At 50.4% G+C, this 115343-nt stretch carries 110 protein-coding genes, 2 tRNA genes, 1 other RNA gene and 1 other annotated feature (2 of these 114 only partly in view); of the genes, 56 read left to right on the top strand and 57 right to left on the bottom strand.

Annotation, left to right across the window (positions count from 1 at the left end; translation table 11 throughout):
* Both fumC and fumB read right to left on the bottom strand, forming a co-directional pair.
* Nucleotides 1–1089 carry the 5' portion of a class II fumarate hydratase gene (gene fumC / locus ACJHX3_RS02000; RefSeq protein ID WP_001099085.1) on the bottom strand. 315 nt of this gene lie to the left of the window's left edge, so the window shows 1089 of its 1404 coding nt (coding positions 1–1089); its start codon is at nucleotides 1087–1089; its stop codon lies off the left edge, out of view.
* A 142-nt stretch (nucleotides 1090–1231) separates the two neighbouring features.
* Entirely contained in the window at nucleotides 1232–2878 is a 1647-nt protein-coding gene (gene fumB / locus ACJHX3_RS01995; RefSeq protein WP_000066644.1) for a class I fumarate hydratase, read from the bottom strand.
* A gap of 198 nt (nucleotides 2879–3076) precedes the next feature.
* Between fumB and manA the strand changes: the two genes are divergently transcribed.
* Both manA and ACJHX3_RS01985 read left to right on the top strand, forming a co-directional pair.
* Nucleotides 3077–4252, top strand: a complete 1176-nt coding sequence (gene manA, locus ACJHX3_RS01990) for a mannose-6-phosphate isomerase (protein ID WP_094308071.1) — start codon at nucleotides 3077–3079, stop codon at nucleotides 4250–4252.
* A 100-nt stretch (nucleotides 4253–4352) separates the two neighbouring features.
* Complete coding sequence (locus ACJHX3_RS01985) at nucleotides 4353–5861, top strand: YdgA family protein (RefSeq protein ID WP_001043335.1); 1509 nt, start codon at nucleotides 4353–4355, stop codon at nucleotides 5859–5861.
* Between the two features lie 45 nt (nucleotides 5862–5906).
* Here ACJHX3_RS01985 and uidC read toward each other — a convergent pair whose 3' ends face one another.
* From uidC to malI, 6 genes are all read right to left on the bottom strand, one after another.
* Nucleotides 5907–7172, bottom strand: coding sequence for a glucuronide uptake porin UidC (gene uidC, locus ACJHX3_RS01980; protein ID WP_001227043.1), 1266 nt, complete (start codon nucleotides 7170–7172; stop codon nucleotides 5907–5909).
* 38 nt (nucleotides 7173–7210) lie between these two features.
* A complete protein-coding gene (uidB, locus tag ACJHX3_RS01975) occupies nucleotides 7211–8584 on the bottom strand; it encodes a glucuronide transporter (RefSeq protein WP_001075890.1) in 1374 nt (457 codons plus the stop codon).
* Nucleotides 8581–10392, bottom strand: a complete 1812-nt coding sequence (uidA, locus tag ACJHX3_RS01970) for a beta-glucuronidase (protein WP_094308068.1) — start codon at nucleotides 10390–10392, stop codon at nucleotides 8581–8583. The genes uidB and uidA overlap by 4 nt, the downstream gene beginning before the upstream one ends.
* Nucleotides 10393–10782: 390 nt before the next feature.
* On the bottom strand, nucleotides 10783–11373 hold the full coding sequence (uidR, locus tag ACJHX3_RS01965; RefSeq protein ID WP_000969092.1) for a DNA-binding transcriptional regulator UidR: 591 nt from the start codon (nucleotides 11371–11373) through the stop codon (nucleotides 10783–10785).
* A gap of 228 nt (nucleotides 11374–11601) precedes the next feature.
* Nucleotides 11602–12369 (bottom strand): 7-alpha-hydroxysteroid dehydrogenase, encoded by a 768-nt coding sequence (gene hdhA, locus ACJHX3_RS01960; RefSeq protein ID WP_000483362.1) that lies wholly within the window; start codon nucleotides 12367–12369, stop codon nucleotides 11602–11604.
* 111 nt (nucleotides 12370–12480) lie between these two features.
* Complete coding sequence (malI, locus tag ACJHX3_RS01955; RefSeq protein ID WP_062897486.1) at nucleotides 12481–13509, bottom strand: mal regulon transcriptional regulator MalI; 1029 nt, start codon at nucleotides 13507–13509, stop codon at nucleotides 12481–12483.
* Between the two features lie 174 nt (nucleotides 13510–13683).
* On the opposite strand from malI, the gene malX reads away from it, so the two are divergent.
* The 3 genes from malX to add all read left to right on the top strand — a co-directional run bounded on the left by malX (nucleotide 13684) and on the right by add (nucleotide 17563).
* On the top strand, nucleotides 13684–15276 hold the full coding sequence (gene malX, locus ACJHX3_RS01950; RefSeq protein ID WP_024216665.1) for a PTS maltose transporter subunit IICB: 1593 nt from the start codon (nucleotides 13684–13686) through the stop codon (nucleotides 15274–15276).
* A gap of 9 nt (nucleotides 15277–15285) precedes the next feature.
* Nucleotides 15286–16458, top strand: a complete 1173-nt coding sequence (malY, locus tag ACJHX3_RS01945) for a bifunctional maltose regulon transcriptional repressor/cystathionine beta-lyase MalY (protein WP_094321775.1) — start codon at nucleotides 15286–15288, stop codon at nucleotides 16456–16458.
* Nucleotides 16459–16561: 103 nt separating this feature from the next.
* Nucleotides 16562–17563: an adenosine deaminase gene (add, locus tag ACJHX3_RS01940; protein ID WP_000567501.1), complete on the top strand. Its 1002-nt coding sequence runs from the start codon at nucleotides 16562–16564 to the stop codon at nucleotides 17561–17563.
* A 35-nt stretch (nucleotides 17564–17598) separates the two neighbouring features.
* On the opposite strand, the gene ACJHX3_RS01935 is transcribed toward add, so the two are convergent.
* The gene (locus tag ACJHX3_RS01935; RefSeq protein WP_024044474.1) at nucleotides 17599–18639 is read right to left on the bottom strand and encodes an oxidoreductase; all 1041 of its coding nucleotides are present in this window, start codon (nucleotides 18637–18639) and stop codon (nucleotides 17599–17601) included.
* Between the two features lie 242 nt (nucleotides 18640–18881).
* On the opposite strand from ACJHX3_RS01935, the gene blr reads away from it, so the two are divergent.
* The 12 genes from blr to gstA all read left to right on the top strand — a co-directional run bounded on the left by blr (nucleotide 18882) and on the right by gstA (nucleotide 29313).
* Nucleotides 18882–19007: a division septum protein Blr gene (gene blr / locus ACJHX3_RS01930; protein WP_001296096.1), complete on the top strand. Its 126-nt coding sequence runs from the start codon at nucleotides 18882–18884 to the stop codon at nucleotides 19005–19007.
* Between the two features lie 272 nt (nucleotides 19008–19279).
* A complete protein-coding gene (gene ydgT / locus ACJHX3_RS01925) occupies nucleotides 19280–19495 on the top strand; it encodes a transcription modulator YdgT (RefSeq protein ID WP_000217950.1) in 216 nt (71 codons plus the stop codon).
* 85 nt (nucleotides 19496–19580) lie between these two features.
* Complete coding sequence (locus ACJHX3_RS01920; protein ID WP_001306099.1) at nucleotides 19581–20021, top strand: DUF2569 domain-containing protein; 441 nt, start codon at nucleotides 19581–19583, stop codon at nucleotides 20019–20021.
* A 76-nt stretch (nucleotides 20022–20097) separates the two neighbouring features.
* Nucleotides 20098–20679, top strand: coding sequence for an electron transport complex subunit RsxA (rsxA, locus tag ACJHX3_RS01915; protein ID WP_000133193.1), 582 nt, complete (start codon nucleotides 20098–20100; stop codon nucleotides 20677–20679).
* Nucleotides 20679–21257, top strand: coding sequence for an electron transport complex subunit RsxB (gene rsxB, locus ACJHX3_RS01910; RefSeq protein ID WP_000991809.1), 579 nt, complete (start codon nucleotides 20679–20681; stop codon nucleotides 21255–21257). The genes rsxA and rsxB overlap by 1 nt, the downstream gene beginning before the upstream one ends.
* Nucleotides 21250–23472, top strand: a complete 2223-nt coding sequence (gene rsxC / locus ACJHX3_RS01905) for an electron transport complex subunit RsxC (protein ID WP_094321776.1) — start codon at nucleotides 21250–21252, stop codon at nucleotides 23470–23472. The genes rsxB and rsxC overlap by 8 nt, the downstream gene beginning before the upstream one ends.
* Nucleotides 23473–24531: an electron transport complex subunit RsxD gene (gene rsxD / locus ACJHX3_RS01900; protein ID WP_024044072.1), complete on the top strand. Its 1059-nt coding sequence runs from the start codon at nucleotides 23473–23475 to the stop codon at nucleotides 24529–24531.
* Between the two features lie 3 nt (nucleotides 24532–24534).
* Nucleotides 24535–25155 (top strand): electron transport complex subunit RsxG, encoded by a 621-nt coding sequence (rsxG, locus tag ACJHX3_RS01895; RefSeq protein ID WP_000920788.1) that lies wholly within the window; start codon nucleotides 24535–24537, stop codon nucleotides 25153–25155.
* Between the two features lie 3 nt (nucleotides 25156–25158).
* On the top strand, nucleotides 25159–25854 hold the full coding sequence (gene rsxE, locus ACJHX3_RS01890; RefSeq protein WP_001289657.1) for an electron transport complex subunit RsxE: 696 nt from the start codon (nucleotides 25159–25161) through the stop codon (nucleotides 25852–25854).
* Nucleotides 25854–26489 (top strand): endonuclease III, encoded by a 636-nt coding sequence (gene nth / locus ACJHX3_RS01885; protein WP_001030339.1) that lies wholly within the window; start codon nucleotides 25854–25856, stop codon nucleotides 26487–26489. Before rsxE ends, nth begins: the two co-directional genes overlap by 1 nt.
* 610 nt (nucleotides 26490–27099) lie before the next feature.
* The gene (gene dtpA / locus ACJHX3_RS01880) at nucleotides 27100–28602 is read left to right on the top strand and encodes a dipeptide/tripeptide permease DtpA (RefSeq protein ID WP_000100942.1); all 1503 of its coding nucleotides are present in this window, start codon (nucleotides 27100–27102) and stop codon (nucleotides 28600–28602) included.
* A gap of 105 nt (nucleotides 28603–28707) precedes the next feature.
* The gene (gene gstA / locus ACJHX3_RS01875; protein ID WP_000765749.1) at nucleotides 28708–29313 is read left to right on the top strand and encodes a glutathione transferase GstA; all 606 of its coding nucleotides are present in this window, start codon (nucleotides 28708–28710) and stop codon (nucleotides 29311–29313) included.
* A gap of 43 nt (nucleotides 29314–29356) precedes the next feature.
* Here gstA and pdxY read toward each other — a convergent pair whose 3' ends face one another.
* The 5 genes from pdxY to anmK all read right to left on the bottom strand — a co-directional run bounded on the left by pdxY (nucleotide 29357) and on the right by anmK (nucleotide 33933).
* On the bottom strand, nucleotides 29357–30217 hold the full coding sequence (pdxY, locus tag ACJHX3_RS01870) for a pyridoxal kinase PdxY (RefSeq protein WP_001302086.1): 861 nt from the start codon (nucleotides 30215–30217) through the stop codon (nucleotides 29357–29359).
* A 61-nt stretch (nucleotides 30218–30278) separates the two neighbouring features.
* Nucleotides 30279–31553, bottom strand: coding sequence for a tyrosine--tRNA ligase (tyrS, locus tag ACJHX3_RS01865; RefSeq protein WP_094321777.1), 1275 nt, complete (start codon nucleotides 31551–31553; stop codon nucleotides 30279–30281).
* Between the two features lie 128 nt (nucleotides 31554–31681).
* Nucleotides 31682–32338 (bottom strand): pyridoxamine 5'-phosphate oxidase, encoded by a 657-nt coding sequence (gene pdxH, locus ACJHX3_RS01860; protein WP_001282319.1) that lies wholly within the window; start codon nucleotides 32336–32338, stop codon nucleotides 31682–31684.
* A gap of 58 nt (nucleotides 32339–32396) precedes the next feature.
* Nucleotides 32397–32726 carry a C-type lysozyme inhibitor gene (mliC, locus tag ACJHX3_RS01855; protein ID WP_000061974.1) on the bottom strand — a complete coding sequence of 110 codons (330 nt, stop codon included), beginning with the start codon at nucleotides 32724–32726 and terminating at the stop codon, nucleotides 32397–32399.
* A 97-nt stretch (nucleotides 32727–32823) separates the two neighbouring features.
* Entirely contained in the window at nucleotides 32824–33933 is a 1110-nt protein-coding gene (gene anmK, locus ACJHX3_RS01850; RefSeq protein ID WP_000835077.1) for an anhydro-N-acetylmuramic acid kinase, read from the bottom strand.
* Between the two features lie 273 nt (nucleotides 33934–34206).
* On the opposite strand from anmK, the gene slyB reads away from it, so the two are divergent.
* Entirely contained in the window at nucleotides 34207–34674 is a 468-nt protein-coding gene (slyB, locus tag ACJHX3_RS01845) for an outer membrane lipoprotein SlyB (RefSeq protein ID WP_000597196.1), read from the top strand.
* Between the two features lie 46 nt (nucleotides 34675–34720).
* On the opposite strand, the gene slyA is transcribed toward slyB, so the two are convergent.
* Nucleotides 34721–35155 carry a transcriptional regulator SlyA gene (gene slyA / locus ACJHX3_RS01840; protein ID WP_001559180.1) on the bottom strand — a complete coding sequence of 145 codons (435 nt, stop codon included), beginning with the start codon at nucleotides 35153–35155 and terminating at the stop codon, nucleotides 34721–34723.
* A gap of 200 nt (nucleotides 35156–35355) precedes the next feature.
* Between slyA and ACJHX3_RS01835 the strand changes: the two genes are divergently transcribed.
* The 3 genes from ACJHX3_RS01835 to ACJHX3_RS01825 are packed head-to-tail and all read left to right on the top strand — an operon-like array spanning nucleotide 35356 to nucleotide 38464.
* Nucleotides 35356–35592 carry a DUF1656 domain-containing protein gene (locus tag ACJHX3_RS01835; protein ID WP_000670998.1) on the top strand — a complete coding sequence of 79 codons (237 nt, stop codon included), beginning with the start codon at nucleotides 35356–35358 and terminating at the stop codon, nucleotides 35590–35592.
* A gap of 2 nt (nucleotides 35593–35594) precedes the next feature.
* Nucleotides 35595–36452 carry an HlyD family secretion protein gene (locus ACJHX3_RS01830; RefSeq protein WP_001300356.1) on the top strand — a complete coding sequence of 286 codons (858 nt, stop codon included), beginning with the start codon at nucleotides 35595–35597 and terminating at the stop codon, nucleotides 36450–36452.
* Nucleotides 36452–38464, top strand: coding sequence for an FUSC family protein (locus ACJHX3_RS01825; protein ID WP_000994303.1), 2013 nt, complete (start codon nucleotides 36452–36454; stop codon nucleotides 38462–38464). Before ACJHX3_RS01830 ends, ACJHX3_RS01825 begins: the two co-directional genes overlap by 1 nt.
* Here the strand turns inward: ACJHX3_RS01825 and sodC are convergent, their stop codons facing one another.
* The 3 genes from sodC to ACJHX3_RS01810 all read right to left on the bottom strand — a co-directional run bounded on the left by sodC (nucleotide 38465) and on the right by ACJHX3_RS01810 (nucleotide 40251).
* Nucleotides 38465–38986, bottom strand: coding sequence for a superoxide dismutase [Cu-Zn] SodC (gene sodC, locus ACJHX3_RS01820; RefSeq protein WP_001296937.1), 522 nt, complete (start codon nucleotides 38984–38986; stop codon nucleotides 38465–38467). It abuts the gene before it with no gap.
* An 80-nt stretch (nucleotides 38987–39066) separates the two neighbouring features.
* The gene (locus ACJHX3_RS01815; protein WP_094308065.1) at nucleotides 39067–39963 is read right to left on the bottom strand and encodes an aldo/keto reductase family oxidoreductase; all 897 of its coding nucleotides are present in this window, start codon (nucleotides 39961–39963) and stop codon (nucleotides 39067–39069) included.
* 48 nt (nucleotides 39964–40011) lie between these two features.
* Nucleotides 40012–40251 carry a DUF1289 domain-containing protein gene (locus tag ACJHX3_RS01810; RefSeq protein ID WP_000840481.1) on the bottom strand — a complete coding sequence of 80 codons (240 nt, stop codon included), beginning with the start codon at nucleotides 40249–40251 and terminating at the stop codon, nucleotides 40012–40014.
* A gap of 102 nt (nucleotides 40252–40353) precedes the next feature.
* Between ACJHX3_RS01810 and nemR the strand changes: the two genes are divergently transcribed.
* From nemR to ACJHX3_RS01785, 5 genes are all read left to right on the top strand, one after another.
* Nucleotides 40354–40953, top strand: coding sequence for a DNA-binding transcriptional regulator NemR (gene nemR, locus ACJHX3_RS01805; RefSeq protein ID WP_001032946.1), 600 nt, complete (start codon nucleotides 40354–40356; stop codon nucleotides 40951–40953).
* A gap of 36 nt (nucleotides 40954–40989) precedes the next feature.
* Nucleotides 40990–42087 carry an N-ethylmaleimide reductase gene (gene nemA / locus ACJHX3_RS01800; protein ID WP_094308064.1) on the top strand — a complete coding sequence of 366 codons (1098 nt, stop codon included), beginning with the start codon at nucleotides 40990–40992 and terminating at the stop codon, nucleotides 42085–42087.
* Nucleotides 42088–42167: 80 nt separating this feature from the next.
* Nucleotides 42168–42575, top strand: a complete 408-nt coding sequence (gloA, locus tag ACJHX3_RS01795) for a lactoylglutathione lyase (protein ID WP_001237796.1) — start codon at nucleotides 42168–42170, stop codon at nucleotides 42573–42575.
* Nucleotides 42576–42677: 102 nt separating this feature from the next.
* Complete coding sequence (gene rnt, locus ACJHX3_RS01790) at nucleotides 42678–43325, top strand: ribonuclease T (protein WP_001282281.1); 648 nt, start codon at nucleotides 42678–42680, stop codon at nucleotides 43323–43325.
* 92 nt (nucleotides 43326–43417) lie between these two features.
* Nucleotides 43418–48034, top strand: coding sequence for an ATP-dependent helicase (locus ACJHX3_RS01785; protein WP_094321778.1), 4617 nt, complete (start codon nucleotides 43418–43420; stop codon nucleotides 48032–48034).
* 50 nt (nucleotides 48035–48084) lie between these two features.
* Here the strand turns inward: ACJHX3_RS01785 and grxD are convergent, their stop codons facing one another.
* Complete coding sequence (grxD, locus tag ACJHX3_RS01780; protein ID WP_000108172.1) at nucleotides 48085–48432, bottom strand: monothiol glutaredoxin 4; 348 nt, start codon at nucleotides 48430–48432, stop codon at nucleotides 48085–48087.
* Between the two features lie 334 nt (nucleotides 48433–48766).
* Here grxD and mepH point away from each other — a divergent pair, with 334 nt between their 5' ends.
* Nucleotides 48767–49594, top strand: coding sequence for a peptidoglycan DD-endopeptidase MepH (gene mepH / locus ACJHX3_RS01775; RefSeq protein WP_000101172.1), 828 nt, complete (start codon nucleotides 48767–48769; stop codon nucleotides 49592–49594).
* Between the two features lie 127 nt (nucleotides 49595–49721).
* Nucleotides 49722–50303, top strand: a complete 582-nt coding sequence (gene sodB, locus ACJHX3_RS01770; protein WP_000007283.1) for a superoxide dismutase [Fe] — start codon at nucleotides 49722–49724, stop codon at nucleotides 50301–50303.
* A 145-nt stretch (nucleotides 50304–50448) separates the two neighbouring features.
* Here sodB and ACJHX3_RS01765 read toward each other — a convergent pair whose 3' ends face one another.
* Complete coding sequence (locus tag ACJHX3_RS01765) at nucleotides 50449–51618, bottom strand: MFS transporter (protein ID WP_000701039.1); 1170 nt, start codon at nucleotides 51616–51618, stop codon at nucleotides 50449–50451.
* A gap of 165 nt (nucleotides 51619–51783) precedes the next feature.
* The gene (gene cydH / locus ACJHX3_RS01760; RefSeq protein WP_000102278.1) at nucleotides 51784–51873 is read right to left on the bottom strand and encodes a cytochrome bd-I accessory subunit CydH; all 90 of its coding nucleotides are present in this window, start codon (nucleotides 51871–51873) and stop codon (nucleotides 51784–51786) included.
* 298 nt (nucleotides 51874–52171) lie between these two features.
* Here cydH and purR point away from each other — a divergent pair, with 298 nt between their 5' ends.
* Nucleotides 52172–53197, top strand: a complete 1026-nt coding sequence (gene purR / locus ACJHX3_RS01755; RefSeq protein WP_000190982.1) for an HTH-type transcriptional repressor PurR — start codon at nucleotides 52172–52174, stop codon at nucleotides 53195–53197.
* Here purR and punR read toward each other — a convergent pair.
* Nucleotides 53194–54126 (bottom strand): DNA-binding transcriptional activator PunR, encoded by a 933-nt coding sequence (punR, locus tag ACJHX3_RS01750; RefSeq protein ID WP_000269493.1) that lies wholly within the window; start codon nucleotides 54124–54126, stop codon nucleotides 53194–53196. The genes purR and punR overlap by 4 nt on opposite strands.
* Before the next feature lie 112 nt (nucleotides 54127–54238).
* Here punR and punC point away from each other — a divergent pair, with 112 nt between their 5' ends.
* Both punC and cfa read left to right on the top strand, forming a co-directional pair.
* Entirely contained in the window at nucleotides 54239–55450 is a 1212-nt protein-coding gene (gene punC / locus ACJHX3_RS01745) for a purine nucleoside transporter PunC (protein ID WP_001182352.1), read from the top strand.
* A gap of 290 nt (nucleotides 55451–55740) precedes the next feature.
* A complete protein-coding gene (gene cfa / locus ACJHX3_RS01740) occupies nucleotides 55741–56889 on the top strand; it encodes a cyclopropane fatty acyl phospholipid synthase (protein ID WP_000098896.1) in 1149 nt (382 codons plus the stop codon).
* 39 nt (nucleotides 56890–56928) lie between these two features.
* On the opposite strand, the gene ribE is transcribed toward cfa, so the two are convergent.
* Nucleotides 56929–57570 carry a riboflavin synthase gene (ribE, locus tag ACJHX3_RS01735; RefSeq protein WP_000493947.1) on the bottom strand — a complete coding sequence of 214 codons (642 nt, stop codon included), beginning with the start codon at nucleotides 57568–57570 and terminating at the stop codon, nucleotides 56929–56931.
* Between the two features lie 214 nt (nucleotides 57571–57784).
* Here ribE and mdtK point away from each other — a divergent pair, with 214 nt between their 5' ends.
* Complete coding sequence (mdtK, locus tag ACJHX3_RS01730; RefSeq protein ID WP_001174939.1) at nucleotides 57785–59158, top strand: multidrug efflux MATE transporter MdtK; 1374 nt, start codon at nucleotides 57785–57787, stop codon at nucleotides 59156–59158.
* A gap of 40 nt (nucleotides 59159–59198) precedes the next feature.
* Here the strand turns inward: mdtK and ACJHX3_RS01725 are convergent, their stop codons facing one another.
* Nucleotides 59199–60455, bottom strand: coding sequence for an AIDA repeat-containing protein (locus ACJHX3_RS01725; protein WP_094308060.1), 1257 nt, complete (start codon nucleotides 60453–60455; stop codon nucleotides 59199–59201).
* A 308-nt stretch (nucleotides 60456–60763) separates the two neighbouring features.
* Between ACJHX3_RS01725 and ACJHX3_RS01720 the strand changes: the two genes are divergently transcribed.
* From ACJHX3_RS01720 to ACJHX3_RS01705, 4 genes are all read left to right on the top strand, one after another.
* Nucleotides 60764–60840 (top strand) — tRNA-Val (locus ACJHX3_RS01720).
* A gap of 4 nt (nucleotides 60841–60844) precedes the next feature.
* A tRNA-Val gene (locus ACJHX3_RS01715) sits at nucleotides 60845–60921 on the top strand.
* 107 nt (nucleotides 60922–61028) lie between these two features.
* Nucleotides 61029–61334 carry a monooxygenase gene (locus ACJHX3_RS01710; protein WP_000212668.1) on the top strand — a complete coding sequence of 102 codons (306 nt, stop codon included), beginning with the start codon at nucleotides 61029–61031 and terminating at the stop codon, nucleotides 61332–61334.
* A gap of 125 nt (nucleotides 61335–61459) precedes the next feature.
* Nucleotides 61460–63070, top strand: coding sequence for an FAD-NAD(P)-binding protein (locus ACJHX3_RS01705; RefSeq protein WP_094321779.1), 1611 nt, complete (start codon nucleotides 61460–61462; stop codon nucleotides 63068–63070).
* Nucleotides 63071–63075: 5 nt separating this feature from the next.
* Here the strand turns inward: ACJHX3_RS01705 and ydhT are convergent, their stop codons facing one another.
* The 7 genes from ydhT to fumD all read right to left on the bottom strand — a co-directional run bounded on the left by ydhT (nucleotide 63076) and on the right by fumD (nucleotide 69483).
* Nucleotides 63076–63888 carry a protein YdhT gene (gene ydhT / locus ACJHX3_RS01700; protein ID WP_000587586.1) on the bottom strand — a complete coding sequence of 271 codons (813 nt, stop codon included), beginning with the start codon at nucleotides 63886–63888 and terminating at the stop codon, nucleotides 63076–63078.
* Nucleotides 63889–63891: 3 nt separating this feature from the next.
* Entirely contained in the window at nucleotides 63892–64677 is a 786-nt protein-coding gene (phsC, locus tag ACJHX3_RS01695) for a thiosulfate reductase cytochrome B subunit (RefSeq protein ID WP_001069968.1), read from the bottom strand.
* Nucleotides 64674–65342: a 4Fe-4S dicluster domain-containing protein gene (locus ACJHX3_RS01690; protein WP_094321781.1), complete on the bottom strand. Its 669-nt coding sequence runs from the start codon at nucleotides 65340–65342 to the stop codon at nucleotides 64674–64676. Before ACJHX3_RS01690 ends, phsC begins: the two co-directional genes overlap by 4 nt.
* A 63-nt stretch (nucleotides 65343–65405) precedes the next feature.
* Nucleotides 65406–66056, bottom strand: coding sequence for a YdhW family putative oxidoreductase system protein (locus ACJHX3_RS01685; RefSeq protein ID WP_001469170.1), 651 nt, complete (start codon nucleotides 66054–66056; stop codon nucleotides 65406–65408).
* Between the two features lie 12 nt (nucleotides 66057–66068).
* Complete coding sequence (locus tag ACJHX3_RS01680; protein WP_001273485.1) at nucleotides 66069–68171, bottom strand: aldehyde ferredoxin oxidoreductase; 2103 nt, start codon at nucleotides 68169–68171, stop codon at nucleotides 66069–66071.
* Nucleotides 68172–68191: 20 nt separating this feature from the next.
* Complete coding sequence (locus ACJHX3_RS01675; RefSeq protein WP_001070227.1) at nucleotides 68192–68818, bottom strand: ferredoxin-like protein; 627 nt, start codon at nucleotides 68816–68818, stop codon at nucleotides 68192–68194.
* 455 nt (nucleotides 68819–69273) lie between these two features.
* On the bottom strand, nucleotides 69274–69483 hold the full coding sequence (gene fumD, locus ACJHX3_RS01670; protein WP_000528342.1) for a fumarate hydratase FumD: 210 nt from the start codon (nucleotides 69481–69483) through the stop codon (nucleotides 69274–69276).
* A 354-nt stretch (nucleotides 69484–69837) separates the two neighbouring features.
* Here fumD and ACJHX3_RS01665 point away from each other — a divergent pair, with 354 nt between their 5' ends.
* From ACJHX3_RS01665 to lpp, 3 genes are all read left to right on the top strand, one after another.
* Entirely contained in the window at nucleotides 69838–70032 is a 195-nt protein-coding gene (locus ACJHX3_RS01665; RefSeq protein ID WP_240806354.1) for a protein YnhH, read from the top strand.
* Between the two features lie 7 nt (nucleotides 70033–70039).
* The gene (gene pykF, locus ACJHX3_RS01660) at nucleotides 70040–71452 is read left to right on the top strand and encodes a pyruvate kinase PykF (protein WP_001295403.1); all 1413 of its coding nucleotides are present in this window, start codon (nucleotides 70040–70042) and stop codon (nucleotides 71450–71452) included.
* Between the two features lie 310 nt (nucleotides 71453–71762).
* Complete coding sequence (lpp, locus tag ACJHX3_RS01655; protein ID WP_000648420.1) at nucleotides 71763–71999, top strand: murein lipoprotein Lpp; 237 nt, start codon at nucleotides 71763–71765, stop codon at nucleotides 71997–71999.
* Nucleotides 72000–72062: 63 nt separating this feature from the next.
* Here the strand turns inward: lpp and ldtE are convergent, their stop codons facing one another.
* The 10 genes from ldtE to ACJHX3_RS01605 form a co-directional block, all read right to left on the bottom strand.
* Nucleotides 72063–73067: a L,D-transpeptidase LdtE gene (ldtE, locus tag ACJHX3_RS01650; protein WP_000817111.1), complete on the bottom strand. Its 1005-nt coding sequence runs from the start codon at nucleotides 73065–73067 to the stop codon at nucleotides 72063–72065.
* Nucleotides 73068–73215: 148 nt separating this feature from the next.
* Entirely contained in the window at nucleotides 73216–73632 is a 417-nt protein-coding gene (gene sufE, locus ACJHX3_RS01645; RefSeq protein WP_001196520.1) for a cysteine desulfuration protein SufE, read from the bottom strand.
* A 12-nt stretch (nucleotides 73633–73644) separates the two neighbouring features.
* A complete protein-coding gene (sufS, locus tag ACJHX3_RS01640; RefSeq protein WP_094308474.1) occupies nucleotides 73645–74865 on the bottom strand; it encodes a cysteine desulfurase SufS in 1221 nt (406 codons plus the stop codon).
* The gene (sufD, locus tag ACJHX3_RS01635) at nucleotides 74862–76133 is read right to left on the bottom strand and encodes a Fe-S cluster assembly protein SufD (protein ID WP_000907983.1); all 1272 of its coding nucleotides are present in this window, start codon (nucleotides 76131–76133) and stop codon (nucleotides 74862–74864) included. Before sufD ends, sufS begins: the two co-directional genes overlap by 4 nt.
* The gene (sufC, locus tag ACJHX3_RS01630; RefSeq protein WP_000948872.1) at nucleotides 76108–76854 is read right to left on the bottom strand and encodes a Fe-S cluster assembly ATPase SufC; all 747 of its coding nucleotides are present in this window, start codon (nucleotides 76852–76854) and stop codon (nucleotides 76108–76110) included. The genes sufD and sufC overlap by 26 nt, the downstream gene beginning before the upstream one ends.
* Before the next feature lie 9 nt (nucleotides 76855–76863).
* A complete protein-coding gene (gene sufB, locus ACJHX3_RS01625) occupies nucleotides 76864–78351 on the bottom strand; it encodes a Fe-S cluster assembly protein SufB (protein ID WP_001469171.1) in 1488 nt (495 codons plus the stop codon).
* Nucleotides 78352–78359: 8 nt separating this feature from the next.
* Nucleotides 78360–78728 carry a Fe-S cluster assembly scaffold SufA gene (gene sufA, locus ACJHX3_RS01620; RefSeq protein WP_000367171.1) on the bottom strand — a complete coding sequence of 123 codons (369 nt, stop codon included), beginning with the start codon at nucleotides 78726–78728 and terminating at the stop codon, nucleotides 78360–78362.
* 534 nt (nucleotides 78729–79262) lie between these two features.
* The gene (locus tag ACJHX3_RS01615; RefSeq protein ID WP_001296104.1) at nucleotides 79263–79451 is read right to left on the bottom strand and encodes a YdiH family protein; all 189 of its coding nucleotides are present in this window, start codon (nucleotides 79449–79451) and stop codon (nucleotides 79263–79265) included.
* A gap of 99 nt (nucleotides 79452–79550) precedes the next feature.
* Nucleotides 79551–79961 carry a 1,4-dihydroxy-2-naphthoyl-CoA hydrolase gene (gene menI / locus ACJHX3_RS01610; RefSeq protein ID WP_000637986.1) on the bottom strand — a complete coding sequence of 137 codons (411 nt, stop codon included), beginning with the start codon at nucleotides 79959–79961 and terminating at the stop codon, nucleotides 79551–79553.
* Nucleotides 79958–83014 carry an FAD-binding and (Fe-S)-binding domain-containing protein gene (locus ACJHX3_RS01605; protein ID WP_000612974.1) on the bottom strand — a complete coding sequence of 1019 codons (3057 nt, stop codon included), beginning with the start codon at nucleotides 83012–83014 and terminating at the stop codon, nucleotides 79958–79960. Before ACJHX3_RS01605 ends, menI begins: the two co-directional genes overlap by 4 nt.
* 388 nt (nucleotides 83015–83402) lie before the next feature.
* Here ACJHX3_RS01605 and ydiK point away from each other — a divergent pair, with 388 nt between their 5' ends.
* The 9 genes from ydiK to ACJHX3_RS01560 all read left to right on the top strand — a co-directional run bounded on the left by ydiK (nucleotide 83403) and on the right by ACJHX3_RS01560 (nucleotide 92678).
* On the top strand, nucleotides 83403–84515 hold the full coding sequence (gene ydiK, locus ACJHX3_RS01600; protein ID WP_024043982.1) for an AI-2E family transporter YdiK: 1113 nt from the start codon (nucleotides 83403–83405) through the stop codon (nucleotides 84513–84515).
* A gap of 185 nt (nucleotides 84516–84700) precedes the next feature.
* An RNA gene (gene rprA, locus ACJHX3_RS01595) (antisense sRNA RprA) lies at nucleotides 84701–84808 on the top strand.
* Between the two features lie 136 nt (nucleotides 84809–84944).
* Complete coding sequence (locus ACJHX3_RS01590; RefSeq protein ID WP_024043981.1) at nucleotides 84945–85301, top strand: YdiL family protein; 357 nt, start codon at nucleotides 84945–84947, stop codon at nucleotides 85299–85301.
* 99 nt (nucleotides 85302–85400) lie between these two features.
* Entirely contained in the window at nucleotides 85401–86615 is a 1215-nt protein-coding gene (locus ACJHX3_RS01585) for an MFS transporter (protein WP_024216561.1), read from the top strand.
* A 226-nt stretch (nucleotides 86616–86841) separates the two neighbouring features.
* Entirely contained in the window at nucleotides 86842–88107 is a 1266-nt protein-coding gene (locus tag ACJHX3_RS01580) for an MFS transporter (RefSeq protein ID WP_094321780.1), read from the top strand.
* 11 nt (nucleotides 88108–88118) lie between these two features.
* Nucleotides 88119–88985, top strand: a complete 867-nt coding sequence (gene ydiB / locus ACJHX3_RS01575; protein WP_000383469.1) for a quinate/shikimate dehydrogenase — start codon at nucleotides 88119–88121, stop codon at nucleotides 88983–88985.
* A gap of 30 nt (nucleotides 88986–89015) precedes the next feature.
* Entirely contained in the window at nucleotides 89016–89774 is a 759-nt protein-coding gene (gene aroD, locus ACJHX3_RS01570; RefSeq protein ID WP_024042008.1) for a type I 3-dehydroquinate dehydratase, read from the top strand.
* 143 nt (nucleotides 89775–89917) lie between these two features.
* On the top strand, nucleotides 89918–91513 hold the full coding sequence (locus tag ACJHX3_RS01565; RefSeq protein ID WP_024042007.1) for an acyl CoA:acetate/3-ketoacid CoA transferase: 1596 nt from the start codon (nucleotides 89918–89920) through the stop codon (nucleotides 91511–91513).
* Nucleotides 91514–91526: 13 nt separating this feature from the next.
* Complete coding sequence (locus ACJHX3_RS01560) at nucleotides 91527–92678, top strand: acyl-CoA dehydrogenase (protein ID WP_000347836.1); 1152 nt, start codon at nucleotides 91527–91529, stop codon at nucleotides 92676–92678.
* Between the two features lie 42 nt (nucleotides 92679–92720).
* Here ACJHX3_RS01560 and ACJHX3_RS01555 read toward each other — a convergent pair whose 3' ends face one another.
* Nucleotides 92721–93632 carry an AraC family transcriptional regulator gene (locus ACJHX3_RS01555; RefSeq protein WP_000284798.1) on the bottom strand — a complete coding sequence of 304 codons (912 nt, stop codon included), beginning with the start codon at nucleotides 93630–93632 and terminating at the stop codon, nucleotides 92721–92723.
* 315 nt (nucleotides 93633–93947) lie between these two features.
* Here ACJHX3_RS01555 and ACJHX3_RS01550 point away from each other — a divergent pair, with 315 nt between their 5' ends.
* The 5 genes from ACJHX3_RS01550 to fadK are packed head-to-tail and all read left to right on the top strand — an operon-like array spanning nucleotide 93948 to nucleotide 99008.
* Nucleotides 93948–94712, top strand: coding sequence for an electron transfer flavoprotein (locus ACJHX3_RS01550; protein ID WP_024043836.1), 765 nt, complete (start codon nucleotides 93948–93950; stop codon nucleotides 94710–94712).
* A 19-nt stretch (nucleotides 94713–94731) separates the two neighbouring features.
* Nucleotides 94732–95670 (top strand): electron transfer flavoprotein subunit alpha, encoded by a 939-nt coding sequence (locus ACJHX3_RS01545; protein WP_024043837.1) that lies wholly within the window; start codon nucleotides 94732–94734, stop codon nucleotides 95668–95670.
* Between the two features lie 55 nt (nucleotides 95671–95725).
* Complete coding sequence (locus ACJHX3_RS01540; RefSeq protein ID WP_024043838.1) at nucleotides 95726–97015, top strand: FAD-dependent oxidoreductase; 1290 nt, start codon at nucleotides 95726–95728, stop codon at nucleotides 97013–97015.
* On the top strand, nucleotides 97012–97305 hold the full coding sequence (locus ACJHX3_RS01535; protein ID WP_000081071.1) for a ferredoxin family protein: 294 nt from the start codon (nucleotides 97012–97014) through the stop codon (nucleotides 97303–97305). Before ACJHX3_RS01540 ends, ACJHX3_RS01535 begins: the two co-directional genes overlap by 4 nt.
* Before the next feature lie 56 nt (nucleotides 97306–97361).
* Entirely contained in the window at nucleotides 97362–99008 is a 1647-nt protein-coding gene (fadK, locus tag ACJHX3_RS01530) for a medium-chain fatty-acid--CoA ligase (RefSeq protein ID WP_024043839.1), read from the top strand.
* A gap of 56 nt (nucleotides 99009–99064) precedes the next feature.
* Here fadK and ppsA read toward each other — a convergent pair whose 3' ends face one another.
* A complete protein-coding gene (ppsA, locus tag ACJHX3_RS01525; RefSeq protein ID WP_000069360.1) occupies nucleotides 99065–101443 on the bottom strand; it encodes a phosphoenolpyruvate synthase in 2379 nt (792 codons plus the stop codon).
* 331 nt (nucleotides 101444–101774) lie between these two features.
* Here ppsA and ppsR point away from each other — a divergent pair, with 331 nt between their 5' ends.
* From ppsR to hemP, 3 genes are all read left to right on the top strand, one after another.
* Complete coding sequence (ppsR, locus tag ACJHX3_RS01520; RefSeq protein ID WP_000368046.1) at nucleotides 101775–102608, top strand: posphoenolpyruvate synthetase regulatory kinase/phosphorylase PpsR; 834 nt, start codon at nucleotides 101775–101777, stop codon at nucleotides 102606–102608.
* A gap of 156 nt (nucleotides 102609–102764) precedes the next feature.
* Complete coding sequence (gene aroH, locus ACJHX3_RS01515; protein WP_001082226.1) at nucleotides 102765–103811, top strand: 3-deoxy-7-phosphoheptulonate synthase AroH; 1047 nt, start codon at nucleotides 102765–102767, stop codon at nucleotides 103809–103811.
* Between the two features lie 131 nt (nucleotides 103812–103942).
* The gene (gene hemP, locus ACJHX3_RS01510) at nucleotides 103943–104134 is read left to right on the top strand and encodes a hemin uptake protein HemP (protein ID WP_001270810.1); all 192 of its coding nucleotides are present in this window, start codon (nucleotides 103943–103945) and stop codon (nucleotides 104132–104134) included.
* 3 nt (nucleotides 104135–104137) lie between these two features.
* On the opposite strand, the gene selO is transcribed toward hemP, so the two are convergent.
* The 14 genes from selO to thrS all read right to left on the bottom strand — a co-directional run.
* Nucleotides 104138–105574 (bottom strand): protein adenylyltransferase SelO, encoded by a 1437-nt coding sequence (selO, locus tag ACJHX3_RS01505; protein WP_000175612.1) that lies wholly within the window; start codon nucleotides 105572–105574, stop codon nucleotides 104138–104140.
* A 62-nt stretch (nucleotides 105575–105636) separates the two neighbouring features.
* The gene (ydiV, locus tag ACJHX3_RS01500; protein WP_001328868.1) at nucleotides 105637–106350 is read right to left on the bottom strand and encodes an anti-FlhDC factor; all 714 of its coding nucleotides are present in this window, start codon (nucleotides 106348–106350) and stop codon (nucleotides 105637–105639) included.
* A gap of 246 nt (nucleotides 106351–106596) precedes the next feature.
* Nucleotides 106597–107061 (bottom strand): NlpC/P60 family protein, encoded by a 465-nt coding sequence (locus ACJHX3_RS01495; protein WP_001209780.1) that lies wholly within the window; start codon nucleotides 107059–107061, stop codon nucleotides 106597–106599.
* A gap of 77 nt (nucleotides 107062–107138) precedes the next feature.
* Nucleotides 107139–107888, bottom strand: coding sequence for a vitamin B12 ABC transporter ATP-binding protein BtuD (gene btuD, locus ACJHX3_RS01490; protein ID WP_000029454.1), 750 nt, complete (start codon nucleotides 107886–107888; stop codon nucleotides 107139–107141).
* Nucleotides 107888–108439 (bottom strand): bifunctional thioredoxin/glutathione peroxidase, encoded by a 552-nt coding sequence (gene btuE / locus ACJHX3_RS01485; protein ID WP_001154187.1) that lies wholly within the window; start codon nucleotides 108437–108439, stop codon nucleotides 107888–107890. The genes btuD and btuE overlap by 1 nt, the downstream gene beginning before the upstream one ends.
* A gap of 62 nt (nucleotides 108440–108501) precedes the next feature.
* Complete coding sequence (gene btuC / locus ACJHX3_RS01480; RefSeq protein WP_000956536.1) at nucleotides 108502–109482, bottom strand: vitamin B12 ABC transporter permease BtuC; 981 nt, start codon at nucleotides 109480–109482, stop codon at nucleotides 108502–108504.
* Nucleotides 109483–109582: 100 nt separating this feature from the next.
* Nucleotides 109583–109882 (bottom strand): integration host factor subunit alpha, encoded by a 300-nt coding sequence (gene ihfA / locus ACJHX3_RS01475; RefSeq protein ID WP_001229265.1) that lies wholly within the window; start codon nucleotides 109880–109882, stop codon nucleotides 109583–109585.
* Nucleotides 109883–109886: 4 nt separating this feature from the next.
* On the bottom strand, nucleotides 109887–112274 hold the full coding sequence (pheT, locus tag ACJHX3_RS01470) for a phenylalanine--tRNA ligase subunit beta (protein ID WP_000672372.1): 2388 nt from the start codon (nucleotides 112272–112274) through the stop codon (nucleotides 109887–109889).
* Nucleotides 112275–112288: 14 nt separating this feature from the next.
* Nucleotides 112289–113272: a phenylalanine--tRNA ligase subunit alpha gene (gene pheS, locus ACJHX3_RS01465; RefSeq protein WP_000018588.1), complete on the bottom strand. Its 984-nt coding sequence runs from the start codon at nucleotides 113270–113272 to the stop codon at nucleotides 112289–112291.
* A 209-nt stretch (nucleotides 113273–113481) separates the two neighbouring features.
* Nucleotides 113482–113606: a sequence feature (Phe leader region), on the bottom strand.
* Nucleotides 113556–113600: a pheST operon leader peptide PheM gene (pheM, locus tag ACJHX3_RS01460; RefSeq protein WP_001386830.1), complete on the bottom strand. Its 45-nt coding sequence runs from the start codon at nucleotides 113598–113600 to the stop codon at nucleotides 113556–113558. Its footprint overlaps the feature before it by 45 nt.
* A gap of 116 nt (nucleotides 113607–113722) precedes the next feature.
* Complete coding sequence (gene rplT, locus ACJHX3_RS01455) at nucleotides 113723–114079, bottom strand: 50S ribosomal protein L20 (RefSeq protein ID WP_000124850.1); 357 nt, start codon at nucleotides 114077–114079, stop codon at nucleotides 113723–113725.
* Nucleotides 114080–114132: 53 nt separating this feature from the next.
* Nucleotides 114133–114330 (bottom strand): 50S ribosomal protein L35, encoded by a 198-nt coding sequence (gene rpmI / locus ACJHX3_RS01450; protein ID WP_001124225.1) that lies wholly within the window; start codon nucleotides 114328–114330, stop codon nucleotides 114133–114135.
* A 92-nt stretch (nucleotides 114331–114422) separates the two neighbouring features.
* Nucleotides 114423–114965 (bottom strand): translation initiation factor IF-3, encoded by a 543-nt coding sequence (gene infC, locus ACJHX3_RS01445; RefSeq protein ID WP_001700733.1) that lies wholly within the window; start codon nucleotides 114963–114965, stop codon nucleotides 114423–114425.
* 3 nt (nucleotides 114966–114968) lie between these two features.
* Nucleotides 114969–115343: the end of a threonine--tRNA ligase gene (gene thrS / locus ACJHX3_RS01440; protein ID WP_001144202.1), read on the bottom strand. Its footprint extends 1554 nt past the window's final position; only the last 375 of its 1929 coding nucleotides appear in the window; the start codon falls outside the window, past its right edge — the gene reads right to left on this strand; its stop codon occupies nucleotides 114969–114971.

Raw genomic sequence — 115343 nt, 5'->3', positions numbered from 1 at the left:
CGGACGGAAGACGTTCAGTTCAAAGTTACCGGAAGCGCCCCCCATGTTGATCGCCACGTCGTTCCCCATCACCTGACAGCAGAGCATGGTTAATGCCTCACACTGGGTTGGGTTCACTTTCCCCGGCATGATTGAGCTGCCCGGCTCATTTTCCGGGATTGAGATTTCACCAATTCCGCAGCGCGGGCCTGAGGCCAGCCAGCGGACATCATTGGCAATTTTCATCAGTGACGCAGCCAACCCTTTCAACGCGCCGTGCGCCTGAACCAGGGCATCACAGGTCGCCAGCGCTTCAAATTTGTTCGGCGCAGTAACAAACGGTGCGCAGGTAATGACTGCCAGTTCATCTGCCACGCGACGCGCATACTCCGGATGGGTATTTAGTCCAGTACCCACCGCTGTACCGCCAAGAGCCAGTTCCGCTACATGCGGCAGGCTGTATTCGATATGTTTGAGATTATGCTCCAGCATCGCTACCCAGCCGGAAATCTCCTGCCCCAGTGTTAGCGGCGTGGCATCCTGCAAGTGGGTACGACCAATTTTGACGATATCGGCAAATGCGCGCGATTTCTCATTCAGCGTCTGTGTCAGGGTTTTAAGCTGCGGAATGAGTTGCTTGCGCAGCGCTAGCAGCGCCGCAACGTGCATCGCCGTCGGAAAGACATCGTTGGAACTTTGGCTTTTGTTCACGTCGTCGTTAGGGTGAACTTTACGTTCCATCCCGCGCACGCCGCCGAGTAATTCACTGGCCCGGTTAGCCAGCACTTCGTTCATGTTCATGTTACTTTGCGTGCCGGAGCCGGTCTGCCAGATTGCCAGCGGGAATTCGTCGTCATGCTGTCCTGCCAGTACTTCATCCGCCGCCTGCCGAATGGCGCTCGCTTTCTCTTCAGACAACAAGCCTAAATCTTCATTAACTTTTGCCGCTGCGCGCTTGGTTAGCGCCAGCGCATGAATCAGTGAGGTGGGCATTTTCTCCGTCGAAATGCGGAAATGCTCCAGCGAGCGTTGAGTTTGTGCGCCCCACAGCTTATCTGCCGGGACATCAATCGCCCCCATCGAATCTTTTTCGCTGCGTACTGTATTCATGGCCTGCTCCTCACCTGATTAATTTTTTCTTTCTGTTTTGCTTTCGTTAAGCAACTTTTAGCTCACTCATTATTTACTATTTGATAACAAATGTTTGGTCTTTCGTGCCATGTAAAAAAACCGCCCCGAAGGGCGGCTCTGTTTATTTCACACAGCGGGTGCACTGTGTGAGTTGTATCTGCTGGAAGAAGTCATTTCCTTTATCATCCACAAGGATAAACGCCGGGAAATCTTCCACTTCAATTTTCCAGATGGCTTCCATTCCCAGTTCCGGATATTCAACACATTCCAGGCTCTTAATGCTTCCCTGCGCCAATACAGCTGCCGGACCACCGATACTACCGAGGTAGAAACCGCCGTGTTTTTTACAGGCATCCGTCACCTGCTGGCTGCGGTTGCCTTTCGCCAGCATGATCATACTTCCGCCCTGCGCTTGCAGTTGATCGACATAAGAATCCATCCGTCCGGCGGTCGTTGGGCCAAGAGAACCGGAGGCATAACCTTCCGGCGTTTTGGCCGGACCCGCATAGTAAATCGGATGATCTTTGATGTACTGCGGCAGCCCTTCACCGTTATCCATCCGCTCTTTCAGTTTGGCGTGAGCAATATCACGACCGACGATAATCGTGCCGTTAAGCGATAAGCGTGTAGAAACGGGGTACTGCGACAACTGTGCGAGGATCTCTTTCATCGGACGGTTAAGGTCAACGCGCACCGCTTCGCCTTCTCCCGTTTTGCGCAGCTCTTCCGGAATATATTTGCCTGGATTATGTTCCAGTTTTTCGATCCAGATCCCCTGACGGTTGATCTTCGCTTTGATATTACGGTCAGCGGAACAGGAGACGCCCATTCCGACCGGGCAGGATGCGCCGTGACGTGGCAGGCGAATCACGCGGATGTCGTGAGCGAAGTATTTACCACCAAACTGCGCACCCAGACCAAGATTTTGCGCTTCGATCAGCAATTCTTTTTCCAGTTCCACATCGCGGAACGCCTGACCGTGCTCATTCCCTTCCGTTGGCAATTCATCATAGTATTTAGCGGAAGCCAGTTTCACCGTTTTAAGGTTCGTTTCCGCAGAAGTTCCACCAATCACAAATGCAATATGATAGGGAGGACAGGCCGCCGTACCCAGCGTGCGCATCTTCTCAACCAGGTAATTTTTCAGTTTCCCCGGCGTTAGTAACGCTTTGGTTTCCTGATAGAGATACGTCTTGTTTGCCGAACCGCCACCTTTGGCGATACAGAGGAATTTGTACTCGTCGCCATCAACGGCATAAAGATCGATCTGCGCTGGTAGATTGGTGCCGGTATTCACCTCTTTATACATATCCAGCGGCGCGTTTTGCGAGTAGCGCAGATTATCTTCGATATAAGTGTTATAGACACCGCGTGCCAGCGCCGCTTCATCACCGCCACCGGTCCATACACGCTGCCCTTTTTTACCAACAATAATCGCGGTGCCGGTATCCTGACAGGTTGGCAGAACGCCTTTCGCCGCGATGTCGGAGTTGCGCAGGAATTGCAGCGCCACATATTTATCATTTTCGCTGGCTTCCGGGTCACGCAGAATGTCGGCCACCTGTTGTTGGTGAGCCGGACGCAGCATAAATGACGCATCATGAAACGCCTGACGCGCCAACAAAGTTAACGCTTCGGGTGCGACTTTCAAAATCTCCTGCCCTTCAAATTCAGATACGCTAACGTGTTCGCTGGTTAGCAGGTAATACTCAGTATCATCTTTTTTGAGTGGAAAAGGAGCCTGATAATGAAAGGGTTTGTTTGACATTGTTCTCTCACTTACTGCCTGGTTTGGTTATGCTCTGGGCGGGTGTTCCGTTGCCCTGTTAAAAGCGAGTAACAATATCCTACACACTTTTTTAACAAAAACTGAGACTAGTACGACTTTTTGCGGCTCCAGGTTACTTCCCGTAGGATTCTTGCTTTAATAGCGGGATTAATTTCCACATTAAAACAGGGATTGATCATGCAAAAACTCATTAACTCAGTGCAAAACTATGCCTGGGGCAGCAAAACGGCGTTGACTGAACTTTATGGTATGGAAAATCCGTCCAGCCAGCCGATGGCCGAGCTGTGGATGGGCGCACATCCGAAAAGCAGTTCACGGGTGCAGAATGCCGCCGGAGATATCGTTTCACTGCGTGATGTGATTGAGAGTGATAAATCGACTCTGCTCGGAGAGGCCGTTGCCAAACGCTTTGGCGAACTGCCTTTCCTGTTCAAAGTATTATGCGCAGCACAGCCGCTCTCCATTCAGGTTCATCCAAACAAACGCAATTCTGAAATCGGTTTTGCCAAAGAAAATGCCGCAGGTATTCCGATGTATGCCGCCGAGCGTAACTATAAAGATCCTAACCACAAGCCGGAGCTGGTTTTTGCGCTGACGCCTTTCCTTGCGATGAACGCGTTTCGTGAATTTTCCGAGATTGTCTCCCTACTCCAGCCAGTCGCAGGTGCACATCCGGCGATTGCTCACTTTTTACAACAGCCTGATGCCGAACGTTTAAGCGAACTGTTCGCCAGCCTGCTGAATATGCAGGGGGAAGAAAAATCCCGCGCGCTGGCGATTTTAAAATCGGCGCTCGACAGTCAGCAGGGTGAACCGTGGCAAACGATTCGTTTAATTTCTGAATTTTACCCGGATGACAGCGGTCTGTTCTCCCCGCTGTTGCTGAATGTGGTGAAATTGAATCCTGGCGAAGCGATGTTCCTGTTCGCTGAAACGCCGCACGCTTACCTGCAAGGCGTAGCGCTGGAAGTGATGGCGAACTCCGATAATGTGCTGCGTGCGGGTCTGACGCCTAAATATATTGATATTCCGGAACTGGTTGCCAATGTGAAGTTCGAAGCCAAACCGGCTAACCAGTTGTTGACCCAGCCGGTGAAACAAGGTGCAGAACTGGACTTCCCGATTCCTGTTGATGATTTTGCCTTCTCGCTGCATGACCTTAGTGATAAAGAAACCACCATCAGCCAGCAGAGTGCCGCCATTTTGTTCTGCGTCGAAGGCGATGCAACGCTGTGGAAAGGTTCTCAGCAGTTACAGCTTAAACCGGGTGAATCAGCGTTTATTGCCGCCAACGAATCACCGGTGACTGTCAAAGGCCACGGCCGTTTAGCGCGTGTTTACAACAAGCTGTAAGAGCTTACTGAAAAAATTAACATCTCTTGCTAAGCTTATTAAAGGCTTATAACACCTTCAGGCGGCCAGTCCGCCTGATTTCATTTTATGGATAATCATTATGAATAAATCGCTGGTAGCGGTAGGCGTCATTGTTGCGCTAGGCGTAGTCTGGACAGGCGGCGCATGGTATACAGGCAAGAAGATTGAAACCCATCTCGAAGACATGGTCGCGCAGGCGAACGCGCAACTCAAACTGACCGCTCCTGAATCCAACCTGGAAGTCAGTTATCAAAACTATCATCGCGGCGTATTCAGCAGCCAGTTACAACTGTTGGTGAAACCCATTGCCGGGAAAGAAAATCCGTGGATTAAAAGCGGTCAGAGCGTCATCTTCAACGAATCGGTTGATCATGGTCCCTTCCCCCTTGCCCAGCTAAAAAAACTGAACCTGATCCCGTCGATGGCATCAATTCAAACCACGCTGGTTAATAACGAAGTTAGCAAGCCACTGTTTGATATGGCAAAAGGTGAAACGCCTTTTGAGATTAACTCCCGCATTGGTTACAGCGGAGATTCCAGTTCCGATATTTCGCTCAAGCCGCTGAATTACGAGCAAAAGGATGAAAAAGTCGCCTTTAGCGGCGGCGAGTTCCAGTTAAATGCGGACAGAGACGGCAAAGCTATCTCCCTTTCCGGGGAGGCGCAAAGTGGTCGGATAGACGCAGTTAACGAATACAACCAGAAAGTGCAGTTGACCTTTAATAATCTGAAAACCGACGGTTCCAGCACGCTGGCAAGTTTTGGTGAGCGCGTAGGAAACCAAAAACTGTCACTGGAAAAAATGACCATTTCAGTGGAAGGCAAAGAACTGGCACTGCTGGAAGGCATGGAGATCAGCGGTAAATCGGATCTGGTCAATGACGGTAAAACGATCAATAGCCAACTGGATTACTCGCTAAACAGCCTGAAGGTACAGAATCAGGATCTGGGCAGTGGCAAGCTGACTCTAAAAGTCGGCCAAATTGATGGCGAAGCCTGGCATCAGTTTAGCCAGCAATATAACGCGCAAACTCAGGCGCTGCTGGCACAGCCAGAAATTGCCAACAATCCCGAACTTTATCAGGAGAAAGTGACGGAAGCCTTCTTTAGCGCCCTGCCGCTGCTGCTGAAAGGCGATCCGGTGATTACTATCGCGCCACTAAGCTGGAAAAACAGTCAGGGTGAAAGTGCGCTGAATCTGTCGCTGTTCCTGAAAGATCCGGCAACGACTAAAGAAGCGCCGCAAACGCTGGCGCAGGAAGTAGACCGTTCGGTTAAATCTCTGGATGCGAAACTGACCATTCCGGTGGATATGGCAACTGAGTTGATGACTCAGGTAGCGAAGCTGGAAGGTTATCAGGAAGATCAAGCGAAAAAACTGGCGAAACAGCAAGTTGAAGGTGCGTCAGCAATGGGGCAGATGTTCCGTCTGACCACCTTGCAGGACAATACCATCACCACCAGCCTGCAATATGCTAACGGTCAGATCACGTTAAACGGGCAGAAAATGCCACTGGAAGATTTTGTTGGGATGTTTGCGATGCCGGCATTAAACGTTCCGGCTGTACCCGCTATTCCGCAGCAGTAATTCACAGCCAAAACGCCGGAGATTTTTCTCTCCGGCATTTTTTTCTTACTTCAGCATAAAGTCATACTGAATACTCATTTTCACATCCCAGTAATTCAGGTGATCGCCCAGTGTACTGCCATCTCGCTTTTCCCGCCCTTTATCGGCAGCAAGAAAGAAATTCATCCCTTGTAACGGCCCTTCGCTGACCCGATAGTTCATACCACCTAAGATACCCGCGCCTTCAATCCGCACATCTCGTTTACTGGATTCATAGCCGCGAGTCACAATCGGTGCAAATGTCAGTGTAAATTGCGGCGTTAAACGATAGTTGACGCCCAATTGCCAGGACTGCATTCCTTCACGGTTACGATCAAGACTTAATGAAAAGGGATAGCCAATGTCGGTATCCACCACGGCACCATTCATTGCATGGCGCAAATAACCACCACTGCCAAATACGCTTCCCCACAGCGCATTCCAGGTCAATTGTCCACTAACCAACGCCGTTTCATTGGGCTGGCTGGTATTACGACTTAAACCTTCGAGTTGCGCGTAAAAGCCGAGCAACTCCCCTTTCAACGTATAATTCGGGTCGAGCGGTATGCTTTTCTCGAGAATACTTTGTATCTGATTGGAAACATCTTTCTGTACCGATGCCCCCAGAGAATAGCGACTGGTATCATCATGCCAACTGGCGGCTAAAAAAGAACGTGCGCGATGTTTATCGTATTTTCCCGTCTGGCTGTTATACACCCCTTCATCACGAATACCGGTTGTTGAATCGGTCCATAAAAATACTCGTGAACGCCACATTCCCCACAGATCAATATTTGGCGTTAAAGCCCAATAACCTAATGCTCCTTCAGAAACTGTCGGTAATGTTCGTTGCGAACTGCCAGCCATTAACGGAATACGATAAGGTAAGCTACCATAACTATAATCCGTCCCGAAGCGACCTAATTTAAGCAGACTACTTTCACTGGGTTTTATTTTTACTGCCCCTAGGGCAAAGCCAAAACTTTTATCACCATCAAGATACCACCGGGTACTCATATCAGCACGAGCACCTAATTTATAAACATAATACGCCCCGCCTTCAACACCAATAATATTGGAATAATAACCACTATTGAAATCGAGCAATCCTCCCTGTACCCATGCGTAAATATCTCTTCCCGCGCCAGCACTGGGCTTATCAGCCCTGCGCAATTCGTTTTTCAGTCTGATGCGTAGTCCCGCTTCATCGTCAGCCAGTTGCGCCGCGTAAGCAGAGGTAAGGCCAGAGGCAGCCGTCAGGCAAATAACGGCCATGGCCACTATTTTTCTCATAGTTGCACCTTTGATGTTCTGATTATTTTTATTGAATATTAATTAGTGATATCGCTGATTAATTGCTGCTGCATTTTTTTACGATTATCAATTTCAACCACAATTTCTTTGAATTTTTTATCCGTGAGCGGATAAAACCAGATAATGACGAATGCCAGTAGCATAAATCCGCAAGGTACTAAGGCAATTGATGTGCGGATGCCCATAATAACTTCCGGCGTTTGCACCTGATTGGCAATATATCCGCTTAATCCCAAAATAAAGGCAGGAATTGAACCTCCGATTGCCTGACCGCATTTACGGGTAAATGAGAATAGTGAATAGGTGAGCCCTTCTATTCGCACGCCGGTCAGGTATTCACCGTATTCTACAGTATCAGCTTCCAGTGCCCACATCACGGTCATGGTAACGCCCTGACCAATTGAAGCGATGGCCAACGCAACCAACGCCACCGGCAGTGACCAGACCGAAACCCAAAAGAACAGCAGATAACCGCAGGTTCCCAGCAAAGCGCCAATCAGGAAGGTATTCTTTTTACCGATCCTCGCGACCATCCCCGGCACCAGCGGTGCCGATGCCACAGTACCGACCAGGTTTTGCACCAGTACCAGCACAGTGAACAGCCCGGTATCATTTAACACATAGCGCACGTAGAACAACGACGAGGCGCTGACCGCGAAGGTCGAAATCAGCACACACAGCGCACCGATGCACAACATAAACAGCGGGCGATTCCGTTTCAGGGTTTGCAGACTGATCTTCAATGACGGCTGCGCCACGATACGTACCACATTCTCACGCGTCGATTTGAAGCAGATGAAGTAAAGCACCATTCCGGCAATCGCCAGCACAATCGTCCAGAAATGGTATACCGACACCATCTCTTCCGGACTGGAGTTCTTAATGCTCGGTCCTATCAGAAATGCCAGACAGACAAAGGTCAATGAAGCGGCAATCCCGCGAGCCGCGCCCAGACGGGCGCGGGATTGTGGTTGTTGGGTCATCGCGGTAGCAAGTGAACCATAAGGAATATTCACCAGGCTGTAGCAAAGCCCGAGGCCCATGTAGGTCAAATATGCATACACTACTTTGCTGCTATGGCTCCAGTCGGTCGGTACCCAGAATACCAGCACGCTGAAGATCATTAACGGCGCAGTACCAAAGAGTAAAAACGGGCGGAATTTTCCCCAGCGGGTATTCACACTGTCCACCACTCGTCCGGCAAAGACGTCGGCGAAGGCATCGAATACCCGCACCAGTAACAGCATGGTGCCCGCCGCAGCGGCACCGACGCCAGCGACGTCGGTGTAGTAACTCAACAGGAAGAGCGCCCCCATTGCGAAGGCGAAGTTATTGGCGACGTCACCGAGGCTGTAGCCAACGATGGTGCGCCAGGAGAGTTGTTGATTCATTGTTTGCCTCCCTGCTGCGGTTTTTCACCGAAGTTCATGCCAGTCCAGCGTTTTTGCAGCAGAAAAGCCGCCGACTTCGGTTTGCGGTCGCGGGTGAAGATCCCCTTCTTGTTACCGCCAACGCGCAATATGCCTTGCGAGGTCGCAAAATCGGCGAAATTCCATACCTGTTCACCGACGACGGCGCTGACGCGATCAAAGACGCGGTGATACATATCCAGCCATGCACACTGATACTCTTCACTCCACATGTCGGTGTACATTGAGTGCAGCCCGGCTAACGTATCCACGCCGTATTCGGTGATGATAATCGGCTGATGCAGTTTCTCCTGCCAGGCCAGCAGTTCTTTTTCCAGTACCTTCTCTGCCGTTTCCAAATCGCCGCTTTGGACATACCAACCGTAATAACGGTTCAGGCACAGCGCATCAAAGAGATCGCTGATGGTATCGGTGTGAGCGTCGCAGAACATTACATTGACACAGGTGATCGGACGCGTCGGGTCGAGTTTACGCGTTGCTTCCGCCAGTGGCGCGAAATATTCCCGTGCACCTTGCGGACGGGTATCCGGTTCGTTGGCAATACTCCACATCACCACGCTTGGGTGGTTTTTGTCACGCGCAATCAGCTCTTTAATCGCCTGTAAGTGCGCCTGCTGGGTTTCTCCGTTGACTGCCTCTTCGCTGTACAGTTCTTTCGGCTTGTTGCCCGCTTCGAAACCAATGCCTAAAGAGAGGTTAAAGCCGACAGCTGCAGTTTCATCAATCACCACGATGCCATGTTCATCTGCCCAGTCGAGCATCTCTTCAGCGTAAGGGTAATGCGAGGTACGGTAGGAGTTGGCCCCAATCCAGTCCATTAATGCGTGATCGTGCACCATCAACACGTTATCGAATCCTTTGCCGCGCAAATCCGCATCTTCATGACGACCAAAGCCAGTAAAGTAGAACGGTTTGTGGTTGATCAGGAACTGTTCGCCCTTCACTGCTACTGACCGGATGCCGACGCGCAGCGGGTAGAAATCACACTCTGTCTGGCTTTTGGCTGTGACGCATAGTTCATAGAGATAACCTTCACCCGGTTGCCAGAGGTGCGGATTCACCACTTGCAAAGTCCCGCTGGTACCTTGTCCAGTTGCAACCACCTGCTGATCCGCATCACGCAGTTCAACGCTGACATCACCATTTGCTACCACCTGCCAGTCAACAGACGCGTGGTTACAGTCTTGCGCGACATGCGTCACCACGGTGATATCGTCCACCCAGGTGTTCGGCGTGGTGTAGAGCATTACGCTGCGATGGATCCCGGCATAGTTAAAGAAATCATGGAAGTAAGACTGCTTTTTCTTGCCGTTTTCATCGGTAATCACCATTCCCGGCGGGATAGTCTGCCAGTTCAGTTCATTGTTCACACAAACGGTGATACGTACACTTTTCCCGGCAATAACATACGGCGTGACATCGGCTTCAAATGGCGTATAGCCGCCCTGATGCTCCATCACTTCCTGATTATTTACCCACACTTTGCCGTAATGAGTGACCGCATCGAAACGCAGCACGATACGCTGGCCTGCCCAACCTTTCGGTATAAAGACTTCGCGCTGATACCAGACGTTGCCCACATAATTACGAATATCTGCATCGGCGAACTGATCGTTAAAACTGCCCGGCACAGCAATTGCCCGGCTTTCTTGTAACGCGCTTTCCCACCAACGCTGATCAATTCCACAGTTTTCGCGATCCAGACTGAATGCCCACAGGCCGTCGAGTTTTTTGATTTCACGGGTTGGGGTTTCTACAGGACGTAACATAAGGGACTCCTCATTAAGATAAAAATACTGGTCAACCTTTAATCTGATTAGTTAACCAATTCTGTGTTGCACACAGTTATCTGTGAGAAACCCATGGAAGAGAAATGGAAATAAAAAGAACTGACACCGCGATCAAAAAACCAAAAACTGCAATACCCACAGCGTGATATAGATCGCATTAATCTTTAAAACAGCGTTGACATAAGCCACAAAATAAGCAACCGAACGTTCGTTCGAGCATATTGAGAACGATAAACTCTCATGACATATGGCTACGGTGAATATTTAGGGGGGAATTCTCCGAACCCAGGAAGGATATTTTTTGCACAGAGAAATTACGATATGAAACGCGGGCTCAGTTGTCACCAGCCCGCGGAAAGAGAGAGAGGATCAGGATGCGGTTAAGATACCGCCAATCATCGCGCGTAATCCCTGAGCAAACGACGCTTCACGCGCCAGATCTTCCGCTTCGATATCGGCCAGTACACCGTAGGTCAGATCCAGCAGTAAACGTGAAGTCATTGCCGTGTTGATGTCTGGGCTTATCTCGCCTTTTTGCTGGGCATCACGCATCCGCTGGGCAACAAATTCCGTGATCGTCATATGTTTATTTTTAAGCATGGCGGCGACCTGTGGGTTACGCATCCCTTCCGCCATAATTTCGACCACCAGCGCCCGTTGTCCAAAGGCTTCATGGGTGAGAGAGACAATAGACTCGACCATATAGTCAACGAAATGAATCCCTTCAATCGGTTCCCGGAAACGGGCCAGCGCCCTCTCCTGGTCTTGTAAGATAATCGCCTGAATCAAGGCTTCTTTGGAGATGAAATGGTGATAGAGTGTCCCGGGACTAATGGCGCAAGATTTACAGATGGCTTTCATCGAGGCACTGTGAAATCCATTTTCTGAAAAAATCTCTCTGGCAGCATTGAGGATCCGGGTCCGTGTCGGTTGTGCTTCAGTCTGCATGTTATCCATCATTAAACCATTATAGTTAGCGTGAATAACTAGTTTACCGCGTTGTCAGGTGAGCGCCTATCATTGCTGTTGAATAGTGCGAAGGCACACTCTATTCGTATACTTTTCACCCAGCTATTGGTTAACCAATAGCCGTGATTTGGCTGCCAGTTGTTTCGCAGAGACGTTGATGAATTACACACGCTATCCCGGTAAACAACACATACGGCTGTTTACCGATTCGTTAGTGTATTAATTGAGCTCCTGTACCCCACCACCGGAGACGGTGAGAATTTGTCCGCTTACCCAGCTGGCTGCAGGCGAGCAAAGGAACAGCGCCGCGTTAGCAATATCTTGCGGTTGGCCCAGACGTCTGATCGGCGTGTGCTGTAACATTTTTTGTTCAATTTCTGGTGTAATAACGGATTTCAGGGCATCGGTTAATATTGCCCCCGGCGCAATGCCATTCACCCGAATATTTTTTTCACCCAGGTCAAACGCCATATTTCTGACCAGATGACTGGCCGCAGCTTTAGATGATGCATAAGAAGTCATGTTTATATTTTTATTTTCTGCCGCCATAGAAGTGATGGTCAGAATAACGCCACCGCCATTTTTTTCCATTTCTGGCGCAACAAGTTGTGACAGATGGAAAAAAGAAAACACATTCAGTTCATAAGCACGGCGAAAATCCGCCATTGGCATATCAAACGGTTTAGGACCACCGCCACCGGCGTTGTTAACCAGAATATCAACTTTACCCAGCTTACTGACGGCAAAGTCTGCCAGTGCAGAGAGTTCCTGTTCGGAAGTAATATCACAACGGCAGGCAAATGCCTGACCACCCAGTTGTTGAATTTCATCTACAACATGGTTAGCTGCGTCGGCGTTAATATCACTGACCACCACAGATGCGCCAGCTGTCGCGAATGTAATGGCAATTTCTTTACCAATACCTGCACCGGCACCTGTGATGATGGCACATTTTCCGTCGAGTCTCAGGTTGTCAGAATTAAACACATAAACCTCCTGTGAACTTCAGTAAAAATAAAAGGCACCGCCTGTGTGCCACATTTTTTATCATTAACCTTGAGGAAAGGACACTACCAGGTATAGCAGATAAAGAGAGGATTATTTCGCCGCAATGAGCCGGGCGGGAATAATAAGATTACGTGAATGCATCTCTTCATGGGTGATTTTTTGCATCATGCGATCCGCAAGTGTGGTACCAAGTTCCCGCGCTGGCGTGCTGGCCCAGGTAACAGGTATATCATCAAGTGTGGTTGGTGTCGCATCGGTAAATGCCGCCAGCGAAACCTGTTGCTCAAAGTAACGATCGACTCCGCTTTCCCCGCTTTGCCGCCCTGCTTTCAGCAAACCAAACCATGCCCCCATCGCAATAGTTTCGTTATAGCAAACCACGGCACTGATGGTCGGGTTATGACGTAAAAGCGCCGTGATAGCTTCCGCGGCTTGCTTCTGGCTGGAAGTGCACTCCAGCACCCAATCACTGTGAAACGGCAGGCCAAATTTTAGTAGAGTTGCACAATAGCCCCCCACCCGTTCTGCCCGGGTTAATGAGGAACTTTGCCCTCCCAGCCAGGCGATACGCTGATGCCCATTGCGAATGAGATGCTCCGTCAACAACTGTGCAGCCTGCATGTTATCCGGGCGAACCGTATCAACATCATCAAGATAACTGGCACGGGAAGCGAAAATCACCGGGATAGCTTTTTCTTCTGCCATCCGTCGCAGGTCATCGCTGCTTCCTGCAGCCCCGGCAATTACCACACCATCGACCCCCTGATTCAGTAACAGTGAAAACCGCTGTGCCAACTGCTCGCCGTCTTTACCGCCGTGAAGCAAAAAAACCATCCGTCCCTGCGCTTCCAGAGCTTCCGTCAATCCGGCCGTTAATTCGGCGTAAAACGGCGCAGATAAATCACGGACGATCAAACCAATGACGCCGCTTTGCCCGCCGCGCAGCGCCGACGCCTGACGATTGCGCACAAATCCCAGCTCTTCAATGGCGGCGTTAACGCGTTCTCCTGTGGCGGTAGAGATTCGCCCTTTGCCACTTAGCACCAGCGAAACGGTACTTACCGACACGCCCGCAGCCAGCGCAACATCATGAATGGTTATTTTTTTGGCGGTAGCCATGCAGATGACCTACTCCCTGATTATGTGACAGATAAAACGTTTTACCTTTTATTTATCTTATACCCGCTATTATCGTTGCGTAATGTGATTTATGCCTCACTAAAATTTGATAAAACGTTTTATCTTCTCGCGCAATTTACTGAATCCAGATTGTTCTCTACGAGGAGTCGTTTTATGACGGCGAAAACAGCACCGAAAGTCACGCTGTGGGAGTTCTTCCAGCAGCTAGGCAAAACCTTCATGTTACCCGTGGCATTATTGTCGTTCTGCGGCATTATGCTCGGCATTGGTAGTTCTCTTAGCAGCCATGATGTCATCACCCTAATCCCGGTCCTGGGCAACCCCGTGTTGCAGGCTATCTTTACCTGGATGAGTAAGATTGGCTCGTTTGCTTTTAGTTTCCTGCCAGTCATGTTCTGTATCGCCATCCCGCTGGGCCTGGCACGCGAAAACAAAGGCGTAGCGGCATTCGCTGGCTTCGTCGGTTATGCGGTAATGAACCTCGCGGTAAACTTCTGGTTGACCAACAAAGGCATTCTGCCAACCACTGACGCCGCCGTTCTGAAAGCCAATAACATACAGAGCATTCTTGGGATCCAGTCGATCGATACCGGGATCCTCGGTGCGGTGATCGCCGGTATTATCGTCTGGATGCTGCATGAGCGATTCCATAATATCCGCCTGCCGGATGCGCTGGCATTCTTCGGCGGTACGCGCTTCGTACCAATCATCTCATCGCTGGTGATGGGCCTTGTCGGTCTGGTGATTCCATTAGTCTGGCCGATTTTCGCCATGGGTATTAGCGGCTTAGGCCATATGATCAACAGCGCGGGTGATTTCGGACCGATGCTGTTTGGTACCGGTGAACGTCTGCTGTTGCCGTTTGGTCTGCATCACATTCTGGTGGCATTAATTCGCTTTACCGACGCAGGCGGCACGCAGGAAGTCTGCGGTCAAACCGTCAGCGGCGCACTGACCATCTTCCAGGCGCAATTGAGTTGCCCGACCACTCACGGTTTTTCTGAAAGCGCCACGCGTTTCCTTTCGCAAGGTAAAATGCCTGCGTTTCTCGGCGGTCTGCCAGGTGCAGCGTTAGCTATGTATCACTGCGCGCGCCCGGAAAATCGCCATAAAATTAAAGGTCTGCTGATTTCTGGCCTGATCGCCTGCGTCGTTGGCGGCACTACCGAACCGCTGGAATTCCTGTTCCTGTTCGTAGCGCCAGTTCTGTATGTCATCCACGCGCTGTTAACCGGCCTCGGCTTCACCGTCATGTCTGTGCTCGGCGTCACCATCGGTAATACCGACGGCAATATCATCGACTTCGTGGTGTTCGGTATTTTGCATGGTCTGTCAACCAAGTGGTACATGGTGCCAGTGGTAGCGGCAATCTGGTTTGTCGTTTACTACGTCATCTTCCGTTTCGCTATCACCCGCTTCAATCTGAAAACCCCGGGGCGCGATAGCGAAGTTGCCAGCTCAATCGAAAAAGCCGTTGCCGGTGCGCCGGGTAAATCAGGTTACAACGTTCTGGCAATCCTCGAAGCCTTAGGCGGTGCCGACAATATTGTCAGCCTCGATAACTGCATTACCCGTCTGCGTTTGTCTGTGAAAGATATGTCGCTTGTTAATGTGCAGGCACTGAAGGACAATCGGGCAATTGGCGTAGTACAACTTAATCAACATAACCTGCAGGTTGTTATCGGGCCACAAGTTCAGTCAGTAAAAGATGAAATGGCCGGTCTGATGCATACTGTCCAGGCATAAGGATAAGATATGTTCGATTTTTCAAAGGTCGTGGATCGTCATGGCACATGGTGTACGCAGTGGGATTATGTCGCTGACCGTTTCGGCACTGCTGACCTGTTACCGTTCACGATTTCAGACATGGATTTTGCCACTGCCCCCTGCATTATCGAGGCGCTGAATCAGCGCCTGATGCACGGCGTGTTTGGCTACAGCCGCTGGAAAAACGATGAGTTTCTCGCGGCTATTGCCCACTGGTTTTTCACCCAGCATTACACCGCCATTGATACGCAGTCGGTGGTGTATGGCCCTTCTGTTATCTACATTGTCTCGGAACTGATTCGTCAGTGGTCTGAAAAAGGTGAAGGCGTGGTGATCCACACACCCGCCTATGACGCATTTTACAAGGCCATTGAAGGTAACCAGCGCACAGTAATGCCCGTCGCTTTAGAGAAGCGGGCTGACGGCTGGTTTTGCGATATGGGCAAGCTGGAAGCCGTGTTGGCGAAACCAGAATGTAAAATTATGCTCCTGTGTAGCCCACAGAATCCTACCGGGAAAGTGTGGACGTGCGATGAACTGGAGATCATGGCTGACCTGTGCGAGCGTCATGGTGTGCGGGTTATTTCCGATGAAATCCATATGGATATGGTTTGGGGCGAGCAGCCGCATATTCCCTGGAGTAATGTGGCGCGCGGAGACTGGGCGTTGCTGACGTCGGGATCGAAAAGTTTCAATATTCCCGCGCTGACCGGTGCTTATGGGATTATAGAAAATAGCAGCAGCCGTGATGCCTATTTATCGGCACTGAAAGGACGTGATGGCCTTTCTTCCCCTTCGGTACTGGCGTTAACTGCCCATATCGCCGCCTATCAGCAAGGTGCACCGTGGCTGGATGCCTTACGCGTCTATCTGAAAGATAACCTGACGTATATCGCAGATAAAATGAACGCCGCGTTTCCTGAACTCAACTGGCAGATCCCGCAATCCACTTATCTGGCCTGGCTTGATTTACGTCCGTTGAATATTGACGACAACGCGTTGCAAAAAGCGCTTATCGAGCAAGAGAAGGTCGCGATCATGCCGGGGTATACCTACGGTGAAGAAGGTCGTGGTTTTGTCCGTCTCAATGCCGGGTGCCCGCGTTCGAAACTGGAAAAAGGTGTTGCTGGATTAATTAACGCCATCCGCGCTGTTCGTTAACCCCAATTGCGCAACGTAAAAAATCGTTGCGCAATCGTGGATTTTTACCCTGCTTTGTTTTTATAATGGTCCGCACTTTTATATCCAGAAAAAGAGTGCGACCATGATTGATACCACCCTGCCATTAACTGATATCCATCGCCACCTTGATGGCAACATTCGTCCCCAGACCATTCTTGAACTTGGCCGCCAGTATAATATCTCGCTTCCTGCACAATCCCTGGAAACACTGATTCCCCACGTTCAGGTCATTGCCAACGAACCCGATCTTGTGAGCTTTCTGACCAAACTTGACTGGGGTGTTAAAGTTCTCGCCTCTCTTGATGCCTGCCGCCGCGTAGCATTTGAAAACATTGAAGATGCAGCCCGTAACGGCCTGCACTATGTCGAGCTGCGTTTTTCACCAGGCTACATGGCAATGGCACATAAGCTGCCTGTAGCGGGTGTTGTCGAAGCGGTGATCGATGGCGTACGTGAAGGTTGCCGCACCTTTGGTGTGCAGGCGAAGCTTATCGGCATTATGAGCCGAACCTTCGGCGAAGCCGCCTGTCAGCAAGAGCTGGAGGCCTTTTTAGCCCACCGTGACCAGATTACCGCACTTGATTTAGCCGGTGATGAACTTGGTTTCCCGGGAAGTCTGTTCCTTTCTCACTTCAACCTTGCGCGTGATGCGGGCTGGCATATTACCGTCCATGCAGGCGAAGCTGCCGGGCCGGAAAGCATCTGGCAGGCGATTCGTGAACTGGGTGCGGAGCGTATTGGACATGGCGTAAAAGCCATTGAAGATCGGGCGCTGATGGATTTTCTCGCCGAGCAACAAATTGGTATTGAATCCTGTCTGACCTCCAATATTCAGACCAGCACCGTAGCAGAGCTGGCTGCACATCCGCTGAAAACGTTCCTTGAGCATGGCATTCGTGCCAGCATTAACACTGACGATCCCGGCGTACAGGGAGTGGATATCATTCACGAATATACCGTTGCCGCGCCGGCTGCTGGGTTATCCCGCGAGCAAATCCGCCAGGCGCAGATTAATGGTCTGGAAATGGCTTTCCTCAGCGCAGAGGAAAAACGCGCACTGCGAGAAAAAGTCGCCGCGAAGTAACAAAAATGGATGGTGCTAATTGCACCATCCTCTTTTCACGCAAGGCACAGCGTCGCGCGATGTTTGGCGGATTCGATGCCCAGCTCAATCAACTCCATTACCTGAATTGCCTGACTTGCCGGAACCGGATTTTCACCATCGCCATTTAACGCATCACGAATAGCCGCATAGTAAGCCGGATAATTCCCCGGCACTGTCAACAGCGTTTCTTCGACACGTTCCTCACCTTCCACGCGGGTAAGTACGCCATCACGCATATCGTAGCCCCAGTCTTCCTGCGGCAGACGCTCGCCATTTTTCAGACGTTCTTCCTGTGGATCGAGGCCATATTTCACATAACTGCCTCGGGATCCATGCACGATATAACGTGCTGACTCAGCGGCTGCCAGCATGGTGCCGTGTAAAATGACTCGCCGCTGCGGATAGGACAAGATGGCGTGGAAATAATCAGTCGACTGCGCTCCGGGCCGTAACTGTGCCAAATCTACCGTCATGCTAACCGGTAAACCAAATAGCGTAATGGCCTGATCAAGAAGATGCGGTGCTAAATCGTACCAGATACCGCTGCCAGGGCCGCCCTGTTCACGCCAACGATCGCGCACCTGCGGACGGAAGCGGTCAAAATGAGACTCAAAGTAAGCAACTTCACCCAGTACGCCTTCCGCGAGCAAACCTTTTAGCGTCAGGAAATCGCTATCCCAGCGACGGTTATGGAATACAGACAGCACACGCCCCAGGCTTTTTGCCAGCGCTTCCAGCTCTCGCGCTTGTGACAGTGTCACGGTAAAGGGTTTATCAACGACCACATGTTTACCCGCCTCAAACGCCGCTTTGGCTAACGGGAAATGGGTATCGTTGGGTGTAGGGATGACAATCAGGTCTATGTTGGGATCGTTAAACAGATGCTTCGGCTCAGAGACAACCGTAACCGTTGGCCAGTCGGCTTTTACTTTTGTTTCATCGCTGCTGGATATTACCGCCAGTTCCAGCCCGGGCGTGCCCGCAATCAGGGGCGCATGGAAGGTTTTGCTCGCATAACCATACCCAATCAACCCAACACGGATGTTGTCGCTCATGTCATTGCCTCTCATTGAAGTATGATGGCTATTTGACACTATCCTTTACCCTCGCTCAACAGTTTAATAACCTGCCAGCAATAAGGGATGTTGTTTAACTTAAGTCAAAAAAATAGCGAATTTTCCAACGACAAAAGCTAAATATCGCAAAAACCTCAGTAAAAATCTTGCTGGAGCTATTATTGCTAAGTAACATTTACCCCCTGAAGTTAATGGATCAATCAACAGAGATGTGGGCTGTAATGAATCGTCTTATTGAATTAACAGGTTGGATCGTTCTTGTCGTTTCAGTCATTCTTCTTGGCGTGGCGAGTCACATTGACAACTATCAGCCACCTGAACAGAGTACTACGGTACAACACAAGTAAGCTCTGCGCTTGTAGAGCGACATGCTGCCCGTCCGGGTGCATGTTTTCACTTGTCGGATATTAAACCAGGAATTTATTATCTTGTTCGATGTTGTTGGTGATTGTCAGGGATAGTAAATCGCGTTACTCTTTTCAGAGCAGTTTTTCATCCCTGAATATTTGCCATCAGCGCATTCTTATTATTGTAATAATACAAACGTTCACTTTTGGTGAAATTTTATCATCACTAATAATACCTACCCCTTTGGTATTAATTATTTTATGGATCTTTTATGACTGTTCAGGACTACTTATTAAAATTTCGCAAAATCAGTTCACTCGAAAGTCTGGAAAAACTTTACGACCATCTTAATTACACCCTGACGGACGATCAGGAACTGATCAATATGTATCGTGCTGCCGATCACCGTCGCGCAGAGCTGGTTTCTGGCGGGCGTTTGTTTGACCTCGGCCAGGTACCGAAGTCCGTCTGGCACTATGTCCAATAAAGAAAGTAGCGATCGGTTATAAAAGCCTTATAATAACGCCCCTAAAATTAGATTTGCCTGTTTGCGTCGCTATTCTGGAGAACCTATGACCACCACAACGCCACAACGTATTGGAGGCTGGTTGCTTGGCCCATTGGCCTGGCTTTTAGTCGCTCTGTTAAGTACGACGCTGGCGTTGTTGCTGTATACCGCTGCGTTATCTTCTCCGCAAACATTTCAAACGCTCGGCGAACAAGCACTGACGACACAAATCTTATGGGGCGTTTCTTTTATTACCGCTATCGCCATGTGGTATTACACACTGTGGTTGACCATCGCTTTCTTTAAACGTCGGCGTTGTGTTCCTAAACACTATATTATCTGGCTGCTTATTTCCGTATTGCTGGCAGTAAAAGCGTTCGCTTTTTCACCCGTGGAAGATGGCATAGCCGTTCGCCAGTTACTGTTTACTTTGTTGGCAACCGCATTGATCGTCCCCTATTTTAAACGCTCGTCGCGGGTGAAAGCGACGTTTGTGAATCCGTAATAACCTTACAGTTAACCTGTTGTCGCCTGCTCTGGATTAACGGATAATAGGCGGCTTTTTTATTTCAGGCCGAAAAATGACTGACTACCTGTTACTGTTTGTCGGAACTGTACTGGTCAATAACTTTGTACTGGTCAAGTTTCTCGGTCTCTGTCCGTTTATGGGGGTTTCCAAAAAGCTGGAAACCGCGATGGGCATGGGGCTGGCTACAACGTTTGTGATGACGCTGGCGTCTATTTGCGCCTGGCTTATCGATACGTGGATTTTGATCCCGCTTAATCTGATTTACCTGCGCACCCTGGCGTTTATTCTGGTGATTGCTGTGGTTGTGCAGTTCACCGAGATGGTGGTACGCAAAACCAGCCCGGTGCTTTACCGTCTGCTGGGGATTTTTTTGCCGCTTATCACCACCAACTGTGCAGTGCTCGGCGTGGCGTTGCTGAATATCAATCTCGGGCACAATTTCTTGCAGTCGGCGCTGTACGGTTTTTCCGCCGCTGTCGGTTTCTCGCTGGTGATGGTGCTCTTCGCCGCCATCCGCGAACGCCTTGCTGTGGCTGATGTCCCGGCACCTTTTCGCGGTAATGCCATTGCGTTAATTACCGCAGGTCTTATGTCTCTGGCCTTTATGGGCTTTAGTGGTTTGGTGAAGTTGTAATGAATGCTATCTGGATTGCCGTTGCCGCCGTGAGCCTGCTGGGCCTGGCGTTTGGCGCCATTCTGGGTTATGCCTCCCGCCGTTTTGCGGTGGAAGACGATCCGGTCGTTGAGAAAATTGACGAAATCTTACCGCAGAGCCAGTGTGGTCAGTGCGGTTATCCCGGCTGTCGCCCCTACGCGGAAGCCATCAGCTGTAACGGTGAAAAAATTAACCGCTGCGCCCCAGGTGGCGAAGCTGTGATGCTAAAAATTGCTGAGTTGCTTAATGTCGAGCCACAGCCGCTGGATGGCGAAGCGCAAGAGCTAACGCCTGCGCGGATGGTGGCGGTTATTGATGAAAATAACTGTATTGGCTGCACTAAATGTATTCAGGCGTGTCCGGTAGACGCCATCGTTGGCGCTACCCGCGCCATGCATACGGTAATGAGTGATCTCTGTACGGGCTGCAATTTATGTGTTGATCCGTGCCCGACGCACTGCATCTCGTTGCAACCGGTTGCAGAAACACCTGACTCCTGGAAATGGGATCTGAACACGATTCCCGTGCGTATCATTCCCGTGGAACACCATGCTTAAGTTATTCTCTGCATTCAGAAAAAATAAAATCTGGGATTTCAACGGCGGCATCCATCCACCGGAGATGAAAACCCAGTCCAACGGTACGCCCCTGCGCCAGGTACCCCTGGCGCAGCGTTTTGTCATACCACTGAAACAACATATTGGCGCTGAAGGTGAGTTGTGCGTTAGCGTCGGCGATAAAGTACTGCGCGGCCAGCCGCTTACCCGTGGACGCGGCAAAATGCTGCCAGTTCACGCGCCCACCTCGGGTACCGTTACGGCTATTGCGCCCCACTCTACGGCTCATCCTTCAGCTTTAGCTGAATTAAGCGTGATTATTGATGCCGATGGCGAAGACTGCTGGATCCCGCGCGACGGCTGGGACGATTATCGCTCTCGCAGTCGCGAAGAGTTAATCGAGCGCATTCATCAGTTTGGTGTTGCCGGGCTGGGCGGTGCCGGATTCCCGACAGGCGTTAAATTACAGGGTGGTGCAGATAAGATTGAAACGTTGATTATCAACGCTGCTGAGTGCGAGCCGTACATTACCGCCGATGACCGTTTGATGCAGGATTGCGCGGCTCAGGTCGTAGAGGGTATTCGCATTCTTGCGCATATTCTGCAGCCACGCGAAATTCTTGTCGGCATTGAAGATAACAAACCGCAGGCGATTTCCATGCTGCGCGCGGTGCTGGCGGACTCTCACGATATTTCTCTGCGGGTGATTCCAACCAAATATCCTTCTGGCGGTGCTAAACAATTAACCTACATTCTGACCGGGAAGCAGGTTCCACATGGCGGGCGTTCATCCGATATCGGCGTATTAATGCAAAACGTCGGCACTGCTTATGCAGTGAAACGTGCCGTTATTGATGGCGAGCCGATTACCGAGCGTGTCGTAACCCTGACTGGCGAAGCAATCGCTCGCCCGGGCAACGTCTGGGCACGGCTGGGGACGCCCGTGCGTCATTTATTGAATGACGCCGGATTCTGCCCCTCTGCCGATCAAATGGTGATTATGGGCGGCCCGTTAATGGGCTTTACCTTGCCATGGCTGGATGTCCCGGTCGTAAAGATTACCAACTGTCTGTTGGCTCCCTCTGCCAATGAGCTTGGCGAACCACAGGAAGAACAAAATTGCATCCGTTGTAGTGCCTGTGCTGACGCCTGCCCTGCGGATCTTTTGCCGCAACAGTTGTACTGGTTCAGCAAAGGTCAGCAACACGATAAAGCCACCACGCATAACATTGCCGACTGCATTGAATGTGGGGCTTGCGCGTGGGTTTGCCCGAGCAATATTCCCCTGGTGCAATATTTCCGTCAGGAAAAAGCTGAAATTGCGGCTATTCGTCAGGAAGAAAAGCGCGCCGCAGAAGCCAAAGCGCGTTTCGAAGCGCGCCAGGCTCGTCTGGAGCGCGAAAAAGCGGCTCGCCTTGAACGACATAAGAGCGCAGCCGTTCAACCTGCAGCCAAAGATAAAGATGCGATTGCTGCCGCTCTGGCGCGGGTGAAAGAGAAACAGGCCCAGGCTACACAGCCTATTGTGATTAAAGCGGGCGAACGCCCGGATAACAGTGCAATTATTGCAGCACGGGAAGCCCGTAAAGCGCAAGCCAGAGCGAAACAGGCAGAACTGCAGCAAACTAACGACGCAGCAACCGTTGCTGATCCACGTAAAACTGCCGTTGAAGCAGCTATCGCCCGTGCCAAAGCACGCAAGCTGGAACAGCAACAGGCTAATGCCGAGCCAGAACAACAGGTCGATCCGCGCAAAGCCGCCGTCGAAGCCGCTATTGCCCGCGCCAAAGCGCGCAAGCTGGAACAGCAACAGGCTAATGCGGAACCAGAAGAACAGGTTGACCCGCGCAAAGCCGCCGTCGAAGCCGCTATTGCCCGAGCCAAAGCACGCAAGCTGGAACAGCAACAGGCTAATGCGGAACCAGACGAAACGGTCGATCCGCGCAAAGCCGCCGTCGAAGCCGCTATTGCCCGTGCCAAAGCACGCAAGCTGGAGCAGCAACAGGCTAATGCCGAGCCAGAAGAACAGGTTGACCCGCGCAAAGCCGCCGTCGAAGCCGCTATTGCCCGTGCCAAAGCACGCAAGCTGGAACAGCAGCAGGCTAATGCGGAGGCACAAGAACCTGTCGATCCGCGCAAAGCGGCAGTTGCCGCGGCTATTGCCCGCGTTCAGGCCAAAAAAGCCGCCCAGCAAAAGGTTGTAAACGAGGACTAAATGGTATTCAGAATAGCTAGCTCCCCTTATACCCATAACCAGCGCCAAACATCGCGCATTATGCTGTTGGTGTTGCTCGCAGCCGTGCCAGGAATCGCAGCGCAACTGTGGTTTTTTGGTTGGGGTACTCTCGTTCAGATCCTGTTGGCGTCGGTCAGTGCTCTGTTAGCCGAAGCTCTCGTACTCAAACTACGCAAGCAGTCAGTAGCCGCAACGTTGAGAGATAACTCAGCATTGCTGACAGGTTTATTGCTGGCGGTAAGTATTCCCCCTCTCGCGCCATGGTGGATGGTCGTACTGGGTACGGTGTTTGCGGTGATCATCGCTAAACAGTTGTATGGCGGTCTGGGGCAAAACCCGTTTAATCCGGCAATGATTGGTTATGTGGTCTTACTGATCTCCTTCCCGGTGCAGATGACCAGCTGGTTACCGCCGCATGACATTGCGGTCAACATTCCTGGTTTTATCGACGCCATACAGGTTATTTTCAGCGGTCATACCGCCAGTGGTGGTGATATGAACACGCTACGCTTAGGTATTGATGGCATTAGTCAGGCGACACCGCTGGATACATTTAAAACCTCTGTCCGCGCAGGTCATTCGGTTGAACAGATTATGCAATATCCGATCTACAGCGGTATTCTGGCGGGCGCTGGTTGGCAATGGGTAAATCTCGCCTGGCTGGCTGGCGGCGTGTGGTTGCTATGGCAGAAAGCGATTCGCTGGCATATTCCCCTCAGCTTCTTAGTAACGCTGGCGTTATGCGCAACGTTGGGCTGGTTGTTCTCACCAGAAACACTGGCAGCACCGCAAATTCATCTGCTGTCTGGTGCGACTATGCTCGGCGCATTCTTTATTTTGACTGACCCGGTTACTGCTTCTACGACCAATCGTGGTCGTCTTATTTTCGGCGCGCTGGCGGGTTTATTAGTCTGGTTGATCCGCAGTTTCGGCGGCTATCCTGACGGCGTGGCTTTTGCCGTCCTGCTGGCGAACATCACGGTTCCTCTGATCGATTACTACACGCGTCCGCGCGTCTACGGCCATCGCAAAGGGTAAACCATGCTGAAAACTATCCGAAAACACGGCATTACGTTGGCGCTATTTGCAGCGGGTTCAACAGGGTTAACTGCGGCCATCAACCAGATGACCAAAACGACAATTGCTGAACAGGCCAGTCTGCAACAAAAGGCGTTATTTGATCAGGTGCTGCCAGCCGAACGCTATAACAATGCGCTGGCACAGAGTTGCTATCTGGTAACTGCGCCAGAGTTAGGTAAAGGTGAGCATCGGGTTTACATCGCCAAACAGGATGACAAACCGGTAGCCGCCGTTCTGGAAGCAACCGCGCCAGATGGCTATTCTGGTGCGATTCAGCTGCTGGTGGGAGCCGATTTTAACGGCACGGTACTAGGCACGCGCGTGACAGAGCACCACGAAACGCCAGGGCTTGGCGATAAAATCGAACTGCGCCTTTCTGACTGGATCACCCATTTTGCGGGTAAAAAAATCAGTGGTGCGGATGATGCGCACTGGGCGGTGAAGAAAGATGGTGGTAATTTCGACCAGTTCACCGGCGCGACGATTACTCCGCGCGCGGTGGTAAATGCGGTAAAACGCGCCGGATTGTACGCTCAGACGTTACCGGCACAACTTTCTCAACTTCCTGCCTGTGGAGAATAAAGCGTGAGCGAAATTAAAGACGTTATTGTTCAGGGGTTGTGGAAAAACAACTCTGCGCTGGTCCAGTTGCTCGGCCTTTGTCCGCTGCTGGCGGTCACGTCCACTGCCACCAACGCCCTGGGTTTAGGACTTGCGACTACGCTGGTACTGACGCTGACCAACCTGACCATTTCGACGCTGCGTCACTGGACGCCAGCCGAGATCCGCATTCCCATTTACGTGATGATCATCGCCTCGGTGGTCAGCGCTGTACAGATGCTGATCAACGCCTACGCCTTTGGCCTGTATCAATCATTAGGGATTTTTATTCCGCTGATTGTCACTAACTGTATCGTTGTGGGCCGCGCTGAAGCCTTCGCCGCCAAAAAAGGTCCGGCGCTTTCGGCACTGGACGGCTTTTCAATTGGTATGGGCGCAACCTGCGCCATGTTCGTGCTGGGTTCACTACGCGAAATAATCGGCAATGGCACGTTGTTTGACGGTGCAGATGCGCTGTTAGGTAGCTGGGCAAAAGTATTACGCGTGGAAATTTTCCACACCGACTCCCCTTTCCTGCTGGCGATGCTGCCACCAGGTGCATTTATTGGCCTGGGACTGATGCTGGCAGGAAAATACCTGATTGATGAAAGAATGAAAAAGCGCCGTACTGAAGCAGCTGCCGAACGTGCATTGCCAAACGGTGAAACAGGGAATGTCTGATGAACAAAGCAAAACGCCTGGAGATCCTCACTCGCCTGCGTGAGAACAATCCTCATCCCACCACCGAGCTTAATTTCAGTTCGCCTTTTGAATTGCTGATTGCCGTACTGCTTTCCGCTCAGGCGACCGATGTCAGTGTTAATAAGGCGACGGCGAAACTCTACCCGGTGGCTAATACACCTGCAGCGATGCTTGAACTGGGCGTCGAAGGGGTGAAAACCTATATCAAAACCATTGGTCTTTATAACAGCAAAGCAGAAAATATCATCAAAACCTGCCGTATCTTACTGGAACAGCATAATGGCGAGGTTCCGGAAGATCGTGCTGCGCTTGAAGCCCTGCCTGGTGTAGGTCGTAAAACAGCCAACGTCGTATTAAACACTGCATTCGGCTGGCCGACTATTGCTGTCGACACGCACATTTTCCGCGTTTGTAATCGTACTCAATTTGCGCCGGGGAAAAACGTCGAACAGGTAGAAGAAAAGCTACTGAAAGTGGTTCCGGCAGAGTTTAAAGTCGACTGCCACCATTGGTTGATCCTGCACGGGCGTTATACCTGTATTGCCCGCAAGCCTCGCTGTGGCTCTTGTATTATTGAAGATCTTTGTGAATACAAAGAGAAAGTTGACATCTGAAGAAAAGGGGTAACACCGATTATCCCATTCATAACCTTTCTTTATCCTCTTTTAAAACATCTTTTTAACGTCAATGATGCCATTGCTTAGCGTTATCATCAGGTAATCCGTTTGCGGATAACCAAAAATGCAGGTTAATTGTTTTTTTAATAGCGAAATTTTCTATTCATTCGTGATCAAGATCACGATGCTGTGGCAATGTAAAAACATTGCAAGAACTAGGTTAAAATCATTTAAATTTACACACGCAACAAATATTGACCTACAAAACATTACACTGGCTATTTTTCAGAAACTGGACTATCTCACTAGGAAAAACGCTAAATAGCAGAACATATCGCCGTTAAGCCATCATCCCCCTCTCAGGGTAGTGAAAAAATCTGCCGTTACGTTTTTTGAAAAATTTAACGCTGGATAACATTTCCCGGAATGGTTGAATTCCCCGCCTCAGTTATATGTAACAGATTATTACAAAGGACTTGTCTGAAAGTGCAAGATAGTGAACATTACCTGCCGTTTCCCCTCCCACTATAACAATTGCGCGTATGTTTTTTAGGCATAACGCGAGAAAGCACCCCCGTTAATATGGGATGTAAAAAAAGAGGTAAAAGTGTCCACTGCAAACCAAAAACCAACTGAAAGCGTCAGTTTGAACGCTTTCAAACAACCGAAGGCGTTCTATCTCATCTTCTCGATTGAGTTATGGGAACGTTTTGGTTATTACGGCCTACAAGGAATTATGGCTGTTTACCTGGTTAAACAACTGGGTATGTCTGAAGCGGATTCAATCACCCTTTTCTCTTCCTTTAGTGCCCTGGTTTATGGTCTGGTCGCTATCGGCGGCTGGTTAGGTGACAAGGTACTGGGTACTAAACGCGTAATTATGCTTGGCGCTATTGTGCTGGCGATTGGTTATGCTCTGGTTGCCTGGTCTGGTCACGACGCCGGTATCGTTTATATGGGTATGGCGGCTATTGCGGTCGGTAACGGCCTGTTTAAAGCTAACCCGTCTTCTCTGCTTTCTACATGCTATGAGAAAAACGACCCGCGTCTGGACGGTGCATTCACCATGTACTACATGTCCGTCAACATCGGCTCTTTCTTCTCTATGATCGCCACCCCGTGGCTGGCCGCGAAATACGGCTGGAGTGTTGCGTTTGCGTTGAGCGTTGTAGGCCTGCTGATCACTATCGTTAACTTCGCCTTCTGCCAACGCTGGGTTAAGCAGTACGGTTCAAAACCAGACTTCGAGCCTATCAACTACCGTAACCTGCTGCTGACCATTATTGGTGTTGTGGCACTGATCGCTATCGCCACCTGGCTGCTGCACAATCAGGAAGTTGCGCGTATGGCGCTGGGCGTTGTTGCCTTTGGTATCGTGGTTATCTTCGGTAAAGAAGCCTTCGCGATGAAAGGTGCTGCGCGTCGTAAAATGATCGTTGCCTTCATCCTGATGCTCGAAGCCATTATCTTCTTCGTGCTGTACAGCCAGATGCCAACGTCACTGAACTTCTTTGCGATTCGTAACGTTGAACACACCATTCTGGGCCTGGCCGTAGAACCTGAGCAGTATCAGGCACTGAACCCGTTCTGGATCATCATTGGTAGCCCGATTCTGGCCGCTATCTATAACAAGATGGGCGATACCCTGCCGATGCCAACTAAGTTTGCAATCGGTATGGTGATGTGTTCTGGTGCGTTCCTGATTCTGCCGCTGGGTGCAAAATTCGCGTCTGACGCAGGTATCGTGTCTGTAAGCTGGCTGGTCGCAAGCTATGGCCTGCAGAGTATCGGGGAACTTATGATCTCTGGTCTGGGTCTGGCAATGGTTGCTCAACTCGTTCCGCAGCGTCTGATGGGCTTCATTATGGGTAGCTGGTTCCTGACCACTGCCGGTGCAAACCTGATTGGTGGTTATGTTGCGGGTATGATGGCTGTGCCGGATAACGTTACCGATCCACTGATGTCACTGGAAGTCTATGGTCGCGTATTCTTGCAGATTGGTGTCGCTACTGCCGTTATTGCAGTACTGATGCTGCTGACCGCGCCGAAACTGCACCGCATGACGCAGGATGACGCTGCAGACAAAGCGGCGAAAGCTGCTGTAGCGTAAAATTCAGGGAAACTCTTTTACAAGCCGCTAACTTTTCGTTAGCGGCTTTTTTTTTGTTCAGCAACGCACTACCATACTTTAAACCACAGACAAAAGGAGTTACCGATGAAATTGTTCTACAAACCGGGCGCCTGCTCTCTCGCTTCCCATATCACCCTGCGTGAGAGCGGAAAGGATTTTACGCTCGTCAGTGTGGATTTAATGAAAAAACGTCTCGAAAACGGTGACGATTACTTTGCCGTTAACCCTAAGGGACAGGTACCTGCATTGCTGCTGGACGATGGTACTTTGCTGACGGAAGGCGTAGCGATTATGCAGTATCTTGCCGACAGCGTCCCCGACCGCCAGTTGCTGGCACCGGTAAACAGTATTTCCCGCTATAAAACCATCGAATGGCTGAATTATATCGCCACCGAGCTGCATAAAGGTTTCACACCTCTGTTTCGCCCTGATACACCGGAAGAGTACAAACCGACAGTTCGCGCGCAGCTGGAGAAGAAGCTGCAATATGTGAACGAGGCACTGAAGGATGAGCACTGGATCTGCGGGCAACGATTCACAATTGCTGATGCCTATCTGTTTACGGTTCTGCGCTGGGCATACGCGGTGAAACTGAATCTGGAAGGGTTAGAGCACATTGCGGCATTTATGCAACGTATGGCTGAACGTCCGGAAGTACAAGACGCGCTGTCAGCGGAAGGCTTAAAGTAATAGCCATCGGCCCACAGGTCGTTGTGGGCCGAAATGAGATATTTCAGAGCTTTGTTGCGCTGAAATAATGTTCTGGTTTGGCAATACGATCCTGAGCAGCAACCACTTGCAGCTCATATTCCTGCATTGCTTTGGTGGTCACCATGATTTCGTATACTGCAGCGGTCACATGTTCCAGGGCCTCCTGCAGCGTTGCCCCCTGAAGCAGTTTCACCAGCAGTAAACCGCTCGTCACATCACCAACACCTACCGGCTGGCGCATACCAAAATCCACCAGCGGACGGCTGATATGCCAGGCTTCATCGGCGGTAACCAGCAGCATTTCAAAACGGTCACGGCTGTAGCCAGCTCGCGCCAGGTGTTTAACCAACACAATTTGTGGCCCTTGCGCAATGAGTTCACGCGCTGCCAGAACCGCTTCTTCGACGTTATTTACCGGATGCTCACAGAGTATTTCCAGCTCAACCAGATTCGGCGCAATGATATCGCTGGCAGGCAAACCGTGCCGCACATGAAACTCTGCGACACCCGGTGCAACGATACAGCCTTTTTCCGGATGACCCATTACCGGATCGCAAAAATATTTCGCCTGCGGATTCGCTGCTTTCACCTGACGAACGATACCGAGGATATGTTCCCCCTGCTCCGCCGAACCCAGATAGCCACTTAATACGGCATCACAGGTGTGTAATTTATCAATGGCGGCAATGCCTTGCACAATTTCGGTTAAATGGCTGGGCGGCATCACGCAGCCAGTCCATTTGCCGTATTGAGTGTGATTAGAAAATTGAACGGTGTTCAGCGGCCAGACGTTCGCGCCCAGGCGGCGCATCGGAAACTCTGCCGCACTGTTACCCGCATGACCATAAACAACGTGAGACTGGATAGCGAGAATATTTTTCATCATGTTCCCTGTATAAAAACCAGGGGGAGTGATTTCTCACTCCCCCTTTCCACTTAATGCATTATTTCCAGCAAATCAGACAGTAATTCTTTTTGCCGCGACGCAGTAAGGTAAAACGACCAAACAGACGATCTTCTTCTTTAAAGAAGTATTCAGGATCGGACTGTTTTTCACCGTTAATGGTGATGGCATTGGAAGCGATAGTTTTACGCGCCTGACCACGAGAAGGTTGCAGTTCAGAATCGACCAGCGCCTGCATCAGGTCTGCGCCCTTTTCCATCTCAACCATCGGTACGCCGTCCTGCGCCAGCTGTTCGAAGTCCGCTTCACTCAGCGCACTCAAGGAACCGCTGAACAGGCATTCGGTAATACGTTTTGCCGCCTGTAAACCTTCTTCACCGTGAACCAGACGAGTCACCTGCTCCGCCAGTACATACTGGGCGCGCGGTGCTTTACCGCTGTTTTTATCTTCTTCTTCCAGGGCGTTGATCTCTTCAATGCTCATAAAGGTGAAGAACTTCAGGAAGCGGTAAACGTCGGCATCCGCAGTGTTGATCCAGAACTGGTAGAATTTGTACGGGCTGGTTTTCTTCGGATCCAACCAGACTGCGCCGCTTTCAGTTTTACCAAATTTGGTGCCGTCTGCTTTGGTGATCAGCGGAACGGTCAGGCCAAACACCTGATTCTGATGCAGACGACGGGTCAGGTCGATACCAGAAGTGATGTTACCCCACTGGTCAGAACCACCAATTTGCAGCACCACACCGTACTGTTTGTTCAGACAGGCGAAGTCATAACCCTGCAACAGGTTGTAGGAAAACTCAGTGAACGAAATCCCCTGATCTTCACGGTTGAGACGCTGCTTAACCGCTTCTTTGTTGATCATCTGGTTAACGGAGAAGTGTTTGCCAATATCGCGCAGGAAGGTCAGCACATTCATATTGCCGAACCAGTCATAGTTGTTCGCCGCGATAGCAGAGTTTTCTCCACAGTCGAAATCGAGGAACGGGGCAACCTGCTTGCGGATTTTGTCCACCCACTCCTGAACAGTTTCTTCGGTGTTCAGCTTACGCTCAGCAGCTTTGAAGCTCGGGTCGCCAATCAGACCCGTCGCGCCGCCTACCAGCGCAACCGGCTTGTGGCCCGCCTGCTGGAAGCGTTTCAGGCATAACAATGGAACAAGATGCCCCAAATGCAAGCTGTCAGCGGTAGGATCGAAGCCGCAATAGAGCGCGATCGGGCCTTGCGCCAGTCGCTCTGCTAACGCTTCCTCGTCCGTCACCTGGGCTACCAGCCCCCGCTCTTGCAATTGTTTAATCAAGTTACTGCTTGCCATCAAAATCTCCATGTATATAACGACTGCACCTTTGCCGGTACACGACTTTTCGCCAGATGCGAAAGAGACATAGAATAAAGTGCCAGAATCAGGAGTACCAGCGATTAAAGCAAGATTTTTGCATCTTTTCAGGGGGCAAGACGATCAATCTTCCACGCATCATTTTCACGCTGGTACAAAAAGCGGTCATGCAGGCGATGCTCACCGCCCTGCCAGAACTCAATCTGTTCAAGGCTGACGCGAAAACCGCCCCAAAAACTCGGCAATGGCACTTCGCCCTGTTGAAACTTCTGCTTCAGCTCCAGGAATTTACTTTCAAGGATACCGCGGGCAGAAATGCGACTGGACTGCTTCGAAACCCATGCACCAATCTGGCTATCACGGGGGCGACTATGAAAATATTTCATCACTTCGAGAGTCGAAAGTCGTTCAGCTTTACCGATCACCATCACCTGGCGCTCAAGGGTATGCCACGGGAACAGCAGGCTAACGCGCGGATTATTTTCGATTTGATGTGCTTTACGGCTGCCGAGGTTGGTGTAAAACACCATGCCTTTTTCGTCGTAATGTTTGAGCAAAACGATGCGCTGATAAGGCTGACCATGTTCATCCACGGTAGCGACCACCATCGCGGTAGGGTCCGCCAGTTTGGCTTCACACGCCTGAGAGAGCCAGCGTTCAAAAAGGGTTAATGGATCGGCGGGAAGATCGCGGCGGCGTAATCCGCCTTTGGTGTATTCACGGCGCAGATGCGCGATTTGCTGCAATTCGTCGTTATCAGACATGGTTTTCTTTACGGATTGTCAGTGGGTGACGCTATTGTGCGCCGCCCCTGGAAAAATCTCAACGCTGTGGATTTTGTAACTGACAGTTATTCAAGACGATGCGGTCGCGTTTATAGACAGTCGCTTCCTCGCCTTTCGACCAGAAAACATAGATCCCGTCGGTGTAACGTGCACCAGACGCAGAAATGCCCTGTTTGAGATGCAGTAGTTGATTATCGTAAACAAAACTGACTTCCTGGCGCGGATTATTCAGTTTGACCGTCAACGGTTTTTCATCACACTGGTATTCCAGCGTATCGGTTTGCATGCGCTCAACCAGTTGATTGAACGCGCTACAGCCGGTGAGAAGCACCGGCAAACAGATCAGTAACAGTTTTTTCATAGACATTTCCCGAAGACTTTCCTGGTCTGGAGGGCAATACGCCCTCCCTAACGTTCCAAGTGTAACGGCAGACGCGGTAAGAAAAATTCAGTTAACTCTGATATCACGGGTTAGCAGGGAAAATAGCCCCCAGTACCGTCTCCTGGCTTGCGCCAGTGACGGAAGGCAGATTTCCTGGTAATCCCGCCAGCGTACGCCAGGCAAGCCAGGCGAAAGCCAATGCTTCCATGTCATCGCCACTAATGCCAACGGCATCGGTGGTGGTGACTTCTGTGCCTGGCAGTAATGCCGCCAGACGCGCCATGAGTAGCGGATTACGACTTCCTCCACCACATACCATCAATCGTTCGCAGCCACCGCTCAACAAAACTTGTTCAGAAATGGTCACGGCGGTGAGTTCTGCCAGTGTCGCCTGTACATCTCGGGGATCAACACCCGGAAAATGGCGCAAATGGCGCTCCAGCCAACCGTAGTTAAAGTATTCGCGTCCGGTGCTTTTCGGTGCAGGTTGCGAGAAATACGGGTCGCTAAGCATATTTTGCAGCAGTGGGAGAATGACTTTACCCGCCCGTGCCCACTCGGCATCTTTATCGTAAGGTTTACCTGCCTGACGCCAGATCCAGGCATCCATCAGCATGTTACCTGGGCCGGTATCGTAGCCCCCTACCGGCTGCCCAGGAATGAGCAGTGACAGATTGGCGATGCCGCCAATATTGAGCACCATTCGTCGCTCGGTTGGGTGAGCCAGCAGCGCATGATGGAACGCAGGTACCAGCGGTGCGCCTTGTCCTCCCAAGGCAATATCGCGACGACGAAAATCACCGACAACCGTAATTCCGGTGCGTGCCACAATTTGATTGTTATCGCCAATCTGTAAAGTGTGTGGTGCCACGCCCGTCGGTTCATGCCAGACGGTTTGACCGTGACAGCCGATCGCAACGATATCTCTCGCCTGCAGGTTTTGTTCCTTAAGCAAGGCATTGACCGCATCAGCAAAAAGTCGCCCGAGTTGAGTATCAAGCTGTCCAAACTGAGAAAGTGTAAGCTGCTGGCCCTGGCAAATATCCAGTACAGCCTGTTTCAGAGACACCGGGATCGGCCAGCTCAAACTTGCCAGCTGTGCGACCCGGTGTTCATCAATTGTCGCCAACACAACATCAACACCATCAAGGCTGGTGCCTGACATAACGCCAATAAAGCGGCCCGATTTCATAGTTCATCCTTTTTCAATCTGACGTTTGCGCACCACTCAAACATAAACTTTTCGTGAATACCATGCGGAATGACCGATTTTTACCGTTGGTAGTAAAACATTATCTTCAAATCAATAATCATCATGAATGTTTTGTTTATAATTGGTTGATCCTACTTTCATTATGATTTGCTCATATTTGGTAGAACATGTAACCATGGATTCACATATGCCATATACTTTGACCATGAGGGATGCTTGCGTGGCGTTTCATGGTGAACAGGAGATTTTTCAATGATTAAACGCGTATTGGTTGTTTCAATGGTAGGTCTGTCTCTTGTCGGTTGTGTTAATAACGACACCCTGTCAGGGGATGTTTATACCGCTTCTGAAGCGAAACAAGTACAGAATGTCAGCTATGGCACCATCGTTAACGTACGTCCGGTACAGATTCAGGGCGGTGATGATTCCAACGTTATCGGCGCAATTGGCGGTGCTGTTCTTGGTGGTTTCCTGGGGAATACTGTTGGTGGCGGAACCGGGCGTTCTCTGGCTACTGCAGCAGGCGCTGTTGCAGGTGGCGTAGCCGGTCAGGGCGTACAGAGTGCAATGAACAAAACGCAGGGTGTCGAGCTGGAAATTCGTAAAGACGATGGTAATACCATCATGGTGGTACAGAAACAAGGCAACACTCGTTTCTCTCCGGGCCAACGTGTCGTACTGGCCAGCAATGGCAGTCAGGTGACCGTTTCCCCGCGCTAAATAAGTTTGCGTGTGGTCAGGTTACTGACCACACGTCCCCTTCATTTCACCCTTTGGCCTGTAACTCAATGATATTATGCTCAAGTTTTGCGATGAGCTTAATCAGTTGTTCCAGTTCCTCTGCGGAGATGCCATATAAAATTTCCGCGCGGGTTTTGTTAATAACAGCTTCCATTTCGCTGATCAGCGGCTCTGCCTTTTCCGTCAGTTTAATACGTTTAGCCCGACGATCGCTGGCACAAGTTTGACGCGAAATTAACCCTTTTTCTTCCAGTTGGTCCAGAGTACGGACCAGTGATGGCTGCTCGATGCCAATCGCTTTTGCCAGTTGAATTTGCGACTGGTCTGGAGGTAACTGATGGATATTGTGTAACGTAACCCAATGGGTTTGTGTTAACTCCAGCGGTTTCAGGCGATGGTCTATCAGAGCACGCCATATGCGCACCAACCGTGCCAGATCAGAACCTAGTGGCGATTCCAATTTCATCTCCTTATAATTAGCTTGCTAAGATATAATGCGGCTTTTAGAATAGTGTGCAGCAATTGTATTGCTAAAACAAATGTATTGCTGCATTTGGTTACCGTCAGACATATTTTTCAGAAATTGCGCGTAAATTTTTCGCACTTAAAGAATATTTATTAATCTAACGCAATATATTCGGTCGTAAAGGAATCTACTTTGTGAAGTTTATGCTCAATGCAACAGGATTGCCCTTACAAGATCTGGTGTTCGGTGCGTCCGTCTACTTTCCTCCGTTTTTCAAAGCCTTCGCGTTTGGATTCGTCATCTGGCTTGTCGTACACCGCCTGCTTCGTGGCTGGATCTACGCCGGTGACATCTGGCATCCCTTGTTAATGGATTTATCGCTGTTTGCGATTTGCGTTTGCCTTGCCCTGGCAATACTGATTGCGTGGTAACTATGTCAATTAAAACAATTAAGTATTTCTCAACAATCATTGTAGCGGTAGTTGCGGTTCTTGCCGGATGGTGGCTGTGGAATTATTACATGCAATCTCCGTGGACACGCGACGGGAAAATACGCGCAGAACAGGTTTCTATCACCCCTCAGGTGTCGGGACGTATTGTTGAGCTGAATATAAAAGACAACCAACTGGTTAACGCGGGGGATCTTCTGCTCACGATCGATAAAACGCCCTTTCAGATCGCCGAGCTGAACGCACAGGCTCAGCTGGCGAAAGCGCAATCTGACCTCGCAAAAGCCAATAACGAAGCGAATCGTCGTCGTCATCTCTCACAAAATTTTATTTCTGCCGAAGAACTCGATACCGCTAACCTCAATGTTAAAGCGATGCAGGCCAGTGTTGATGCCGCACAGGCGACGCTGAAACAGGCACAATGGCAACTGGCGCAAACGGAAATTCGCGCCCCGGTGAGTGGATGGGTGACTAACCTCACTACCCGCATCGGCGATTACGCTGACACCGGGAAACCGCTGTTTGCCCTTGTCGACAGCCACTCGTTTTACGTCATTGGTTATTTTGAAGAAACCAAGTTGCGCCATATCCGCGAAGGTGCACCAGCACAAATTACCCTCTATAGTGATAACAAAACGTTACAGGGTCACGTTTCCAGTATCGGTCGGGCGATTTATGATCAGAGCGTTGAAAGTGACTCAAGCCTTATTCCGGATGTGAAACCTAACGTCCCCTGGGTTCGCCTCGCCCAACGCGTTCCCGTCCGCTTTGCGCTGGATAAAGTCCCAGGCGATGTCACGCTGGTGTCGGGCACCACCTGTAGCATTGCCGTAGGTCAATAATGAACGCATCGTCATGGTCCTTGCGCAATTTGCCCTGGTTCAGGGCCACGCTGGCGCAATGGCGTTATGCGTTACGCAATACCATTGCCATGTGTCTGGCGCTGACGGTTGCCTATTATTTAAATCTGGATGAGCCCTATTGGGCGATGACCTCGGCTGCAGTGGTTAGCTTTCCCACCGTTGGCGGTGTCATCAGCAAAAGCCTCGGACGCATCGCTGGCAGTTTGCTGGGAGCCATTGCAGCACTGATTCTTGCCGGACATACGCTCAACGAACCGTGGTTTTTTCTTTTGAGCATGTCGGCGTGGCTTGGCTTTTGTACCTGGGCCTGCGCGCACTTCACGAATAACGTCGCGTATGCATTTCAACTGGCGGGCTACACGGCTGCCATCATCGCCTTTCCGATGGTTAATATTACTGAGGCCAGCCAGCTATGGGATATCGCTCAGGCACGCGTTTGCGAGGTGATAGTCGGTATTTTGTGCGGCGGCATGATGATGATGATCCTGCCGAGCAGTTCCGATGCTACTGCCCTTTTAACCGCATTGAAAAACATGCACGCCCGATTACTGGAACATGCCAGTTTACTCTGGCAGCCTGAAACAACCGATGCCATTCGTGCAGCACATGAGGGGGTGATTGGACAGATACTGACCATGAATTTGCTCCGTATCCAGGCTTTCTGGAGCCACTATCGTTTTCGCCAGCAAAACGCACGCCTTAATGCGCTGCTCCACCAGCAATTACGTATGACCAGTGTCATCTCCAGCCTGCGACGTATGTTGCTCAACTGGCCCTCACCGCCAGGTGCCACACGAGAAATTCTCGAACAGTTGCTGACGGCGCTCGCCAGTTCGCAAACAGATGTTTACACCGTCGCACGTATTATCTCCCCGCTACGCCCGACCAACGTCGCCGACTACCGGCACGTCGCCTTCTGGCAGCGACTACGTTATTTTTGCCGCCTATATCTGCAAAGTAGTCAGGAATTACATCGTCTGCAAAGCGGTGTAGATGATCATGCCAGACTCCCATGGACATCCGGCCTGGCTCGTCATACTGATAACGCCGAAGCTATGTGGAGCGGACTGCGTACATTTTGTACGTTGATGATGATTGGCGTATGGAGTATTGCTTCGCAATGGGATGCCGGTTCCAATGCATTAACGCTGGCAGCAATTAGCTGCGTACTCTACTCCGCCGTCGCAGCACCGTTTAAGTCGTTGTCACTGCTGATGCGCACGCTGGTGTTACTTTCGCTATTCAGCTTTGTGGTCAAATTTGGCCTGATGGTCCAGATTAGCGATCTGTGGCAATTTTTACTGTTTCTCTTTCCACTGCTGGCGACGATGCAGCTTCTTAAATTGCAGATGCCCAAATTTGCCGCACTGTGGGGGCAACTGATTGTTTTTATGGGTTCGTTTATCGCTGTCACTAATCCCCCGGTGTATGATTTTGCTGATTTTCTTAACGATAATTTGGCAAAAATCGTTGGCGTCGCGTTGGCGTGGTTAGCGTTCGCCATTTTGCGTCCAGGGTCGGATGCTCGTAAAAGCCGTCGTCATATTCGCGCGCTGCGCCGGGATTTTGTCGATCAACTAAGCCGCCATCCAACACTGAGTGAAAGCGAATTTGAATCGCTCACTTATCATCACGTCAGTCAGTTGAGTAACAGCCAGGATGCGCTGGCTCGCCGTTGGTTATTACGCTGGGGTGTAGTGCTGCTGAACTGTTCTCATGTTGTCTGGCAATTACGCGACTGGGAATCGCGTTCCGATCCGTTATCACGAGTACGGGATAACTGTATTTCACTGTTGCGCGGAGTGATGAGTGAGCGTGGCGTTCAGCAAAAATCACTGGCGGCCACACTTGAAGAATTACAGCGGATTTGCGACAGCCTTGCCCGCCATCATCAACCTGCCGCCCGTGAGCTGGCGGCAATTGTCTGGCGGCTGTACTGCTCGCTTTCGCAACTTGAGCAAGCACCACCGCAAGGTACGCTGGCCTCTTAATTACTTAATTACACCACAGGCATAGCGTTCACCGCCACCGCCCAGCGGTTTAGGTTGATCGGACATATTATCGCCGCCAACGTGGACCATCAACGCCTTGTCTTTGATTTCATCCAGTGATTTCAGACGAGGCGCGATGACGGCATCGGTGGCTTTGCCGTCATTATTGACGACCAGTGCAGGCAGATCGCCTAAATGCCCGGCACCTTCTGGGCCTTCATGTTTACCGGTATTTTGTGGATCAAGATGCCCGCCTGCGGATTCCGCGGCGCTGGCTTTGCCATCTTTGGTGGCTGGCTGGCAGCTTCCTTTGGCATGAATATGGAAGCCATGTTCACCGGGGGGTAATGCTTTCAGGTCGGGCGAAAACTCCAGACCTTTATCGGTTTCAGTAATGGTGACGCTACCAATTGACTGCCCAACCCCTTGCGACGTGACGAGGTTCATCTCGACTTTTTCACTGGCAGCTTGTGCGCCGGTCGCAACAACCAGCGCCAGAATGGCCAGACTAAAACGTTTCATAGGACCTCCGTTCATTGTGCATTCCTGAATAAGTGTAAACCAGTGACACATTTTTGAACGACGGCTATTCCTAAAAGTGCTTACGGTACGTCGTAACCCAATGCCGCTTTACGGATACGGAACCATTGTTGACGGGTCATTTTCAGTGTTTCAGCTTCGACAGCTGCCCGTACGCGCTCAATTTTACCTGAGCCGATAATTGGCAGCGGCTGCGACGGTAAACGTAATACCCAGGCGTAAACCACCTGTTCAATCGAGCCCGCGTTTAACTCCTCCGCCACCACAGCCAGTTCATCACGCAGCGGCTGGAAATAATCATCATTAAACAGACGACCACCACCAAGGCAGGACCACGCCATCGGACGAACACGCAGTTGTTGCAGTTGGTCGAGCGTACCATCCAGCAGTAACGGCTGATGTATCGGGGATATTTCCACCTGATTAGTGGCAAGGGTAAACGGCAGGCGTGATTGCAAAAGCGCAAATTGCGCAGGCGTAAAGTTGGATACGCCAAAATGGCGCACTTTGCCGCTCTGATGCAGATGTTTAAACGCGTCCGCCACTTCATCGGCATCCATTAACGGGTCTGGTCGGTGGATTAACAGCAGATCCAGATGATCGGTCGCGAGATTAATTAGCGACTGTTCGGCGCTCTTAATGATGTGATCGCGGTCAGTAATGTAATGACCAATGACGTTTTCTTCACGCGCGGTCGTCGCGATACCGCATTTACTGACGATTTCCATCCGTTCACGCAGGTGAGGAGCCAGTTTCAGCGCCTCGCCAAACGCCGCTTCGCACTGATAGCCACCATAAATATCAGCATGGTCCACGGTGGTCACGCCGAGATCCAGATGCTCTTCAATAAAACTGACCAGCTGGCGGGCGGACATATTCCAGTCCATCAATCGCCAGTAGCCCATCACAAAACGGGAAAACTCCGGGCCTTGCGGCGCAATAGTAATACGCTGAACCATAATCGCTTCCTCTTATCAGATATGAGAGGAGTATACGCAAGATTAGGCTCAAAAGAGTGATGGTTGCTCCGGTTCGTCTGATGACGCTGGCTTATTTGCGCGTAATTTGCGCATTAATCGCTGCCGACAAAGGCGTAGCACCTCTTGTTTTTCGCCATCGCTCATTTTATTCCAGTTAAAACGCTCATCCCGACTACGAAAACAGCCGCGACAAAACCCGCGTTCGTCAGACTGGCAAATTCCCCGGCACGGGCTCTGGACGGGAAAGAACTCTAATTGCTCCGCCACTTCGCCCTCCTCAGATAAGATTATTACCATTATTGAAGCTGTTAATGCCCAAAGTAGCAACTTTGCTTGCACTAGACCGACTGGTCTACTACACTCCAACGCATGAACAAACACACCGAACATGATACTCGCGAACATCTCCTGGCGACGGGCGAGCAACTTTGCCTGCAACGTGGATTCACCGGGATGGGGCTAAGCGAATTACTAAAAACCGCTGAAGTGCCGAAAGGGTCCTTCTATCACTACTTTCGCTCTAAAGAAGCGTTTGGCGTTGCCATGCTTGAGCGCCATTACGCCACATATCACCAACGACTGACTGAGTTGCTGCAATCCGGCGAAGGTAACTACCGCGACCGCATACTGGCTTATTATCAGCAAACACTGAACCAGTTTTGCCAACATGGAACCATCAGCGGTTGCCTGACAGTAAAACTCTCTGCCGAAGTGTGCGATCTGTCAGAAGATATGCGCAGCGCGATGGATAAAGGTGCTCGCGGCGTGATCGCCCTGCTCTCGCAGGCGCTGGAAAATGGCCGTGATAGCCATTGTTTAGCCTTTTGTGGCGAACCGCTGCAACAGGCACAAGTGCTTTACGCACTATGGCTGGGTGCGAATCTGCAGGCCAAAATTTCGCGCAATTCCGAGCCACTGGAAAACGCGCTGGCACATGTAAAAACCATTATTGCGACGCCTGCCGTTTAGCAGGCATTTTTTATCACCAGACCACCGGGAGCCTTTATGTCATCTGAAAAACTGTATTCCCCACTGAAAGTGGGCGCAATAACTGCGGCAAACCGTATTTTTATGGCACCGCTGACGCGTCTGCGCAGTATTGAACCGGGTGACATCCCTACCCCGTTGATGGCGGAATACTATCGCCAACGTGCCAGTGCCGGTTTGATTATTAGCGAAGCCACGCAAATTTCTGCCCAGGCAAAAGGGTATGCTGGTGCACCTGGCATCCATAGTCCGGAACAAATTGCCGCATGGAAAAAAATTACCGCTGGCGTTCATGCTGAAAATGGTCATATGGCCGTACAGCTGTGGCACACCGGACGCATTTCTCACGCCAGCCTGCAACCTGGCGGTCAGGCACCGGTAGCGCCTTCAGCACTTAGCGCGGGAACTCGTACTTCTCTGCGCGATGAAAATGGTCAGGCGATCCGTGTTGAAACATCCATGCCGCGTGCGCTTGAACTGGAAGAGATTCCGGGTATCGTCAATGATTTCCGTCAGGCCATTGCTAACGCGCGTGAAGCTGGATTTGATCTGGTAGAGCTTCACTCTGCTCATGGTTATTTGCTGCATCAGTTCCTTTCTCCTTCTTCAAACCATCGTACCGAGCAGTACGGCGGCAGCGTGGAAAATCGCGCACGTCTGGTGCTGGAAGTGGTCGATGCAGGGATTGAAGAATGGGGTGCCGATCGCATTGGCATTCGCGTTTCGCCAATCGGTACTTTCCAGAACACAGATAACGGCCCGAATGAAGAAGCCGATGCACTGTATCTGATTGAACAACTGGGTAAACGCGGCATTGCTTATCTGCATATGTCAGAACCGGATTGGGCGGGAGGTGAACCGTATACTGATGCGTTCCGCGAAAAAGTACGCGCCCGTTTCCACGGTCCGATTATCGGCGCAGGTGCATACACAGTAGAAAAAGCTGAAACGCTGATCGGCAAAGGGTTAATTGATGCGGTGGCATTTGGTCGTGACTGGATTGCGAACCCGGATCTGGTCGCCCGCTTGCAGCGCAAAGCTGAGCTTAACCCACAGCGTGCCGAAAGTTTTTACGGAGGCGGCGCGGAAGGCTACACTGATTACCCGACGCTATAATCCAACATTGCGAGCGGCGCAAAGCCGCCGCTATACTAAAACAACATTTTGAATCTGTTAGCCATTTTGAGGATATAAAGATGCGTCTTCTTCATACCATGCTGCGCGTTGGCGATCTGCAACGCTCCATCGATTTTTATACCAAAGTACTGGGCATGAAACTGCTGCGTACCAGCGAAAACCCGGAATACAAATACTCACTGGCGTTTGTTGGCTACGGCCCGGAAACCGAAGAAGCGGTGATTGAACTGACCTACAACTGGGGCGTGGATAAATACGAACTCGGCACTGCTTATGGTCACATCGCGCTTAGCGTTGATAACGCCGCTGAAGCGTGCGAAAAAATCCGTCAAAACGGGGGTAACGTCACCCGTGAAGCGGGTCCGGTAAAAGGCGGTACTACGGTTATCGCGTTTGTGGAAGATCCGGACGGTTACAAAATTGAATTAATCGAAGAGAAAGACGCCGGTCGCGGTCTGGGCAACTAATCTCCTGCCGGGCGTGAACTCATCGCGCCCGCATCTTTACTGCATCGACAAGTAATATTTGTCATAATGCGCGCTGCAATTTATCCGTATTAAGAGAATCAGATGTCCGATAACGCTCAACTTACCGGTCTGTGCGATCGTTTTCGTGGTTTTTATCCTGTTGTGATCGATGTTGAAACAGCCGGATTTAACGCCAAAACCGATGCGCTGCTTGAGATTGCCGCCATCACCCTGAAAATGGATGAACAAGGCTGGCTGATGCCGGACACCACATTACATTTCCACGTCGAACCATTTGTCGGCGCAAATTTGCAGCCAGAGGCCCTCGCCTTCAACGGCATTGACCCGAACGATCCCGATCGCGGCGCGGTCAGCGAATACGAGGCGCTGCACGAAATTTTTAAAGTTGTGCGTAAAGGTATTAAAGCGAGCGGTTGTAACCGCGCCATTATGGTGGCGCACAACGCCAATTTCGATCACAGCTTTATGATGGCCGCCGCAGAACGCGCCTCACTGAAACGTAACCCGTTCCACCCTTTCGCCACTTTTGACACTGCTGCACTGGCCGGGCTGGCACTCGGACAAACCGTATTGTCAAAGGCTTGCCAGACCGCTGGCATGGACTTCGACAGCACCCAGGCGCACTCCGCGCTGTACGACACCGAACGCACTGCTGTGCTGTTTTGTGAAATCGTCAACCGCTGGAAACGTCTGGGAGGTTGGCCGCTACCTGCCGCCGAAGAGGTGTAATCGAGTCGATGCCTGATGACATGCAATGATTCAGGCATCTATAGTGAGGCTATTCCACGCATCATGCATGATATTCACGGGGAATAGCGTTAATGGCAGATAATCCAAACCTTTCATCGCCCCTGCCGGACGTGTTTTCACCGGCAACCCGCGACTGGTTTCTTCGCGCCTTTAAACAGCCGACCGCTGTCCAGTCGCAAACCTGGCATGTGGCGGCGCGAGGCGAACATGCGCTGGTGATTGCACCGACTGGCTCCGGGAAAACGCTGGCAGCATTTCTCTACGCCCTCGATCAGCTCTTCCGCGAAGGCGGCGAAGATACCCGCGAGGCGCATAAGCGTAAAACCTCACGCATTCTCTATATTTCACCGATAAAAGCTCTGGGCACCGACGTTCAGCGCAACTTGCAGATCCCGTTACAGGGTATTGCCGATGAACGGCGGCGGCGCGGCGAAACGGAAGTCAATCTTCGCGTGGGGATCCGTACTGGCGATACGCCTGCACAGGAACGCAGCAAACTCACCCGTAATCCGCCGGATATTCTGATCACCACACCCGAATCACTCTATCTGATGCTGACCTCCCGCGCGCGCGAAACGCTACGCGGCGTCGAAACGGTAATTATTGATGAAGTCCACGCGGTAGCGGGCAGTAAACGTGGTGCGCATCTGGCGTTAAGTCTGGAGCGGCTCGATGCGCTGCTCCACGCCTCAGCACAGCGAATTGGCCTTTCTGCCACTGTACGCTCAGCCAGCGATGTGGCAGCATTTCTTGGTGGCGATCGCCCGGTTACGGTAGTCAACCCGCCCGCAATGCGCCATCCGCAGATACGGATTGTCGTACCGGTCGCCAATATGGATGATGTCTCATCGGTCGCCAGCGGCACCGGCGAAGACAGCCATGCCGGCCGGGAAGGCTCCATCTGGCCATATATTGAAACGGGTATCCTTGATGAAGTTTTGCGCCATCGCTCGACCATTGTCTTTACTAATTCACGCGGGCTGGCGGAAAAACTGACGGCACGATTGAATGAGCTTTACGCCGCACGCTTACAGCGTTCCCCGTCTATCGCCGTTGATGCGGCCCATTTCGAGTCGACCTCTAGCGCAACCTCTAACCGTGTACAAAGTAGCGACGTTTTTATTGCTCGATCACACCACGGCTCCGTGTCTAAAGAACAACGAGCAATCACCGAACAGGCGCTGAAATCGGGTGAATTACGCTGCGTGGTCGCAACCTCCAGTCTCGAACTGGGGATTGATATGGGCGCGGTGGATCTGGTGATTCAGGTGGCAACGCCGCTTTCTGTTGCCAGTGGGTTACAACGCATTGGACGTGCCGGACACCAGGTAGGTGGTATCTCCAAAGGGCTTTTTTTCCCCCGAACCAGGCGTGACTTAGTCGATTCCGCAGTCATTGTTGAGTGTATGTTCGCAGGCAGGCTGGAAAACCTGACACCACCGCATAATCCACTCGACGTCCTTGCGCAGCAAACCGTTGCCGCCGCGGCGATGGATGCATTACAGGCAGACGAATGGTACTCCCGCGTACGCCGTGCCGCACCGTGGAAAGATCTGCCAAGACGTGTTTTTGACGCCACGCTGGATATGCTTTCCGGGCGCTATCCCTCTGGCGATTTTTCTGCTTTTCGACCAAAACTGGTCTGGAACAGGGAGACCGGGATATTGACCGCCCGACCTGGCGCTCAGCTGTTGGCGGTTACCAGTGGTGGCACCATTCCGGATCGTGGCATGTATAGCGTGTTATTACCCGAAGGTGAAGAACAGGCCGGTTCGCGGCGGGTGGGTGAACTGGATGAGGAGATGGTATATGAGTCGCGGGTGAACGACATTATCACTCTCGGCGCTACCTCATGGCGGATCCAGCAAATCACCCGCGATCAGGTGATTGTGACTCCTGCTCCGGGTCGTTCTGCCCGGCTCCCCTTCTGGCGTGGTGAAGGTAACGGACGTCCGGCAGAATTAGGCGAGATGATCGGCGATTTTCTCCATTTACTGGCGGATGGCGCGTTCTTTTCCGGGACTATTCCCCCGTGGTTGGCAGAAGAAAATACGATCGCCAATATTCAGGGGTTGATTGACGAGCAGCGCAACGCGACGGGCATCGTTCCGGGGAGTCGTCATCTGGTCCTCGAACGGTGCCGTGATGAAATTGGCGACTGGCGTATTATTTTGCACTCTCCCTATGGAAGACGGGTGCATGAACCCTGGGCGCTGGCGATTGCCGGGCGAATACATGCACTATGGGGCGCTGACGCGTCTGTGGTCGCCAGTGATGACGGCATTGTTGCGCGCATTCCTGACACTGATGGTAAATTGCCCGACGCCGCGATTTTTTTGTTTGAACCAGAAAAGTTGCTACAAATTGTCCGCGAGGCGGTAGGCAGTTCGGCACTTTTCGCCGCCCGTTTTCGCGAATGCGCCGCGCGGGCATTATTAATGCCGGGCCGCACGCCGGGCCATCGCACCCCGCTCTGGCAACAACGGCTGCGCGCCAGTCAGTTGCTGGAAATCGCTCAGGGATATCCGGATTTTCCGGTCATTCTCGAAACCCTACGCGAATGTCTGCAAGATGTTTATGATCTTCCCGCGCTGGAACGTTTGATGCGTCGCCTGAACGGTGGCGAAATTCAAATATCCGATGTAACGACCACAACGCCCTCGCCTTTCGCCGCCAGTTTATTGTTCGGCTATGTCGCGGAATTTATGTACCAGAGCGACGCCCCGCTGGCAGAGCGCCGGGCATCCGTACTGTCGCTGGACAGCGAGTTACTGCGCAATCTACTCGGACAGGTCGATCCGGGGGAATTACTCGACCCGCAGGTCATTCGCCAGGTGGAAGAAGAGTTGCAACGACTGGCTCCTGGCAGAAGAGCGAAAGGTGAAGAAGGATTGTTCGACCTGCTGCGCGAACTGGGGCCAATGACCGTTGAAGACCTGGCGCAACGGCATACAGGCAGCAGTGAAGAGATTGCGTCGTATCTGGAAAATCTTCTTGCAGTAAAACGAATCTTCCCGACCATGATTAGCGGGCAGGAGCGTCTTGCCTGTATGGATGATGCCGCCAGGCTGCGCGATGCTCTCGGCGTACGACTACCAGAGTCACTGCCAGAGATTTATTTGCACCGAGTCAGTTACCCGCTTCGCGACCTCTTTCTGCGCTATCTCCGGGCTCATGCTCTGGTCACGTCTGAACAACTGGCTCATGAGTTTAGTCTCGGTATTGCCATTGTCGAAGAGCAACTTCAGCAACTGCGCGAACAGGGGCTGGTGATGAATCTGCAACAAGACATCTGGGTGAGCGATGAAGTATTTCGTCGTCTGCGTTTGCGCTCGCTGCAAGCCGCCAGAGAAGCGACGCGTCCCGTTGCGGCCACGACCTATGCGCGATTGCTGCTGGAACGTCAGGGCGTATTACCCGCCACCGATGGTAGCCCGGCACTCTTTGCCTCAACACCGCCAGGCGTTTATGAGGGCGTGGATGGCGTCATGCGGGTGATCGAACAGCTTGCCGGAGTCGGTTTACCCGCCTCACTCTGGGAAAGCCAGATCCTGCCTGCCCGCGTACGCGACTATTCGCCAGAAATGCTCGATGAATTACTGGCAACCGGTGCGGTTATCTGGTCGGGGCAAAAAAAGCTGGGTGAAGATGACGGTCTGGTGGCACTGCATCTACAGGAATATGCCGCAGAATCGTTAACTTCCGCCGAAGCGAATCAGGCGAATCGTTCGGCACTGCAGCAAGCGATAGTCACGGTTCTGGCTGACGGAGGAGCCTGGTTTGCACAACAAATCAGCCAACGGATACGCGATAAAATCGGCGAATCGGTTGATCCCTCAGCCATGCAAGAGGCGTTATGGGCGCTGGTCTGGCAAGGCGTCATCACCAGCGACATTTGGGCACCGTTACGCGCCCTCACCCGCAGCAGTACCAACACACGCACCTCAACTCGCCGCAGTCACCGGGCTCGTCGTGGACGTCCTGTCTATGCGCAACCCGTCTCGCCGCTGCTATCTTACAACACACCAAAGCTTGCTGGACGCTGGTCGTTATTGCAGGTGGAGCCACTAAACGATACCGAAAGGATGCTGGCGCTGGCGGAAAATATGCTCGACCGCTACGGCATCATCAGTCGTCAGGCGGTGATAGCCGAAAATATCCCTGGCGGGTTTCCATCGATGCAAACGCTTTGTCGAAGTATGGAAGACTCCGGGCGAATTATGCGAGGTCGTTTTGTAGAAGGTCTGGGTGGCGCGCAATTCGCTGAACGTCTGACTATTGACCGATTGCGCGATCTGGCGACACAAACCACGCAAACGCGCCACTATACACCAGTGGCGCTCTCTGCCAACGATCCGGCTAATGTGTGGGGAAATCTTCTGCCCTGGCCTGCACATCCGGCAACGCTGATACCAACGCGTCGGGCGGGTGCGCTGGTGGTCGTTTCTGGCGGAAAATTGTTACTCTATCTGGCGCAAGGTGGCAAAAAAATGCTGGTCTGGCAGGAAAAAGAGGAATTACTCGCCCCAGAGGTTTTCCACGCGCTGACTACCGCACTGCGTCGCGAACCACGGCTGCGCTTTACGCTAACAGAAGTGAATGACCTACCGGTCCGGCAAACGCCGATGTTTACGCTGCTGCGTGAGGCGGGATTTTCAAGTTCGCCACAAGGACTGGATTGGGGATAGAGAAAGGACTGACGGATGCCCGTTCGCATCCGTCAGTATTGCTGGACGGATTATTCCGCGTCCGGCTCTTCAGACTTGTATTTAGCGGCAGTTTCTTTGATCAGCTGCTGCAGTTCGCCACGCTGATACATTTCGATCACGATATCACAACCGCCGACCAGCTCGCCGTCAACCCACAGTTGCGGGAAGGTCGGCCAGTTAGCATATTTCGGCAGTTCCGCACGAATGTCCGGATTCTGCAAGATATCAACATAGGCAAAACGTTCGCCACATGCGGCAAGCGCCTGGACTGCCTGGGCAGAGAAACCGCAGCTCGGCAGTTTCGGTGAACCTTTCATGTACAGCAGGATCGGGTTTTCAGCAATCTGGCGTTGGATTTTTTCGATAGTGGTGCTCATTGTCTTGCTTCCTCAAACTTCTTTACGGCAGTAATCTGACATTGTAGCGGGTCAGTGCGGCATCGGAAAATAACATTTTCATCACGCTTTTGCTATTTTATCCCTTTGCTCTATTTGTTGCATTTCAAATATTCGTTTCTTCCCTGACGCACGGCAAACTGGCGTATTTATAACCATTTTTAGCTTTCACTGCTGCATTTTTTTGCGCTCGCCAACGAAACGTATTTTTTAACAATAAAAGCTATTAACTTTCTCTTCTTCTATGCATTAGAATCATCAAGTTTTGTAAATCAGACGCAGGCATGATAGACCTGCCTTAACAGAGGGACGCTCAGTGGCGCGGATAAACCGTATTTCGATCACGCTCTGTGCTTTACTTTTTACCACCCTGCCTTTAACGCCTATGGCCCATGCTTCAAAGCAAGCCAGGGAGAGTTCTGCTACCACTCATATCACCAAAAAAGCAGATAAAAAGAAAAGCACGGCAACCACCAAAAAGCCCCAGAAAGTCAGCCAGAAAACAGCGAAAAAAGCCGCCAGTAAAAGTACGACCAAAAGCAAAACCGCTTCTTCCGTTAAAAAATCTTCCATTACCGCTTCTAAAAACGCCAAAACTCGCAGCAAACACGCCGTCAATAAAACGGCCTCAGCCAGCTTTACCGAAAAGTGTACCAAACGTAAGGGCTATAAATCGCATTGTGTGAAAGTCAAAAATGCCGCTTCAGGAACTCTTGCCGACGCGCACAAAGCGAAGGTGCAAAAAGCTACGAAAGTGGCAATGAATAAACTGATGCAGCAAATTGGTAAGCCATATCGTTGGGGCGGCAGCTCACCGCGTACCGGTTTTGATTGCAGCGGCCTGGTTTATTACGCTTATAAAGATTTGGTGAAAATTCGTATTCCGCGTACGGCGAATGAAATGTATCACCTGCGAGATGCAGCGCCAATCGAACGTAGTGAACTGAAAAACGGCGACCTGGTCTTTTTCCGTACTCAGGGACGCGGTACAGCCGATCATGTCGGCGTATATGTCGGCAACGGCAAATTTATTCAGTCACCGCGTACGGGTCAGGAAATTCAAATCACTTCTCTCAGTGAAGACTACTGGCAGCGCCACTATGTTGGCGCTCGCCGGGTAATGACCCCAAAAACACTTCGCTAAAACTTTACCCTGTTGTTACGGCAACAGGGTAAGTTCATCTTTTGTCTCACCTTTTAATTTGCTACCCTATCCATACGCACAATAAGGCTATTGTACGTATGCAAATTAATAATAAAGGAGAGTAGCAATGTCATTCGAATTACCTGCACTACCATATGCTAAAGATGCTCTGGCACCGCACATTTCTGCGGAAACCATCGAGTATCACTACGGCAAGCATCATCAGACTTATGTGACTAACCTGAACAACCTGATTAAAGGTACCGCGTTTGAAGGTAAATCACTGGAAGAGATTATTCGCAGCTCTGAAGGTGGCGTATTCAACAACGCAGCTCAGGTCTGGAACCATACTTTCTACTGGAACTGCCTGGCACCGAACGCGGGTGGCGAACCGACTGGAAAAGTCGCTGAAGCTATCGCCGCATCTTTTGGCAGCTTTGCCGATTTCAAAGCTCAGTTTACTGACGCAGCGATCAAAAACTTTGGTTCTGGCTGGACCTGGCTGGTGAAAAACAGCGATGGCAAGCTGGCTATCGTTTCAACCTCTAACGCGGGTACTCCACTGACCACCGATGCAACTCCGCTGCTGACCGTTGATGTCTGGGAACACGCTTATTACATCGACTATCGCAATGCACGTCCTGGCTATCTGGAGCACTTCTGGGCGCTGGTGAACTGGGAATTCGTAGCGAAAAATCTCGCTGCATAATAACTGATGGCAAATGCAACATTGCCTGATGCGCTTCGCTTACCATGCCAACTCGGATGAAGCGTTAACACCGCATCCGGCAAGATAAATCGCACGTTGCCAGCAACTGTAACGCAGAAGGTTATCCTTCTGCGTTTTTGTTTAATTAGCTGTTGGCAACGCAAACTGCCTCAGGTTGTTTTCTGGCTGACATAAACACCAGCAATAATGCCAGTCCTGCGACAATCGCCCCCATCACCGGCACAAAGCTGTATCCCAGCCCAGCGGAAATTACCGCACCACCAGCAGCTGCTCCCAGCGCATTTCCAAGATTAAAGGCACCAATATTGACTGATGAAGACAGACCTGGCGCTTCACTGGCGACACGCATCACGCGCATCTGTAACGGCGGTACGACCGCAAAGGTTGCAGCGCCCCACACCACCATGCTAATAGCTGCGCCGAACTCATTGCGGGCCAGGAACGGGATTGCCAGCATAATCACCATCAGCAGCAACAAAAAGCCTTTCAACGTGCCGTTAACTGAACGATCTGCCAGTTTGCCGCCGAGATAGTTACCAATAGAGAATCCGACACCAATCAGCACCAGCATTGCCGTAACGAACACCGGCGTTGCGTGGGTAATACTTTGCAGTACCGGAGAGATATAGGTGTAGAGGGTAAACATTGCACCAGCTCCCAGTACCGTCGTCAGCAATGCAGACAGCACCTGCGGACGCATTAATACCGCCAGCTCTTTTTTCACTTCAGGTCGCGCCCCTGCGCCACCTTTAGGTAATGAGAAGAACAGACTTACCATTGAAATCACGCCCAGCCCCGCAGTTGCCAGAAATGACATCCGCCAGCCGATGGTTTCGCCCAACCAGGTCGCTGCCGGAACGCCACCGATATTTGCCAGGGTTAACCCCATAAACATAGTGGCAACTGCGCTGGCCTGTTTATGTTTTGGCACCACGCTTGCGGCCACGACTGAACCCAAACCAAAAAATGCTCCGTGATTCAGGCTGGTCAAAATGCGTGAAAGCATCAGGGTCATATAATCCGGCGCGATGGCGGAAAGTACGTTGCCGAGCGTGAAAATCGCCATCAGGAAAATCAACGCACTGCGGCGGGCACGATGAGAAAGTAGAAGCGTCATCAGCGGCGCGCCCACCATTACGCCAACTGCATAGGCACTGATTAACATTCCGGCAGCGGGAATCGAGACATCCACACCGCGCGCAATGACGGGCAACAAGCCCATTGGCGAGAACTCCGTTGTCCCGATACCAAACGCGCCAATCGCCAGCGCCAGCAACGGATAGTTAATTTTCATGCCTTATCTCCACCTCTTCGCGTCATTACGCGATATTCATTAAAGTGGCGAAAGCATGACAGCAATCACAAAAAAATGAAAATAACAAAAAGAGAAAACACTTTTGCCATTTTGCTAACAAAAAGGAAGGAGATGCGAGGGAGAACGCGCTCCCTCGAGAGGAAATCAGTGCAGCGCGGCTGTCAAACCCACGGCCACGATCAAACCGAGGACGATAATCGTTGTTACCAGTGAAAATTTAAGGTCGGTGCTCATCAAGTTTTCTCCTTTTTTATTACCACACAAAAAGTGATATTACGCATTTTTACACACTGTGATGAAAAAATCTCCCGTCATTTATAATGATAAGTGTTTTTACCACTTCCCCTTTTCGTCAAGATCGGCCAAAATTCCACGCTTACACTATTTGCGTACTGGCCATTGACCCCTTCCTGACGCTCCGTGTCGTTTTTCCGGCGTACCGCAACACTTTTGTTGTGCGTAAGGTGTGTAAAGGCAAACGTTTACCTTGCGATTTTGCAGGAGCTGAAGTTAGGGTCTGGAGTGAAATGGAATGGCAACAATAAAAGATGTAGCGAAACGAGCAAACGTTTCCACTACAACTGTGTCACACGTGATCAACAAAACACGTTTCGTCGCTGAAGAAACGCGCAACGCCGTGTGGGCAGCGATCAAAGAATTACACTACTCCCCTAGCGCGGTGGCGCGTAGCCTGAAGGTTAACCACACCAAGTCTATCGGTTTGCTGGCGACCAGCAGCGAAGCGGCCTATTTTGCCGAGATCATTGAAGCGGTTGAAAAAAATTGCTTCCAGAAAGGTTACACCCTGATTCTGGGCAATGCGTGGAACAATCTTGAGAAACAGCGGGCTTATCTGTCGATGATGGCGCAAAAACGCGTCGATGGTCTGCTGGTGATGTGTTCTGAGTACCCAGAGCCGTTGCTGGCGATGCTGGAAGAGTATCGCCATATCCCAATGGTGGTGATGGACTGGGGTGAAGCAAAAGCTGACTTCACCGATGCGGTCATTGATAACGCGTTCGAAGGCGGTTACATGGCCGGGCGTTATCTGATAGAACGCGGTCACCGCGAAATCGGCGTTATCCCCGGCCCGCTGGAACGTAACACTGGCGCAGGCCGCCTTGCCGGTTTTATGAAGGCGATGGAAGAAGCGATGATCAAGGTGCCGGAAAGCTGGATTGTACAGGGTGATTTTGAACCTGAATCCGGTTATCGCGCCATGCAGCAAATCCTGTCGCAGCCGCATCGCCCTACTGCCGTCTTCTGTGGTGGCGATATCATGGCAATGGGCGCACTTTGTGCTGCTGATGAAATGGGTCTGCGCGTGCCCCAGGATGTTTCGCTGATCGGTTATGATAACGTGCGCAACGCCCGCTATTTTACGCCGGCGCTGACCACGATCCATCAGCCAAAAGATTCGCTGGGCGAAACGGCGTTTAACATGCTGTTGGATCGTATCGTCAATAAACGCGAAGAACCGCAATCCATTGAAGTGCATCCGCGGTTGATTGAACGCCGCTCCGTGGCTGACGGCCCGTTCCGCGACTATCGCCGTTAATCACCTGTTGCGGGAGTCTCTTCCGGCTCCCGCAGCCACTCCTTATTCAGCGTCTCACTATCGCCGAGATACTCAAGCAACCAGGTTAACGCAGGCGACATATCATTTTGCTGCCATGTCAGACAACATGCCGAATCCGGAAAGGGGTTTTCCAGTTCTAATGCTACCCACTTCCCCTCATTAAGCCACGGTTTGGCGAAATGTGTTGGCACCATCCCTATGCATAATCCTGCAGAGATACAGGTTGCCGATGATTCCCAGTCAGGCACGACAAGTCTTTTTTGGTTATCCAGCAACCAGGTAATACGTTTAGGTAGCGTTCGCGAGGTGTCTTCGCGCACCAATGACGGCCAGTTGCGCAACGTATCATCGCTGAACGGGCCATCCATCAACGCCAGCGGGTGATGGCTGGCAACAACGCAACTCCAGCTTAGCATCCCCATATCCCGGAAGGCATAACGACCGCCTACCGGAATCGCGCGTGTTGCGCCAATCGCCAGTTCCACGCGCCCGTCGGAAAGCGCATCCCAGACACCGTTGAACACTTCCTGAAAGACAAGAAGTTCGACATCATCAAAATGGCGATAAAAATCAACGATCATCTGCCGTGTACGTTCTGGCCTGACAATATTATCCACTGCGATAGCTAACTGACCGCGCCAGCCGTTCGCTATCTGCTGACATTGCTGCCGGGTGATCTGCATTTTTTTGACAACAGAGCGCCCTTCTTTGAGAAACCACGCCCCGGCAGCGGTCAGTTCCACATCACGGTGACGTCGTTCAAACAGCGGCACCGCCAGCCACTCTTCCAGCTGACGCACGGTATAGCTGACCGCAGAAGGAACGCGATGCAACTCCTGTGCCGCAGCGCTAAAACTACCATTACGCGCTACCGCATCAACAACTTCGAGTGAATATTCTGACCACATAGTCTGCCTGCAAAATTTTTGAAACCAGTCATCAAATATTACCGTTTCACAACACTAATTTCACTCCCTACACTTTGCGGCGGTGTTTAATTGAGAGATTTAGAGAATATACATGCAACCTGGGAAAAGATTTTTAGTCTGGCTGGCGGGTTTGAGCGTACTCGGTTTTCTGGCAACCGATATGTATCTGCCTGCTTTCGCCGCCATACAGGCCGACCTGCAAACGCCTGCGTCTGCTGTCAGTGCCAGCCTTAGTCTGTTCCTTGCCGGTTTTGCCGCAGCCCAGCTTCTGTGGGGGCCGCTCTCCGACCGTTATGGTCGTAAACCGGTGTTATTAATCGGCCTGACAATTTTTGCGTTAGGTAGTCTGGGGATGCTGTGGGTTGAAAACGCCGCCACGCTGCTGGTATTGCGTTTTGTACAGGCTGTGGGTGTCTGCGCCGCGGCGGTTATCTGGCAAGCGTTAGTGACGGATTATTATCCTTCGCAGAAAGTTAACCGTATTTTTGCGACCATCATGCCGCTGGTGGGTCTATCTCCGGCACTGGCTCCTCTGTTAGGAAGCTGGCTGCTGGTCCATTTTTCCTGGCAGGCGATTTTCGCCACCCTGTTTGCCATTACCGTGGTGCTGATTCTGCCTATTTTCTGGCTCAAACCCACGACGAAGGCCCGTAACAATAGTCAGGATGGTCTGACCTTTACCGACCTGCTACGTTCTAAGATCTATCGCGGCAACGTGCTGATATATGCGGCCTGTTCAGCCAGTTTTTTTGCATGGCTGACCGGCTCACCGTTCATCCTTAGTGAAATGGGCTACAGCCCGGCAGTTATTGGTTTAAGTTATGTCCCGCAAACTATCGCGTTTCTGATTGGTGGTTATGGCTGTCGCGCCGCACTGCAGAAATGGCAAGGCAAGCAGTTATTACCGTGGTTGCTGGTACTGTTTGCTGTCAGCGTCATTGCGACCTGGGCTGTGGGCTTCATTAGCCATGTGTCGCTAGTCGAAATCCTGATCCCATTCTGTGTGATGGCGATTGCCAATGGCGCGATCTACCCGATTGTTGTCGCCCAGGCGCTGCGTCCCTTCCCACATGCAACTGGTCGCGCCGCAGCGTTGCAGAACACTCTACAACTGGGTCTGTGCTTCCTCGCAAGTCTGGTAGTTTCCTGGCTGATCAGTATCAGCACGCCATTGCTCACCACCACCAGCGTGATGTTATCAACAGTAGTGCTGGTCGCTCTGGGTTACATGATGCAACGTTGTGAAGAAGTAGACTGTCAGAATCATGGCAATGCCGAAGTCGCTCATAGCGAATCACACTGATCTATATCGATATACTTATACTTAGGCTGCTAACAAAATTTTGTTGTATGATTGAAATTAGCGGCCTATACTAATTTCGAGTTGTTAAAGCTACGATAAATATTATGTTTTTACGGGGACAGGATCGTTCCCGACTCACTATGGATGGTCATTTCGGCAAGGGTTCCTCCTTTCCCTCTGTTCTACGTCGGATTATAGACTCGCGGTTTTTTCTGCGAGATTTCTCACAAAGCCCAAAAAGCGTCTACGCTGTTTTAAGGTTCTGATCACCGACCAGTGATGGAGAAACTATGAGTTCATCGTGTATAGAAGAAGTCAGTGTACCGGATGACAACTGGTACCGTATCGCCAACGAATTACTTAGCCGTGCCGGTATAGCCATTAACGGTTCTGCCCCGGCGGATATTCGTGTGAAAAACCCCGATTTTTTTAAACGCGTTCTGCAGGAAGGCTCTTTGGGGTTAGGCGAAAGTTATATGGATGGCTGGTGGGAATGTGACCGACTGGATATGTTTTTTAGCAAAGTCTTACGCGCAGGTCTCGAGAACCAACTCCCCCATCATTTCAAAGACACGCTGCGTATTGCCGGCGCTCGTCTCTTCAATCTGCAGAGTAAAAAACGTGCCTGGATAGTCGGCAAAGAGCATTACGATTTGGGTAATGACTTGTTCAGCCGCATGCTTGATCCCTTCATGCAATATTCCTGCGCTTACTGGAAAGATGCCGATAATCTGGAATCTGCCCAGCAGGCGAAGCTCAAAATGATTTGTGAAAAATTGCAGTTAAAACCAGGGATGCGCGTACTGGATATTGGCTGCGGCTGGGGCGGACTGGCGCACTACATGGCATCTAATTATGACGTAAGCGTGGTTGGCGTCACCATTTCTGCCGAACAGCAAAAAATGGCTCAGGAACGCTGTGAAGGCCTGGATGTCACCATTTTGCTGCAAGATTATCGTGACCTGAACGACCAGTTTGATCGTATTGTTTCTGTGGGGATGTTCGAGCACGTCGGACCGAAAAATTACGATACCTATTTTGCGGTGGTGGATCGTAATTTGAAACCGGAAGGCATATTCCTGCTCCATACTATCGGTTCGAAAAAAACCGATCTGAATGTTGATCCCTGGATTAATAAATATATTTTTCCGAACGGTTGCCTGCCCTCTGTACGCCAGATTGCTCAGTCCAGCGAACCCCACTTTGTGATGGAAGACTGGCATAACTTCGGTGCTGATTACGATACTACGTTGATGGCGTGGTATGAACGATTCCTCGCCGCATGGCCAGAAATTGCGGATAACTACAGTGAACGCTTTAAACGGATGTTTACCTATTATCTGAATGCCTGTGCAGGTGCTTTCCGCGCCCGTGATATTCAGCTCTGGCAGGTGGTGTTCTCACGCGGTGTTGAAAACGGCCTTCGAGTGGCTCGCTAAAGGCTATTCTATCGCCCCCTCTCCGGGGGCGATTTCAGATCAGGCTTCTGTACCTGGTTGATTCATGGCATTTTCTCGTGCCGCCAGCACTCGTTCTACCGTATCTACCACTGCCTGAGTTTGTGGATCGATTTCAATGTTGACGCGTGCGCCGAGTTTTTTCTTCCCAAGAGTCGTGCGTTCCAGTGTTTCCGGAATTAAATGGACGCAAAAACGCGTTGGCGTGACTTCGCCGACGGTCAGGCTAATACCGTCGATGCCAATAAATCCTTTGTACAGGATATATTTCATCAACTGACTATCCTGGACTTTAAACCAGATCTGGCGATTATTTTCCGAGGTTAATATTTTCGCGACTTCAGCGGTGGTCATAATATGACCTGACATTAAGTGTCCGCCAATTTCATCGCTGAATTTCGCCGCACGCTCAACGTTTACCCAATCCCCCACTTTTAAATCGCCAAGATTGGTAATGCGTAACGTTTCTTTCATGAGGTCAAAACTGACATGGTTGCCGTTAATTTCCGTTACGGTCAGGCAGCAACCGTTATGCGCCACGGACGCACCGGTTTCCAGGCCGTCCAGCATGTGGTCGGGTAACTCCACCACATGCGTGCGAAAATTTGGTTTCTCGTCAATCGACACCAGTTTTGCGGTGCCCTGTACAATCCCCGTAAACATACTTACAACTCCTGAAATCAGTTAAGACATTCTGTTCAGCACAATAGCAGGTGGAAAACGCCCTTACCAGTGAAGGGGCAAGAATGGCTATTTTTTCACTGGAGAATTAATAAATCCTCGCTACAATAGACTGAATTTCCCCTGCTTCTTCTTTTTGCTGCCCATTCAGGCGGCTTTTTAGTCTCTCATATAACTACAAATAAAAGGTGTTCACGTGCAGAAGTATATCAGTGAAGCGCGTCTGTTATTAGCATTAGCAATCCCGGTGATTCTCGCGCAAATCGCCCAAACTGCGATGGGTTTTGTCGATACCGTGATGGCGGGCGGCTATAGTGCCACCGACATGGCGGCGGTCGCTATCGGTACTTCTATCTGGCTTCCGGCGATCCTCTTTGGTCACGGACTGCTGCTGGCATTAACGCCGGTTATCGCGCAATTAAATGGTTCCGGTCGACGTGAGCGCATTGCGCATCAGGTGCGACAGGGTTTCTGGCTGGCGGGTTTTGTTTCCGTTCTCATTATGCTGGTGCTGTGGAATGCAGGTTACATTATCCGCTCCATGGAAAACATCGATCCGGCTCTGGCGGACAAAGCCGTGGGTTATCTGCGTGCGTTGCTATGGGGCGCGCCGGGCTATCTGTTCTTCCAGGTTGCCCGTAACCAATGTGAAGGTCTGGCAAAAACCAAGCCGGGTATGGTAATGGGCTTTATCGGCCTGCTGGTGAACATTCCGGTGAACTATATCTTTATTTATGGTCATTTCGGTATGCCTGAGCTCGGTGGCGTTGGTTGTGGCGTGGCTACTGCGGCGGTGTATTGGGTCATGTTCCTTGCCATGGTTTCTTACATTAAACGCGCCCGCTCGATGCGCGATATTCGTAACGAAAAAGGCACTGCGAAGCCCGATCCTGCGGTTATGAAACGACTGATTCAACTCGGTTTGCCAATTGCGCTGGCGCTGTTCTTTGAAGTAACGCTGTTTGCCGTCGTGGCTCTGTTAGTGTCTCCGCTCGGTATTGTTGATGTCGCAGGACACCAGATTGCCCTGAACTTTAGTTCACTGATGTTTGTGCTTCCAATGTCGCTGGCGGCAGCGGTAACTATCCGCGTAGGTTATCGTCTGGGTCAGGGCTCAACGCTGGATGCGCAAACCGCTGCGCGGACCGGGCTTATGGTGGGTGTCTGTATGGCAACCCTGACGGCCATTTTCACGGTTTCACTGCGGGAGCAAATCGCCCTGTTGTACAACGACAATCCCGAGGTTGTAACGCTGGCTGCGCATTTGATGTTGCTGGCGGCGGTATATCAGATTTCTGACTCTATCCAGGTGATTGGCAGTGGGATTTTGCGTGGTTATAAAGATACGCGTTCCATTTTCTATATCACCTTTACGGCTTACTGGGTGCTGGGCTTGCCAAGCGGCTATATTCTGGCACTGACCGATCTGGTCGTTGAACCTATGGGGCCAGCAGGCTTCTGGATAGGCTTTATTATTGGCCTGACGTCGGCAGCCATTATGATGATGCTGCGTATGCGGTTCCTGCAACGTCTGCCGTCAGCCATCATTCTGCAACGAGCAGCTCGCTAGTAAAGACAAGGCGCAACCTTCACGGGTTGCGCCTGTGTTTTTACGCAGGCTGGAGCGTTGCGCCAATCCCGTCTTCGTCTGGCTGTAGTTTCAGTGCGTTACACAGAGTTTGCCGACTGGCATCTGTTATCTCAACGTGTATATCACCAGTAACTTCCCCTTTCACATTGATGAAGTCAGGTGAAATTTCTTTCGCACTGGTTTGCAGGCAAATCGCTCCCTCTCCGCGCAGGCGTTTCACTTTCAGTTGCACATGCGTTGCCGCACCAGTGATTAGCCACAGTTTTCCGCCATTTAGATTGATGTTACCAACACTGAAAGTGACACTGTCACCTTTTACCGTACTGCCGTCGAGAATCAATACACCGCCCTGCTGTACAGTAATCGTTGATTGTTGCAGATCTGCGCCATAGCCAATAATCATTGAAGCGCCGTCCAGTAATGCAACACTCCCGGTCAGTTCAACCGGTGCGCGATCTTCCTCTACGACAAAATTTTCGTCCGCGCTGGTGGGTGACAACAAGATCACTGTCCCACCTTGTATTACCGCGTTTTCCAGCGTACCAGCATGCACTTCAGCCCGACCACCTACATTAACGGACAAGTTTTGCGTCTTACCGGAACTGTAGAGCTGAAGACCATCCGTCCCCAGACGATAAGTGGATCCATTCTCAACAATAGTGTCAGAGTCTTCACCACCAAGATTATTCATGGTGCCACCAGCAAGCAACGTATCATTGGCTTTCCCCGCCAGCATAAAAACGCCGCCCTGATTAATCTCACAATTGCTGGCTTCCCCACCTGGATACACCAACAATTCACCACCTTCATCTACCACGACCGCTGAGGTTGTCCCATTGACCAACAGGCCGCCCTCTTGATCGAGAATGATTTTTTCCGCGCGATGGCCTTCCAGTACACGCAGGTTACCGCCATTTTCCAGCAACAAACCGCAGGCATAACCTTTATCAACGCTGAATTCACCTTCGGGATGGCGGCCATTAACCGTAGCGAGCGTAGAGAGACTAATTGCGCCTCCCTCGGACTGAACAATATCTGTGGCAATGGCACCGTCGCTGACCGATAGCGTGCCATTGTTGCCGTACTGTGTGCATTTGGCGATCCCACCGGTTGCCACTTTCAACCAGCCAGCCCCCGTGACCACGGTATTTTCGGCTCTTCCGCCAGCTTCAACAATTAACTCACCTTCAGTAAGTTGCGTCACGCCAATGACCTCGCCGGTCTTAACAATTTGCACGTTCCCGTCGCTCATCAAGTTTTTCGCATCAGATCCCATGATTTATTCCTTTGCTGCATCTGTGTGCCTTTATTGCTACCTAAGTGTAAAGGCTACGGAGGATTTATCCACGACAGATTTTGAGATGGTGGCAAACAACTCTGTTTAAACTCTGATACACAGATTATTGGGTTGTGTCAGATGTAAATGCGATCCTGAATAAAAATCGCCCTTGCAAATCAACAAAATATAGCCAATTTGCTTAAAAGCTCTGCAAACGGTCGAAATAGCGCAGAAAATTACGTTTTGCCTCTTGCCACCTTCCCACTCTGCCGCTAATATTCGTCCCCGTTGTCACCTACAACGTTGCGTTCATAGCTCAGTTGGTTAGAGCACCACCTTGACATGGTGGGGGTCGTTGGTTCGAGTCCAATTGAACGCACCATCCTGCGTCCGTAGCTCAGTTGGTTAGAGCACCACCTTGACATGGTGGGGGTCGGTGGTTCGAGTCCACTCGGACGCACCAGATTTTCTTAATCTGGTCTTCTCCTTTTTCCCTCTGTTTCTTCTCTGTATCCAATACGTTAAAAGATTTACACTGTCTTCGTATGCGTTATCAGAAGGAGAATCGCTATGGCAACTTTGTTACAACTTCATTTTGCTTTTAATGGCCCATTTGGCGACGCAATGGTTGAGCAGCTTGAACCGCTTGCTGAGTCGATTAATCAGGAACCTGGTTTTCTGTGGAAGGTATGGACAGAAAGTGAAAAGAACCACGAAGCCGGTGGGATCTACCTTTTTACTGATGAAAAAAGCGCCCTTGCCTATCTGGAAAAACATACTGCCCGACTGAAAAATCTCGGCGTTGAGGAAGTTGTCGCCAAAGTTTTCGATGTCAATGAGCCACTTAGTCAAATCAATCAGGCAAAACTCGCCTGACAGAATTTAATCAAGGGCGGTTAGCGCCCTTTTCATCCCTGTCTGAAATTTCTCAAATTCTAAAAATCTCAACCAAACTTATCTGATAACACTAAATTCGAAAGAATGCGTACAGGTAAGTAACAATGAAAAAAATTGCTATTGTGGGTGCCGGGCCTACGGGGATCTACACCTTATTCTCGCTTCTACAGCAACAAACTCCACTTTCTATTTCTATCTTCGAGCAGGCTGATGAAGCCGGTGTCGGGATGCCATACAGTGATGAGGAAAACTCAAAAATGATGCTGGCAAATATTGCCAGTATTGAAATACCGCCGATTTATTGTACGTATCTCGAATGGCTACAAAAGCAAGAAGCCAGCCATCTCCAGCGTTATGGCGTTAAAAAAGAAACCTTGCACGATCGTCAGTTTTTACCGCGAATTCTGCTGGGCGAATATTTCCGCGATCAATTTTTACGATTAGTAGACCAGGCACGACAGCAAAAATTTGCAGTGGCTGTTTATGAATCATGCCAGGTTACCGATCTGCAAATTACAAATGCTGGCGTCATGCTCGCTACAAATCAGGATTTACCCAGCGAGACGTTTGATTTAGCGGTGATTGCCACGGGTCACGTCTGGCCTGATGAAGAAGAAGCAACCAGAACGTATTTTCCCAGCCCGTGGTCAGGCCTGATGGAAGCAAAGGTCGATGCGTGTAACGTGGGTATTATGGGAACATCCTTGAGCGGACTGGATGCGGCAATGGCAGTGGCTATTCAGCATGGTTCGTTCATTGAAGATGATAAACAACACGTCATTTTTCACCGCGATAACGCAAGTGAAAAGCTAAATATTACGTTAATGTCGCGCACAGGTATTTTACCCGAAGCCGATTTCTATTGCCCTATTCCCTACGAGCCCTTACACATCGTCACTGATCAAGCATTAAATGCTGAGATTCAAAAAGGCGAAGAGGGCCTTTTGGATCGGGTATTTAGATTGATAGTAGAGGAAATCAAGTTTGCTGATCCAGACTGGAGCCAACGCATAGCCTTAGAAAGCCTGAATGTCGATTCCTTTGCTCAAGCCTGGTTTGCCGAGCGCAAACAACGCGCCCCATTTGACTGGGCAGAAAAAAATCTCCAGGAAGTCGAACGCAATAAACGAGAAAAACATACTGTTCCCTGGCGTTATGTCATTCTGCGCCTGCATGAAGCAGTACAGGAAATTGTTCCTCATCTGAATGAACACGACCATAAACGGTTCAGTAAAGGCTTTGCCCGGGTTTTCATCGATAATTATGCGGCAATCCCTTCAGAGTCTATTCGTCGACTACTGGCCTTACGTGAAGCGGGAATCATTCATATTCTCGCCCTCGGTGAAGACTACGAAATGGAAATTAATGAGTCGCGCACCGTCCTGAAAACGGAAGACAATAGCTACTCGTTTGACGTTTTTATTGATGCCCGCGGGCAGCGTCCGCTTAAAGTGAAAGATATTCCTTTCCCTGGACTACGCGAACAATTACAGAAAACAGGGGATGAAATCCCTGATGTTGGCGAAGATTATACGCTACAGCAACCCGAAGAAATTCGTGGGCGCGTAGCGTTCGGCGCGTTGCCCTGGTTGATGCACGACCAGCCATTCGTACAGGGACTTACGGCATGTGCAGAAATTGGTGAGGCGATGGCTCAGGCGGTCGTAAAGCCTGCATCCCGTGCTCGTCGGCGTCTTTCGTTTGATCAAATGTAAAGCTATCAGCACTCAACAAACTGATGCTGTTCATTAAGGCGATAGCGGACTCCGGCTCGAATATTGTTTTCACCTTCAATGGCGACGGCGAAGCGAACTCTTTCGCCGTCATGATATGCCAGTGCGGCGCTTCCCCCTGGCCCGAGAATAATTGAGTCGACCACGCCCGTGCTCACTATTGTCGAATCTTCACCGCTGGCAATGATGTGTACATTGTCGCCGCTATTGGCAATTCTGGCGTTTGCGCCAAAGCTGGCGATTTGCACCAGGTCACCATTACTGGCGACATGACACCGTTCACCCAATGTACAAACGCGTACTCGCATTCCGGTATTTGCAATCCGACTACTATCTCCAGCGCTGCTTATCCGCGAAGAATTACCGGTTACAGCAACCCGTGCGCGTTCACCGGAGCTGCCAATGTGACTGTTAAAGCCGACACTTCCAATCCGCACGCTATAACCCATACTGGCAATTTGCGCGGCATACCCAGCGGTTGCGATTCTGGCATTATCCTCACAACAGCCGATGCGAGCATGATCGTCGCTGCGGGCAAACTGACTGCAAAATGGTCTCTCTCCGGGATCTGTGGCCAGTTTTTGCATAGAGGAAACTTCCTGATGCGCGAAGTTTTCATCCGCCAGCCATTTTTTCCACGCATACTCAACCAGACTCTCCGCCCAGTCCGTATATCCTTCCTCAATCAGTGCATGATGAATATCGGCATAACTACCGCCGCGTGGGAAATGGCGCAGGAACCAGCGATACATCACCGCTCCGATACGCCATTCTCGCAGGTCTGCTCGTGTAATGATCATTCGTTAGTGCCGGTGATAGCCATCGACCATGCTTTTAAAGGTTTCGTGTGGCGTACGCCCCGTGGTGCAAAGATAAAGATGACCGAAGATAAAAAAGAGGCTTATAAATGCCAGAGCAAAATGCGCCTGCAATAACCAGTATCTTACGCCAGGAAACACATCTCCCACGACTTGCGGATAGAGACACAGCAGCCCCGTCAATAGTAACAACGGCAGCAATCCATACATGACACCAACATAGGCGACCTGCTGTAAGGGATTAAATTTAGACTGTGTTGTTGCCGGGAAAGGATGTTCTTCCCCCTGCATAATGCCAAACAAATAAAATCGCGTTTGTTTTGCCGCTCGCTCCAGCCAACCCTGACGACGAATGCGATAGTGGTGACCATTACCCCCAACGGCATTGATCAGAACAAAGCCGAGCCAGCATGCCAGTAACAAAAATCCGCAAACTTCATGCAACGCAACCAGACTTTTAACCGCAGTTGCGCCCACCAGCGCAAAGTGATTTATCAGCCCACTTGCCAGCAACAATACAAAGAGTAACGCATTCGACCAGTGCCATAATCTGACCGCTTTGCTGTAAAGATAAATCTTCTCACCATGATCGGTGGCTGATTTCTTCACGCCACGAGCACGAAACAAGGCATGCAGCCCCAGCACCAACCACATCCCAACCAGCAATAGTCCGGCAATGATCAACCACACCGGCCAAAATTCGGGAGTGAACTGTGGCACATAGTTCGCCAACTGGCTCTGAAACTGTTCAGCATGTTGCGACGGGTTCATACATTTTCCTTTTTAATCAAATGTTGACCGAATCGGCGATACAGATGCGGTTTCCCGGCACCAGGTAGCTGATATTGATAGTATTTATTTTCCTGCAACCACGCCTGAATTTCTGGGCTATCTTCGCGACCAAAGATCAAGGCGTGTTCCGGGCAGGCGCTGACGCAAATGGGCGGAAAGCCTTTTGCCAGTCGGGACTCAGCGCAGAAATCACATTTATCTGCCACTTTAGTGACAGGGTTAAGGTAGCGAACCTGATACGGGCAAGCGCCAATGCAATAACTGCAGCCGATGCACTGCGATTTTTCTACCCGCACGATCCCCTGCTCATCACGCCACGACGCCCCTGTCGGGCAAACGTCGATGCAAGGAGCATCTTCACAGTGCTGGCATGACTGGCGAAAAAAGTGATACTGCGTTTCGTTGTCGTTATCGGTGACTGGAATGTGTGCTATCGATAAACGGCTTCCCTGAGCGGGGACGTGGTTAGTTTTACGGCATGCGCGGGCGCAAATATTACAGCCATTGCACCGTGACTCGTCATGAATCATGGCATACCGAACTTCCTTTTCTTGCCTCGTGTTCGCTAACAGAGAAGACGCAGAACCAGTAAAAAGGATTACTGTTCCCATCCCCAGAACAAATTTGCGTCGAGTGAAGGACATCTGATTATCCCCTAATGCAGTGGCTGCTACTGTCCACCCTATCCATGACATCTCCCTGAAATTTCAGGGGTTCTGAAACTGCTCTACCTCGAACCATTCGCATAAGCCATACGCCTTGCCATAGGTCATAAATCGCTCGCTAAACAAGTACAACACCGCCGTCGATGACTCCACCTGCCGTATATCGGCATATTCAGGTGCAACATCCATCGCGGCGATCGCGGCTTCAATCTGCGCTTCCTGGAAGTAATATGGCGCTTGCATCAGCATGGCGACTTTGTAAGGACGAGGATACGTCTGGCACTCAAAACGAACGGCGTGTGCAATAGCGCGACAAATGTCCTGCTCCACAACTTGCAAAGACATCGCCGCGTAGTTTTCACTCATGGCCTGCGTTGAGTAATAGTAATCATCCTGGCTTCCCGTCATACACGCGATATCCGCGTAGTCTCCGTTCTGCTTAATGTTTTCCAGCAAAACTGACAGTTCCTCTTCGGCAACCGAATAGGGTGGCGAGAGAAACACGGCGCGCGCCACCAGCTGCCCAGCCGCAGAATGCTGGCGAATGAACTCTGCCAGGATTTCAGCAGGTTCTGGTTCTGTGATGTCTTCACTTACCGTATCAACGGGGTGGCGCATCCCCTGCAACCATTGCCGCTTCGCCTCGTCAATTTCGCTGACTTCCGCTAACGGCAATTCATCCTGATGGTTCATCTCACCCATTCCTTACGCAGGCAGTAGATTGTGTGCTGCCAGATCGGCGGCAATATCTTCCAGCCCCAGACGCTGCAATGTTTCGCGGGTCGGACAACCAAGCTGTGGGTCCCAGCCCATTTCTTTGTAGAACATCGTGAGCGAAGCATGCATATCGTCACGATCCATTTTGTCAGTACCTTCAGTAAAGACCGGGATCTGCGGATCCTTGTCGAATACCCAGGAACAGATAAGATCGTGTTCATTACGCATATCTTTGGTTTGCATCAGTTTTATCGTGTAGGCGCGATGCAACGTAAAGATACGCTCTGCAGCTAAATCTAATTTTTCCTGAGTCATATCTTCGCCAGTGATCGCTTTGAAGAATTTGGCTTCAAGCGCCAGATCGCCCCGGTAATTACGGCTTTTCAGCGGCGAAACGGTCATTGGCCAGACCCAGTTGCACAGGGTGACGGCGTTATGCAAACAGACCCGCAACAGCGACCACTTAGCATATTTAATTTTTGCGTCATTGATTGGCGTGTAGTTTTTGGTTTCATCGTAAGCATCTTCAGAACCAAAAAGTTCTTTCGCCACTTCACGTTGCAGTTTCAATGGCAAACCGGAACCAATAAAGTTGATATGGGTATGCGTCATGCAGTCACGGTTGAACATACAGTTAACAATGGAACCGACCTGCGCTGACGCTTCATTGGCATGGTGAACCGGATAGCCAAACGGCGACCAGAGTTTATTTTTCGCGTAGCCCCAGTACTCTTCACCCAAATTCCAGCGTTCTGCGATGGCATATGAACCATCAGCCAGGTGACTCAGCTCACCCACACGATGCGCCAGACGGTAGTAAAAATCTTTAATGAAGTTAACGTCACCCGCTTCCAGTTGATCCCAGCGAATTTCCGCATACTCTTCAGCTGGTAGAACACGCTTGAACACCCCTTTGCTGTAACAATAAGTAAAGTCGCGATGCAGCTGCCCATAGTTACACCATAGGCCGTAGTCATCGAACAGATTCAGACCAACCAGGTTACCAATCACACGACCATCGTCTTTATCTTCAAAATCTTTCGGCCCGTTTGGGAAGATAGTGGTATGGACAAAGTTTGCTACACAAGTGTTACCACCTGTGCTGGGCACGCCAAACTCTTTCACCCGAGGAATATTCATTTGGGTCATACAACGGATCGGGCAAGAGTGGCAGCCGCTCATTTTTACTGTGTATTTCTCTGCCGCCGGACCTAAGTCAAAAACGGATTTATAGGTACGAAAGCCGACCGTGTTCTGATTGCCTGGCGGAATTTCCCCCGTTTCAATCGGACCACCTTCAGCCGCGCCCCAAAATAGCCCTTTACGTGCTGTCCAACGTGACTTGGGATCTGAATACTCTGCCCACGATTGCGGCGTACTTGGCACGACATGGTTGTTATTCGCGCCGATAAGTTCAGTCATCATGTAATCGTTGAGACGCTTCATCTCCTGACGATCGGCAATGTTGACCCCTTTCGTCCCCTCAACCGCAATCGCTTTAAGGTTTTTCGAACCCATTATTGCGCCAGTTCCCGCACCACCGCTGTGGTTACGGCTATTCAACATGCCAGAGAGAGGAACAAGGTTTTCCCCAGCCTGACCAATAGCCGCCACACAGGTTTCCGGACTGGTCAAGCGACAAATTTCTTCCGTCGTTGCGCGCGTCCCTTTTCCCCATAAGAAATCGGCTTTTTCCAGGCTAACTTTGTCATCTTTAATATTCAGCCATACCGGTGATTTCGCTTTCCCTTCGATAATAATGACGTCGTATCCAGCGAATTTCATTTGCGCTGCAAAAAAGCCCCCCATATGGGCATCGACGACTAAATTTCCTTTGGTAAAAGTAGAAAGTGAGGTGATATTTACGCGAGAACTACAGGGGGCACCAGATCCAGTTAATGGGCCGGTAGCAAAGACTAATTTATTCGCTTCATCGAAAGGTTTCGTGCCTGGCGGTACTTCGTCATACATAATTTTGTAGCCGAAGCCCATACCACCGACAAAACTTTTAAACTTACTGGAATCTTCGAGGATAATATTTCCTGTCGTGAGATTGACTCTTAATATATTACCTGTCCAACCGTTAGCCATGATTTTTTCCTTTGCAAGATTCACACAGTAATATCTTTCCACTCGATAATTTTTAACGCCCCTGTTGGGCAGGCGTTTGCGCATTCACCGCATAACACACATTTCGAGGATTTTTTACTTTCGGTATTTACGGTCGCCATCATCCACGGGCATGCCGTCGTACAGGCGCTACAGCCAATACAACGTTTATGATCGACGGTAATACAGCCTTCTTCCTGTTGCCAGGTAATCGCACCAATCGGGCAGACATTCATGCATTGCGGTTCTTTGCATTGACGGCAGGTGTCCGCGGTATAGTTGAGATCGCCATACAGGCCGCCACCAGAGCCAACCCCGTTATCGCCAAAGAAATAATTGCGATGGATTTTGATACGGGAGAAGAATGTCCCTACTGAGCCATCGTTGAAGTTGGTACAAGAGATTTCACAGCGGTGGCAACCCGTGCATCGCGCACGTTGGGTCACCAGCACCCCTTTGGGTGTATTTATCAACCCTACTGTGCCGCTATCAATATCTTCCTGTTTGCAACCCAAAAGTGACAGTAACGCAGGGGCAATTGTTAGACCAGCGAGGCCTTTTCCTGATATACGCAAGAATTCTAATCGCGTTAAGCCAATATCTAATAGTGGACGATCAACCGGGTTCATTTATTTCGCATCCTCTTCGCAAACACAGTGCTGACAATTCAGCAGCCTGATATTAAGCATTCAACTAATACGCTGCTGACTCTGTCCCCAACACCAGATATTTTCCCTAACCCGATAGTGTATGAGAAAAGATTTAACGCTGATAAACTAATCCTTTATGGTTAGGAGAAAAAATAATGTGATTATTCTGAGCTCTTAACATTGATCGTTATCAATTAAAATCACAAAGCAAGAAATTATAAGTGAACTGATATTTATTATCATTTGAAATAAATTTAACTTAAACGACAATTATTTGTGACGTTCATTGCAGAAAATAAAAATAACATTATCGTTATAAATTAAAATACATACCGAAATTCGTATAATTTCAGCAGTTGTTATTTAGAATGATTAACTGGACCACAACTAAACTAACAATATCAGGATGAAGCTTACCGCCTCATCCTGAATGGTCATTTTACCAGTGCGTTAATGACGGTTTCCATCGCCTGCTTTTCCAGCTCACTGCGCTGAATGCGTTTATTGGCTAATGCTGTACGTAACACGCCTGCGATAACAATATGCTTTGGTTCCTGCCCCAGATCGCGCATTTCCAACACAACTTTACCGACAACTCTGCACATTTCTCGGTACAGTTCATCCTCTTTTGTCCGATTTCCCATTCTTTATACCTATTTATCATGCCAACTATCAGCATATATCAATCTAACCAATTAGACAAAAATCAAACAAAATCAGACAAATAACGCGATAAATTATTTTAACTGTAGCAATTGAGCGATGATGTATTTATACACCGGATGAACTTTCACTTATCTTCACAGTGACAACCCCGGCACCAGACGTTGCGCAAACAGCGAAGTTTTTGCGTAACCTTTTCCCTGGAACGTTAAATCTTTGATAACAATTTATTGTCTAACAAGTTGTATATTTTTTGAAACGCTGTTTTTGTTTTCCTTTTGGATTAATTTCAGCGTATAATGCGCGCCAATTGACTCTTGAATGGTTTCAGCACTTTGGACTGTAGAACTCAACGACTCAAAAACAGGCACTCACGTTGGGCTGAGACACAAGCACACATTCCTCTGCACGCTTTTTCGATGTCACCTATCCTTAGAGCGAGGCACCACCACTTTCGTAATACCGGATTCGCTTTCCGGCAGTGCGCCCAGAAAGCAAGTTTCTCCCATCCTTCTCAACTTAAAGACTAAGACTGTCATGAAAAAGACCAAAATTGTTTGCACCATCGGACCGAAAACCGAATCTGAAGAGATGTTAGCTAAAATGCTGGACGCTGGCATGAACGTTATGCGTCTGAACTTCTCTCATGGTGACTATGCAGAACACGGTCAGCGCATTCAGAATCTGCGCAACGTGATGAGCAAAACTGGTAAAACCGCCGCTATCCTGCTTGATACCAAAGGTCCGGAAATCCGCACCATGAAACTGGAAGGCGGTAACGACGTTTCTCTGAAAGCGGGTCAGACCTTTACTTTCACCACTGATAAATCTGTTATCGGCAACAGCGAAATGGTTGCGGTAACGTATGAAGGTTTCACTACTGACCTGTCTGTTGGCAACACCGTACTGGTTGACGATGGTCTCATCGGTATGGAAGTTACCGCCATTGAAGGTAACAAAGTTATCTGTAAAGTACTGAACAACGGCGACCTGGGTGAAAACAAAGGTGTGAACCTGCCTGGCGTTTCCATTGCCCTGCCAGCACTGGCTGAAAAAGACAAACAGGACCTGATCTTTGGTTGCGAACAAGGCGTAGACTTTGTTGCTGCTTCCTTTATTCGTAAGCGTTCTGACGTTATCGAAATCCGTGAGCACCTGAAAGCGCACGGCGGCGAAAACATCCACATCATCTCCAAAATCGAAAACCAGGAAGGCCTCAACAACTTCGACGAAATCCTCGAAGCCTCTGACGGCATCATGGTTGCGCGTGGCGACCTGGGTGTAGAAATCCCAGTAGAAGAAGTTATCTTCGCCCAGAAGATGATGATCGAAAAATGTATCCGTGCACGTAAAGTCGTTATCACTGCGACCCAGATGCTGGATTCCATGATCAAAAACCCACGCCCGACTCGCGCAGAAGCCGGTGACGTTGCAAACGCCATTCTCGACGGTACTGACGCAGTGATGCTGTCTGGTGAATCCGCAAAAGGTAAATACCCGCTGGAAGCGGTTTCTATCATGGCGACCATCTGCGAACGTACCGACCGCGTGATGAACAGCCGTCTCGAGTTCAACAATGACAACCGTAAACTGCGCATTACCGAAGCGGTATGCCGTGGTGCCGTTGAAACTGCTGAAAAACTGGATGCTCCGCTGATCGTGGTTGCTACCCAGGGCGGTAAATCTGCTCGCGCAGTACGTAAATACTTCCCGGATGCCACCATCCTGGCACTGACCACCAACGAAAAAACGGCTCATCAGTTGGTACTGAGCAAAGGCGTTGTGCCGCAGCTGGTTAAAGAGATCACTTCTACTGATGATTTCTACCGTCTGGGTAAAGAACTGGCTCTGCAGAGCGGTCTGGCACACAAAGGTGACGTCGTAGTTATGGTTTCTGGTGCACTGGTACCGAGCGGCACTACTAACACCGCATCTGTTCACGTCCTGTAATATTGCTTTTGTGAATTAATTTGTATATCGAAGCGCCCTGATGGGCGCTTTTTTTATTTAATCGATAACCAGAAGCAATAAAAAATCAAATCGGATTTCACTATATAATCTCACTTTATCTAAGATGAATCCGATGGAAGCATCCTGTTTTCTCTCAATTTTTTTATCTAAAACCCAGCGTTCGATGCTTCTTTGAGCGAACGATCAAAAATAAGTGCCTTCCCATCAAAAAAATATTCTCAACATAAAAAACTTTGTGTAATACTTGTAACGCTACATGGAGATTAACTCAATCTAGAGGGTATTAATAATGAAAGCTACTAAACTGGTACTGGGCGCGGTAATCCTGGGTTCTACTCTGCTGGCAGGTTGCTCCAGCAACGCTAAAATCGATCAGCTGTCTTCTGACGTTCAGACTCTGAACGCTAAAGTTGACCAGCTGAGCAACGACGTGAACGCAATGCGTTCCGACGTTCAGGCTGCTAAAGATGACGCAGCTCGTGCTAACCAGCGTCTGGACAACATGGCTACTAAATACCGCAAGTAATAGTACCTGTGAAGTGAAAAATGGCGCACATTGTGCGCCATTTTTTTTGCCTGCCATTTACCGCTACTGAGTCGCGCGTAACATATTCCCTTGCTCTGGTTCACCATTCTGCGCTGACTCTACTGAAGGCGCATTGCTGGCTGCGGGGGTTGCTCCACTGCTCACCGAAACCGGATACCCTGCCCGACGATACAACGCTTTATCGACTAATTTCTGATCTACACCCTTATTGTCTTTAAATTGCGTAAAGCCTGCTGGCAGTGTGTATGGCATTGTCTGAACGTTCTGCTGTTCTTCTGCCGATAGTGGTCGATGTACTTCAACATAACGCATCCCGTTCGGTTCCACGGAATATTTCACCGGTTCGTTGATCACTTTCACCGGCGTTCCCGTCCGCACGCTGGAGAACAAGGCTTTAATATCCGGCGCATTCATGCGAATACAGCCCGAACTGACGCGCAAACCGACGCTGTCCGGCGCACTGGTGCCATGAATGAGGTATTCGCCATTACCATGCGCGAGGCGCAGTGCGTAACGTCCTAGTGGGTTATTTGGCCCGGCAGGAACGACTGGCGGTAATTTAATGCCACGCTCCAGCGAACGCTGACGAATGCCCGCCGTAGGCGTCCAGGTTGGGTTAGGGATTTTCTGCCCCACACGCGTTTCCATCACTGGCGTTTCCAGCCCCTGCAAACCAATACCTATCGGATAGACCTGCACGATATTTTCTCCCGGCGGATAATAATAAAGGCGCAGCTCTGCAAGGTTAACGATAATCCCCTGACGCGGCGCATCAGGTAATAACAGTTGCGAAGGAATAGTTATCGTCGTACCAGGTTTTGGCACCGGGGCGATAGTGTTATTGGCTTCAAGGATCAACATTGCCGCAGTATCAAAACGACGGGCAATAGCCTGAAGGTTTTTATCCCCTTCTTGCACCGTATACGTTTGATTTTGCCCAACCAGTCGGCTTCCGGTTGGAGGTAGCGGATAATCAACCGCCCAGGCAGCCTGGATGGCGCTAAAAGCGCCGATAAGCGTGAGTGTAAGCAAAGACGCGCGTTTCATTGTAAACCTCCTGTATTTGCCGGAGACTCACGCTGAAACGTCGGATGGTACTTATGTTCACCTGAAACCAAAACACTCCTGTGCAGGTCAGTGTAAACATTGACCATCCGGCAATGTGAGCCAACCGGATGAAAGCTGTCCCTTTAGTTTAGCTAAGTGCAGCGGCTTTGGCGCGAATTGCGCGAATCATCGCTTCCAGACCTTGTGAACGAGATGGGGTGAGATGTTGGGTCAGCGCCATTTTTTCAAACCACGGACGCACATCGAAATTGACAATATCCTGCGGCGTCATCTGATCGTAGAGAATAAAGACGACCGCAATAAGCCCTTTCACAATCGCCGCATCGCTGTCGCCCTGCAATTCAATAATTCCCTGCGCATTCTGGCGCATGACAATCCACACCTGACTCTGGCAGCCCTGAATGCTATTTTGTGAGCTTCTGTCTTCGGCGCGTAATTCTGGCAGACGCTGGCCCAGCTCAATAATGTAGAGATATTTCTCTTCCCAGTTGGCGCAGCGTAAAAAATTACGCAGCAATTTTTCTTTATCCGGCAATAAAGCCATAGTGCCTCCCTGTTATCCCAGCAGACGGTGAATACGTTGCAGGCCGGTCACCAGACAATCCACTTCTTCATGGGTGTTATACATGGCCAGCGACGCCCGACACATCGCAGGAACGTTGTAATAGGCCATTAATGGCATAGCGCAGTGATGTCCGGTACGCACAGCAATGCCGTAATTATCGAGAAAACTGCCAACATCATAGGCGTGGTGTTTACCAAGATTAAAAGCAATAACGCCAAGTCTGTTCTGGGGACCATAGAGTGTGAGATCCGGTACAGATTCCAGCTGTGATAGCGCGTAGTGCATCAGATTTTGTTCATACTCGGCTATATTATTAAGCCCCAGCGCCGACACATACTCCAGCGCCGCGCCAAGACCAATGATGCCCCCGGTATTGGGTGTACCGGCTTCAAACCGCCACGGTGCTTTGGTCCAGGTAGTGCCTTCACTCAGGCTGACGGTGGCGATCATAGAACCGCCCCCTTCCCACGGCGGCATCTCCTGCAACAAGGCTTCTTTGACATAAAGAATGCCAATCCCAGTGGGGCCATACAGTTTATGCCCGGAGAACACGTAAAAATCGCAATCCAGCGCCTGAACGTCCACCGGATGATGCATCACCGCCTGAGCGCCATCCACCAGTACTTTTGCGCCATGCTGGTGCGCAAGCGTGATCATTTCCGCCAGCGGATTTTCCGTTCCCAGCACGTTGGAGACATGAGTAATTGCCAGCAGGCGAGTTTTCTCATCGAACAGATTAGGTAGCATCTCCAGTTGCAGCGTACCGTCGGGGTTGAGCGGGATCACACGCAGCTCTGCGCCAACGCGTGCGCAAAGCATCTGCCAGGGGACAATGTTAGCGTGGTGCTCCATCTGACTGATGATGATGTTATCGCCCGCCCGCACATTGCTGTTACCCCAGCTATTGGCGACCAGATTGATCCCTTCCGTCGTGCCGCGGACGAACACCAGCTCTTCCGCCGAACGGGCATTAATAAACAGCGATGCCCGCTTGCGCACGTTCTCCATTTTCTCGGTCGCCTGGGCGCTTAAGGTATGAATACCGCGATGCACCGCGGCGTAGCCGTGACGATAAAACTCGGCCTCGGCGTCAATTACCTGGCTCGGTTTCTGCGCACTGGCGGCGCTGTCGAGATAAGCCAGCGGCAAACCGTTTACCTCACGAGAAAGCACCGGAAAGTCGGCCCGCACTTTGTCGACGGAAAAAGTCATCTTGCACCTCCTGGCAGTCGTTGACCGATTCGGGCCAGCACCTGCTGTTTAAGACCCTCATCACGCAGTGCTTCCGTCAGTTCGGCAGCGAAGGCGTAAATGATCATCTGCTGGGCATCCTGCTGATTGATCCCGCGCGAGCGCAGATAGAACATCTGTTCATCATCAATACGCCCCACCGTCGCGCCGTGGCTGCATTTCACATCATCTGCATAGATCTCCAGCTGCGGTTTCGTATCCACCTCCGCCAGTTTGCCCATCAGCAGATTATTGTTGGTCATCTGACCATCCGTTTTGATGGCGTGCTGCGCGACGTTGATCAGACCGTTAAACACCGCACGGCCTTTGTCGCTGACGATAGTTTTGTGCAACTGTCGGCTGTTACAAAAACCTTTATTGTGTTCCAGCCATGTACGGGTATCACACACCTCGTTTTTCACCGGCATCGCCAGGCTATTGATCCGCAGCGTGCTGTTTTCGCCATTGAGTTGCGTACTGGTGTTGTGTCGTAACACTGCGCCACCCAGCAGGAAACTGTGGCTAAATGCGGTGGCATCGTCAGCCAGCAACAAATCGTTATGGGCAAAGTGGTGACTGAGCGGGTTTTCAAACGCCAGCTTGATATGCTGCAAGTGGGCGTTCGCTGCGATATTGATAGTGAACCGTGCCCCGGTAAAATGACGAGCATCATTAAGGCTGACAAAATGTTCGATCACCGTTGCTTCGGCACCTTCCGCCAGATCCAGATGATGTCGGTAATGGGCAGTGTTGACCTCTTCACCTGCCACGCCCTGGGTAATATGCATTAACAGCAATGGCTTTGCCGGCCGTTGACCGCGCTTCACGGCGATATGCGTCACGCTTTGCGCCAGGCTTTCCGTCAAATGCAGAAACACTTCCGCCTGAATAGCGTCGGGTAACCCCTGGCGGTCATCGTTAATGCTCACTTCATACCCGCTGCCTTCAGTCGCATCGCTCAGTGCTGACACGTAACGTCCATCGACAAATACCAGCCGCACAGCGTCTAACGTTAACGCTAAGGCATCTCGCTGCTGTGGGGATATCTCTCCCGCAATGCAGACAAACTGGCTATTGGTCAGCCCTTCCAGCGGCGTATATTTCCAGTTTTCATGTTTACGTGTCGGCAGTCCGGTACGCAGCAATTGTTGTAAATGCTGCTGTGCTTGCGGTGAGCGTTTTGTCCCTTCAGCTTCAAACAAGTGATGCCACTGTTGCAGCGCGTTACTGCTGTTCGGTAAGCCAGCCATAACCCTGCTCCTCCAGTTGTTTGACCAACGTGAAATCGCCGGATTTCACAATTCGTCCCTGATATAGTACATGGACGTAATCAGGCTTGATGTAGTCGAGAATGCGTTGGTAGTGCGTAACAATGATGAATGAGCGCTTGCCGTCACGCAGCGAGTTCACGCCATCGGCAACCACTTTTAATGCGTCAATATCCAGCCCGGAGTCCGACTCATCAAGAATGCATAACTCCGGTTCCAGCACCGCCATTTGCAAAATATCGTTGCGCTTTTTCTCGCCGCCGGAAAAACCAACGTTTACCGAACGGGTTAATAAATCCTCCGGCATCTTCAGGAGAGCGATTTTCTCTTCCATCAAATCCTGAAAATCAAAGCGGTCGAGCGTTTCCTGGCCGCGATAGCTGCGCACCGCATTAAGTGCCGTTTGCAGGAAAAACTGGTTACTGACGCCGGGAATTTCCACCGGATACTGGAAGGCCATAAAGATGCCTTCACCTGCACGATCTTCCGGCGACAGCGCAAGCAAATCTTTGCCTTTGAACTCAACCGTGCCGCCCGTCACCTCATAATCTTCTCGCCCGGCAAGCGTTGCCGATAAGGTACTTTTGCCAGAACCGTTTGGCCCCATAATGGCGTGAACTTCGCCGGGACGAACGTCGAGGCTTAATCCACGCAGGATAGCTTTATCTTCCACGCTGACGTGTAAATCTTTAATACTTAACATGTTTATTCCTTATCCGACGCTGTGTTCAAGACTGATGGCGAGGAGTTTTTGTGCTTCAACGGCAAATTCCAGCGGCAGTTCTGAGAACACGTCTTTGCAGAAACCGTTAACAATCATCGAGATGGCGTCTTCTTCGCTGATCCCGCGTTGCAGGCAGTAAAACAGTTGATCTTCACCAATACGTGATGTCGTTGCCTCGTGCTCCAGTTGTGCGCTGTTATTGCGACATTCGACATACGGGAAGGTATGCGCCCCACAATTAGCGCCAATCAGCATTGAGTCGCACTGAGTGAAATTGCGCGCATTGGTTGCCGTCGGCATGATTTTCACTAAGCCGCGATAACTGTTCTGACTATGTCCGGCAGAGATCCCTTTCGAGATAATGGTCGATTTGGTGTTTTTACCGATGTGGATCATCTTGGTGCCGGTATCCGCTTGCTGATGACCGCTGGTCAGTGCCACTGAGTAAAACTCACCAATGGAGTTATCGCCGCGCAAAATGCAGCTGGGATATTTCCACGTAATCGCTGACCCGGTTTCTGATTGCGTCCATGACATTTTGCTGTTTTCGCCTTCGCACAAAGCACGCTTGGTGACGAAGTTGAGAATACCGCCGATGTTGTTATCGCCAGGGAACCAGTTTTGTACCGTGGAATATTTCACCTCGGCGTTTTTATGGATGATGACTTCCACCACCGCCGCGTGTAACTGATAGCTGTCACGCACCGGAGCGGAACAGCCTTCAATGTAGCTAACGTAGCTGTCTTCGTCGGCCACCAGAATGGTGCGCTCAAACTGCCCGGTTTTTTCCGCGTTAATACGAAAATAGGTGGAAAGTTCCATCGGGCAGCGCACGCCTTTAGGCACATAAATAAACGTACCGTCAGAGGCTACCGCCGCATTAAGTGCGGCAAAGAAGTTGTCATTCCCCGGCACCACGGTGCCGAGATATTTACGCACCAGTTCCGGGTGATCGTGGATCGCCTCGCCAAAGGAACAGAAAATAATTCCCTGCTCCGCCAGTTTTTCGCGATAAGTGGTGGCAACCGAAACAGAGTCGAAAATGGCATCCACCGCCACCTCTTTGCCTTCCCGCACGGGAACGCCCAACTGCTCAAACGCCGCCTCCACCTCTTTACTTAAAAAGGCGTTCGCGCCAGTTTGCTGCACCGCGCCGGGTTCAGAGGCGCAGCTGTCGTCACAATTACCGCACGATGGTGCCGAATAGTAGCTGTAATCCTGATAATTCAGCTTGTCGTAGTGCGCTTTCAACCAGTGCGGTTCTTCCATCTCCAGCCATGCGCGATAGGCGTTGAGACGAAACTCCAGCATCCATTCCGGCTCATTACGCTTCGCCGAAATTGCGCGCACCACCTCTTCGTTTATCCCCTTTGCCAGCTCATCGGTGGCTAACTGGGTGAAGAATCCTTCTTTATAATTCAGCGGGCCGCCGGTCCAGGTTTTGACATCGTCAGTTGCTTCAGTATTACGAGACATAGTACCGCCTATACCCCAAAGCTTTCGCCACAGCCACATTCATTCTGGGCTTTAGGGTTGTGAAATTTGAATATCTGATTAAGTCCTTCACGAACGAAATCGACTTCCGTGCCATCAATAAACGGCATCGCTTGCAGCGGGACAAACAGCTTCGCGCCATCGTGTTCAAACAGCAGATCGTCTTTGTCCGGCTCGCTAACACTGTCGAGCACATAGCCAAAGCCCGCGCAGCCCGTTTGCTTCACGCCTAAGCGCACGCCGACCATACCCGGCTGCTTTGCCACCAGCTCGCGGATGTGGACAGCGGCTGCGGGTGTCAGCGTTAAGCCCTGCCAGGCGAAATCCTGTGGATTAAAGGTTCCTGAATGCATGTCCATCGATTTCCCTCACTTTATCGCTTTCAGCGTATAACAGCATGTTAGTGATAATGATTATCAGTTCAACCCAGCAAACGCAGGGGCTTTACCGTAAAACATGCTTTTTTCCTGCTTTTAATAAGCATAGACCCTGATGTGTGGGTTAACAGGCACGCTAAGAATTAGGTATCTCATTGTTAGATAATGATTATTATCTAAGGAGCATTAAGGCTGTGATGAAAAAGAAAAAGTTGTATTGAAAATGACTATTTAAGAGATAGGTAAAAAAGTGCAGCGTTCAGAAATAAGAAAACCCTAAGTCTGTGCGACACAGGCTTAAGGGTTTCTACCCCATCCGGCGCTTATCTCCGGCACTCTCAGTGGCTTAGCTCTTGAAGGGGCGATAAGAATAATCTCATAAAGCTAACCCGCCGTTTTAACACAAACTGCGATTAGTATTATTTTTGAACAATATCAGGCGGGTAGATAAGCACATCGAACCTGGACGGAGGTTAATCCAGGTCGATTTGGCGAAATTACGGCATTAAGTCAGGATCAATGCACGCCCAGACGCCAGGCAAAGTAGATTTCTTCTTTTAATTCAGCAGAAGAGAGAGTAAGCAGGTCAGCAAATTCAAGTTCTAGTTGTTTCAGACGTTTGAGATATTGGGCAGGTGAAAGATTGCTCTGGTCACGGCGTAAAAATTCAATGGCCAGCTGGGTGGGATCAAGTTGAGTAGACATAGCATCCTCGCTTTTAGACAAGACCTGCACAGTATACCACCGTTTACTGTGCAGATAATGACCAAAAGCAATATGCGTCACACTTTTCTGGTGACAACGTCACAAAATGGCGGTCGTTAATCGTGACGAACAGCACAAACGCCCTTTCTCATCGAAGATTTCAATCTGCCAGACCTGGTGACGCGAACCGAGATGCAACGGTTTGCATACGCCGCGCACCCGCCCTTCTCGTGCCGAGCGGACGTGGTTAGCATTGATTTCCAGACCAACCACCTTTTGCTCACCTTCGGTACATAAATAACCGGCAACGGAACCGATACTTTCGGCCAGTACCACGGATGCCCCTCCATGCAGCAACCCGAAAGGCTGCTTTGTCCGCGAGTCTACTGGCATTGTCGCTTCAAGGGTGTCATCACCAATATGTTCAAAGCGAATATCCAGCAACCCCACCATGTTTCCTTCACCCATGGCATTCAGTGCTTCCAGGGTGATTTTTCGTTTCCATATCATTTAATAATCTCCAGTAAAGCCTGCACAGGATGGCGTACCCCCGTGCCTTCGACCCGTTTTACCTGGCTACGGCAGGAATATCCGGTCGCCAGACAGCGATTACGCGGCAGTCGCTGCATCGCCTGATGCCAGGATAACTCATAGATCCCGAGCGAATTTTTATGGTTTTTCGCTTCATGTCCGTAAGTCCCTGCCATGCCGCAGCAACCCACGCTGACATTTTCCAGTTTCGCGCCAAAACGGGCAAATATCGCGGCCCATTGTGCTGGCGCGCCCGGCAAAGCGGTAACTTCGGTACAGTGACCAAAGAAATACCATGGTTCACCGCTGACTGTAGCCACTGGCTGTGACTCAAGTGCGCTTGCCAGCCATTCATTCGCCAGTAAGACGTTAAACTCGCCGCGTTCCTCGCCCAGCGCCAGTTTATATTCATCGCGATAACAAAGTACCAGCGCCGGATCGACGCCCACCATTGGCATCCCCAGCTTCGCCATACGGTTGAGGAAATCCGCCGTCTTTTTCGCCGTCTTCGCAAAACGATTAAGAAAGCCTTTGATATGCTGGGCTTTGCCATTTGGCGAAAATGGCAGTAACACAGGCTGGAAACCTAATCTTTCGACCAGACGGACAAAATCCGCCACCACTTGCGCATCGTAATAGCTGGTAAAGGGGTCCTGCACCACCAACACCGTGCGCGCTTTCTGCTCTGCATTGAGAGCTTCAAGCTGTTCCAGCGTCATGTTTGCCGAGCGATGCCCCACCATTTGTTGTTGCAGCGAGGGGACCGACAGCAGTGGCAAATCAACCATGCCGATATGTTTTTCCGAGAGTTTGCGCACCAGCGGCTGGTTAATGAAGAAGTTAAAGGTTTTCGGCGCGCGTGCCATCAGCGGCGCGTAGCTCTCGACCGTAGCGACGAGGTGGTCGCGCAGCGGGCGTAAATAACGGGTGTGATAGAGCTGCAGAAAACGAGAGCGAAACTCCGGCACATCAATTTTGATGGGGCACTGGGTCGAACACGCTTTACAGGCCAGACAGCCCGACATTGCCTCTTTGACTTCGTGTGAGAAGTCGTATTCGCCTTTATTCGCATGCCAGCTATTGCGCGTGCGAGCAATTAACGTCCGTAAACTGACGCCGGATTCAGGCAGTTCTTGTTCCAGTTTGAGTGGGTCAACGCCGCGATCCGCCAACAAGCGCAGCCATTCACGCACCAGCGTTGCGCGCCCTTTCGGTGAATGAATCCGGTTCTGGGTAATCTTCATCGACGGACACATCGGACTACGGGCATCAAAGTTGAAGCATAAACCGTTGCCGTTACACTCCATCGCACCGCGCCACTGCTGGCGTACCGCAATGGGGATCTGCCGATCGAATGTACCGCGCTTCACCGCGTCCACTTTCATCATCGGCGCATCGAGACCTTCTGGCGGGCAAATCTTCCCTGGGTTGAGTCGGTTATGCGGGTCAAATGCCGCTTTCACTTTGCGCAGTTCTGCAAAAAGTTCCTCACCGAAAAACGCCGGGCTGTATTCAGCGCGAAAACCTTTGCCGTGCTCGCCCCACAACAAACCACCGTATTTCGCAGTCAGCGCCACCACGTCATCAGAGATTTGCTTCATCAAAATCTCTTGTTGCGGATCGCACATATCCAGCGCAGGACGGACGTGCAAGACACCTGCGTCGACGTGACCGAACATACCGTAGCTTAAGCCGTGGCTGTCGAGCAGCGCGCGAAATTCAGCAATATAATCCGCCAGGTGTTCCGGCGGTACGCAGGTATCCTCAGCAAACGGAATTGGCTTAGCGGCACCTTTGGCATTACCGAGCAGACCAACAGCTTTTTTGCGCATCGCATAAATACGCTCAACACCTGCCAGCTCACTGCATACCTGCCAGCCGATCACACCTGCTTGCTGACTGGCGATAAGTTCATCCAGCCGCGCACAGAGTGCATTTACTCGCTCATCAATCAGCGTCTCATCATCACCAGCAAATTCCACAATGTTCAGCCCGAGCATCTCTTTGTCTGGCACATCGGTAATCAACTCGCTGACGGAATGCCAGACAATATCTTCCCGCGCCAGATTCAGCACTTTTGAGTCAACCGTCTCTACCGAAAGCGCTCGCGCCTCAACCATAAACGGCGCGTTACGCAGCGCAGAGTCAAAAGAGTCATATTTGACGTTCACCAGACGGCGCACTTTAGGCAAGGGCGTAATATCCAGCCGCGCTTCGGTAATAAAGGCCAGCGTCCCTTCTGAACCCGTCAGAATGCGCGTCAGGTCGAACTCGGTCATCTCATCGTTAAAGACATGACGCAGATCGTAACCGGTAAGAAAGCGGTTAAGTTTGGGGAAGTTGTCGATGATTAACTGGCGTTGCTGACGGCAACGTTGATAAACCGTGTTATAAATTCGCCCGATTGTGGTATTGGATTTACCCAGCGTTTCCGCCAGCTCGACGGGTAAAGGTTGCGTATCGAGAATATCGCCCCCCAACAACACCGCGCGTACGCCAAGTACGTGATCTGACGTTTTGCCATAGACCAGCGATCCCTGACCGGATGCATCGGTATTGATCATCCCACCGAGCGTTGCCCGGTTGCTGGTCGAAAGTTCCGGCGCAAAAAAGTAGCCGAACGGTTTCAGGTACTGATTGAGTTGGTCTTTTATCACCCCGGCCTCAACGCGCACCCAGCCCTCTTCAGGGTTAATTTCGATGATGCGGTTCATATGGCGGGACATATCAACAATAATTCCCTGGTTGAGCGCCTGACCGTTAGTGCCGGTGCCGCCGCCGCGGGGGGTAAAGATCAGCGATGAATAGCGTTCCTGCGCGGCAAGACGGGCGATCAGCGCCACATCTGCGGTTGAACGCGGAAATACCACCGCATCGGGGAGAAGTTGGTAAATACTGTTGTCGGTCGACATTGTCAGACGATCGGCATAACTTGTCGCCGTATCGCCGGTAAAACCTTGTTGCTCCAGCTCTTGCAAAAAATTAAGCACCAGTTGAACGACGCCGGGTGCCTGGGAAATCTGTGGAATCATTATATTGACCCTTTCCTGCGGTCTGTGATGTAGGTCGATACACTATTCTTTCAGGCGGCTGCAATAGCGCACTGAAAGGTGATGTTTATTTACTCTATGGATTTCGTGTTGCAGGAAGGCGGCAAGCGAGTGAACTCCAGGAGCTTACAATAGTAAGTGACTGGGGTGAACGAACGTAGCCGCAGCACATGCAACTTGAAATACGACGAGTAAATCGTTTGCGTGTTGCCTGAGTTGTTGTACCACATTTTTTTCTAACACGCCCATCAGAATTAAGGGCAGAATCGGCCTGTTAAAAACCGCTGAAATTGCTCATCATTATGCAGGTGAGTTTCGCGTGTTCACGTCGCGTCGACGATTTGACGCACAAAAAAGGTGAAAAGTAGTTATGGTAAATGTTCGTCAGCCCAGGGATGTCGCACAAATTCTGCTTTCGGTGCTCTTTTTAGCCATCATGATTGTGGCATGTCTGTGGATTGTACAACCCTTTATTCTCGGCTTTGCATGGGCTGGTACGGTGGTTATCGCCACCTGGCCGGTATTGTTACGTTTGCAAAAGATCATGTTTGGTCGCCGCTCTCTCGCCGTTCTGGTGATGACGCTGTTATTAGTGATGGTGTTTATCATCCCTATTGCCTTGCTGGTTAACAGTATCGTCGACGGCAGCGGCCCGCTAATTAAAGCCATTTCCAGCGGTGACATGACGTTACCCGATCTGGCGTGGCTTAATACCATTCCGGTGATTGGCGCGAAGCTATATGCAGGCTGGCACAACTTGCTGGATATGGGGGGTACGGCGATCATGGCGAAAGTCCGTCCTTATATTGGCACCACCACCACCTGGTTCGTTGGGCAGGCGGCGCATATCGGGCGCTTTATGGTGCATTGTGCGCTGATGCTTCTCTTCAGTGCCCTGCTGTACTGGCGCGGTGAACAGGTGGCGCAAGGCATTCGCCATTTTGCAACCCGTCTGGCAGGCGTTCGCGGTGATGCCGCCGTGCTGCTGGCGGCACAGGCTATCCGCGCGGTGGCGCTGGGTGTGGTGGTGACGGCGTTAGTACAGGCAGTGCTTGGCGGTATCGGCCTCGCCGTATCCGGCGTACCTTATGCAACGTTGCTAACGGTGTTAATGATCCTCTCCTGCCTTGTCCAGCTTGGACCGTTGCCGGTACTGATTCCGGCGATTATCTGGCTCTACTGGACCGGCGATACCACCTGGGGAACGGTATTGTTAGTGTGGAGCGGTGTGGTTGGCACGCTGGATAACGTCATCCGCCCAATGTTAATTCGCATGGGTGCCGATTTACCGCTGATCCTGATCCTCTCTGGCGTTATTGGTGGTTTGATTGCTTTCGGGATGATCGGTCTGTTTATTGGTCCGGTTCTGTTAGCCGTTTCCTGGCGTCTTTTTGCCGCGTGGGTGGAAGAAGTCCCACCGCCGACGGACCACCCGGAAGAAGTTCTCGAAGAACTTGGCGAAATCGAGAAACCGAATAAGTAATTTCTCATCAGGCGGCTCTGCCGCCTGATTGTTAACCACCGCTAATTGATATTTGCTTGCTCTTCCCCATATTTTCCTGCTTACCGCCATTCAGCTGGTAGTACCTGTCGCAAATTCTTTACAGTTTTTAAACTAATGAGACGAATCTGATCGACGCAAAAAGTCCGTATGCCTACTATTAGCTCACGGTTATAAATCAACATATTGATTTATAAGCATGGAAATCCCCTGAGTGAAACAACGAATTGCTGTGTGTAGTCTTTGCCCATCTCCCACGATGGGCTTTTTTTTTAACATTTTTCCGCTTCGCTACCTCGCCCCTCACTCTTTCCAATAATGTTGCACAAGATACTGTGACTCTCTTCAAGCCGTCAGCAGGCTGATAATGTTATTTATATTTTATTGTTTATTTCATGCAGCCATTACACGATGAACGCTTATGAACTCCAGGCACTTCGCCATATTTTTGCCATGACTATTGATGAATGCGCGACCTGGATTGCCCAGACCGGTGACAGTGAAAGCTGGCGTCAATGGGAAAATGGCAAGTGTGCCATTCCTGATTGTGTGGTCGAGCAACTGTTGGCTATGCGACAGCAACGAAAAAAACATCTTCATGCCATCATAGAGAAAATAAATAACCGCATCGGCAACAACACCATGCGTTTTTTCCCCGACTTAACCGCGTTTCAACGTGTCTACCCTGATGGCAATTTTATTGAATGGAAGATCTATCAATCGGTAGCCGCTGAATTATATGCACACGATCTGGAGCGCCTTTGTTAATTTTTCCAAAGAAAGGAATTGTCGTTGTTACAACAATAATGAACGGATGCTGATACAACATCGCTTCACTTTTTAAAGCACCTTTGCTAAGTAGAACCTATGAAAAATCCCTATTTCCCTACCGCACTTGGGTTGTATTTTAATTACCTGGTGCATGGTATGGGCGTCATTTTGATGAGCCTGAATATGGCCTCGCTGGAGACGCTTTGGCAGACTAATGCCGCAGGCGTCTCAATAGTTATCTCATCGCTGGGTATTGGTCGATTAAGTGTCTTGCTTTTTGCAGGATTATTATCCGATCGCTTTGGTCGCCGCCCTTTTATCATGCTCGGGATGTGCTGCTATATGGCCTTCTTTTTTGGCATCCTGCACACCAATAACATCATTATCGCTTATGGTTTGGGCTTTCTGGCGGGAATGGCAAACAGTTTTCTCGATGCAGGCACCTATCCCAGTTTGATGGAAGCTTTTCCACGCTCACCGGGGACAGCCAATATTTTAATTAAAGCATTTGTTTCCAGCGGACAATTTTTATTACCGCTAATCATCAGCCTGTTAGTGTGGGCTGAACTGTGGTTCGGTTGGTCCTTTATGATTGCTGCAGGCATTATGTTTATTAACGCTCTGTTTTTATGCCGTTGTACGTTCCCACCCCATCCGGGTCGTCGCTTACCTGTCATAAAGAAAACCACCAGCTCTACGGAACATCGCTGTTCAATTATCGATTTAGCCAGTTATACCTTATATGGCTATATCTCAATGGCAACCTTTTATCTGGTTAGCCAGTGGCTGGCACAGTACGGACAATTTGTTGCAGGCATGTCATACACTATGTCGATCAAACTACTCAGTATCTACACCGTGGGTTCGCTGCTTTGTGTATTTATTACCGCTCCACTCATTCGTAATACCGTTCGCCCAACAACATTACTGATGCTGTACACCTTTATCTCATTTATTGCTCTGTTTACTGTCTGCCTGCATCCCACATTTTATGTGGTGATAATATTTGCTTTTGTCATTGGTTTTACCTCTGCTGGAGGTGTTGTGCAAATTGGCCTGACGTTAATGGCTGAACGTTTCCCCTATGCTAAAGGTAAAGCTACAGGGATCTATTACAGTGCGGGCAGCATTGCAACATTTACCATTCCGTTGATTACGGCTCATCTTTCGCAAAGAAGTATTGCCGATATTATGTGGTTCGATACCGCCATCGCTGCCATCGGCTTTTTACTGGCGCTGTTTATCGGCTTACGCAGCCGCAAAGAAACGCGGCATCACTCGCTAAAGGAAAATGTCGCTCCGGGTGGGTAATGCAATATTCTTTTCAGGTCATGCAAGATCTTACGGATAAATAACTCTTTCTGCGCTAACTAAGGAAAATCGCGATCAAAAACAAACTATGACATGCAATATTCCTGGAAACATAAACTTTATGCCATGTACCCAGGGAAAATCATCTTCAGTATAGTAATTATGTAAACCGTCGGAGAACAATACGTACGGTAACGAAATTATCTTTCAGCAAGGAGCTGTGAAAATGTCTCAAAATAAGGCTTTCAGCACGCCATTTATCCTGGCTGTTCTTTGTATTTACTTCAGCTATTTCCTGCACGGCATTAGTGTTATTACGCTTGCCCAAAACATGACATCTTTGGCAGAAAAGTTTTCCACTGACAACGCGGGCATTGCCTATTTAATTTCCGGTATCGGTTTGGGGCGATTGATCAGTATTTTATTCTTCGGTGTGATCTCCGATAAGTTTGGTCGTCGGGCGGTGATATTAATGGCAGTAATAATGTATCTGCTATTCTTCTTTGGTATTCCTGCTTGCCCGAATTTAACTCTCGCCTACTGTCTGGCAGTGTGCGTGGGTATCGCTAACTCAGCGCTGGATACGGGTGGCTACCCTGCGCTCATGGAATGCTTTCCGAAAGCCTCTGGTTCGGCGGTCATACTGGTTAAAGCGATGGTGTCATTCGGACAAATGTTCTACCCAATGCTGGTGAGCTATATGTTGATCAATAACATCTGGTACGGCTATGGGCTGATTATTCCCGGCATCCTATTTTTACTGATCACGCTGATGCTGTTGAAAAGCAAATTCCCCAGCCAGTTGGTGGACGCCAGCGTAGCTCATGAATTACCGCAAATGAACAGCAAACCGTTAGTCTGGCTGGAAGGTGTTTCATCGGTACTGTTCGGTGTAGCCGCATTCTCGACCTTTTATGTGATTGTGGTGTGGATGCCCAAATATGCGATGGCTTTTGCTGGTATGTCAGAAGCTGAGGCATTAAAAACCATCTCTTATTACAGTATGGGCTCGTTGGTCTGTGTCTTTATTTTTGCCGCACTACTGAAAAAAATGGTCCGGCCCATCTGGGCTAATGTATTTAACTCTGCACTGGCAACAATAACAGCAGCCATTATCTACCTGTACCCTTCTCCACTGGTGTGTAATGCCGGAGCCTTTGTTATCGGTTTCTCAGCAGCTGGCGGCATTTTACAGCTCGGCGTTTCGGTCATGTCAGAGTTTTTCCCCAAAAGCAAAGCCAAAGTCACCAGTATTTATATGATGATAGGTGGACTGGCTAACTTTGTTATTCCGCTGATTACCGGTTATCTGTCGAACATCGGCCTGCAATATATCATTGCTCTCGATTTTACTTTCGCGCTGCTGGCCCTGATTACCGCAATTATTGTCTTTATCCGCTATTACCGCGTTTTCATTATTCCTGAAAATGATGTGCGGTTTGGCGAGCGTAAATTTACCACCCGGTTAAACACAATTAAGCATAGAGGTTAAAGGAGTGAATTATGGATGTTACCGCAAAATACGAATTGATTGGGCTGATGGCCTATCCCATCCGCCACAGTTTATCGCCTGAAATGCAGAATAAAGCCTTAGAAAAAGCGGGATTGCCATTTACCTATATGGCCTTTGAAGTGGATAACGATAGTTTTCCCGGAGCAATTGAAGGATTAAAAGCCCTCAAAATGCGCGGAACTGGTGTGTCGATGCCGAACAAACAACTGGCATGTGAATATGTTGATGAATTAACGCCAGCTGCCAAACTGGTGGGTGCCATCAACACCATCGTTAATGATGATGGCTATCTGCGTGGCTATAACACCGACGGCACGGGCCATATTCGCGCCATTAAAGAGAGCGGTTTTGATATCAAAGGCAAAACGATGGTGCTGCTGGGTGCCGGCGGTGCCTCAACGGCGATTGGCGCGCAGGGGGCAATTGAAGGTTTAAAAGAAATTAAACTCTTTAACCGTCGGGATGAGTTCTTCGATAAAGCCCTCGCCTTCGCACAACGGGTTAACGAAAACACCGATTGTGTCGTCACGGTTACCGATCTCGCCGATCAGCAAGCCTTTGCTGAAGCCCTGGCTTCCGCCGACATTTTAACCAATGGCACAAAAGTGGGTATGAAACCCCTTGAGAATGAATCATTGGTTAATGATATCAGTCTGTTACATCCGGGACTTCTGGTCACTGAATGCGTGTATAACCCGCATATGACGAAGTTATTGCAGCAGGCGCAACAAGCTGGTTGCAAAACGATTGATGGATACGGCATGTTGTTGTGGCAAGGGGCTGAACAGTTCACGTTATGGACTGGCAAAGATTTCCCTCTGGAATATGTTAAACAGGTCATGGGGTTCGGTGCCTGACAGGCTGACCGCGTGCAGAAAGGGTAAAAAATGAAAACCGTAACTGTAAAAGATCTCGTCATTGGTACGGGCGCACCTAAAATCATCGTCTCGCTGATGGCGAATGATATCGCCAGCGTGAAATCCGAAGCTCTCGCCTATCGTGAAGCGGACTTTGATATTCTGGAATGGCGTGTGGACCACTATGCCGACCTCTCCAATGTGGAGTCTGTCATGGCGGCAGCAAAAATTCTCCGTGAGACCATGCCAGAAAAACCGCTGCTGTTTACCTTCCGCAGTGCCAAAGAAGGCGGCGAGCAGGCGATTTCCACCGAGGCTTATATTGCACTCAATCGTGCAGCCATCGACAGCGGCCTGGTTGATATGATCGATCTGGAGTTATTTACCGGCGATGATCAGGTTAAAGAAACCGTCGCCTACGCCCACGCGCATGATGTGAAAGTTGTCATGTCCAACCATGACTTCCATAAAACGCCGGAAGCCGAAGAAATCATTGCCCGTCTGCGCAAAATGCAGTCCTTCGATGCCGATATTCCTAAGATTGCGCTGATGCCGCAAAGTACCAGCGATGTGCTGACGTTGCTTGCCGCGACCCTGGAGATGCAGGAGCAGTATGCCGATCGTCCAATCATCACGATGTCAATGGCAAAAACTGGCGTAATTTCTCGTCTGGCTGGTGAAGTATTTGGCTCGGCGGCAACTTTTGGTGCGGTAAAAAAAGCCTCTGCACCAGGGCAAATCTCGGTAAATGATTTGCGCACAGTATTAACTATTTTACATCAGGCATAAGCAATAATATTTCGGCGGGAATATCCTCCCCCGCCGAACTAAAAAATATATTTAACCGTATTTAATAAAAATATTTCGTGAGTCTCTGTGCGCTAATTCTCCATCTGGCGTAGGGAAAATCACATCTGAATCAGGAATTAACAATGAAACCTGTAAAACCACCTCGTATTAATGGACGAGTGCCGGTCCTGTCGGCACAGGAAGCGGTGAATTATATTCCCGACGAAGCAACACTTTGTGTGTTAGGCGCTGGCGGCGGTATTCTGGAAGCCACCACGTTAATTACAGCTCTTGCTGATAAATATAAACAGACTCAAACGCCACGTAATTTATCGATTATTAGTCCAACAGGGCTTGGCGATCGCGCCGACCGCGGTATTAGTCCGCTGGCGCAAGAAGGTCTGGTGAAATGGGCATTATGCGGTCACTGGGGACAATCGCCGCGTATTTCTGATCTCGCAGAACAAAATAAAATTATTGCTTATAACTATCCACAAGGTGTACTTACACAAACCTTACGCGCCGCCGCAGCCCACCAGCCTGGTATTATTAGTGATATTGGCATCGGAACATTTGTCGATCCACGCCAGCAAGGCGGCAAACTGAATGAAGTCACTAAAGAAGACCTGATTAAATTGGTCGAGTTTGAAAACAAAGAATATCTCTATTACAAGGCGATAGCGCCAGATATTGCATTCATTCGCGCTACCACCTGCGACAGTGAAGGCTACGCCACTTTTGAAGATGAGGTGATGTATCTCGACGCATTGGTTATTGCCCAGGCGGTGCACAATAACGGCGGTATTGTGATGATGCAGGTGCAGAAAATGGTTAAGAAAGCCACGCTGCATCCTAAATCTGTCCGTATTCCGGGTTATCTGGTGGATATTGTGGTGGTCGATCCGGATCAAACCCAACTGTATGGCGGTGCGCCGGTTAACCGCTTTATTTCTGGTGACTTCACTCTTGATGACAGCACCAAACTTAGCCTGCCCCTAAACCAACGTAAATTAGTTGCGCGGCGCGCATTATTCGAAATGCGTAAAGGCGCGGTGGGGAATGTCGGCGTCGGTATTGCTGACGGCATTGGCCTGGTCGCCCGGGAAGAAGGTTGTGCTGATGACTTTATTCTGACGGTAGAAACAGGCCCAATTGGCGGTATTACTTCACAGGGGATCGCCTTTGGCGCGAACGTGAATACCCGTGCCATTCTGGATATGACGTCCCAGTTTGATTTTTATCACGGTGGCGGTCTGGATGTTTGTTATTTGAGTTTTGCTGAAGTCGACCAGCACGGTAACGTCGGCGTGCATAAATTCAATGGTAAAATCATGGGCACCGGTGGATTTATTGATATCAGTGCAACTTCGAAGAAAATCGTTTTCTGCGGCACATTAACTGCGGGCAGTTTAAAAACAGAAATTACCGACGGCAAATTAAATATCGTCCAGGAAGGACGGGTGAAGAAATTTATTCGGGAACTACCGGAAATTACTTTCAGCGGAAAAATCGCTCTCGAGCGAGGGCTGGATGTTCGTTATATCACTGAGCGCGCCGTATTCACGCTAAAAGAAGACGGCCTGCATTTAATCGAAATCGCTCCTGGCGTCGATTTACAAAAAGATATTCTCGACAAAATGGATTTCATCCCAGTGATTTCGCCAGAACTCAAACTGATGGACGAAAGATTATTTATCGATGCGGCGATGGGTTTTGTCCTGCCTGAAGCGGCTCATTAACAGGAGTATAATGATGGATTTTTCTTTAACTGAAGAACAAGAACTGCTGCTGGCCAGTATTCGCGAGTTGATTACGACCAACTTCCCGGAAGAGTATTTCCGCACCTGCGATCAAAACGGGACATACCCGCGTGAGTTTATGCGGGCGCTGGCGGATAACGGCATTTCTATGCTTGGCGTGCCGGAAGAATTTGGTGGCATCCCTGCGGATTACGTCACCCAGATGCTGGCGCTGATGGAAGTGTCAAAATGCGGTGCTCCGGCATTTTTGATTACCAACGGTCAATGTATTCACAGCATGCGCCGTTTCGGTTCTGCTGAGCAGCTACGTAAAACGGCAGAGAGCACCCTGGAAACGGGTGATCCCGCCTATGCCCTGGCGTTGACGGAACCAGGCGCAGGCTCAGACAATAACAGTGCTACTACCACTTACACGCGTAAAAATGGCAAGGTTTACATCAACGGCCAGAAAACCTTTATTACCGGCGCGAAAGAGTACCCGTATATGCTGGTGCTGGCGCGCGATCCAGAACCGAAAGATCCCAAAAAAGCCTTCACCCTGTGGTGGGTCGACTCCAGTAAGCCCGGCATTAAGATTAACCCGCTGCATAAAATCGGCTGGCATATGCTCAGCACCTGCGAAGTCTATCTCGACAACGTGGAAGTTGAAGAGAGCGACATGGTGGGCGAAGAAGGAATGGGTTTCCTCAATGTGATGTATAACTTTGAGATGGAGCGCCTGATCAACGCCGCGCGCAGCACCGGCTTTGCCGAGTGTGCCTTTGAAGATGCCGCCCGCTATGCCAACCAGCGTATCGCTTTTGGTAAGCCCATTGGTCATAACCAGATGATCCAGGAAAAACTGGCGCTGATGGCGATTAAGATCGACAACATGCGCAACATGGTGTTGAAAGTGGCATGGCAAGCCGATCAGCATCAGTCACTGCGCACCAGCGCGGCGCTGGCAAAACTGTACTGCGCACGTACCGCAATGGAAGTTATTGATGATGCGATTCAAATCATGGGCGGTCTGGGCTATACCGATGAGGCGCGCGTCTCTCGCTTCTGGCGTGATGTCCGTTGTGAACGTATCGGCGGCGGTACAGACGAAATTATGATTTACGTAGCGGGTCGGCAGATCCTGAAAGATTATCAGAACAAATAATCTGCAGGCGGCGCAGCTTCTTAACAAACTGCGCCGCCAGATTTATCCGGCAAGACTTACCGGTTGAGGAAATTCAGATAAGATTTCTTGTTCCGCAAAACAGTTTTTAAATTGCCTGCGGTAATCGCTGGGCGAACAGCCGACATGGCGCAAAAACAGTTTGGCAAAGTGATCGACATTTTCATAACCCACACGCCAGGAGATCTCTGCCTGTGATAATTCAGTATTGGTGAGTGACCATTTCGCTTCCGTCATACGCCGTTGAATAACATAGTTAATAGGGGAAATACGATACTCTTTGGTAAATTCATGGCAAATATAACTGACGCTGGCACGAAATTTTTTCGATAACTGCTCTAAAGTGATTTTTTCGCGATAATTATTATTCAGATAGAAAAGAATATCTTTTATCAGAACATCTTTTTTAATATACCCCTGCTCCGAACGATAAGCATTTTTAAAGTTTTCATAGTAAAGAATTGCTAACGTATAGGCAAATGCGTCCCATAACGAAGATGTTTGGCTATTTTTACTTTGCGGCAAAATCACACTTAGCTCATTAAATAAGGTTTTAATGACTTCTTTTCCCTGCCCTGCGGCAATTACCGGGCAAGAATGCGGTTGCAGTAGCTGATTTTCCTCAGCCCCCTGAAACTGAAAGCCGTACAGCGCACAGGTACACGTCGTTGCTGGATCGTTAACGTCAGAGGCCACCGCATGCAGCCTGCCACGTTCTATCACCACAATGTCATCGGCGTGCGCGACATATAACGAAGAATCGATGGTAAACCTTGCTACCCCTTTCTTGACGTAAATCAACTCGGTTTCATTGTCATGAACGTGATGTCCGGACTCCCATTTTGGATCATCGCTAAATGCAAAACGTGAAAGCCGTGGCGTTTTACCGGCGACAAACAGCGTTTCGCTGGCGTTATCAAAACAGCGTTGATACATGACAACCTCCCTATTCCATGAGCAAGCAAAAACAATATATGCCGGATAAAATACGGCGTGTATTGCGGTTATACAACCGCGTTTAGCGAGAGCTAAACAAGATTATTTACACTGAATGCAAGATTGTACGGTCATGGAATAACTATATTGCCGCAAATTGCACTTTTGTTTTAGCGATCGCATTTTTTTTGCAAGATTGTTGGCAAGGAAAACAGCTTGCTCCGTCGAAAACCCCGCACCGCTATCGCACACTATTTTCAGGCCATTTTTACCTTCCATCGGAGATGGTTCCGTATGCGACTCACAGGAGAAATCATGAAAATAATAACCTGCTTTAAGCTGGTGCCTGAAGAACAGGACATTGTTGTCACTCCAGAATATACCCTGAATTTCGACAATGCCGACGCCAAAATCAGCCAGTTCGATCTCAATGCCATTGAAGCTGCAAGCCAGCTTGCAACAGATGACGATGAGATAGCCGCGCTGACCATTGGCGGCTCATTGTTGCAGAACTCGAAAGTGCGCAAAGACGTGCTATCCCGCGGGCCGCACAGCCTGTATTTGGTGCAGGATGCGCAACTTGAACATGCACTGCCTCTCGATACCGCAAAGGCGCTGGCGGCAGCAGTTGAAAAGATCGGCTTCGATTTACTGATCTTTGGTGAAGGTTCCGGCGACCTTTATGCCCAGCAGGTTGGCTTGCTGGTCGGAGAAATTCTACAACTTCCGGTGATTAATGCAGTGAGTGCTATTCAGCGTCAGGGCAATACACTGGTGATTGAACGCACGCTTGAAGATGATGTTGAAGTTATTGAGCTCTCTGTTCCAGCCGTGCTCTGCGTCACCTCCGATATTAACATGCCACGCATTCCTTCGATGAAAGCCATTCTCGGCGCGGGTAAAAAACCGGTAAATCAGTGGCAGGCAAGTGATATTGGCTGGAGCCAGAGCACGCCACTTGCTGAACTGACCGGCATTCGCGTACCGCCGCAAACAGAACGTAAGCACATCATTCTCGATAACGATTCGCCGGAGGCCATTGCCGAGCTGGCGGAACATCTGAAGAAAGCCCTGAACTGAAGCCTACGGAGAAGAAACGATGAGTCAATTAAACAGCGTCTGGGTCTTTAGCGATAATCCTGAACGTTATGCTGAACTGTTTAGCGGCGCGCAGCAATGGGGCCAACAGGTGTATGCCATTGTACAAAATACCGACCAGGCGCAGGCAGTTATGCCTTATGGTCCAAAATGTATTTATGTTCTTGAGCAAAATGATGCGCTGCAACGTACTGAAAATTACGCCGAAAGCATTGCTGCCCTGCTGAAAGATAAACACCCTTCTATGTTGCTGCTGGCCGCGACGAAACGCGGTAAAGCTCTGGCAGCACGGTTAAGTGTGCAACTGAATGCGGCGCTGGTGAACGATGCCACTGCGGTGGATATTGTCGATGGTCACATTTGCGCCGAACACCGGATGTATGGCGGGTTAGCGTTCGCACAGGAAAAGATCAACAGCCCGCTGGCGATCATTACCCTTGCACCCGGTGTTCAGGAACCGTGCACCAGTGATACCTCTCATCAGTGCCCGACAGAAACGGTACCTTATGTTGCTCCGCGTCATGAAATTCTCTGTCGCGAACGCCGTGCGAAAGCCGCAAGCAGCGTGGACCTGAGCAAAGCAAAACGTGTAGTTGGCGTCGGTCGTGGTCTGGCGGCGCAGGATGACCTGAAAATGGTCCACGAACTGGCGGCGGTGCTGAATGCTGAAGTCGGCTGTTCACGTCCAATTGCCGAAGGCGAGAACTGGATGGAGCGTGAACGTTATATCGGTGTCTCCGGCGTGTTGCTGAAATCCGATCTCTACCTGACGCTGGGGATCTCCGGGCAGATCCAGCATATGGTTGGCGGCAACGGCGCAAAAGTGATTGTCGCCATCAATAAAGATAAAAATGCGCCAATCTTCAACTATGCCGACTACGGTCTGGTGGGCGATATTTACAAAGTCGTCCCTGCCCTGATTAGCCAGTTGAGCCGCTAATTCCCCTTTCAACCACATCTCCCGCTGTAAACGCAGCGGGAAGGGAGCATAACGCATGTCGGATGACAAATTTGATGCCATTGTGGTCGGTGCGGGCGTTGCCGGTAGCGTTGCCGCACTGGTCATGGCGCGAGCCGGGCTGGATGTCCTGGTGATAGAACGCGGCGACAGTGCCGGATGTAAAAACATGACCGGCGGGCGTCTTTATGCCCACACACTTGAAGCGATCATTCCAGGCTTTGCAGCATCAGCGCCGGTAGAACGCAAGGTCACACGCGAGAAAATCTCCTTCTTAACCGAAGAGAGTGCCGTTACCCTCGATTTTCACCGCGAGCAACCAGATGTTCCGCAACACGCGTCTTATACCGTATTGCGTAATCGTCTGGACCCGTGGTTGATGGATCAAGCCGAACAGGCTGGCGCGCAGTTTATCCCGGGCGTTCGTGTCGATGCGCTGGTTCGTGAAGGAAACAAGGTCACTGGCGTGCAGGCCGGGGATGATATTCTCGAAGCGAATGTGGTGATTCTGGCTGATGGCGTTAACTCGATGCTTGGCCGCTCGCTGGGAATGGTTCCCGCTTCCGATCCGCATCATTACGCTGTTGGTGTTAAAGAGGTTATTGGCCTCACACCAGAACAGATCAACGATCGCTTTAATGTTACGGGCGAGGAAGGTGCCGCCTGGCTGTTTGCCGGTTCCCCTTCGGACGGCCTGATGGGTGGCGGATTCCTCTATACCAACAAGGATTCCGTATCGTTGGGGCTGGTTTGTGGATTGGGTGATATCGCCCATGCGCAAAAAAGTGTGCCGCAAATGCTGGAAGATTTTAAACAACACCCCGCCATTCGCCCGCTGATTAGCGGCGGCAAACTGCTTGAATACTCCGCGCATATGGTGCCGGAGGGCGGTCTGGCAATGGTGCCACAGCTGGTTAACGATGGCGTGATGATCGTCGGTGACGCCGCAGGCTTCTGCCTGAATTTGGGTTTTACGGTCCGCGGCATGGATTTAGCCATTGCATCGGCTCAGGCTGCCGCCACAACGGTGATCGCCGCCAAAGAACGCGCGGATTTCTCCGCCAGCAGTCTTGCGCAATACAAACGTGAGCTGGAACAAAGCTGCGTCATGCGTGATATGCAGCATTTTCGCAAGATCCCGGCGCTGATGGAAAACCCGCGCCTGTTTAGCCAATACCCACGAATGGTAGCCGACATCATGAACGAGATGTTCACCATCGACGGCAAACCTAACCAACCGGTACGCAAAATGATCATGGGACACGCGAAGAAAATTGGACTGATCAACTTGCTGAAAGATGGCATTAAGGGAGCAACCGCGCTATGAGCCAGAACGCTACGGTTAACGTCGACATCAAATTAGGCGTAAATAAATTCCATGTTGATGAGGGCCATCCGCATATCATTCTGGCGGCAAATCCCGATATCAATGAATTCCGTAAATTAATGAAAGCCTGTCCTGCCGGACTTTATAAGCAGGATGATGCCGGCAACATTCATTTTGATTCTGCCGGTTGTCTGGAGTGCGGCACCTGTCGGGTGCTGTGCGGTAACACTATTCTCGAACAGTGGCAATATCCCGCAGGCACCTTCGGTATTGATTTTCGCTACGGCTAATCATGCATCCCACAGGCCCGCATCTCGGGCCTGATGTTCTGTCTCGAGAGTCCAAAATGAAAGTGACATTAACGTTTAACGAACAACGTCGTGCGGCGTATCGTCAGCAAGGGCTATGGGGCGATGCTTCGCTGGCCGATTACTGGCAGCAGACCGCTCGTGCGATGCCAGACAAAATTGCCGTGGTCGATAATCATGGAGCATCGTACACCTATAGCGCGATCGATCACGCCGCGAGCTGTCTGGCAAACTGGATGTTAGCGAAGGGTATTGAATCAGGCGATCGCATCGCATTTCAACTGCCTGGCTGGTGTGAATTTACCGTTATCTATCTTGCCTGCCTGAAAATCGGTGCGGTTTCCGTACCGCTGTTGCCTTCCTGGCGGGAAGCAGAACTGGTATGGGTGCTTAATAAGTGTCAGGCAAAAATGTTCTTTGCTCCGACGTTGTTTAAACAAACGCGTCCGGTAGATTTAATCCTGCCGCTGCAAAATCAGCTTCCACAACTACAACAAATTGTCGGCGTGGACAAACTGGCTCCCGCCACCTCTGCTCTCTCATTAAGTCAGATTATCGCCGACAATACTCCTCTGACCATGGCGATAACGGTCCACGGCGATGAATTAGCCGCGGTGCTGTTTACCTCCGGAACCGAGGGTCTGCCAAAGGGCGTGATGCTAACGCATAACAATATTCTCGCCAGTGAGCGGGCTTATTGCGCGCGGTTGAATCTGACCTGGCAGGATGTCTTTATGATGCCTGCGCCACTTGGTCATGCAACGGGCTTTCTGCATGGCGTAACGGCACCATTCTTAATTGGCGCTCGCAGCGTGTTGTTAGATATTTTCACTCCTGCTGCGTGTCTCGCGCTGCTTGAGCAGCAGCGTTGCACCTGTATGCTCGGCGCAACGCCGTTTGTCTATGATCTTTTGAATTTACTGGAGAAACAACCCGCAGACCTTTCAGCGCTGCGCTTCTTTCTTTGCGGCGGGACCACAATCCCCAAAAAAGTGGCGCGTGAATGCCAGCAGCGCGGCATTAAATTATTAAGTGTTTATGGTTCCACAGAAAGTTCGCCGCATGCAGTGGTGAATCTCGACGATCCTTTGTCGCGCTTTATGCACACCGATGGTTACGCTGCCGCAGGTGTTGAGATTAAAGTGGTCGATGACGCACGCAAGACCTTACCGCCAGGTTACGAAGGTGAAGAAGCCTCGCGTGGCCCCAATGTGTTTATGGGGTATTTTGATGAACCTGAATTAACCGCCCGTGCGCTGGATGAAGAAGGCTGGTATTACAGCGGCGATCTCTGCCGCATGGATGAGGCTGGCTATATAAAAATAACCGGGCGCAAGAAAGATATTATTGTCCGCGGCGGCGAAAATATTAGCAGCCGTGAAGTAGAAGATATTTTATTGCAGCATCCTAAAATTCACGATGCCTGTGTGGTTGCGATGCCCGATGAACGTTTAGGTGAACGCTCATGCGCTTATGTCGTGCTTAAAGCGCCGCATCATTCATTATCGCTGGAAGAGGTGGTGGCTTTTTTTAGCCGTAAACGGATCGCGAAATATAAATATCCTGAACATATCGTGGTAATCGAAAAACTACCGCGCACTGTCTCAGGTAAAATACAAAAGTTTTTGTTAAGGAAAGATATTATGCGGCGATTAACTCAGGATGTCTGTGAAGAGATTGAATAAGTTTCATCTTCGGGGATCACATAAACCCGGCGACAAAACGCCGCCGGGTATTTATTTTATTTCTTCAGTTCAGCCAGGCTTAACCAGGTTTGCACCACGGTGTCCGGGTTCAGAGACAGGCTATCGATCCCCTCTTCCATCAACCATGCAGCAAAGTCTTCGTGGTCGGATGGACCCTGACCGCAAATCCCGACATATTTGCCCTGTTTCTTCGCGGCACGAATCGCCATCGACAGCAGTGCTTTCACCGCATCGTTGCGCTCATCGAACAGTTCAGACACCACTCCGGAGTCACGGTCCAGACCGAGCGCCAGCTGTGTCATGTCGTTTGAGCCAATTGAGAAGCCGTCGAAATATTCGAGGAACTGCTCTGCCAGCAAGGCGTTGGACGGAATCTCACACATCATGATGATTTTCAGCCCGTTCTCACCACGCTTCAGCCCCTGACGCGCCAGTTCCTCAACCACCGCTTTCGCCTGATCTACGGTACGCACGAACGGGATCATGATCTCAACATTGGTCAGCCCCATGTCGTTGCGCACACGTTTCACTGCTTCACACTCCAGCGCGAAGCAGTCGCGGAAGCTGTCGGAAACATAGCGGCCCGCGCCACGGAAGCCGAGCATCGGGTTCTCTTCATCTGGTTCGTAACGCTCACCACCGACCAGGTTGGCATATTCGTTCGATTTAAAATCAGAGAGACGGACAATGACGCGCTTCGGATAAAACGCGGCCCCCAGCGTCGCGATCCCTTCAGTCAAACGCCCAACGTAAAATTCACGCGGAGAATCAAAACCTTTCATCATCTCGCGGATTTCGTTTTGCAACTGCGGTTCCTGATCGTCAAACTCAAGCAGTGCGCGTGGGTGGACGCCAATCATGCGGTTGATGATAAATTCCAGGCGCGCCAGACCTACGCCTTCATTTGGCAGGCAGGCGAAGTCAAAGGCACGATCCGGGTTACCGACGTTCATCATCACCTTCAACGGCAGATCAGGCATCGTTTCTACGCTGGAGCTTTTCACGCTAAATTCCAGCAACTCCGCATAGACATAACCGGTATCACCTTCGGCACAAGAAACAGTGACGTTCTCACCGTCTTTCATCCGTTCTGTTGCATCACCACAGCCCACTACCGCCGGAATGCCGAGTTCACGAGCGATGATCGCCGCGTGACAGGTACGACCGCCACGATTGGTGACGATGGCAGATGCCTTCTTCATGATCGGTTCCCAGTCCGGGTCAGTCATGTCAGTAACCAGCACGTCGCCAGGTTCGATGCGGTTCATTTCGCTGATGTCATGGATGACTTTCACCGGACCCGCGCCGATGCGATGACCGATAGCACGGCCTTCGGCGATAATCTTACCCTGTGAATGCAGCGTATAACGCTCCATGACCTGACCGCGTGAGCGCACGGTTTCCGGACGCGCCTGCACAATGAACAGTTTGCCGCTGTGGCCATCTTTCGCCCACTCAATATCCATTGGGCGACCGTAGTGTTTCTCAATTTGTACGGCCTGTTTTGCCAGTTCCTGCACTTCTTCGTTGGTCAGCGAGAAGATGTCACGCTGTTCCTGCGGTACGTCTTCGATTTTAACCTGCTTGCCGTGCTCCTGGGTCGGCGCGTAAACCATGCGGATTTTTTTCGACCCCATGGTGCGGCGCACGATAGCCGGGCGATTCGCCGCCAGTGTCGGTTTGTGCACGTAAAACTCATCCGGGTTAACCGCACCCTGCACGACCATTTCACCAAGGCCCCATGCGGAAGTGATAAACACCACCTGGTCAAAGCCGGATTCGGTATCAATGGAGAACATCACGCCAGAAGATGCGAGGTCGGAGCGCACCATCCGCTGAACACCGGCGGAGAGCGCCACGCCACGGTGATCGTAACCCTGGTGCACACGATAAGAGATGGCGCGATCGTTAAACAGAGAAGCAAATACATGTTTCACTGCCACGAGAACGGCGTCAAAACCCTGAACGTTGAGGAAAGTTTCCTGCTGACCGGCAAAAGAAGCGTCCGGCATATCTTCTGCAGTAGCGGAGGAACGCACCGCAAACGAGGCGTTTTCGTCATCGGCGGAAAGCTGTGCATAGGCTTCGCGGATGGCGTTTTCCAGCTCAGGCTGGAAGGGAGTGTCGATAATCCACTGGCGGATTTGCGCGCCCGCTTTCGCAAGCTGGGTAACATCGTCAATATCCGTTTTATCCAGCAGTTCATAAATGCGCTGGTTTACGCCGCTTTGGTCCAGAAACTGGTTAAACGCGTCGGCGGTTGTGGCGAAACCATTCGGAACGGAAACACCCATTCCGGAAAGGTTAGTAATCATTTCACCCAGGGAGGCATTTTTGCCCCCAACCCTGTCTACATCATTCATGCCGAGTTGGTTATACCAAAGCACCAGCGGTGACGAGCCATTGTTGGACATCGAACAATCCTTTTGTGATAAATGAACGGTTTGAGAAACACATTTCTGCGCATTTATCTTTGCATATTTAACCGGATGAAAAAAACGGTGAATCGTTCAAGCAAATATATTTTTTTACTTTTTAAGACTGATCCCAGCGTTGCGCAAATCTGCTCTCTTAGACAATTTCCACATAAACCATCGGTATAAACGAAACCATAAAAATGAAATGCTGTTTTCATAAAAAATAAAATTGAAGGTTCATTTATAAACCAGACATAACGTTCTACGCTTCTGTGCGTTTTTAATTTATGCTTTCATAGAATTATGTCTGCATCACGGGAAGAACAAAATGGATAATGCTGTTGATCGCCACGTTTTTTATATTTCTGATGGTACGGCAATAACTGCGGAGGTATTAGGACACGCAGTAATGTCACAATTTCCCGTCACTATCAGCAGCATTACGCTGCCGTTTGTCGAAAATGAGAGCCGTGCACGGGCAGTGAAGGATCAGATTGACGCAATTTATCACCAGACAGGTGTGCGCCCGCTGGTCTTCTACTCCATCGTGTTGCCGGAGATTCGCGCCATCATCTTGCAAAGTGAGGGCTTTTGCCAGGATATCGTTCAGGCGCTGGTTGCCCCGCTACAACAAGAGATGAAACTGGATCCCACGCCGATTGCTCATCGTACCCATGGCCTTAACCCTAATAATCTCAATAAATATGATGCGCGCATTGCGGCGATTGATTACACCCTCGCCCACGATGACGGCATTTCGTTGCGCAATCTGGATCAGGCTCAGGTGATCCTGCTCGGTGTTTCTCGCTGTGGTAAAACCCCCACCAGTCTGTATCTGGCAATGCAATTTGGTATCCGCGCGGCAAACTACCCCTTTATTGCCGACGATATGGATAATCTGGTGCTACCCGCGTCGCTCAAACCGCTTCAGCATAAATTGTTCGGCCTGACTATCGACCCGGAACGTCTGGCGGCGATTCGCGAGGAACGTCGGGAGAACAGTCGCTATGCCTCGCTTCGTCAGTGCAGGATGGAAGTCGCGGAAGTGGAAGCGTTGTACCGTAAAAATCAGATCCCGTGGATTAACAGTACCAATTATTCGGTAGAAGAGATTGCCACCAAGATCCTCGATATCATGGGCCTTAGCCGCCGAATGTACTAGAGAACTAGTGCATTAGCTTATTTTTTTGTTATCATGCTAACCACCCGGCGAGGTGTGACACACCTCGCACTTGAAATCAGCTGCGATTGGTTTATCGTGATGCGCATCACTTCCCGGTAGTCCTGCCGTAGAAGCAACAAATTTCTGAGACTTGTAATGAACAGAACTGACGAACTCCGTACTGCGCGTATTGAGAGCCTGGTAACGCCCGCCGAACTCGCGCTACGGTATCCCGTAACGCCTGGCGTCGCCACCCATGTCACCGACTCCCGCCGCAGAATTGAAAAAATACTGAATGGTGAAGATAAGCGACTGTTGGTCATTATTGGCCCCTGCTCGATCCACGATCTCACCGCTGCAATGGAGTACGCCACCCGTCTGCAGTCGCTGCGCAACCAGTACCAGTCACGGCTGGAAATCGTAATGCGCACCTATTTTGAAAAACCACGGACTGTTGTCGGCTGGAAAGGGCTAATCTCCGATCCGGATTTAAACGGCAGCTATCGGGTAAATCACGGTCTGGAGCTGGCGCGCAAATTACTTTTACAGGTAAATGAGCTGGGCGTCCCTACCGCGACTGAGTTCCTCGATATGGTGACCGGTCAGTTTATTGCTGATTTAATCAGTTGGGGCGCGATTGGCGCACGTACTACCGAAAGTCAGATCCACCGTGAAATGGCTTCGGCACTCTCCTGTCCGGTAGGTTTTAAAAATGGTACCGATGGCAACACGCGGATTGCTGTGGATGCTATCCGCGCAGCCCGCGCCAGCCATATGTTCCTCTCGCCAGACAAAAATGGTCAGATGACCATCTATCAGACCAGTGGCAACCCGTATGGCCACATTATTATGCGTGGCGGCAAAAAACCGAATTATCATGCCGATGATATCGCCGCAGCCTGCGATACGCTGCACGAATTTGATTTGCCTGAACATCTGGTGGTGGATTTCAGCCACGGTAACTGCCAGAAGCAGCACCGTCGCCAGTTAGAAGTTTGTGAGGATATTTGTCAGCAAATCCGCAATGGCTCTACGGCGATTGCTGGAATTATGGCGGAAAGTTTCCTGCGCGAAGGAACGCAAAAAATCGTCGGCGGTCAGCCGCTCACTTACGGTCAATCCATTACCGACCCGTGTCTGGGCTGGGAAGATACCGAACGCCTGGTCGAAAAACTCGCCTCTGCGGTTGATACCCGCTTCTGAATGCGTGCCCATTCCTGACGGAATGGGCATTTCTGCGCAACTTGTTGTCTTCTCAACAAATTACTGCTTGCTCTGGTTCGCCATAATATTGATAATAAGAATCATTGTTATATCAATTATTATTAATTTTTATGCGTTATACGGATAGCAGAAAACTCACGCCTGAAACGGATGCCAATCACAAGACCGCTTCCCCGCAGCCCATCCGGCGAATTACCAGCCAGACACTGTTAGGTCCGGATGGCAAACTGATTATCGATCATGACGGGCAAGAATATCTGCTCCGTAAAACTCAGGCTGGCAAGCTGCTGTTGACCAAGTAGCCTTTAACTCGAGCAGCTGACTTCCAGCCGTTTACCCCAGTCAGGTGGACGACTGACATAGTCATCATCTCTGTCGCTGAAAGGATTTCGCAACGCCTCATGCAGGCGGTGCAATTCCGTCATATCACCCTTTTCTGCCGCTTCAATCGCCCGTTGCGCCAACCAGTTGCGCAACACCAGAGCTGGGTTAACACTTTGCATCAGCTGCTGACGCTCACTATCGCTAACCTCGTCTTGTTGCAAACGTACCCGATAACGGGCAAACCAGTCATCAAATGCCGCACGATCAATAAACTCATCACGTAGCGGTGACGCCGCGCTGTGCTGCTCGGTCAGACTCAGCATGCGGAATGTGCGGGTATAATCGCTGCGCTCTCGCGCCATCAGACTGAATAATTCATTCAGTAGCGCGTTATCCTCTTTTTGCTCCGTCATGAAGCCCAGTTTCTGCCGCATCCGTTGTCCATAATGCGTCAACAAAACCTGCTGATAACTGTCCAGGGCCTCATTCAGGGCATCTACGGCGACAAATGGTGACAATGTCTGCGCCAGACGCTGTAAATTCCACAACGCGACAGCAGGTTGATTATCAAAGCTATAACGCCCTTGATGATCCGAGTGATTACAAATAAAACCGGGTTCGTAATCATCAAGAAAACCAAAAGGCCCGTAATCAAGCGTCAGTCCCAGCAGCGACATGTTGTCGGTATTCATCACCCCATGAGCAAAGCCGACCGTCTGCCATTGGGCAATTAGCGATGCGGTACGTGCGACAACATCGCTAAACCAGAGACGGTATTTGTCCTCATCATCTTCAAGATGTGACCAGTAATGACGAATGGCAAAGTCAGCCAACTGACGAACCTTTTCCGGCTCGCGGCGATAGTAAAAATGTTCGAAATGACCAAAGCGCAGATGACTTGGTGCCACACGCATCAGCATCGCGCCTGGCTCCACCGTTTCCCGATACACTGGCGAATCGCTGGTGACGATACTTAACGCGCGGGTCGTCGGAATGCCCAGATAATGCATCGCCTCACTGGCGAGACTTTCTCGTATCGTCGAACGTAAAACCGCCCGTCCATCACCCATTCGCGAATAAGGCGTCAGGCCAGCACCTTTCAGATGCCAGTCCATTGTAGTGCCATCAGCAAGCAGTTGTTCGCCGAGTAAAATGCCGCGCCCATCACCCAGTTGGCCCGCCCAGACGCCGAACTGATGACCACTGTAAACCTGCGCCAGTGGTGACATACCAGGCAGTAGGGTTTCGCCGCCCCAGACACCTGCGCCATTTTTAAACAGCGACGATGGAATACTCAGCGTGTTAGCGAGTTCGGTATTATGCCAAATCAGCCGGGCATTATTTAAAGGCGTAGGGGAAAGTGTTGTATAGGTTGCTGGCAATTCATCGCGCCAGCGGGTAATAAAAGACAGGGTCATAGATCCTCCTGTTTGATAGTGTAGACGGTTACTCTCGTCTTAAACACCAGCAAACAGGAGGGTTATCGCTGAACCAACGTCGTTATCTGATTTACAGGAACGGCAGGCCACAGGCATCCCTGGAGAGCATGGAAATCAAAGGGGGTAATCTGTGCCATTATTTCTGGCGTATCAATGCCCCCCGCGATGATGCAATTGCAACATGGGGAAATTTGCGCCTGGATCGCACGAATAAACGGTTCGAAGGAGCGATGCGTGATTTGTTGCTGAATAAAACTTTTATCCAGCATGACGCGGGTGAAAAGACCATCAAAAACCGCTTTCATTGTGCTATTGCCTGCGCCCAAATTACCTAACACAAGGGGATACATTTGCGATAAGGACAAAAGATCGCGATTATCTTTTCCTTCATCGAGATGCGGGTAATTCTCATTAATCAACAGTTCAATAAACGGATATTTTAATAGTTCGCCCGCGTAATTATCCCTGTCTAATAATAATGTAGCCACTTGTGGCGTTAAATTAAGCCAGGCAAAGAGTTTATGTTGAATAAAAAAGTGTTGGCATGATTTTAGTAATTCCAACTGCTCTGAAAATAATTGCCAATGTTGCTCCGCGGTAAGTTGCGCTATAACCCGACTCGTCGGGATACGAACCGTACCATCTTCACTGGAGAAATGGGTAATTAACTCAACGCCGACAAGGTCTTGCTGGTTATCTCTTATCGGCAGGAAATAGCAATCAGAATGATAAAGATTCTCCAAAAAAATCTTCATGGTAACCGTCCCTCTCGAAGGATGTTTTTCAGTATCCGGCTAAAAGGGATGAGGCCATAAGACATAACAATTACAGAAGGAGTAACTTTCATTTGTTCCATGTTAACCACTTTTTCAGGGGTCCTTTTTTTAGATTATCCTGATTATAAACGAATAATCCATTTACGGAATTTTTGTCTGCAAAATACTACCGTATTCTGGAGTAAATTGACGGCGATGTATCATCGCCGTCAATTTTTCGACATACTAGATTCGTCTCGCCTGCCAGAAATTTTTCTGCCAATAGACATTATCAAGTGAGGAACGCATCACTCCCTTGCTGGTAGAGGCGTGGATAAATTGGTTGTTGGTATCGTAAATACCTACATGCAAACCATTTTGTCCGGAGCCCGTTTTGAAAAAGACCAGGTCACCTGGCAGCAACTCGTCTTTATCAATTTGCGTGCCGATAGAGGCTTGTTCTTTAGTTTCTCGGGGCAGCTGCAAATCGAAACGATCGCGCATCGTCACAACCACAAACCCCGAACAGTCCACACCGCGCCGCGTCATGCCACCATAACGATACGGCGTGCCATGCCAGCTCTGTAGCTGGTCGTTCAAACCGGCAATAACGGTAATCGAATCAGAAAGTCTGGCATTTGGCGGCGGTGCTTTATGGTGGCTACACCCGGCCAGAAACAGTGCTGTGATCAAAATAAGGCAGAAACGCATTCCGTACGGTTCCTCTGTTTTTTATTCTTGCATTAATTTAGCGTCGTAATTACCCGATTTTCAAGATACTAATGAAATCAGATGGTCGAAATCAGCATTCTGTGACCTTCGATATCCAGACGGCGAAAATTCATCCCATAGGCCTGCGCCAGATTTGGCGGCGTGAGCACCTCTTCCCTGCGTCCACTGGCCAGCATTTTTCCACCTTTTAGCAACCACGCCCGATGCGCATGACGCAATGTATGGTTGAGATCGTGACTGCTCATCACAATCGCCAGTCCTTGCTGACACAGCGCGCTCAGAATTTTGTCTAATGCACTTTGTTGCGCAACATCAAGACTGTTCATCGGCTCATCAAGAAGCAGCAATTGGCCTGCGGGATTGGCTTGTGGTGTGATTTGCAGCACCACCGCAGCAAGACGTACGCGTTGCCATTCGCCGCCGGAAAGTTGATTGGTGCTACGTCCGAGTTTGTCATCAAGAGCCAGCGCCCCTGCGACATCATTCAGTAGTTCGGTACGCGTTTTATCGTGCTGATGCAGTGTCAGGTAGTGCCAGACCAGCATTGCAAACGGCGGCGTCTGCTGTTGTGAAAGATAGGCGCGATGCAGCGCGAGTTTTGTTGCGGACCATGCTTCCAGTGGTTGCCCCGCGAACTGAATGCTTCCCTTACCGCTGGTCATTCCGGCCATTCGCGCCAGTAAGGTACTCTTACCCGCGCCATTCGGCCCCACCAGATGCAGGATCTCCCCAGCCCGAACCTCGCCAGAAAGCGGCCCAAGGCGGGTAGATTCCGCAACATCCTGTAACTGCATCACAATAGACATTATTTCGCCAACGCCAGTTTAATGCTTTCCATCACAATGGGATCTTCCGGCGTCATATCCGGGGAAAAACGCTGGATGACCAATCCGTCCCTGCCAACTAAAAATTTCTCAAAATTCCATAAAATATCATCAGGGTACAGCGGTGCACGACCTTTGCTGACCATACGGGCATAGAATCCGCTCTCTTCCGGCGCGACTGCGGTCGGCGCTGCGGCAATCAATTTTTGATACAGCGGATGGCGTCCTTCGCCATTAACTTCAATCTTACTGAACATCGGGAACGTCACCCCCCATGTAGTGGTGCAGTAAGTTTTAATCTCTTCATCGCTGCCCGGTTCTTGCTCCAGAAACTGGTTGCACGGGAATCCCAGCACCACAAAACCTCGATCGGCCCAGGCTTTCTGAATATTCTCCAACTGCTCATATTGCGGCGTTAAGCCACACTTTGAGGCGACATTGACAATCAACAGCACATTACCGGCGTACTTCTCCAGCGTGGTCACTTCACCGTCGATATCTTTCACTACGGTCGTCAGAATGGAATCTTGCATCGTTTCTCCTGGGTGTGGTCAGTAAAAATCTTAGCTTTTAATCATAGACCGTCTTTTTGCGGCTAACGTCCTGCTTTTAACAATAACCAGATAAACACCGGCGCACCCAACGTTGCGGTGACCACGCCAATAGGCAGCTCTGCGGCAGCTAATGCCAGGCGCGCTACAACATCAGCCAGCAGCAATGCGCTCGCCCCTGCCAGCGCGCAGCCGGGAAGTAATACGCGATGATCGGTTAAACCACATAACCGGAGAATATGGGGGATCACCAGACCAATAAAGCCGATAGCACCTGCCAGCGCCACACTGACGCCAACCATCCAGCCGGTCGCTGCCACCAGCACATTGCGCCAGAACCACAGGGGTAAACCCAGTTGCCGCGCCGAGATCTCGCCAAGTGCTAACATATTCATCGGTCTGGACTGACAACAGATCCACAACAACACGGGGATCAATGCCAGCATCAGCCAGCTTTGCCGCCAGTCTACGCCGCCAAAACCGCCCATCATCCAGTACATCAGCTGACGTAAATCAACAGAGGTGGAAAAGTAGATAGCCCACGTCATTAGTGCGCTACAGATAATCCCTAATGCAACGCCAGCCAGCAATAACCGACTGGTCGAAAGATGACGACGGGCGAAACGTAAGAGTATTAAAGTGATGATAAGCGCGCCAGCAATCGCACACAGCCCCAGCGCCCAGTTGGGGAGTTGCCCTTGCCCAAGCAATACCGCGGCGATAAGCCCCACGCCTGCGCCATTAGAGACGCCAAGTAGTCCAGGTTCTGCCAGAGGATTTTCAAATAACGCCTGCATTACAGAGCCGGATATAGCCAACGCCGCACCAACCAGCAATACAGCCAGCGTACGTGGCAGACGAATTTGCCAGACGAACAGTTCGCCACGAGGAGTAAACCAGTCACCTGGCGAGATCCATTGTTCACCGGCGCAAAGGCTTAAGAGAAGCGCCAGCAGCATCAAAACTGACAGGCATAATAACCAGCGAATATTTTGTCGCTGTTGTTGGCGGGCAAGTGTCAGCATGGTATCCGTTCTGCTGAAGAGTCATGGCGTTGATTTTACGGTGACTCTTCGACAGTGAAAAGAAAAAAGGCCGCAAAGCGGCCTTTTTAGTTAGATCAGATTACTCGTCTTTGGGCGAAGCGTTTTCGACCCGGCTTTTTAACTTCTGCCCGGGTCTGAAGGTCACCACGCGCCGTGCTGTAATGGGAATATCCTCGCCCGTTTTCGGGTTACGTCCCGGGCGTTGATTCTTATCACGCAGATCGAAGTTACCAAAACCAGAGAGTTTCACCTGTTCGCCGTTTTCCAGAGCGCGACGGATCTCTTCGAAAAACAGTTCAACCAGTTCTTTGGCATCCCGCTTGCTAAGCCCAAGCTTATCAAACAGATATTCTGACATTTCAGCTTTTGTAAGCGCCATAGGTTCAATCCCTCAATGATGCCTGGAATCGCTCTTTTAATGCCTCTACACATTTGGCGACGGTAGCGGCAATCTCCTCTTCTTCGAGTGTACGGCTGGTATCTTGCAGGATCAGGCTTATGGCGAGGCTCTTATACCCCTCCGCAACACCCTTACCGCGGTACACGTCAAATAAGTTTACGCCAACTACCTGATTTACGCCAACTTTCTTACATTCGGATAAAATATCCGCTGCGGGAACGTTTTCTGCGACCACCACCGCGATGTCACGACGGTTCGCCGGGAAGCGAGAAATCTCGCGCGCCTGAGGCACCACGCGGTCTGCGAGCTTGTTCCACTCCAGTTCGAACACCAGAGTGCGACCGTTAAGATCCAGTTTACGTTCCAGTTCAGGATGAACAACCCCAACAAAACCAATACGTTCACCTTTCAGATAAATCGCTGCGGATTGCCCCGGATGCAGTGCCGGATTCGCTTCTGCACGGAACTCAACCTCATTCAGTTTACCGGTCAGGTCGAGAACGGATTCAAGATCGCCTTTCAAATCATAGAAATCAACGGTCTCTTTTGCCAGGTTCCAGTGCTCTTCGTAACGGTTACCGCAAATCACACCGGCTAACATCAGATCCTGACGAATGCCCAACGGTGCCTGAGTATCTGGCACGAAACGCAGACCGCTTTCGAAAATGCGCACACGATTCTGCTGACGGTTCTGGTTGTACACCACAGTTGCCAGCAGGCCGGTCCACAGGGAAAGACGCATTGCTGACATTTCAACAGAGATCGGGCTTGGCAGCAGTAAGGCTTCAACGCCTGGATGGATCATCTGCTGCACTTTCGGATCAACGAAGCTGTAGGTGATCACTTCCTGATAGCCTTTGTCGTTGAGCAGCGTTTTCACGCGCTTGAGCGACAGATCGGCTTCGCGGTGAGTACCCATAATCAGGCTTGCCTGTACCGGCTCATCCGGAATGTTGTTGTAGCCGTAAACACGCGCGACTTCTTCGACCAGATCTTCTTCAATCTCCATGTCGAAACGCCAGCTCGGCGCAACTGCCTGCCACTCGTCTTTGCCTTCGGTCACTTCGCAGCCGAGACGACGCAGAATGTCAGTGACCTGCTCATCGGCAATATGATGGCCAATCAGGCGATCCAGTTTGCTGCGACGCAAAGTGATGGTTGCACGCTTCGGCAGCGTTGCTTCGTTGCTGATATCAATTACCGGACCAGCCTCACCACCGCAGATATCGATCAGCAGACGGGTCGCACGTTCCATCGCTTTGTGCTGCAGTGCCGGATCAACGCCACGCTCATAACGATGAGACGCATCAGTATGCAGGCCATGACGACGAGCACGACCGGTGATAGATAGTGGGCTGAAGAAAGCACATTCCAACAGGACGTTTTGCGTTTCTTCATTTACGCCAGAATGTTCGCCACCAAAGATGCCGCCCATCGCCAGCGCCTTGTTGTGGTCGGCGATGACCAGGGTGTCAGCGTTCAGCTTCGCTTCGGTACCGTCGAGCAGTACCAGCGTTTCGCCCTCTTTCGCCATCCGCACCACAATGCCGCCTTCAATGCGATCTTTATCGAAAGCGTGCATCGGCTGGCCCAGTTCGAGCAGCACATAGTTGGTGACGTCAACAACTGCATCGATAGAACGGATCCCGCAACGACGCAGTTTTTCTTTCATCCACAGCGGAGTTGGCGCTTTAACATTAATGCCTTTTACCACACGGCCAAGATAACGCGGGCAGGCTTCCGGCGCTTCGACTGTAATCGGCAGCGTGTCGTCGATGGTCGCACCAACCGGAACGATTTCCGGTTCAACCAGCGGCAGCTGGTTCAGCACGGCAACATCACGCGCCACGCCGATAATGCCTAAGCAATCGGCACGGTTTGGCGTTACGCTGATTTCGATGGTGTTGTCATCGAGTTTCAGGTATTCGCGGATGTCTGTGCCAATCGGCGCATCTGCAGGCAGTTCGATAATGCCGCTGTGATCGTCAGAAATTCCCAGCTCAGAAAAGGAGCACAGCATCCCTTCAGACGGTTCGCCACGCAGTTTCGCCGCTTTAATTTTGAAATCACCCGGCAGAACAGCACCAATGGTCGCTACCGCCACACGCAGGCCCTGACGGCAGTTTGGCGCACCGCAGACAATGTCCAGCAGGCGATCGCCGCCGACATTGACTTTTGTCACACGCAGTTTGTCAGCGTTCGGATGCTGCGCACATTCAACCACTTCACCGACAACCACGCCGTGGAAGCTACCGGCAACCGGTTCTACACCGTCAACTTCCAGGCCCGCCATGGTGATTTGATTTGCCAGCGCATCGCTATCAATCGCCGGGTTCACCCATTCGCGTAACCACAGTTCACTGAATTTCATAATCTATTCCTGCCTTATTTAAACTGTTTGAGGAAACGCAGATCGTTTTCGAAGAATGAACGCAGGTCGGTGACGCCGTAACGCAACATGGTCAGACGCTCCATCCCCATTCCGAAGGCGAAACCAGAGTAAACTTCCGGGTCGATGCCAACATTACGCAGCACGTTCGGATGCACCATCCCGCAGCCCAGTACTTCCAGCCATTTACCGTTTTTACCCATGACGTCCACTTCTGCAGAAGGTTCGGTAAACGGGAAGTAGGAAGGACGGAAGCGGATCTGCAAATCTTCCTCAAAGAAGTTACGCAGGAAGTCGTGCAGCGTGCCTTTCAGGTTGGTAAAGCTGATGTTGGTATCAACAATCAGACCTTCCATCTGATGGAACATCGGCGTGTGAGTCTGGTCGTAGTCGTTACGATAAACGCGGCCAGGCGCGATGATACGAATCGGTGGCTGCTGAGCTTTCATGGTGCGGATCTGTACGCCAGAGGTCTGGGTACGCAGCAGGCGGGTAGCGTCAAACCAGAAAGTGTCGTGGTCAGCGCGCGCCGGGTGGTGACCAGGAATGTTCAGAGCATCGAAGTTATGATAATCGTCTTCGATTTCCGGCCCGGTTGCCACGGTAAAGCCAAGCTCACCGAAGAAACTTTCGATACGGTCGATGGTACGGGTCACCGGATGCAGACCGCCGTTTTCAATACGACGACCAGGCAGGGAGACATCAATCGTTTCCGCCGCCAGACGCGCATTCAGCGCTGCGCTTTCCAGTTCCGCTTTACGTGCATTCAGCGCCTGCTGAACCTGCTCTTTCGCTTCGTTGATAACCGCACCAGCTGCCGGACGCTCTTCTGGCGGCAGCTCACGCAGGGTCGTCATCTGAAGGGTTAAGTGCCCTTTTTTACCCAAATATTCGACGCGCACATTGTCTAACGCGGCAACATCTGACGCCTGGCTAATGGCCGCCTTTGCACTGGCAACCAGTTCTGCGAGATGTGACATGGTTTTCCTCATTGTGTCAGTGGTGACACTGGTTCGTTGGACTTAGAGCCTATCCCATCAGGCTATTTTACTTGCCATTTTGGTCCCGGGCAGTGCTCGAAATCCTCACGTACTTAAGTACGCTCCGGTTTCTCCGCGCTGGCCGAGTCCAGACTGGCTGCGACAATTACGCCTGATGAGACAGGCTTTTTATTTTTCAAAACGCGCATACAAAAAAAGCCTCCACTGGGAGGCTTTCAGGCGCTGTTTTCCGTTTCTCTTCTCACGCGCTAGCCTCCTGGAGTCAGGTGCTAAAGTAAAAAAAGAAGCGGAAAATAGCAGCATTCATTGCTTGCGTTACCTTTTGGTACTTTTCAAAAGACCTTTATTGAAAAGGCTACGGCGATAAAAGTCAATGTTTTGATGGCGTTGAAACGAAAAGAGGGAGACTAGCTCCCTCTTTCAACTGGCTTATGCCAGAGCTGCTTTCGCTTTTTCAACCAGAGCGGTGAACGCTACTTTGTCGAATACTGCGATATCAGCCAGGATCTTACGGTCGATTTCAACAGAGGCTTTTTTCAGGCCATTGATGAATTTGCTGTAAGAAATACCGTTCTGACGTGCTGCTGCGTTGATACGCGCAATCCACAGTTGACGGAACTGACGCTTACGTTGACGACGGTCACGGTAAGCATACTGACCAGCTTTGATAACAGCCTGGAAGGCAACGCGGTATACGCGAGAACGCGCACCGTAGTAGCCTTTAGCTTGTTTCAAAATTTTCTTGTGACGTGCGCGTGCAATAACACCACGTTTTACGCGAGCCATATGTGCTCTCCTGTATCTATATTCTAATTAAAAAGTTAAAAAACGTTAACGGCTTATGCGTACGGCAGGCACGCGATTACTAGGCCCAGATCGCCTTTGGAAACCATGGCTTTCGGACGCAGGTGACGTTTACGTTTGGTCGCTTTTTTGGTCAGAATGTGACGCAGGTTAGCGTGCTTGTGCTTAAAACCACCTTTACCGGTTTTTTTGAAGCGCTTAGCAGCACCGCGTACGGTCTTAATTTTTGGCATTTTAATAACTTCCACTTCGCATTGTTAATAAACAGAAACAAAGGCGAATCACCCTGTGAGCCAAGGCCCACAGGAATGATTACTTGAAGGCCTTACTGTTTCTTCTTAGGAGCGAGCACCATGATCATCTGGCGGCCTTCGATCTTCGTTGGGAAGGATTCGACCACTGCCAGTTCTTGCAAATCGTCTTTCACGCGATTAAGCACTTCCATACCGATTTGCTGGTGCGCCATCTCACGACCACGGAAACGCAGCGTGATTTTGGCTTTATCACCCTCTTCGAGAAAGCGAATCAGGCTGCGGAGTTTTACCTGATAGTCGCCTTCATCTGTACCAGGACGGAATTTAATTTCCTTAACCTGGATAACTTTTTGCTTTTTCTTCTGTTCCTTAGAAGACTTGCTCTTTTCATAGAGGAATTTGCCGTAATCCATTATACGACAAACCGGCGGCTCGGCGTTAGGGCTGATCTCGACTAAGTCTACTCCGGCTTCTTCTGCTTTCTCCAGAGCTTCTCTCAGACTCACAATACCAAGCTGCTCGCCTTCCAGACCTGTTAAGCGAACTTCCTGGGCGCGAATTTCGCCATTGATACGGTTAGGGCGCGCCGTTTGAACTCGTTTTCCGCCTTTAATACCTTATTCCTCCAATTGTTTAAGACTGCGGCTGCGAATCTCTTGTTGCAGCTTCTCGATCACTTCATTTACGTCCATGCTTCCCAGGTCTTTACCACGGCGGGTGCGAACGGCAACTTTGCCTGATTCCACCTCTTTATCACCACAGACCAGCATATACGGGACGCGACGCAAAGTGTGCTCGCGGATTTTAAAGCCAATCTTCTCATTTCTCAAGTCTGCTTTAACACGAATGCCCGCATTTGATAGTTTTTGCGTCAATTCGTTAACGTATTCAGACTGAGAATCGGTAATGTTCATGATAACAACCTGAACCGGCGCAAGCCAGGTCGGGAAGAAACCAGCGAATTCTTCGGTCAGGATACCGATGAAACGTTC

The sequence above is a fragment of the Escherichia sp. WS1265 genome (genome assembly GCF_046487585.1).
Taxonomy (GTDB): Bacteria; Pseudomonadota; Gammaproteobacteria; order Enterobacterales; family Enterobacteriaceae; genus Escherichia; species Escherichia coli.
The sequence above is the reverse complement of the archived record's forward strand: the minus strand, read 5'-3'. Positions and strand labels throughout refer to the sequence as shown.

What these genes read in the sequence shown, in the direction of transcription:
- cfa (WP_000098896.1), top strand. Translation starts at nt 55,741, where the DNA reads ATGAGTTCATCGTGTATAGAAGAAGTCAGTGTACCGGATGACAACTGG.
- ACJHX3_RS01675 (WP_001070227.1), bottom strand. Translation starts at nt 68,818, where the DNA reads ATGAACCCGGTTGATCGTCCACTATTAGATATTGGCTTAACGCGATTA.
- sufE (WP_001196520.1), bottom strand. Translation starts at nt 73,632, where the DNA reads ATGGCTTTATTGCCGGATAAAGAAAAATTGCTGCGTAATTTTTTACGC.
- ACJHX3_RS01785 (WP_094321778.1), top strand. Translation starts at nt 43,418, where the DNA reads ATGGCAGATAATCCAAACCTTTCATCGCCCCTGCCGGACGTGTTTTCA.
- sufA (WP_000367171.1), bottom strand. Translation starts at nt 78,728, where the DNA reads ATGGACATGCATTCAGGAACCTTTAATCCACAGGATTTCGCCTGGCAG.
- ydiK (WP_024043982.1), top strand. Translation starts at nt 83,403, where the DNA reads ATGGTAAATGTTCGTCAGCCCAGGGATGTCGCACAAATTCTGCTTTCG.
- aroH (WP_001082226.1), top strand. Translation starts at nt 102,765, where the DNA reads ATGAACAGAACTGACGAACTCCGTACTGCGCGTATTGAGAGCCTGGTA.
- ACJHX3_RS01830 (WP_001300356.1), top strand. Translation starts at nt 35,595, where the DNA reads ATGTCAATTAAAACAATTAAGTATTTCTCAACAATCATTGTAGCGGTA.
- ACJHX3_RS01615 (WP_001296104.1), bottom strand. Translation starts at nt 79,451, where the DNA reads ATGTCTACTCAACTTGATCCCACCCAGCTGGCCATTGAATTTTTACGC.
- ppsA (WP_000069360.1), bottom strand. Translation starts at nt 101,443, where the DNA reads ATGTCCAACAATGGCTCGTCACCGCTGGTGCTTTGGTATAACCAACTC.
- nemR (WP_001032946.1), top strand. Translation starts at nt 40,354, where the DNA reads ATGAACAAACACACCGAACATGATACTCGCGAACATCTCCTGGCGACG.
- mliC (WP_000061974.1), bottom strand. Translation starts at nt 32,726, where the DNA reads ATGTCTATGAAAAAACTGTTACTGATCTGTTTGCCGGTGCTTCTCACC.
- nth (WP_001030339.1), top strand. Translation starts at nt 25,854, where the DNA reads ATGAACAAAGCAAAACGCCTGGAGATCCTCACTCGCCTGCGTGAGAAC.
- rplT (WP_000124850.1), bottom strand. Translation starts at nt 114,079, where the DNA reads ATGGCTCGCGTAAAACGTGGTGTTATTGCACGCGCACGTCACAAGAAA.
- rnt (WP_001282281.1), top strand. Translation starts at nt 42,678, where the DNA reads ATGTCCGATAACGCTCAACTTACCGGTCTGTGCGATCGTTTTCGTGGT.
- slyB (WP_000597196.1), top strand. Translation starts at nt 34,207, where the DNA reads ATGATTAAACGCGTATTGGTTGTTTCAATGGTAGGTCTGTCTCTTGTC.
- ldtE (WP_000817111.1), bottom strand. Translation starts at nt 73,067, where the DNA reads ATGAAACGCGCGTCTTTGCTTACACTCACGCTTATCGGCGCTTTTAGC.
- ACJHX3_RS01560 (WP_000347836.1), top strand. Translation starts at nt 91,527, where the DNA reads ATGGATTTTTCTTTAACTGAAGAACAAGAACTGCTGCTGGCCAGTATT.
- sodB (WP_000007283.1), top strand. Translation starts at nt 49,722, where the DNA reads ATGTCATTCGAATTACCTGCACTACCATATGCTAAAGATGCTCTGGCA.
- uidA (WP_094308068.1), bottom strand. Translation starts at nt 10,392, where the DNA reads ATGTTACGTCCTGTAGAAACCCCAACCCGTGAAATCAAAAAACTCGAC.
- ACJHX3_RS01540 (WP_024043838.1), top strand. Translation starts at nt 95,726, where the DNA reads ATGTCGGATGACAAATTTGATGCCATTGTGGTCGGTGCGGGCGTTGCC.
- anmK (WP_000835077.1), bottom strand. Translation starts at nt 33,933, where the DNA reads ATGAAATCGGGCCGCTTTATTGGCGTTATGTCAGGCACCAGCCTTGAT.
- hemP (WP_001270810.1), top strand. Translation starts at nt 103,943, where the DNA reads ATGCGTTATACGGATAGCAGAAAACTCACGCCTGAAACGGATGCCAAT.
- ACJHX3_RS01555 (WP_000284798.1), bottom strand. Translation starts at nt 93,632, where the DNA reads ATGTATCAACGCTGTTTTGATAACGCCAGCGAAACGCTGTTTGTCGCC.
- pdxY (WP_001302086.1), bottom strand. Translation starts at nt 30,217, where the DNA reads ATGAAAAATATTCTCGCTATCCAGTCTCACGTTGTTTATGGTCATGCG.
- btuD (WP_000029454.1), bottom strand. Translation starts at nt 107,888, where the DNA reads ATGTCTATTGTGATGCAGTTACAGGATGTTGCGGAATCTACCCGCCTT.
- menI (WP_000637986.1), bottom strand. Translation starts at nt 79,961, where the DNA reads ATGATATGGAAACGAAAAATCACCCTGGAAGCACTGAATGCCATGGGT.
- selO (WP_000175612.1), bottom strand. Translation starts at nt 105,574, where the DNA reads ATGACCCTGTCTTTTATTACCCGCTGGCGCGATGAATTGCCAGCAACC.
- purR (WP_000190982.1), top strand. Translation starts at nt 52,172, where the DNA reads ATGGCAACAATAAAAGATGTAGCGAAACGAGCAAACGTTTCCACTACA.
- aroD (WP_024042008.1), top strand. Translation starts at nt 89,016, where the DNA reads ATGAAAACCGTAACTGTAAAAGATCTCGTCATTGGTACGGGCGCACCT.
- btuC (WP_000956536.1), bottom strand. Translation starts at nt 109,482, where the DNA reads ATGCTGACACTTGCCCGCCAACAACAGCGACAAAATATTCGCTGGTTA.
- ihfA (WP_001229265.1), bottom strand. Translation starts at nt 109,882, where the DNA reads ATGGCGCTTACAAAAGCTGAAATGTCAGAATATCTGTTTGATAAGCTT.
- pykF (WP_001295403.1), top strand. Translation starts at nt 70,040, where the DNA reads ATGAAAAAGACCAAAATTGTTTGCACCATCGGACCGAAAACCGAATCT.
- pdxH (WP_001282319.1), bottom strand. Translation starts at nt 32,338, where the DNA reads ATGTCTGATAACGACGAATTGCAGCAAATCGCGCATCTGCGCCGTGAA.
- cydH (WP_000102278.1), bottom strand. Translation starts at nt 51,873, where the DNA reads ATGAGCACCGACCTTAAATTTTCACTGGTAACAACGATTATCGTCCTC.
- punR (WP_000269493.1), bottom strand. Translation starts at nt 54,126, where the DNA reads ATGTGGTCAGAATATTCACTCGAAGTTGTTGATGCGGTAGCGCGTAAT.
- manA (WP_094308071.1), top strand. Translation starts at nt 3,077, where the DNA reads ATGCAAAAACTCATTAACTCAGTGCAAAACTATGCCTGGGGCAGCAAA.
- ydiB (WP_000383469.1), top strand. Translation starts at nt 88,119, where the DNA reads ATGGATGTTACCGCAAAATACGAATTGATTGGGCTGATGGCCTATCCC.
- rsxB (WP_000991809.1), top strand. Translation starts at nt 20,679, where the DNA reads ATGAATGCTATCTGGATTGCCGTTGCCGCCGTGAGCCTGCTGGGCCTG.
- phsC (WP_001069968.1), bottom strand. Translation starts at nt 64,677, where the DNA reads ATGAACCCGTCGCAACATGCTGAACAGTTTCAGAGCCAGTTGGCGAAC.
- uidR (WP_000969092.1), bottom strand. Translation starts at nt 11,373, where the DNA reads ATGATGGATAACATGCAGACTGAAGCACAACCGACACGGACCCGGATC.
- blr (WP_001296096.1), top strand. Translation starts at nt 18,882, where the DNA reads ATGAATCGTCTTATTGAATTAACAGGTTGGATCGTTCTTGTCGTTTCA.
- malX (WP_024216665.1), top strand. Translation starts at nt 13,684, where the DNA reads ATGACGGCGAAAACAGCACCGAAAGTCACGCTGTGGGAGTTCTTCCAG.
- grxD (WP_000108172.1), bottom strand. Translation starts at nt 48,432, where the DNA reads ATGAGCACCACTATCGAAAAAATCCAACGCCAGATTGCTGAAAACCCG.
- ACJHX3_RS01935 (WP_024044474.1), bottom strand. Translation starts at nt 18,639, where the DNA reads ATGAGCGACAACATCCGTGTTGGGTTGATTGGGTATGGTTATGCGAGC.
- rsxA (WP_000133193.1), top strand. Translation starts at nt 20,098, where the DNA reads ATGACTGACTACCTGTTACTGTTTGTCGGAACTGTACTGGTCAATAAC.
- rsxG (WP_000920788.1), top strand. Translation starts at nt 24,535, where the DNA reads ATGCTGAAAACTATCCGAAAACACGGCATTACGTTGGCGCTATTTGCA.
- sufD (WP_000907983.1), bottom strand. Translation starts at nt 76,133, where the DNA reads ATGGCTGGCTTACCGAACAGCAGTAACGCGCTGCAACAGTGGCATCAC.
- ACJHX3_RS01825 (WP_000994303.1), top strand. Translation starts at nt 36,452, where the DNA reads ATGAACGCATCGTCATGGTCCTTGCGCAATTTGCCCTGGTTCAGGGCC.
- ACJHX3_RS01550 (WP_024043836.1), top strand. Translation starts at nt 93,948, where the DNA reads ATGAAAATAATAACCTGCTTTAAGCTGGTGCCTGAAGAACAGGACATT.
- uidB (WP_001075890.1), bottom strand. Translation starts at nt 8,584, where the DNA reads ATGAATCAACAACTCTCCTGGCGCACCATCGTTGGCTACAGCCTCGGT.
- punC (WP_001182352.1), top strand. Translation starts at nt 54,239, where the DNA reads ATGCAACCTGGGAAAAGATTTTTAGTCTGGCTGGCGGGTTTGAGCGTA.
- lpp (WP_000648420.1), top strand. Translation starts at nt 71,763, where the DNA reads ATGAAAGCTACTAAACTGGTACTGGGCGCGGTAATCCTGGGTTCTACT.
- gstA (WP_000765749.1), top strand. Translation starts at nt 28,708, where the DNA reads ATGAAATTGTTCTACAAACCGGGCGCCTGCTCTCTCGCTTCCCATATC.
- ACJHX3_RS01815 (WP_094308065.1), bottom strand. Translation starts at nt 39,963, where the DNA reads ATGGTTCAGCGTATTACTATTGCGCCGCAAGGCCCGGAGTTTTCCCGT.
- ACJHX3_RS01920 (WP_001306099.1), top strand. Translation starts at nt 19,581, where the DNA reads ATGACCACCACAACGCCACAACGTATTGGAGGCTGGTTGCTTGGCCCA.
- sufB (WP_001469171.1), bottom strand. Translation starts at nt 78,351, where the DNA reads ATGTCTCGTAATACTGAAGCAACTGACGATGTCAAAACCTGGACCGGC.
- ACJHX3_RS01710 (WP_000212668.1), top strand. Translation starts at nt 61,029, where the DNA reads ATGGCAACTTTGTTACAACTTCATTTTGCTTTTAATGGCCCATTTGGC.
- ACJHX3_RS01765 (WP_000701039.1), bottom strand. Translation starts at nt 51,618, where the DNA reads ATGAAAATTAACTATCCGTTGCTGGCGCTGGCGATTGGCGCGTTTGGT.
- sufC (WP_000948872.1), bottom strand. Translation starts at nt 76,854, where the DNA reads ATGTTAAGTATTAAAGATTTACACGTCAGCGTGGAAGATAAAGCTATC.
- ydhT (WP_000587586.1), bottom strand. Translation starts at nt 63,888, where the DNA reads ATGATCATTACACGAGCAGACCTGCGAGAATGGCGTATCGGAGCGGTG.
- sufS (WP_094308474.1), bottom strand. Translation starts at nt 74,865, where the DNA reads ATGACTTTTTCCGTCGACAAAGTGCGGGCCGACTTTCCGGTGCTTTCT.
- ACJHX3_RS01685 (WP_001469170.1), bottom strand. Translation starts at nt 66,056, where the DNA reads ATGAACCATCAGGATGAATTGCCGTTAGCGGAAGTCAGCGAAATTGAC.
- ydiV (WP_001328868.1), bottom strand. Translation starts at nt 106,350, where the DNA reads ATGAAGATTTTTTTGGAGAATCTTTATCATTCTGATTGCTATTTCCTG.
- fadK (WP_024043839.1), top strand. Translation starts at nt 97,362, where the DNA reads ATGAAAGTGACATTAACGTTTAACGAACAACGTCGTGCGGCGTATCGT.
- fumD (WP_000528342.1), bottom strand. Translation starts at nt 69,483, where the DNA reads ATGGGAAATCGGACAAAAGAGGATGAACTGTACCGAGAAATGTGCAGA.
- rsxD (WP_024044072.1), top strand. Translation starts at nt 23,473, where the DNA reads ATGGTATTCAGAATAGCTAGCTCCCCTTATACCCATAACCAGCGCCAA.
- malI (WP_062897486.1), bottom strand. Translation starts at nt 13,509, where the DNA reads ATGGCTACCGCCAAAAAAATAACCATTCATGATGTTGCGCTGGCTGCG.
- nemA (WP_094308064.1), top strand. Translation starts at nt 40,990, where the DNA reads ATGTCATCTGAAAAACTGTATTCCCCACTGAAAGTGGGCGCAATAACT.
- ACJHX3_RS01985 (WP_001043335.1), top strand. Translation starts at nt 4,353, where the DNA reads ATGAATAAATCGCTGGTAGCGGTAGGCGTCATTGTTGCGCTAGGCGTA.
- ACJHX3_RS01725 (WP_094308060.1), bottom strand. Translation starts at nt 60,455, where the DNA reads ATGGGATCTGATGCGAAAAACTTGATGAGCGACGGGAACGTGCAAATT.
- sodC (WP_001296937.1), bottom strand. Translation starts at nt 38,986, where the DNA reads ATGAAACGTTTTAGTCTGGCCATTCTGGCGCTGGTTGTTGCGACCGGC.
- ACJHX3_RS01680 (WP_001273485.1), bottom strand. Translation starts at nt 68,171, where the DNA reads ATGGCTAACGGTTGGACAGGTAATATATTAAGAGTCAATCTCACGACA.
- ACJHX3_RS01690 (WP_094321781.1), bottom strand. Translation starts at nt 65,342, where the DNA reads ATGTCCTTCACTCGACGCAAATTTGTTCTGGGGATGGGAACAGTAATC.
- ydgT (WP_000217950.1), top strand. Translation starts at nt 19,280, where the DNA reads ATGACTGTTCAGGACTACTTATTAAAATTTCGCAAAATCAGTTCACTC.
- ACJHX3_RS01580 (WP_094321780.1), top strand. Translation starts at nt 86,842, where the DNA reads ATGTCTCAAAATAAGGCTTTCAGCACGCCATTTATCCTGGCTGTTCTT.
- rsxC (WP_094321776.1), top strand. Translation starts at nt 21,250, where the DNA reads ATGCTTAAGTTATTCTCTGCATTCAGAAAAAATAAAATCTGGGATTTC.
- pheT (WP_000672372.1), bottom strand. Translation starts at nt 112,274, where the DNA reads ATGAAATTCAGTGAACTGTGGTTACGCGAATGGGTGAACCCGGCGATT.
- ACJHX3_RS01565 (WP_024042007.1), top strand. Translation starts at nt 89,918, where the DNA reads ATGAAACCTGTAAAACCACCTCGTATTAATGGACGAGTGCCGGTCCTG.
- gloA (WP_001237796.1), top strand. Translation starts at nt 42,168, where the DNA reads ATGCGTCTTCTTCATACCATGCTGCGCGTTGGCGATCTGCAACGCTCC.
- fumB (WP_000066644.1), bottom strand. Translation starts at nt 2,878, where the DNA reads ATGTCAAACAAACCCTTTCATTATCAGGCTCCTTTTCCACTCAAAAAA.
- ppsR (WP_000368046.1), top strand. Translation starts at nt 101,775, where the DNA reads ATGGATAATGCTGTTGATCGCCACGTTTTTTATATTTCTGATGGTACG.
- malY (WP_094321775.1), top strand. Translation starts at nt 15,286, where the DNA reads ATGTTCGATTTTTCAAAGGTCGTGGATCGTCATGGCACATGGTGTACG.
- ACJHX3_RS01585 (WP_024216561.1), top strand. Translation starts at nt 85,401, where the DNA reads ATGAAAAATCCCTATTTCCCTACCGCACTTGGGTTGTATTTTAATTAC.
- rpmI (WP_001124225.1), bottom strand. Translation starts at nt 114,330, where the DNA reads ATGCCAAAAATTAAGACCGTACGCGGTGCTGCTAAGCGCTTCAAAAAA.
- btuE (WP_001154187.1), bottom strand. Translation starts at nt 108,439, where the DNA reads ATGCAAGATTCCATTCTGACGACCGTAGTGAAAGATATCGACGGTGAA.
- ribE (WP_000493947.1), bottom strand. Translation starts at nt 57,570, where the DNA reads ATGTTTACGGGGATTGTACAGGGCACCGCAAAACTGGTGTCGATTGAC.
- ACJHX3_RS01545 (WP_024043837.1), top strand. Translation starts at nt 94,732, where the DNA reads ATGAGTCAATTAAACAGCGTCTGGGTCTTTAGCGATAATCCTGAACGT.
- ACJHX3_RS01495 (WP_001209780.1), bottom strand. Translation starts at nt 107,061, where the DNA reads ATGCGTTTCTGCCTTATTTTGATCACAGCACTGTTTCTGGCCGGGTGT.
- ACJHX3_RS01605 (WP_000612974.1), bottom strand. Translation starts at nt 83,014, where the DNA reads ATGATTCCACAGATTTCCCAGGCACCCGGCGTCGTTCAACTGGTGCTT.
- uidC (WP_001227043.1), bottom strand. Translation starts at nt 7,172, where the DNA reads ATGAGAAAAATAGTGGCCATGGCCGTTATTTGCCTGACGGCTGCCTCT.
- ACJHX3_RS01705 (WP_094321779.1), top strand. Translation starts at nt 61,460, where the DNA reads ATGAAAAAAATTGCTATTGTGGGTGCCGGGCCTACGGGGATCTACACC.
- ACJHX3_RS01535 (WP_000081071.1), top strand. Translation starts at nt 97,012, where the DNA reads ATGAGCCAGAACGCTACGGTTAACGTCGACATCAAATTAGGCGTAAAT.
- pheS (WP_000018588.1), bottom strand. Translation starts at nt 113,272, where the DNA reads ATGTCACATCTCGCAGAACTGGTTGCCAGTGCAAAGGCGGCCATTAGC.
- ACJHX3_RS01590 (WP_024043981.1), top strand. Translation starts at nt 84,945, where the DNA reads ATGAACGCTTATGAACTCCAGGCACTTCGCCATATTTTTGCCATGACT.
- tyrS (WP_094321777.1), bottom strand. Translation starts at nt 31,553, where the DNA reads ATGGCAAGCAGTAACTTGATTAAACAATTGCAAGAGCGGGGGCTGGTA.
- add (WP_000567501.1), top strand. Translation starts at nt 16,562, where the DNA reads ATGATTGATACCACCCTGCCATTAACTGATATCCATCGCCACCTTGAT.